This is a genomic window from Gottfriedia sp. NPDC057991, from assembly GCF_042886615.1.
In the GTDB taxonomy this organism is placed as follows: Bacteria; Bacillota; Bacilli; order Bacillales; family Bacillaceae_G; genus Gottfriedia.
Genome location: NZ_JBHVQN010000001.1, coordinates 1,358,528 through 1,473,870, shown reverse-complemented (window position 1 = coordinate 1,473,870; position 115,343 = coordinate 1,358,528). Strand labels below are relative to the sequence as shown.

The window sequence follows — 115,343 nt, the reverse complement described above, 5'->3', positions numbered from 1 at the left end:
TTTGTTTCGTGCAACACTTGTTGTACGGTATTGGCGAAGTCTTTTTCTTTGAACTGCACACCTGACACGTTGACCGCGATACTCGTTAAACCGATCCCTGCGTCTAACCAATCTTTGAATTGTCGACAGGCTGTTTTAAGCACCCACTCCCCAATGAGTGTGATCAGCCCCGTTTCTTCCGCGATTGGGATAAACTCCATTGGAGAAACAAACCCAATCGTTGGATGGGTCCAACGGATTAAGGCTTCAACGCCTACCATTTTCTGAGTCGTTAAATCAATTTGTGGCTGGTAGTGTAAGGAAAATTCGTTGTTTGTCAGTCCATTCCGAATCCCCATTTCAAGTTCCATTTTTCGGTCATTTGCTGTTTTGATTTCGTTTGAATAGAAGCTATAATGATTCTTTCCATTCGCTTTCACGGTATATAGGGCTGTGTCAGCTTGTTGGATCAATTCTTCGATCGTTTCCCCATCAGTTGGGAAGACACTGATGCCGATACTAATCGTTAAATAGAGGGTGCGCTCGTTTAGTGTGAAAGGTTGTTCGAACGCTTTAGACAGTTTCTTGGCAAACGCTTCTGCTTTTTGTTCATCTGTTTGGGGATGGACCACAACATAGCCGTCACCACCCAGTCGATACAACTGACAACAATCACATACGTGTTCTTTGAGGCGTTCGCTCACTTGTTGGAGAACGACATCACCAAATGTATGCCCAAATGTATCGTTAATTGTCTTGAAGCGATCCAAATCGATAAAGTAAACGGCTAATAATTGGTTTTGTTCCGCATGCTTGATTAATGATGGGTCTAAGTCTTTATATAGCGCGTTTCGATTACCGAATCCTGTTAATGGATCGACATACGCAATTGTTTCGAGTTGTTTGGCTACTTTTTTTCGTTCGGTAACATCACGTAAAATCACTTGGATGACTGATTCGTTGTTGTAAGTCGTTTGAAAGGATAAAATTTCAGCGATGATTTTCTTTCCGTCTAACCGGTTAATGAAGTATTCGCTGAGAACGGTTTCCCCTCCCTGAGTGATTTCGCTTAATCGTTTTTTTGCCTGATCGACTGATTCAGGTGCGATAAACGTCATCACATTCAGACCGATGACTTCATCGATGGATGTTGCGCCTACTTGTTCGACACCTGCTTGGTTCATATAAACGACTTCTCCTTTTTGGTTATAAATCAGCGTCGTTTCCGGAGAGTGTTCGACCAGTTTTTGGTAGCGGTCTTCTGTTTCTTGTTGCTTTTGAACAGCTACCGTTTTTTCGGTAATGTCTTGTGAAATATAAGCGAATTGTTGCAGTTTTCCGTCATCGTTTAGAATCGGTATGCATTTGCTGTTCAGTAGCACGTGGTTTCCATTTTTATGCAAAAACACAACTTCAAAGGACTCTTCTGATGCTTTTTTGTCTCGAAGGGCAAATCGGTTTTTCATCTGATCGTGTTCACTTACTTGTAAAAATTGAAAGATACTTTCACCTTTGTATTCGTCCGGTTTATATCCTAATAATGGTTCGACCGATGGAGAGGCATAGTCGATGATTCCGTTTAGGTAAATCACGACGACGATGTCGGACGAATGTTGAATAAACAGTCGGAAGCGGTCTTCGATTTTTTGTGATGCACGGTTTTTTCGGATCAGATAAACTAGAAAAAAGATGGCACTTAAGGTGTTAAAAATGATTCGTTTCATTACGAAGTATTCTTGGGTGCCACCCAAATAATTTCGGATAATAGGGTCTGTTGAATAAATCCAAATAACGCTAAAACAAAGGTATCCAATCATGAGTGTCCAAATTCGTTTTGTTTGTGTGCTCATTGATTTCGGCATTTTATTCCCTCTTTTCGTTCGTTTCATCATCTATTGCATGAATTGGTATACTAGGATAGCAAATTCATTCTACTCTTTTTGAATGCAAATTGTATCCATCAAATGTTGGAAACGGATGCAAGAACAACCATCCAACTGGAACAAAAAAACATGTCACTCATTGTGACATGCTTCACCATTCAATCCTATGCTCGTTTTCGTTTCGTTGTTTGGAGAACGATTTCTTCGATTTGTTCGGTCAAGCGTGTCGCTCTGATTATGCCCTCACTCAATCTTGAACTGTTCGTGTAATCGAATTGAACGTTTGTATTTACTTCTTTTAACAGGTTGAGAATCTGTTCTAAACTCTAAGCACTCTCTTCAAATAGGTACCAAATAATTCTTTAGTAAAAATCCCTGTCCTTAAAGTAAAAGAAACTACATCATAATCTAACCAGTGATCATAAATTTTTACAACAAATGCAAAGTCATCGTTTTCTTTTGCAAATGTATCACCTTGTTTTTTAAATCCATTTAAAATGAATACCGGTGCGATTATTTCATTAATAATCTTCTTAAAAGTCTTCTCCATTTATTACACCTCCACAATATCTTCAGTTAAATCATTAAACCTAATTAATAAGATTCCTTTAGAAATCTGATAAAAAGAATTCCAAGAAAAAAAACTGAAAAAACTGATATATTCCTCTCTACAAGTACACTATAGTACCCATTCATCCTATTTTACCCTTCTTCCCAATGGGTTTTAATTTTTTTCTATCTTTGCTCGAAATAGACCTGTCTTCTAATTTGCAAAGACAGGTCTTCATAAACAGTTATGAAATTCGTTTTAGATTACTTTTATTACGTACTGGTTGTTTTTCTTCTCGACTTAAATAATAATATGTCATTCCAACGCCAACCGAACCACCTACAATATTACCAAGCGTCACAGGAATCAAGTTGTGCAAAACATCACCAAGTGTAAACGCCATTTCGTGAGGTATGATTGAAAAGATCGCAAATACCGCAATATTTGCAATGCTGTGCTCATAACCTGAAAAGAAGAAAGCAAATACTAGTAAATAAATAAGAAGCAATTTCGCTAAGTCATCTTTAAATCGCATTGGAATGAAGCACGCAAGGCAGACAAGCCAGTTACAAAGCACTCCTTTAAAAAATAAATGGAAGTATGAAACATGCGTTTTGTGGTCAATCACTGCATTTAAAAAATTATCTTTCGGAAAAGCATTTGCTAAACCAGTTGAATAAAATAAAAGTGCGAAAAGTAATGCACCAAGTACATTCCCTGAATAACATGCAATCCAGTTTTTTAATAGGTCAAACTTAGTTGTTTTCTTGTCCAATGTAGAAAACGTTAAATACATTGTATTACTAGTAAACAGCTCTGCGCCCCCATAGATAATCATGATGAGTGCTGTAGCGAAAACGAATGGATAGGCGATTGATACAAACGGAGAATCTTGTAACCTAAACACTTCTGCTAACTTTATACATACTATAAATACAAAGCCCATATAAACAGAAGCTAACGCTGCTCTAATTAAGTATTTTATAGGACTAGTATCAAGCGTTTTTTTCTTCTTAAGAGCTAGTTCTATACAATAGGAAACACTATCTTTTTCCATTTTCCACACTCCCCTTATAGCTATTTTGCTCTATCTAAGAGCACATTATAATCATACGAATGATAAAAAGGTTGTAAAAGTGTGAACAAAGAATGAATTAATAATCCAATTCACACAGGACATAATAGAAATATCTTTCTAAGGAGGATTTTTTATTTTATGACCTGGACCTAGTTGTCATGTAATTACATACGCATTCATCATTAGCTGCTAAGCTAAGTAACAGCAAAAAGAAATTTAACAAACAATAGAAAAATGTGAATCCAAACATAAGAGTCATGAACTGCAGGGGTAATTCCTCTCCTGCTTTTCTTTTTGAACGACAAAAATAATAATAAGAGTATGGAGTGTGAATCATGATTAAGTGCGAATGGGTTGAATTTATCTATCGGAATGATCCTTTAACCGAAGAGGAATTTGAAGAAATGATGGGCGAAACATTTCAAGCTATGATGATAGATGAAAATGATTTCCCTCAATTTATATGGACAGCAAATCATGTCGTCATTGTTACTAAAAGAGTTAAACATATAGAAGAAGTAGAGTTCAAAAAAATCCCTAGAAATCCAGGTTGTGAATAAAAAAAGCAGATGGCTTAATAACCATCTGCTTATTCATTTTACTTAAAATCCTCGATATGCATTTAAATAGACTTCTTCAAGCTCTTTGACAAGCGGTAAACGTGGATTTGCTGTTGTACATTGGTCCTCAAAAGCTTTGTCCGCTAAATAGGAAACCTTCTCTAAGAACTCATTTTCATCAATGCCTTGACCTCGAATACTCATTTCAATCCCTAATTCTTTTCCTAATTTTACGATTGCCTTAATTAAGTTATCAACGCCTTCTTCCGTAGTTGATGCTGGTAGCCCTAGCATACGAGCAATCTCAGCATAACGTTGGTCAGCGATGAAAAACTTATATTTAGGGAACGACACAAACTTAGTCGGTTTTTGTGAATTATAACGGATGACATGTGGCATTAAAATGGTATTCGCGCGTCCATGTGGAATATGGAATTCCGCTCCAATTTTGTGAGCCAAACTATGATTGATTCCGAGGAATGCATTGGCAAATGCCATCCCTGCAATCGCTGAAGCGTTATGCATTTTTTCACGTGCTTCTAGGTCACTGCCATCATGGTATGCTCTTGGTAAATAAGTAAATACCATTTTGATTGCTTGCATGGCAAGACCATCCGTATAATCATTCGCTAATACACTGACATACGCTTCAATTGCATGGGTTAATACGTCCATACCAGTATCTGCCGTAATCGATTTTGGTATCGTTGCAACGAATTGTGGATCAATTATCGCAACATCTGGTGTTAACTCATAATCAGCTAGTGGGTATTTAACATTTTTCGCTTTATCGGTGATAACCGTAAATGGCGTTACTTCTGAACCAGTTCCTGAAGTAGTCGGGATTGCAACAAATTTCGCTTTTCGCCCCAAATGCGGATACTTGTAAGCACGCTTGCGAATATCTAAGAACTTCAATTTTGGTCCTTCTAAATCAGTCTCTGGGTACTCATAGAACAGCCACATACCTTTTGCTGCATCCATTGCAGAACCGCCACCAAAGGCAATAATTGTATCTGGTTCAAATGAACGCATACGTTCTGCGCCTCGATAGACGGTTAAGTCTGATGGATCCGGCTCAACATCAGAGAAGATTTCAATTTGAATTTTCTCTTCTTGTTTTTCTAAATGGTATTTGATGACATCAACATAGCCAAGCTTCACCATTGCTGCGTCTGTCACGATGAAGGCTTTCTTAATGCCTTGCATCACTTCTAAGTATTGAGTTGAATACTTTTCAAAGTAAATTTTAGGCGGTAGTTTGAACCATTGCATATTCGTATTTCTTCTCCCTAGTTTTTTGAAATTTAGCAAGTGAGTAGATGTTACGTTTGCAGAAACTGAGTTCTTGCCATACGAACCACAACCTAGTGTTAGTGATGGAATAAACGCATTGTAAATATCTCCAATTCCACCATGAGTAGAAGGCGAATTGAAAATAATACGATATGCTCTCATTTTTAATCCAAATTCCTTTTGGATTTCCTCACAACCTGTATGGATGACTGCAGAATGACCTAAACCGCCGAAATGTAAGATTTCGTCACACGTTTTAATACCTTCGTCTTTGCCTTTTACTTTAATGGCTGCAAGCACTGGACTTAATTTTTCACGCGTTAACGGTTCACCAACTCGTTCACATTCAACAATCAATATTTTTGTATCTTGTGGAACATCGACACCAGCTTTTGTTGCTATTTCATAAGGTGACTTACCAACAATGTCTGCATTAACCGCACATGTATTTTCGTTGATTACAAGACCTTCTAATTTCTTTTTCTCTTCTGGGCTTGCAAAATAACATTTATTATCAAGAAGCTCCTGTTTTACTTGGTCATAGATCGCTTCATCAACAACAATGGTTTGCTCAGATGCACAAATCATTCCATTATCAAATGTTTTCGAAAGCATTAAATCATTACACGCTTGTTTAATATTTGCTGACTTTTCAATATAACAAGGAACGTTACCAGGACCAACACCTAACGCTGGTTTTCCTGTACTGTATGCTGACTTCACCATGCCTGAACCACCAGTTGCTAAGACAAGTGAGACACCTTCATGGTTCATCAACTGCTTCGTCGCTTCAATTGAAGGGACTTTGATCCATTGAATACAGTCTTCTGGTGCACCTGCAGCAACTGCAGCTTCTAAAAGGATGCGAGCAGCTTCTAAACTACAGTTTTGAGCAGATGGATGAAACGCAAAAATAATTGGATTTCTAGTTTTAATCGAGATAATGGATTTAAACATCGTTGTTGATGTTGGATTCGTTGTTGGCGTTACACCTGCGATTACCCCAACTGGTTCTGCAATCTCAATGATCCCTGCTTGTTTATCTTCTCGAACGACACCAACGGTTTTGTTATCCTTGATGCTATTCCAAATATATTCAGTTGCAAAAATATTTTTAATAATTTTATCTTCATACACACCTCGGCCAGTTTCTTCAACCGCCATTTTTGCTAATCGCATATGATTATCTAATCCTGCTAATACCATCGCATGACAAATTTTATCAACTTGCTCTTGTGTGTAACTTTCGAATTTAGCTAAAGCTTGTCGGCCCTTTCCAACCATTTCATTGATTGTTTGAGTAACTTCTGATGTATCTGCCGTTACTTGTTTCTTATCAACTGCCATGATGTACCTCCTCAAAAATCACTTAATTTAACCCCTTTTTCGCACGGGCACTTTTATTATGTGAAGATAAAAAGGTTTCATTATTGAGAAATATTGTTATTACATCTTTACAGAAAAATGAGCAAACTATCAAAGGTAGTTTGAATTTAATACATAAGAGGTGGGTTTATGGAACAATGGCAAGGCTTCAAAGAAGGTTCATGGACAAGAAAAGTCAATGTACGCGAATTTATTCATTTAAATTACGTTGAATACAAAGGAAATGACGAATTTTTATCAGCACCTACAGAAGCGACGAAGTCATTATGGACACAAGTAATGGAACTAACAAAGCAGGAAAGAGAACGAGGCGGAATGTACGATATGGATACAAAAACGGTATCCACGATCACATCACATGGAGCTGGTTATTTAAACAAGGAACTTGAAAAAGTGGTTGGTGTTCAAACTGACGAACCATTTAAACGTTCGATGCAACCATTTGGTGGAATACGTATGGCAAAAGCCGCTTGTGAAGCTTATGGTTATGAACTCGATGCCGAAACAGAACATTTCTTTACAGATTATCGTAAAACACATAACCAAGGGGTGTTCGATGCTTATACAAAAGAAATGATTCTTGCTCGAAAAACGGGTATTATTACAGGACTTCCTGATGCCTATGGTCGTGGACGAATTATTGGAGACTATCGACGTGTCGCTTTATATGGGATTGATTTTTTAATGGCAGAAAAGCTAAAAGAATTTCACAATACAAGTAATGTCATGTCAGAAGATTTGATTCGATTACGCGAAGAAATGTCTGAACAATACCGTGCATTAAAAGAACTAAAAGAACTTGGTACGATTTATGGTTTTGATTTATCACGACCTGCAGCGAATACACTTGAAGCATTTCAATGGGTGTATTTAGCATATCTTGCAGCGATTAAAGAGCAAAACGGAGCGGCTATGAGCATAGGACGTATCTCTACATTCTTAGATATTTATGTTGAGCGTGATTTACAGAATGGGACTATTACAGAGGAAGAGGTTCAAGAGATCGTTGACCATTTTGTCATGAAACTTCGTATTGTAAAGTTTGCCCGAACACCTGACTACAACGAATTGTTTAGTGGTGATCCAACCTGGGTAACTGAATCAATTGGCGGTATGTCAAGTGATGGACGTTCACTTGTCACAAAATCATCTTTCCGTTTCTTGCATACCCTAGAAAATTTAGGTCCAGCTCCAGAACCAAACTTAACGGTTCTATGGTCACCGCAACTACCGGAAAACTTTAAACGATTCTGTTCAAAAACATCGATTAATACGAGTTCAATTCAATATGAAAACGATGATATTATGCGTCCTGAATATGGCGATGATTACGGTATCGCTTGTTGCGTTTCAGCAATGGAAATTGGAAAACAAATGCAATTCTTTGGTGCTCGTGCAAATCTTGCAAAAGCACTTCTGTACGCAATCAATGGGTGTGTCGATGAAAAGCTAAAGATACAGGCTGGACCACAATTCCAATCGATCACCTCAGAACTTTTAAATTATGATGAGGTCATGGAAAAATTCAACAACGTAATGGACTGGCTTGCAGGCCTTTACATTAATACACTAAATATCATTCATTTTATGCACGACAAGTACAGTTATGAACGCATTGAGATGGCATTACACGATACCAAAATTCTACGTACAATGGCCACTGGTATCGCAGGTTTAAGCGTAGTAGCTGACTCATTAAGTGCAATTAAGTATGGACAAGTAAAAGTTATCCGTGATGAGAATGGTCTAGCAGTTGATTTCGAAACAATTGGTGACTATCCGAAATATGGTAACAATGATGATCGAGTAGATAGTATCGCCGTCGAACTTGTGGAAACATTTATGCAGAAATTACGTAAACATCCAACCTATCGTAATTCACTTCATACGTTATCTGTTCTCACGATTACGTCAAATGTTGTTTATGGAAAGAAAACAGGTAATACACCAGATACTCGTCGAGCTGGTGAACCATTTGCTCCTGGTGCGAATCCAATGCATGGTCGAGATGTAAAAGGGACACTCGCTTCACTTGCATCTGTAGCGAAACTTCCATATGCCGACGCAATGGATGGGATTTCAAATACATTCTCAATTGTTCCAAAAGCGCTAGGAAAAGAACAGGAAGACCAAATTGGCAACCTTGTATCCATTTTAGATGGCTATGCAATCAAGTCTGGTCACCATTTAAATGTTAACGTATTAAATCGAGAAACATTAATGAAGGCAATGGAACATCCTGAAGAATATCCACAGTTAACGATTCGTGTATCAGGCTACGCAGTTAACTTTATTAAATTAACAAAAGAACAGCAGCTAGATGTCATTAATCGTACATTCCACGAATCACTATAAATTCCGGAGGTGTTAAATGGTGGATGGAAATATTCATTCGATTGAATCATTAGGTACTGTAGATGGACCGGGGATACGTTATGTAGTTTTTACGCAAGGGTGTCTTTTAAGATGTCAGTTTTGTCATAACGCAGATACGTGGGAAATCGGTACGGGTAAGAAAATGTCCGTATCTGAAATCATAAATGAGTTGGAAAGTTATCTACCATTTATCCAACCTTCAGGCGGGGGTATAACAGTAAGTGGTGGTGAGCCTTTATTACAAATGCCATTTCTGATTGAATTATTTAAGGAGTGTAAGAAAAAAGGGATTCATACGACAATTGATTCTTCCGGTGGTTCTTTTAATGCAGAATCAGAAACGTATATGAAAAATCTAGACGAACTATTAGGTTATACGGATCTTATCTTATTGGACTTAAAGCACATTAACCGCAAAAAGCATATTAAATTAACAGGAATGCCAAATGATCACATTATCGACTTTGCTCAACTTTTATCTGAGCGGGATATACCAGTTTGGATAAGACATGTTCTGATTCCTACAATAACAGATAATGACGAAGATTTAATAAAGCTTGGGGAGTTTATTGGTACGCTAAAAAATGTAGAGCGAGTTGAAATCCTTCCGTATCATAAACTTGGGGTTTATAAATGGAAAGCACTTGGGCTTGAATATCCATTAGAAGGCATTGAGACACCATCTGATGATAGAGTTGAGTCTGCATTAAAAAATATAACTGCACATTATAAAAAACGAAAAGTGACTGTCATCTAAAAAATTAAACGTGACTAAGATGTGATTTGTGAGCATTTTAGTTACGTTTATGTAGAGATTATTTTTTCTTAATTAACTCCCCTCCCCATTTACTAAGTTTGTTTCCTAAGAACAATTGAAAACGTAAAATCATTGAAACAGGAGTTGATCAGTCGATCAACTCCTGTTTACTACCCAATATGATATTGAATTTGTTTCATCTCTTATTGAATCAATTCAAATACCTTCCATGGTTCAATGTAATCTTAGAGTTTTACCTCATTTTCCGGTATCCGACCAACAATATTTTTACGCCCGTCATTTGGCATGTATTTTAAAATAAGATGTAGCTCGCATTTATAACGACCGTATACAAATATTGGTTATTTAAATAGTGACCCCGTTTAAAACCGAACAATTATACAAATATTATTTACTTACGTTTTTCTAAATTTTTATTTTATTTAAGCTATTCACCTTATTAGGACACAAATTTGATTACCTGAAAATATTAAATGTTAAAAATAAGAATACTTTAAAGGTAACTTAGACACAAATATATACGACACGAATTTAATTACTACCAAGTTTTAAAAAAATAGCAAGTAAACTACTTGCTATTTTTACATATTCCCCTTTCTACACCACAATTTAGGCTTTTGAATTCTTTTATTAAAACTGATGTACATTACTTGATTATTTTTTAAATTACTAAAGTCTACATATATTTGATTTAATAGATCATTTACAATTGATGAAATATAACTCTCAAATCATGAAAAAAGCTCCCGAAATCAACTTTGGGAGCTTTACTAAACAACAAAAATTTTTCACGTCAACTTTACAAACAACACAACCCAAAGGTTTAATTCTCTTCAGCTAAATAAAAATACTCCCGATCTAGCACCTTAAAATAAATCCAATAAGGAATCTGCCGATGCCCTGGAAGCAAAGCATCTACAGCCTGCTGCTGCGTTTTGTATCCTCTTGCTAACTCATCTATCCGCTTACCATAGTCTTTAACAATCACAGCATTAGTTGGTGTCGGTGGACTTTGATTCTCCCTAAGCGGATATTTTTCCCGAAGTTTCTTTCCAAACTTCGAAAGACCATCCCAGACTTTCGGGGGCAGTGTCACCATGTATAATCTTTTAGCAGAAAAAGACGAATCGTCCTTATGCTCACGAAACACTTCTCGAACCATTTTTGCCGCAAAAATATGATCTGGGTGCCCATAATACCCCACAACATCATCGTAAGTGAGAATCGTCGTAGGTTTATATTTTTTTATTTGTTGATAAATGTAGTTTTTCAACTCGATTGGATTGACTTCAGAAAGCTTGGAATCTGGGAAAGTTGCTTGAACAGGTGTTACGCCTAGCGTTTTTGCTGCAAGCTCTCCTTCTTTCTCGCGTGCTTTTCCAAGCTCATCTTTCGAGACTACACCGCCTGTTTTTCCCGCTTCTCCTTCCGTCAAAACAACCATCGTTACCTTGGCGTTTTCTTCGTGAATCTCACGAAAAACTTCTCCAGAAACGGTAATCTCGTCATCTGGATGCGGAAAGATAAGCATCATTCGTTTTGGTGAATCTTTCGGAATCAGAGAATTTGTCACAACTGCTTTTTTATCTAAAATTAGGTTATGTACGAACCCGAGTCCGACAGTCAGTATTATTAAAATAGTGAACAACACAATCAAAATCCGTCCAATGAATTTATTTACCATATAACTGTTACCTTTCTTTCGACTTTGAAAAATTAATTCAGCGTACTTTTCCAAAGAAATAAGCGAATCGTCTAGCTTGATTCGCCTAATTCATAAAAAATTCTAATCATAGTATTCTGAATAATTTTACGATTCGCTAACTTTTTGACGTTTCTTTGTTTTTTCAAATACCCACTCGTTTTGAATTTTGAAACTACTGAAAGAAAGCAATAAGTCCACAACAATTTTTAATATACTCGCTCCGCCGTGGAAGGCATCTTGTAGGAAAGTAACACCATACGCTGAAACGATCATTTGAATCCCTGATAAAATATAGTAGCGTACGACAGACCTTGCAGAAGAATGTTTAAAAACGGTTTTTGCATTTAATATGTAATTAACGATTGATGAAATGACCCGTGAGATAATGCCAGCCCATAACACAGCCGCGCTTGTACCAATCCTATGTTCTAATAAAAAAATAAATAGCACAAATAACCCATAGTCAACGACAAAGGAAATAAGAGATGATGATAAAAACTTAAAGAATACAAAATAAATTTTGATAGAATCCACAAGAGGATTAAAGTGTGAACTGCTGTTTTTATCTAAATAGATTGTTTCAATCTGTGTCTCCTTGATGTCAATCCCCTGCTGTTTACAGCCCAGGAGCATATTCAACTCATATTCAAACCGAGCACCAGACAAATTAAGTAAAAATTTCATATATGAAACGGGAATTCCACGTAAGCCCGTTTGTGTATCCGTAATAGACAAACCTGTTAAATATTTAAAAATTGAGCGAGTTAGTGTGTTTCCAAATCGACTACGGAACGGTATGTTTTCTTCAGAAAAATTTCGCACTCCTAAGATTAAATTATCTGGCGATGCCATCAAAGCTCTTGCCACTTGATCTATATCCTTCGGTGTATGCTGTCCGTCACAGTCTGCTGTCACAAGACCAGCCGAATTCGAGAAATTTTTTAAAAAATATGAAATCCCTGTCTTAAGCGCCATCCCTTTTCCTAGGTTGTGCGGGTGCTCAAGAACGGTACATCGTTCTACTTGACGTAAATTCTGAAAAATTCCATTGTACTGGGCATCACTACCATCGTTAACGACTATAATATGAGGATTAAATTTAGACTTCAATTCCTTAACCAAATAGATCAATCGATCATCTGGACTAAGAGCTGGTATTAAAATAACGGGAAAGTGATACTGCATTGAATCGCGTCCTCTCAATCATTTCCATTAGCAATTCTAGTATCTCACACATTTATACTGAATTGAACATTAATTTTATATTTTAAATAAGTTTATCCAATCGCAAAACATATAATTAAAAATTTAATGGGTATAAATAAATCGAGTAGATATTTGTGGCACATGAAAGTTTTGGAGTCTTGATCAGTATCTCTTTATTAAAAGCAATTTTGCTTGCTACTCAACTTGTCATTTATCCAATATTCTTTGCTGATGCGATCGAGTATGATTGCTTCAAAATGCTACACGTTTTGAAGCAGCTACAAGTTGGCACATGGTTAAGCAATCTGCTAACACACTTAATGCACTGTGGGCAACCTTTAATCTCGTTGGAACAGTTGGAAGTTTACTTGCGTTAGTAATTTTCATCAAGTTTTATGATCTTACAGAAGAAAAAGTTAAAGAAATGTCTCTTTCAAATCAGACTCTAAACTGAGAATAATTGATATTTTTTAAATTACTTTAATTCAATTGACAATATCATTAGAGAAAAAGGCATTGCTAAAGAGCAATACCTCGCAAATCAAATACAAAAATATGTTACCACCCCTTGATATATCAACGTTATTAGATAATTAAGAGTAAACAGATTTGTGTGGGTGGACATTTATGAGATAAACATCACTCAAATATCTTTCCAAAATCAAAAAACAGCCTAGCTAAAAATAGGCTGTTTTTTGATTGTTGAAATATTGATGAATCACTACATAAAAATACGGACAGTTTGTGATCTTGGCTTGATAATAGATAAATCTGGATCGAATAGTGTTATAAAAGCTTAAAAGTTAATATACTTTGCTGGATTAACTGCGTTTGATTTTGCTTCATTCCATTGTCCATCATGCAATTCAAAGTGAAGATGCTTACCAAAAGAATGTCCCGTATTTCCCATCGTTCCAATTTTTTGTCCTTTTGAAACAGTTTGACCTGCTGAGACTTGATAATTTTGCATATGAGCATAAACTGATGTAAATACTTTTCCATTAATATTATGTGTAATAAAGACAACATTACCGTAACTAGATGAATGGTAAGCTCGTATTACAACACCATTAGCTATAGAGACAATCGGTGTATTTCCTTTTTTAACAATATCTACGCCAAAATGCGTTTCATGATCAAATGATCGATATCCAAAACCTGAAGATAAATCCCCTTCCGCTGGTCGAGTAAAATTACCACCTGAAATACTTGAAGCCACTTTTATTGCTTTTTCCTGTTCTTTTAATAGTTCTTCCTGTTCTTCTAAACTCAAAATATCCTGTTCCTTTGCAGAAACATCATCCTTAAGTTTGCTTAGAATAGCATTCATTTGAGTTTCTTGATTAACAAGTGAACGTTCTAAATTTTGAAGATCTTTTTTATCATTTTCCAACTTATATTGAGTTAACATTATGTCTTTCTTTTTAAATTCAACTTTTTCAATATCGTTCTGTTGTTCCTTAACTTTGTCTTGATCAACATTCATAAATTTACCAATTGCGTTCATTCGTTGAACTAAATCACCAATACTTTTTGCATCAAAAATAACGTCTAAATATGAGTTATTTCCACCAGATTTTTGTATTGTAACTAAACGATTATTTATGATTACTTGACGTTGATCTAAACGTTTTTGAAATTCTTTTATTTCAGCTTGTAATTTTTCTATTTCTTTTTTGCCATTTATTAATTCTGCCTCTTTTTGGCTCTTCTTTATTTTTGAATTCTCAATTGATGTATTTATTGTATCTAAAGAGTTTAATAACAATTTTTTCTGATCTTTTAATTGATCCATCTCATTTTTTGCTTTTTGTGCTTCTTCTTGAACTTTTACTCGTTTATCTTGAATACTCTTAATCTTTGAATTTCCTATATTCTCTGCAAGTACACCATTTGGAAGTATAGTAAATGATAAACTAGCAGCTACTAATATTAGTTTATTAATAATTCGTTTCATCGTTTTCTCCCTAAGCTTGACATATACTTATATATGTTAACTTAGAAATGTAACAATTTTATGCAAATTAGACTACACTCTTTTTACAAGTTTTTTACAAGCTCTTTGCAACACTATAAAAAATATTCAGTAAACCAAAAGAAAAAAGGGTCTGACTTTTCACGCTTGTTAAGGTGTCATAAAATTTGGCATGATGAGAAATCTAATTTGTAAATGTAATATCATTTCTTTTAATGCAGGAACTAGATGTTTATTTCTCTTCCGACCAAGACTATTCATAATCATTTAACAAAAAAAAGGATCTTCTTTAAGGAAGATCCTCCATTATTATTCTGGCACATTCACAGTAAATGGAACGATTAATATCTTACCATTGAGTACTTCCAGATTTATTGATTAATATTACAGCGTTATATTTTCTCTTATTAAAATTTGATGTAAATGATTAAGTAAAGGGATCTTTAGATCACTATTCTTTAAAGCATACTCAATATTTGTCACTAAGAATCCTAGTTTTTCCCCTACATCAAATCTTTTCCCCTCAAAGTTTAACGCAAATACACTCTGAAACTTATTTAATTCCCTTATGCTATCTGTTAATTGTATTTCACCATTAATTTCGCATTTTTGTTTTTCTAAAATAGGAAAAATTTCAGGGGTTAAAATATATCGACCCATTATTGCTAGATTAGAAGGTGATTTTCCCTTAAACGGCTTTTCCACTAAATCTTCCACTTCGTAAATTTGTCCAATTTTATTTAAGGGGCTGATAATTCCATATCTGGATGTATCTTCAAATGGCACTTGTTGGACACCAACTATAGATGAACCTTTTTTTTCATATACATTTATTAGTTGCTTAATACAAGGTACCTCGGCATCTACTAGATCGTCACCAAGTAAAACAGCAAACGGTTCATCTCCAATGAATTTTCTGGCACACCAGATCGCATGACCCAACCCTTTTGCCTCCTTTTGTCGTATATAATGAATATTAACCATTTCTGAAACATTTTGAACAAGTTGAAGAAGTTCGAACTTCCCCTTATTATTAAGTTCTTGTTCTAATTCAACAGCGTAGTCAAAATGATCTTCAATTGCCCTCTTCCCTTTTCCTGTAACTACAATAATATCCTCTATTCCTGATTCAATAGCTTCCTCTACAATGTACTGAATAGTTGGTTTGTCTACGATTGGAAGCATTTCCTTTGGCATAGCTTTTGTAGCCGGCAAAAAACGGGTACCTAATCCTGCAGCAGGAATTATAGCCTTTTTCACTGGTTTCATGGCTATCATCACCTTTCTTCTCATACAAATTAAATTCCAAAAATTTATTATTTTCTTCAGATTGTTCACTAAATACTTTTTATTTTACTTTAGTTAAATTTTCCTCAATTAAATAGCACAATTCATCTTTAATATATAAGTCAAAAGAATTTAGTTGTTCTCCCTTTTTAAGTTTATTTAAAAGTGAACTGACAAAAATGTGATTTCCCTTATCTTTTATTTCATTTTCCAGTATGGATCGTAAAATATTTATGAGTAAAGAAGGCTTTCTTTTTAACTCGTTGTCTAATGGAATACTCTCATCTATATGAGTTTGAAGTTTTGTTTTTCCATAAGATATTGTCGACAAATTTTCAGCTCCTTCTAATTCCTTGACATTACTTACTAGGTGTATGCTCGATCTCCCTGTGTGAATTTCAAATTCTCCATTGATATGTTTATTGTTATTTAAAATGATATTTACACGTTCCTTATTATAATTTAATGTATTTATATAGTTTAATACTGTAAGATGAACAAACAGTTCAAGTTCAAGTTTTAAATTATTACCAAAATTAAAGAATGTAAATGATCCATTTTGAAATGGAATTTCTGAACCATCAATATAAACTTTATGAATATTCACATTTATCCCTCCAAAAAATATTTTTTTGCAATTTGCTGTATCATTCTGGTACTTCAAACCTTACACCTATAAACTAAAATTCCACTTAAAGTTACATTAAAAATCAATGAAAATTCGAATTATATACTACATAAGAGTTTTAAAAAGCCCCCGATTTCAACTTATCAGGGGCCAAAATAGTTATTTAATTTATGTAACTCGACAACTTTAATTGATTTCGTTTTTATGAAATCCTGTTGTCTATACACAATATTCATCTAATTCACGTAATTACCTTTACTTTTTTTTTAGTACCTGTGTATCTTCTATGAATAAAAGTTGCAATTAATCGAGCGAATAGATTAAATAATAGGACCATAACGATCAAAACTGCAGCCGACTTTGCTGCAATTTCTTGAGCATCTGGGACAATACCTTCAGAATTCAGTTTCCAAATATGAACTGCTAATGTTTCTGCAGGACGAAAAATATTTAATGGATTCATTGGGCTATTAATTGGAGCAACCGAATTTAAAACTGGTGTTGTTAACCCAGCAGTATAGATTAGAGCTGCGGCTTCTCCAAATATTCTGCCCGCTGATAGTATAATCCCTGTGATGAGTTGTGGAATAGCTGTAGGAATGCTAATTTTAACGATTGTTTGCCATTTTGTAGCCCCTAAACCAAAACTACCTTCTTTAATATTTTTCGGAACATCTAGTAATGCGGTTTCTGATACACGTGTAAGACTTGGGAGATTTAATATTGTAATCGCGAGCGAACCTCCAAATAAAGAATAGCCCCAACCAGTCATAGTAACAAATACAAGTAATCCGAATAATCCAACTACAATTGATGGTAAAGAAGCTAAAGTTTCAATACAAAGTCTTACAAAACCTAGAATTTTACCTGGCTTTGCATATTCTGCCAAATAAATTCCTGATCCTAATCCTAGAGGTATAGAAATCGCCAATGTTAATACTAAAATATAAAATGAATTAAATAATTGAGGACCAATTCCACCCCCAGCTTGAGTATTACTAGGTTTTCCAAATAAAAAGTTTGGATCCCAAAATCCCCATCCTTTTGAAATAATTTTCCATAGTAGATAAATAAGTAGTAAAACAACTAGAAATGAAACGACATAGAGAATGATTGTCCATAATTTATCAATACTTCGGGCATTCATGATACTTGTCCCCCCTATCTTTTACCTATTAATCGTATAACTAAAATAAAGAAAAATGAAATGAGTAGTAAAATCATTGCTAATGACCATAATGCATTGTTCCATGGGGTTCCATTCATCGTATTAGCCATATCCATTGTTAATATACCAGTTAATGTGACTGTGGGATCAAAAATGCTCTTAGGAAATTGAAGTGTGTTACCAATAACCATCTGAACTGCTAAAGCTTCACCAAAAGCTCTAGCTAAACCAAGTACTACACCAGTCAATATATTAATGGTCGCAGCCGGAACAATTGCTTTACTAATTGCTTGCCATTGAGTAGAACCTAATCCGTAAGAAGCCTCTAAATAATCTTTTGGAACTGCTCTGATGGCATCTGATGCTATACTTGCAATTGTTGGAAGTATCATGATACTCAATACTATTATTCCTGCAATTAAACTAAAACCAACTCCACCAATATGATTGCGAATAATCGGAACCAGAATTGTTACACCTAGAAAACCATAAACAACTGAAGGAATACCTACAAGTATTTCTAATACAGGTTTTAGTATTTTATCTCCAAAGATAGGTGAAATATAATTCATAAAAATAGCTAATGCAATTGCAATTGGAGCTGCAATAATCACTGCCCCAATTGATACAACGATTGAACCAGTAATAAATTTTAGTGCACCGTAACTCGGATTTTGTGCGTCATTGGGGCTCCAATCAGGAGAAAATATCATTTCAAATAATGAAATATTACTCTGAGTAAATGATTGAATTCCTTTACTAACAATAAAAATTATTATTAAAATCGTGGTAAGAACCATTAAAATACCGCAGAAGGTTACCAATGTTCTTCCTAAGTATTCACTTGCAAAGTAATTTTTTTTTCTTATTTTCATAAATAACTCCTAATAAAAATTTAGTGCTAATTAAGGGTGCCTAATCAAACTTAATTTGAAATAGAACACCCTTTAAAGTTACATCATTATTTTAAATTGCCCATTTTGGACATCGGTATATAACCCATTTCTTTAACTTTTGCTGCAAAATCATCGCCTTGAACAAAATCTATATAACTTTTTACAGGGTCCTTTAAATCACCTTTTGTAATCATGTACTCATATGAGTAAAATGGATATTTTCCACTTGTTATATTTTCAATTGAAGAATCATTTCCATCTATTTGAACAATTGTTAAAGCATTCTTTTTATCTCCAACCAGATATGAATTTGCTAAATAAGAAATCGTCCCTGGAGTACTATTTATTGCTTGCTCAACAGCTCCATTTGAATCTTGAACTGTACCGACTGAATCGTTTATTTTCACACCACTCATAACTGTTTTTTCGAATGCTGCTCTTGTCCCAGAAGCAGCTGGACGATTTATTACATTTATTTTCCCGTCCTTGCCTCCAACATCTTTCCAATTCGTAATTGTCCCAGAGAAGATATCTTGAATTTGTTTTAACGTTAATGAGGTAACAGTAACTTCCTTATTAACAATAATCGAATAACCGATACCTGCAACTTTTGTTTCAACTAAATCCTTTGCAAGAGCAGGGTCGCTAAGTTTATCAGTAGCTGGCACATCAGAATTCCCAATTTGAACCGCTCCTGATGTTACTTGGTTCACTCCAGTTCCACTTCCACCACCTTGAATAGTAATCGAAACACTAGGATTATTACTCATGAATTCTGTAGCGGCTTCTTCAGCTAAAGGCTGCAATGCAGTGGAACCAGCAGCTGTAATCGTACCACTTAATTTTCCACCACTAGTTTGATTCTTTTTATTCGTATTTTTTTGAGTATTACATCCTACCAACATGATTGCTACTAACATAAATGCAAATATCAATTTAATACTACGTTTCATAAGATTCCTCCAAAGTAAAATTAGTTAATCTTCAAACTATTGCACGTTGAATTTACCTAAATAGTTTGTGTTTAAAAAAATCTACTATGCAATATAGATTCATTCTAGATTAACTTTGCCTATTCAATATTTTAGAAATTAACGAAAGTGCGAATGTAACTTTTCATAAATTTTATAGTTACATTTTTATTGGTTTAAGAAATAATGTTTACCTTTTACAAGATAATAAATATTCTCAGCAATATTTGTTGCATAGTCTGCAATTCTTTCAAGATATCTGCAAATAAATGCCATCTGCATTAAATTTGTAACGTGATCAGGTGAATCGGCGATACTATTCATTAAAAATTGAACTGTTGCTCCATATAAATCATCTACTTGATCATCGATTTCCCCAATTTCTTTAGCCGCATATAAATCCTCTGTGCGATATGCGTCTACTGCTCTAGATAACATATCAATTCCTAATTCATGCATTTTTTCAATATTTTCTAATGGTAAATTTTCTTGCCGATCACGTATCCTAATCGTCGACTTCGCGATATTTACGGCGTAATCGGCAACTCGTTCAAGGTCATGTGAAATTTTTATTGCCGTTAAATTCCTTCTTAAATCTACGGCTACAGGTTGCTGTCTTGTAATTATTACAACTATTAGTTCATTTATCTCTTCTTCTAGTTTATTAATACGATGATCTTCATCAATTACTTCTAATGCTTTTTCAATATTTTCGGTTCGAAATGCATCCATACTTTTAATAACTGCCTTTTTCGTTTTCTCAGCTAATTCGATGATTAATTCTTGTAAGGTTCTTAAATCTTCTTCAAATTTATTTCTCATCAATGATCACCTCTTAATCCTTCCATTAACCGAAACGTCCAGTGATATAATCCTCAGTACGTTTATCTTTTGGAGTAGAAAATAATTTATTCGTATCCAAGTATTCAACTACTTCTCCACTTAAGAAAAACGCAGTTCGATCAGATACGCGAGCTGCCTGTTGCATATTGTGAGTAACGATAATAATACTGAATTCTTTTTTCAATTCATGAATAAGCTCTTCTACTTTTAGCGTAGATATAGGATCTAATGCAGATGTGGGCTCATCCATTAAAATAACGTCTGGTTCAATTGCTAAACAACGTGCTATACACAATCGTTGTTGCTGACCTCCTGAAAGACCAAAAGCATTTTCATGGATACGATCCTTCACCTCTTCCCAAATCGCAGCACCCTTTAAGCTTTTTTCAACTATTTGATTTAGCTCCTTTTTATCTTTAATACCTTGAATTTTTGGTCCATAAGCTACATTTTCCCATATCGATTTAGGAAATACATTTGGTTTTTGAAATACCATACCAACTTGGGTTCTTAATTCTTCAACGGGATAATTTTTATCAAAAATATTTTGATCACGATATAAAATTCTACCCTCAGTTCTAACGATTGGTACTAATTCAACCATTCTATTTAAAGTTTTTAAATAGGTGGATTTCCCACAACCACTTGGTCCGATGATTGCTGTCACTTCATTTTCATAAATACTTAAATTGATATCTTTTAACGCTTTATCTTGACCGTACCAAAGTGATAAATTCTGTGTATCATAAACAATTGATTTTTTAAAATCAGACTGCTCATCGATCATATTTTTTTCATGTTTTTCTTTAATCATTGTTTTAGTCATTTATTTCTATACCTTTCTATTTTGAAGTTTAATCACGAACAAAACACGTTTTTTACTCCAATCCTGTATTTTCAAATCGCCTCCAGTCACTAAATCTACCCTATTTTTTACTAAATTAATTTTAATTACTTTCATCTTTACTTCTTGGTTAATTCTACAAACCTATAAATAATAGTTAGATTCCCCTATTATCGTAGTATCATACCCTGGAAAATGTGTTGTCTCAAAACCAAAAAAAGCCACCAGTATATCGGTAGCATCATTTTAATCAACTCCTGTAATTTTCTAGAACTTGATAGAATTAAAGTACAGCTAAACCTTGCGACCCAAAGTAAGGAAAGTTAGTCCAAGCAGCAACCTGAATTCTAACTAAACTACCATCATCTTGGATATTAAATACTGACACTGTACCCTGATTTCCGTTAAGGGTGTAAAAATGTCGACCATCTTTACTTATTCCAACATCCATAGGAAGACCTGGTACTGTACCTGGCGATGTACTGGTAATATGCCTTACCACCGACAGTACTCCATTAGAATCAATTTGGTAGGTGGAGATGGTGCCACTTAAGGTGTTGGTAGTGTACGCAAAACGTTCATCCTTAGTTGTTACAACCCAACATGCAGTTCTATAGCCGTTTGGAACAGATCCACTGATTACATGAAGAATTCCATCATTGCTCAATGAATAAGATGACAGTGAATTTGATTGTGCCTCCGTAACTAACAAGATTCCAGAGGATAAAAAATATGCACCTAATGGTCCTTTCCCGTAAGAATCGTTAACGATTGGACCTGTAAGCGTACCATTTTTATTTACTTGGTAAAAAGTCTTCGTCACATTCTAGGACATAGTGTTAGTACATATGTTTGGAGAAATGCTCAGGGTATTAGAAAGTATGTTAAATACCTGTGGTATCCATTAGAAGGTGTACAATACATTAATCGAGAGGAAGCAAATAGACTTGCAGCTGAAAACCCTGATTATGTTGGTAAAGATCTATTCGACGCTATTGAGGTTGGTAAAGCAGTAGAATATGGCTTTTACGTTCAACTCATGGATCCTGCAGATGGAGCCCATCTTTCTTATGATCCCTTAGACGATACAAAACTATGGGATGAGAAAGAATATCCTATTATACCAGTAGGGAAAATGGTATTAAGTACTAATCCTGATAATTATATGGAACAAGTAGAAAAAGTCGCTTTCTCCCCTTCAAATTTACTTGATGGTGCAGAATTATCTAATGATAAAATACTGCAGGGCCGAGCCAATATTTATTTCGATTCTCAAAGAAGAAGAATTGGACCAGAATTTCGTAAAGTACCAATCAATCAACAGCAAGACTGGACTCCAGCTAACCAAGTTACAAGTGGTGAAGGAAGTTATGTTGAAGGACAATTAGAAAGAACTTCAATAACAAATCATGATGATTTTGTGCAAGCTGGTGAATTCTATATGAAGTTATCTCCATTATAAAAAGAACATCTTGTAGAAAATTTAGCTAGCGACTTGATCGTCATATCCGATGATATAAGAATGAAAGTTATGGAGTATTTAAATAAGGTATCATCTGACTTGGCAAAAAGAATTGAGATACAACTAAAAAAACAATAAAGATATAAAAATCAAAAGCATAAAATTAACTTCAATTGGGTAGTAATACATTTGTGTCGGTAGACATCTATTATACATTGACAAGAAATAATTCTTCCGTTAATGTTTTCCTTCTCCAAAGTAGCAAAATCAAGGTCTCAAGTATGATCTGTAAATGTAAAAAGGGTGAAAACTTTTCTTTTCTACTTATATAGAACTAGTAGAAGAATTTCCACCCATTATCCGTTACCTATTTAATTTGAGACATTCCTCAGGAAATTATTTCAAATACTCTCCAAGGATCAATGTAATCTAAAAGTTTTAACTCATTTTCCGGTATCCGGCCAACTATATTTTTTCGACCATCATTTGGCATGTCCTTTAAAATAATATGGAGTTCTCCTTTATAACGACCATATTCATTATTGATAATAACGATGTCTCCACGTTTTAATTCATGAGTATGATGCGGCTCAATGTTTGCATCTTTATATGAAATCCGTGGCATGGTTGATCTTGCCATGTATTCACTCATGTCTCCACGCACAAAATGAGGGAAATTAAAAATAATTTCTTTTTCCACATCGCTCACTTTGTCCGTTAAATCGATCTTGAAAGATAACTTCGCTGGATTCACCTTACTAAGTGATTTTAATTCTTCTTCACTTGCATAGGCATTGGCTACGATAACATCATCTACCAAACCAGTTGCGAATAGGTGACGTGCAGCTACATCAATTGGAAGAAAACGATGCTCCTCTAACGTACAAAGTCCCTCATTCACTGGCCAAGGTCCAAAAGTTGAGTCATTTTGACTAGAAACAAATGCAGCGACCTTTAAACCAAGGTCTTTTACATCCTTACTGCATTTTTCAAAATGCTTGAAGCTTAGTCCTGAGTACATTTGTGGGTAAAAATTATGGCAAGTAATAATATTTTCTTTATTAGCTTTAAAACTTAAAATATTATCTATATATTTCGTACCAATACTGGCATTAATTTCAATTTTAAGATTATATGGGTTAAACGTCATGAATGCTTCTTTTGCACCGTCAAAACCTTCATCCAATCGAATACCTGCTGCACCTAGTTCAGCAAAGAAGCTTAAGTCCTCGTATGTGATCCCAAGTTTTGAAAAAATACTTGGTGCGACATCCAAAATAACTTCCATGCCTAATGAATACGCATGACCTATAATTTCTTTGAATTCTTCTTTGATTTCGTCTACATCTTTCCCTTCAACACTTAACAAACAAGTGAACACTCGTTTAAATCCATACTTTGCAGCCAACGATAAATACGCCAGATCTTTTTCTTTTGTAGAGTGTTCTGGATAAATTGAGACACCCAATCTTGGCATCATATCACCTCTTTTTGACAGGATTTGTTTTCGTTTAGGATTATTTCCTCAAGATAAGCAAATTGCTTTTTCATATTCTTTTTGCTTTTTCGAGCGAAAAAAATGGAGGCTATACTGTAATTCCAATTTTGCAGTGTTGATGAAGTTTGGTAACGCTCTTTATAGTGGATCTCGACGCCTTTTTCGGTATCAGTTAGGGTATATGCCATTGTATTGATTCCTTTTGAATGTTCAATCGATGCACGATATTCTTTCGATGGAATCAACTCATCAATTTGAACTTTCACAGGTGTATCATAACCCATGCGGTTTTTGATGTTCTTTTGATAGGAAAAATCTTTCGCTAATTGTTCTTTCGGAATCGTCTGACCTGTACTCTGTTTGATATCTTGTAGAATGGAACGAAGCAATTGCTCGAAAACCTCTTCTGCGCGAACTTGCAACTGTACGTTTAATTCCATTATTTCGCACATTCAAAAGCAGCTAGTTTCTTGTATAAACTAATAAACTCTTCTGCCATAATTTTGATCGTCTCTGCGCTCATCATTTGATCTTCAGCATGAACCAATAATAAGTTAATGTCCGTTTTTTCACCACTTGCTTCTTGTTGGATTAATTTTGCGTGATAGTGATGTCCATTTTTAAACATATCGAGTCCTTCTTCTATTAAGGAAGCAGCTTTTTCAAAATCTCCATTTTTTGCTTCGACCATCGCTTCTAAATACATGGATTTTGCAGAACCAACTGCTGAAATGATTTGAAAACAAATTAATTCGTTATTTTCCAATTTCCATTCCTCCCACTTGTTTTTAATAGATAGAGAAAAGAAGACTTCCTTCTTTTCTCTATTTTGTTTGTTGTTATGAAACTTTTTCTGAATCGTGACGGTTCGCTAATTTAATGAATGGGTAATAAATGACAACCGCAATCACTAGGTTGATAATCGCTACTAAAGCAGCTTTGATGTCACCAGATGTTGACAAGAATGCACTTAGTCCAACTGGTGTTACCCATGGTACAACAACGTTCGTATACCCAATGAAACCTGTTATAGTTGCTACATATGCTGTAAGAGTTAAGACAACCGGAACGATCATGAACGGAATGATTAAAATCGGGCTTAACACAACTGGTAATCCAAACATGATTGGTTCGTTAATTTGGAAGATTGAAGCCGCTCCACCAATTTTCGAAATTTCGCGATAATCTCGACGCTTTGAAGCGATAAAGATCGCGATGACTAGTGATAAAGTCGCACCGGCACCGCCTAGGTGAACAAATGAATCAAAGAAAACAGATGTGAAGACGTTGTGTCCCCCGCTTGCATTGGCTGCAACTTGTGGCAGATAAATCGCGTTTGTAATCGCGCCCATCATATTGCCGCCATGTAAACCGAAGAACCATAGTACTTGAATCATTAAGACGTAGATAATAGCTGAGAATGGATTTTGTGATAAATGCATAAATGGATCGGTAATGAATTTTGTGATTAAGTCAAAAAGATTTGTTTCAACTACGATTTTTGCTTCATTTAAGATTGAGAATAATACTGGTACAAGCGCACCAACCATAATCGCTACTAAACCAGGGATGATTGCCGCGAATGCACGTCCAACTGCTGGTGGTACATTTTCTGGTAATTTAATTGTAAGATTTCTCTTCATTAAAAAGACGAAAATTTGAGTGATTACTAATGTGACGATAATAGCCGTTAATAAGGCTCCAAAGTTAAAGTATTGCCAACCGAAGTTACCCCATGTTCCTTGTGTCGTTTTGCCATCTGCTAAGGTAACTGTTACACCTTGAGGAGTTAATGCTAGAAAACCTGCTACAGCAACTACGGCCGCTGATAACGGGTTCACATCATAAGATTTTGCTAAACTATAAGCGACTGTAAATACTAATACTAGTGCTAGAACAGCGAATGTTCCCCACCAAATATTCCCCATCAGAGGCTGAAGGTATTTTGTAGTAAATTGAAGATACCCACTTGTTTCTGGCTTTAAGTTGAACCAGTCTGCTATCAATGAAGCTGGTGTAAATAAAACGTTGTTTAATAAGACGGCTAATGAACCAGCCATGACTAGTGGCATTAAGGCGACGAATCCATCCCGAATTGCGACTAAGTGACGCTGTGCACCAATCTTAGCGGCAATTGGTACAAAGTGCTCTTCCATCCATTTAATGAAACGATTCATTTTGAAATCCTCCCTAATTTGATTTATTTACTTTTAATGAATCCATTAACTTAATTTGGCAAGTGCATCGTCCAATACTTTTTTTCCATTCATCGTGCCATAAGACATCATATCGATCACGGATACAGGGATTTTGTGTTGAACCATTTCGTTAATTTTTCTTTCAAGGTATTTCACTTGTGGTCCAAGAAGAATAATATCTGCTTTTTCCCACACGGATTTTGCTTCTGCTTCCGCATTTGCCCAAATATTCACTTCTATTCCTTCCTTAGCTGCATGATCTTTCATTTTGTTAACCAGTAAACTTGTTGACATTCCTGCTGAACAAACTAACATGATATTCACCATTGGTTTTTCCTCCTAATGATTTTATGAATTAACACTCGAATTTGGGCTCAAACAGACCGTAAAACGGTTTTAGCTTTTTCCCTCCTTTTTGTGAAGCGTTTTCTTATAGGTCAAATATACTACATTAAACATCGTGCAGGTCTTAAGATATGTGTACACTTTGTGTACAATTTCACAATAAGAAACCAACACTTGCTAAATGTCAAAAAAACACCCTGTACTCGAACAGGGTGTTTTTCATTTTACTAAACAGTCAGTCTGAATCTGTTTTTCAATATCGAACGTTTCATACACTGGATGATTTCACTCTCTAATGCATACATATCATCGCTAACCGTTCGTCACAATTTTGTTTGATTCTGTCCCAAAATTCGCTCTAATTCGGGCTCCATTGACGGTGGAGCAGTAGAAGATCAACTATTATATGCCGAGGAAAAGTGATTCGATTTCGGTTATGATGATGAATACATCTTACGTCCCGTAATTTTCATTTTTATTATATTGGTTGCTAGTAATTTGGATATATAAACAAATCATAATTGATACACCTGTCATACTCAAATTTAGAACTTGTAGTATTAATAGTGCCTTTTCGAATACCTCAATATCATATTGTTTTTACACCTTCCTCTATCCTCGACCCAACCAAAGTTAACGTTATATTTCGTTATCTAAACGTTTTTTCCATTATTTACGCTATACCGTTTCCGTCCTAAAAGGGGTAGAATAAAATCGTTAATATTCCACTAAACTAATCATGACTTTTTTAAATGAACGAATTAAACCTTACTATTGTAAACAAATGGAGGAAAAAATGCTCCTTAAAAATATTTTTATCAACCTATGCACCATAGTCGCTTTTTTTTATTTTGCATCCCCCTATTTATGGGGTGGTCAAAAATTATCTAAAAACAATCTAACCTTTCGAAACATTTTCATTGGTATACTATTAAGTGGGTTAACTTTTCTATTGTTAAAATTCCCTTTCATCACAAATGATAACATTGCTATTCAAATTAAATCGATCAGTCTTCTAATTGCAACTGTTTTTTTTAGTAGTACAACTTTGATCACAATCTGCTCGTTAAATATTTTCCTGCTTTATTTTATAAACGGTTACAACGATATTTTTATCGCTGATTTGATCTTACAAGTATCAATTTTATGTTTCGGTTTATTTATGATTCTCCAAAACTGGAGTGAAAAAAAACGCATCATCGCCCTGATCCCGTTCGCTATTGTCATCAAATTTGCTGCATTTTACGTAATTGATTTGTGGACATACTATCCAATTGGTGAAGTTGATCAAGGGAGATTACTTAGAACAGTTTGCTATTGGTTAGTCTTCTTTCTCCCTGCACTTTTCGTCAGTTTACACATCGCTTTTCTTACGCGAAATACAGAATCAGAATCAATTAAATTAGTCGGAGAACAAGACTTAAAAAGCTAGTAAATATGTAATATGAACTAAATGAAAAAGGCATTGTTATACAATTACAATGTCTTTTATTTTGTTCATAAATTTTTTTCTGTATAAAAATTTATTTGATGGGTATTTTAAACTTGTACCCGTGGTATTTCGGGCATGAATAGAAAAATATGTGAACATTTTTCATTTCAACTTTCTTAGCTGTGTATCGTCACAGTAACAGACAATAAAGGCACTCGATAACGGGGTGTCTTTTTTGATTGCAAAAGCGCAAAACTGGTATCGTACCATGAATTTGACGCTAAAATGTGATGGGCTAACATTTGAATAGATTATTGGAACTTCCAAAAACCATCAAACAGTTCAAAAAAGTTACTTTGATTCGTGTCAGTAAGATTTACTAAAAAAGGAGTATCCCCTTTTTCTTTTAATACCTTAGCAGCGGGACCATCTCCCATTGGTGTACAAAATAATAAATTAGTTCCGTTTAATTTTAATATTTCACACCGAGCATTGATTTCCATATCGATATACTGTTCTCCTTGTTGAAGGCCAAATAAGTTCTTCCAAATTTCTAATGTCTCATCCAAATTTTTTACGACAAAACCAACACTTTCCAATTTTGGTTCGCCTTTTATATGTGATCCTATAAGTCCTTGGTCATCCAGTTCCGAATACCGTTCTTCATCTGATTTTTCCCATTCAATAAAAAATGGTAACTTAATCTTTTTTTCCGGGTATTCAGGGAATAACAATGACCACCTGATTACGTGACCATCAGCACGAACTCTCTCTCCAGTAAGCGGTCCATAAACTGTAAGTCCTTCTGCTTTAAGTTTACTTGCTAGTTCTTCAATTTGATTTGTTCGGATCGCTAGTGTTGCAGGACCTTCCCGACTTTTTTTTGCTAGTTGTTCAACGATTTGCGTAATCAATCGATTTTCATCATGTTTTTTAGCTATTGATAAATTTTCTATTCCTAAAAATTCAATATAACTTAAGCCAAAATAAGTTAAGGTATTATATGTTCCCCAAGACTCATGACGGCCCCCCTTCACAACATGAATTCCTCTTTGTTTTAAGGGTAATATTGCTTTCTCTGGTTTCTTAAAGAACCAAACAAGGTGATCAAAGAAAAAATCCATTATCGTACTCCTTTCACTCGATATTATGTTTTTATGGGGAGATTAACGCCTGTAATATCCTCGTTTCCGCAAATCTCCATCATATAAAATATATTACCTATCGCTTATATACCAATGTTATTAGATAATTAAATAGGAGTAAACAGATTTGAGTAAGTGTACACCTATTAAACAGGAACTAGTCATTTCCAAGGAATATGTATTACTTTTCGAAAATCTTGTCAAAATCTATTTGCTCAAAGACAAACATAAAAACTCCCCAACAAGGCAAGGAGTTTTTTCTTCATTTATTTCGTTCCAAAAAATCTTTAACCCCTTCGAAATGATTCTTCATTTTTCCATCGATTTTTTCGAGGATAAAATGACTGTCTTTTGCAAACGAACTATTTGGTTTTGGATGTGGATCAATTGAAGCAATATAGTGTCCCGAACTGAAATTCGTTGATGATACGTAGTGAATTTGTTGCGCAATAAAATGATGCACCCAATCAATTGCATGATAGTAAACTTTCCCGATTAACATGTGTTCTGGATACAGGAAAAGTTTACTCGTTGGAATCAGTAATCCGACTACACTTATTCCTAACCCGACAAGTACCACTTTCTTTCCTATTTCTTTGGACCGTACATTTTTCGTATCCCCTTGAATGAGTTTGTGATCACCCTCGATCAATAATTTTTTTTCATACGGATAATACGTTGCAAATCGTTTCATCATCCTGCTTCCTCTCTCCCATATGACACTAATCATTCATCACGTGTCCGTCTATTAAACGATATGAGGCAACTGGTAAAGTATTCTAACAAATAGATGTACAATCATTATAAAAAAACATGATCCTCAACTATCACCAAATGATTTCGCTGATTCTACTGATTGAGATGCTTCCCATTCGTTCAAATTTAACCAAGAGATAGGCTGTCCCGCTGGAGCATCATCAAGTTGTAATGAAAGGACTCCACAATGATTAATCATTTCCATGCTTCTAACTCCTGCATAATCCCAAGTTTCTTCTAGCAAACACATTACTTTACATCATTTTAAATAAATAAATGCATAAATTATAATACTAAGCTCAAGAGGTGATAATAATGACTAAGTGGAATGAACAAGCCGCAGCGAACAATAATTTGCCATCTAGCACAATTCGTACATCTGAACTTATGTTAGGTAAAAAAGCCGACCATGAATTTTCAGAAGACCTTTCTGATGGCGGAGAAAGAAATAAAAATATTGAGACGCTAAATAAAAAGATTAAGCAGTAATTGTTAGTATGCCTTAATTAACAAAAAAAGAGCTAATCGAATAATTGTCGATTAGCTCTTTACATTTTACATTTTTAGGAAGTAATATTCAGTTGACAAATTATCGCTTTAATTAGTTTTTAACATTGTTAGGATTATAAATCGAATAATGGTCTAAAATTAAATTTTTATTCTTTAAAGGAAAAACAAATTTAAGTTTATTTGATCCAATTGAATAAGTTACTATTTTTTCGTTATTTGAGGTAGTAACTTCTGAGCTAGGTGAACCAAAATAATTTTTTATATTATTAATCGTTAAAGATTTTAACTGAGGATCAAAAGAGCGTAATTCAAATATTAAATGGCTTTTTTGATAGCCAACTACTACGTTTCTCTTAGAGTATGTGTTATATGTTCCTTTAGCAGCGGCCACATATACACTACTGTCTTCTTTTCCCCATTTTCCCTTTATTGAGTCAATTGTCGAATTCATTACATTAAATTCTGCATTGATTATTTTTCCTTCATTTGCCTTTGTTGAGATATTTTTTAAAAGTAAGTACTGTTTATTACTAGTTTCATTGTTATAAGTAACAGCTTTCTTAATTTGTTGATTTAAATTTGTAACATTTACAGGTTGAACTTTATTATTATTAAGTTTATATTTTTGTTTTAAAGAAAGTATCTTATAGACACTTTTATTTATTGTGTCTTCTGAAATTTTGTGATTTTGAACGGCTGTGTATATGCTATTGTAAATGGTTTTAACATTTTCATTTCCATGTCCTATCAAAATAATATTACTTCCAGCATTGATTGAAGTTACTGCTGCATTACTTAAGTTATAGTGTTTAGCAATAGCTCCCATTGACATATCATCAGTTATTACGACTCCATTATAACCATATTGTTTTCGCAACAGATCAGTTATCACCGATTTTGACATAGAAGCTGGATACTTAGAATCTACCTTCTTTACTAATATATGAGCTACCATCACCATATCCGCATGATTTTTGATTGCATTGTTAAATGGTACTAACTCAAATTTTTTTAAACTTGATAGGTCTTTATTCACTATAGGAAGTTCTAAATGAGAATCTACTGAAGTATCCCCATGCCCGGGGAAATGTTTAATAACAGGAATAGTTTTTCCTTTATGAATTCCATCCATCATTCCCACACCAATATTTGAAACGATACTTGCATTTGTACCAAATGAACGATCTCCAATTACAGTATTTTTAGGATTACTTTGTATATCGAATACTGGTGAAAAATCAGTATTGAATCCAAAGGATGATAGCTCTTTTGAAATCATATTCCCTATATTATATGCGTATTGCATATTGTTTTTATTTCCAATTGTTCTGGCAGAAGGTGTATTTAATACCGCTGAAGGCATTCGATTTACTCTACCGCCTTCTTGATCAACAGAAATAAACAAAGGTACCTTGTTATTTTTATTGTATGTTTTTATGTCATTTGTTAAATTTACTAATTGATTTGGACTTTTTATATTTGTTCCAAAGAGTATAACGCCACCTAATTTATAATTTTTTAAAAGAGTATCTGCATTACTTGATGTTGTTCCATCAAAACCTGCGATAATCATTTGCCCAATTTTTTCTTTAAGCGTTAGTTTATTTAGTTCAACAAGGATTGGGTCAGTTTTTGCAACACTTTCATTTTTCTGAGCCTTTGCTTCTATACAACCAGTTAATACTATGAAACTAGTAATTGCAATCATTGATAATTTTTTAATATTGCTTTTCATATTTTCACCTCTAAATTCAATATGATATATAAGTCAATATTGACCTATATCAAATCATAGCAAATAAATGTTTCTAAATTATAAATTTTTTGTAACAATTCAACGATTTAATTCAAATATAATCTTTGCTCTTGAAATGTTTAAAAAAGAAACACTACATCACACCATGATATGCTATAAATAAGTACAATTATTCCCCACTTATGAATATTTAGATAACCGGTTGAGAACGAACTATTAATGATAAAAACAACTATTCATTTAAATAAGTCATTACTCTATTCTGTATAATTTTAGCGACACTCTTTGCAGATTTCTGACCATTAAAATAAGATTTTGATTCTTCAGTTATAATTGTTTGGATTTTATCATTCCATCTACCTACAAATCATTTACTCTTGCAATGATATATTTTCTTTATTTTTGACTCAATAACAAATTGATAACAAAACTGTAACACATCAATTTAAAGTTTATTTAGTAATGAATTTGAATTACTCTTTATATTTTTAAAAGCTAATAATCTAGTTCCTGCTTTTTTCCTTAATAGAAGACACAATAAATAATGAATTATCTTTACAAATTAGTTGCATATGATATACTCGTTTTTGGTTTAACTAGATTAGTTTTCAAAGGAGTAACTTCATGAGTATTCAAAACGTGTATCTTTCTATAAAACAAGGAGAAACAGCCACAAATCAGAATAGAATTCCTATTTCCTTTAATGAAACGTTGCTAGGGCGTACGTGGGGTGATGATTTCCCAGATATTCCTTTTACAAGTCAATATATTTCAAGAAAACATGCTTTAATTAGCTTCGATAAAGAAGGAAATTACACCATTGTTGATCTCATGAGTAAACATGGAACACAAGTAAATCATATTTTAATAGAAAAAAATAAACCATTTTTCCTTCGTGATGGCGATTGTATAAGTCTTGCAAGTGGTGCCGCTGTACTTATTTTTCATAATCTATCAGAGCAGAATCTTGGAGACACACTTGATATACCATTAGTGTTAGACAAACACATAAACGATTTCAATGGTCTAACTGTGAATGTAGTTAAGAGAGAAATTTTAATTGATGGTGTAAGAATCCATCTAACTAGTAAAGATACAGAATTATTTTTGTTGTTATATCAAAGAGCCAATAGCGCAGTTAGCTATAACGAAATTAAAATAAATGTTTGGCCAGAACGAATTACGAAAGATATTGAGCAGCCTGATGTAGGACGCGAAGAAATTAATACCCTTTTATATCGATTACGTAAGAAATTAGGTAAATACGGTCATAAGATTGTTTCTGTTCCTCGATATGGTTATATGTTTGATTTAGATGATATGTAATAGATTAAAGATATAAAAACGCATGAAAAAGAGTGTAGAATTTTTTAGAAATTCTACACTCTTTTTTGTAAATAATTGTATTTCCTTTTTAGTTATAATAATTAACTAAAAACATTTATTTATTTTTCAATTAATTATATAGCTTATAATAAATTAGATCTTACTTTTTTCTCTAAAATAGTTAATTCAATATAAATTACAACAAAAGAACATAATGAAACCACAAAAAGAATTATTGCGCATACATATACAGGTAGAATAAATAGAATGCACCCTAATATAGTTCCAACAACTAATAATAAATAAAACATTGCAATTCACCCTTTTTCACATTAATCAAATTAAATCAAAGTCGTCTATAAAAAATTTATGTACTCATGTAAAGGTATAACTTAATGCTTTCTTACTCAATATCACATTGGTAACAAAACACTAACATTTAAAATCGAATCATTAATTCTTTCTATAATGGTAAATGGATCTCTAAAATCTAAAAACCACATTTAAAAGCAAATAAAATAGCAGAGCAATTCACATATGAATTAGCTCTGCTATTTTATTTGATCAGTTTTTTTAAAGACTTGAAAAATGAGAACAATCAAAAACAATATTGGTATATAAAAATAAAGAAAACTAGAAGTGACATATGTCATGAATGTCCCTAGTTTCTCCACATCTAATTTACTTTTGACACCGATCACCATGAAATGAACAATAATGATTGAGAACCATAACGACTTTTTAGATTTAAATTTAAACGATTCTTTTAAAATTCGGAACGCTCCCCACAATCCCATACAGCAAGGAGGAAGTATTACTAAGAGCCATAAAAATATATATACATATTCAAATCTTTCTATAAAAGGATATCGAATAATTTTTGACATCATAAGGGTTGGCCAAGTTATATGTCTAAGTTGTCCATGACTAAAATAAGCAAATGAAACGAATGTAATAAATAAGTATAAAATGATTGTATAGGCTTGAGAATTTTTTTAGCAGCCTGTTGAAAGATGGACGTTATTGACTTCTTTTCTTTCTCGGACTTTTGTTCATTAGATTTTAAACGCATTTAGACCACCCAATAGATTGTTTTATTTTGATTTTACTTAGAGTTTCTATATAAGTGAGGCTTTGACAAATATATTTGAAATATATTCTGCCTAGAATTTCCATCTGTTCTCTACTTTATCTTTTCGTTCTTACCAATTTATATACAACAAAAGTATTCAATTTATATTTTAATAAATTCTCTAATACATCCTTCCAATGCTTTAAACCCTAAATTCCATAGATTTTTGTATATATAAAATTATTTATTTGAATCCACTTTAGTAAATCAGGTTGAATTACAAAGAATTGTTTTTCATTTAATGATTACTTTTTTTAATCAAATGTGATTACAATTAATGTTATTCTGTTCTGTTCCCTGCTACTCATCAATCTTCAAGAAATCTATACACTGAGTTTACTAGGTTTTAATATTCAGATGATATGATGGGTTTAACTTCAAATGAGGGGGCAGAATAAATGAATATACGTGCATTATTTATTGATATGGATGGTACACTCTTAACAGTCTCTAACTACATTTCTCGCCGAAATATGGAAGCCATTAATAAGCTCATTGATCAGGGAGTCATGGTTTTTCTAGCAACTGGTCGACATTATGAAGTAACCGCTCCCTATCATAAAGAAATTGGATTACAAACTCCGATGATCTGTTTGAACGGTGCCGCCATTCATGATGGAGAAACAGGAAGAATGATACAAATGGAAACAGTCAATGTGAATGAAGAACTACTCCATCATCTGACTGCAGAAACCCCTTGTAATGTTATTATCCATACAGCTAATGGACTTTACTGTAAGGAAACGAATGAAGAAATTGATTATTGGACAAAAGTTGGGCAAATTCCACCACGATACATTGGTGACTTAAGACAAGCTAATTATAACGATGTTCTTAAATATAGTGTTCGAACTGATACACAAAATAATGAATTATCTACTTTGTTTAAAAAGGAAGCTGAAGTCATAGATTGGAATGACGGTTTTGAAATGGTTGCTCCAAATGTTTCAAAATGGTCTGCTATCAAAAAATTACTTCATGCATATCGAATTAATCCAAATGAAGTTGTAGCTATAGGAGACGGACCAAATGATATTGAAATGCTTCGTCAAGTTGGTACAGGTGTGGCTATGGGGAACGCTAGCGAAAAAGTTAAAGCAGCATCTGACTTTGTAACTGGTCATCATGAAAATGATGGATTAGCTGAATTTATAGAACTTTATCTTCTTAAATCAAAAGAAACATTTGCGATTTAATGTTTTTTATAAAGTGTAAAAATGTAATTCTAACAAGTTCAGTGAATAGGAGTAAAGCCTAAATCAGCAATCAGCAAAAAGGCTCAGAATAAAATCTGTGCCTTTTTGCTTTGGTGTAGAATTTTATTAAATTGGTATTTTCTAAACTTCAATTTGCCGTTGAGCGTTCTCCATAACGACTTTGGATTGTTTTTATGCGGATGTCTGTGTCATAGTTTTTTTCCTCTTGTTTATTTGCTAGAAAGAACGGGAAAGAATTTTATCTTACTATTATCACAATCATTGGAATTTTAAATTTTTCTGTACTTAATCTTTATTCTTTCTATCGTTTGTACCTAATTCACAAAAAAAGAGGGATTAATTTCCCTCCTTAAGTACATTTCAGTTTATTACACTTATTTATACCTTTTCAACAAAATCACTGAATTATAGCTTCAAAAACAAAAGGAATTAGATATTACAACAGTTTGTAATCCGCAATACATGAGAAATTGATAGTTACATTAGATTTTTTTGAAAAGTATACATTAATATTTAATTGAATTAAGATTTGTATTTTCAGAAAAAATTTGAATAGCTGAACTACTACCTATTCTTGTTGCCCCTGCTTCAACCATTGCTTTTATATCCTCAATACTACGAACACCGCCAGACGCTTTAACGCCAACAGATTTTCCAACCGTTTCTCTCATTAGGGCTACATCTTTAAGTGTTGCTCCATGTAAAGAGAAGCCAGTCGATGTCTTTACAAAGTCAGCCCCTGCTTTTACTGATAATTCACATGCTACTTGTATTTCTTCATCTATTAAAAGACACGCCTCTATAATAACTTTAACTAAAGCTTTTCCATTCACAGCTTCTACTACAGCGTTAATATCTTTTTCCACTAGATCATAATTTTCACTTTTCAAAGCACCTATATTTATGACCATATCTATTTCTGTAGCCCCATTTTCAATCGCATTTTTAGTTTCAAATACTTTGGTTTCTATTGTATTAGCACCTAATGGAAATCCGATTACAGTACATACGTTAACATCAGATTGACTTACGAGTTTTGAGGCTAATTTTACCCAAGTAGGATTTACAACTACTGAAGCAAATCCGAATTCCATCGCTTCATAACATAACTTTATAATGCCTACTTCATCAGTATCTGGCGATAATAATGTGTGATCAATAATATTTGTATATTCCATGGTTTACTCCCCTTATCAATTTTGTGTTTTGAACTCTGTGTTGATTCCACTGAATCTGCTATATTTCTAAAAATATATATTTACATAGTTTAATAGCAATTGGAAAAGTGAAAGATAATTGTGAATCAATTCACTCTATAAACTATCATGTAACGTTATGAATTCGTGGATTGTTTCCACAGTTTCATTATAAAAAATCTGTAAAAATTTAAACCGTCCAATGTAGCACTTTTTAGCCCATCCACTTACAAAATAATGAATAAAAAAAAGAACCATGATAATTACATGATTCCTAGTTCAAATAGATTTGAGTGCTTTAGAAAATCTTTTTATCCCTTCATCAATTGACTTTTCATCCTCTCTTGCAAATGTAAAACGGACAAACCCTTTTTCGGATCCCATTGTTGAACCCGGTGCAAAGATTACCCCTTTTTTGATTGATTCTTCTAGTAATTGTACTTCATTAACTTCCTTTTTTAATTTACACCAAATATGGATACCACCCTGAGGCTCAGTAAATTCTACCTGATCCTTTAAATAAAACAGGAGGCTTTTGACAATTTGATTTCTTCTTTTTTCTAGCTGCTTCACTAAATTTTTAATATGTAAATGAAAATTTTCAGCTTCTAAAAAGTCATTTGCAATCCATTGTGTAAATCCAGAATGACCAAAATCTATTTGTTGTTTAGCATCCGATAATCTTTCAATTACAGCTTTTGGACCAATTATCCACCCAATCCTTAATCCAGAAGCTACAATCTTTGACAAGGAGCTTATATATAATACATTTCCATTTTCATCCATTGATTTTAATGTAGAGACAGTTTCTCCATTAAAAGACGTTAAACTATATGGATCGTCTTCAATCACAGGAATACCAAGTTCTGAAGATATATCTAATATGGACTTACGCCGGTCATGGCTTAGATTAGTTCCGGTCGGATTTTGATAGGTTGGATTTAAGAACAGCATTCTGATTCTGTGTTTTTTATGTAATTCGATTATATCTTTTGGGTTTACCCCATTATGATCTACCGGTAGTAAATAAGTTTTAACCCCAGCTGATTTAAAAATCGGTAGATTGAATGCATATGAAGGATTTTCAATAGCTACTGAATCTCCAGGGTTTAGCAAACATTGAACAACTAAATATAATGCTTGTTGAGCACCTGATGTAATTAAAATTGATGAAGAATTCGTTTCAATTTTTCGATACTGTTTAACATGCTTTACTATTGTCTCTCTTAATAATTTGTAACCCTGTGGATGATCATATCCAAGACTCCCAATGAATGATCGAGTGGAGGTAATTTCTCTTAATGATTTCATGGGAAATAAATCTTCTGACAACTCACCACTAGCTAAATTAATTAACTTATCGTCTGCTGTCTTTTGACGAATTCTTTGAGTTACAGGCAAATTTGGTAGAAAAGAGCCAGCTTCAACATATCTGTTCCAACTGGGTATTCGCTTCTTAGTAATCCCCCAAATATCTTTACTTATAGTTGTTCCGCTTCCTCTATTTCTTTCAATAAGTCCATTTGATTCCAATTCATCATAAGCTGCAACTACTGTGCTTCGATTAATGTTAAATTCTTTTGCTAAATGCCTTTCTGAAGGAAGAGGTTTATCTAGTGGAAAAGTACCGTTAACTATTCCTTCTTCGATGTACTCCGCAAGTTGTTTATAGATAGCTTTTTTCGCTTCACGATTGGGTTTCCATTCCATTGACAATATTCCTCGCAATTCATTATTCTTTCTCACATAAATGTATATTTAATTCTTATTTTCAACCTACTATGAAACCTATTTTTAACGACTTAGTATTAATAAAATAATTCATCTATTATAGTTTAATTTCCTTGATTCCTACTCATCCAATTATCCAATAGTTTTACCATCCACTTTACAAAAAAACAATATTTCCATCAAAAATTGTTAAGTAGACAATCTGAAGAAAACCAGAATTATCAACTATTGATACTTGATTTTGAAATCAAATATCACTTCAAATACTTGTAAAATCACTTTTTTTTTAATGTGAACATTTATTGACAGAAATTCCGATTACGTTGACTTTCAATATTTTTGGTTCTATATTTTAACCAATTGTGAATCAAATCAACTCGATAATTACGTTATGAAATGAAAATAATCGAAAAGGAGTTTGTTCATGAAGAATAAATGGACCTTACAAACTTTTTTTATTTCTATTCTCATTTTGTTATCTGGTTGCGAACGAGTAAAGGTGTTGGATCCTAAAGGACCTCAAGCTCAGACTCAAGCGAAAGATATTATGTTATCCATTTGGATTATGTCTTTAATTGTCTTGGTCGTCTTCCTTATTTTAGGTTATATGCTATTTAAATATCGTTCATCTAAGCAAAGTAACGATTATGAACCTCTTAAAATTAAAGGTAGTGTAATGGTTGAAATGATTTGTGTTGGGATTCCAGTATTGATCATCATTTTTCTTTCAATCGTTTCGGTACAAAGCAACAATAAGGTCGAGTCTGCCCCGACTGGATATGCAAATAAGAAACCATTAATAATTTACGCAACTTCATCTAATTGGAAATGGCATTTCAGTTATCCAGAAGAAAATATTGAGACGGTAAATTACTTATATATTCCAACAAATAGACCACTAGAATTTAAATTATATTCAGACGGTCCAATCACAAGTTTTTGGATTCCACAATTGGGGGGGCAAAAATACGCTATGTCAGACATGGTCACTACATTATACTTAGCAGCTGATGTTCCAGGTGAATATATGGGACGTAATGCAAATTTCAGTGGGAAAGGATTTGCTGAAAATACTTTTAATGTTGAAGCGGTCCCTGTAAACAAATTTAATAATTGGGTTAAAGATGTTAAGAAAACCGCTCCACTTCTAACAAAAGAAAAGTTCACACAGTTGTTAAAACCAGGGCATCTTGGAGAATTAACGTTTACTGGAACTCACTTGGAGTACTTACCTCCAAATGAAGAAGGTCATAGTCATCACTCTAGTGAAAATGAAATGGACTCTGAAATGGAACAGCATTCAAAACACTCTAGTCATTAATCTTTCGGTAATTTTCAAATATAAATGTAGTTAAAGGAGTTAATGTATTATGGAATTTTTTGAGCGATTTGCGATTCCACATCCAAACCCTGCTATTTATGCATCGATGATCGCTATTGGAATAACTGTAATTGCTATTGTAGCTGGTTTAACCTATTTCAAAAAATGGGGTTATTTATGGAGAGAATGGTTAACAACCGTTGATCATAAACGAATTGGAATTATGTATCTATTATCTGCATTGCTAATGCTTTTCCGTGGTGGTGTAGATGCCATTTTGATGCGGGCTCAGACGGCCGTTCCTGAAAATACGTTGTTAGATGCACAGCATTATAACGAAATATTTACGACTCATGGGCTTGTCATGATTATTTTTATGGCTATGCCATTTATCTATGCTCTCATGAACTTTGTTGTACCTCTTCAAATTGGTGCACGTGATGTAGCATTCCCACGTTTAAATGCACTTAGCTTTTGGTTGTTTTTTATGGGAGCGATGTTATTAAATATCTCATTTGTAATTGGAGGATCTCCAGATGCTGGATGGACCTCATATTTCCCACTTGCTGGTAACGAACTGAGTAATTCAGTTGGCTCAAACTATTATATGATTGCACTCCAAATTGCTGGACTTGGTACTTTGCTTTCTGGAATTAATTTTGTCACAACGATTTTAAAAATGAGGGCACCGGGTATTACACTTTTTAAAATGCCAATTTTCACTTGGTCTGCTCTTACGGCAAATGTAATTGTAGTATTTGCATTTCCAGTTTTAACAGTGGCACTTTTGATGGGTACGATGGACAGACTTTTCGGTACAAATTTCTTTACAACGACAAATGGTGGGATGGATATGCTTTGGGCAAATCTCTTTTGGGTATGGGGACACCCAGAAGTATATATCCTGGTTTTACCCGCTTTCGGTGTCTATAGTGAGATCATCTCCACATTTGCACGTCGAAACTTATATGGATATAAATCAATGGTTTACTCAATGTTAATTATCTCTTTTCTATCATTCTTAGTTTGGACTCATCACTTCTTTACAATGGGTCAAGGTGCATTAACGAATAGTATATTCTCAATTACAACAATGGCAATCGCCATTCCAACTGGAATTAAAATCTTTAATTGGCTGTTCACGCTTTGGAGAGGTAAAATCGTTTTTACCGTTCCGATGTTATATTCTGTAGGTTTCATTCCAATCTTTACGATTGGCGGTGTAACTGGCGTGATGCTTGGGATGTCTGCCGCTGATTATCAATACCATAATACGATGTTTTTAGTAGCCCATTTCCATTACACAATCATTCCAGGTGTCGTTTTTGCCATGATAGCTGGACTTACCTACTGGTGGCCTAAAATGTTTGGTTTTATGTTAAATGAACGAATTGGAAAATGGGCATTCTGGTTTATCGCAATTAGCTTTAACGTAACATTTTTCCCAATGTTCTTTACTGGATTAAATGGGCAAGCTCGTCGTATGTATACTTATTCAGAATCTACTGGATTTGGTCCATTGAATTTATTATCTTTTATTGGAGCAATTGGATTGGCAGTAGGGTTTATCTTACTAGTCTTTAACATTTATTATAGTATTCGTTATGCATCTAGGAATATTAGCTCAGACCCATGGGATGCTCGTACTTTAGAATGGGCTACTCATAGTCCAGTTCCTTCTTATAATTTCGCTATTACCCCTGAAATACATTCGATTGAAGCATTTTGGGATGCGAAGAAATTAGGAATACCGATCTTTAAAGGGCATTATGATAAAATTCATATGCCAAATAATAGTGGCGCACCTTTTATCATGGGTTGCATTATATTTGTTTTTGGATTCTCATTTGTCTTTTCAATGTGGATTCCTGTAATTATTTCTGCAATAGGAATCTTTGTTTTAATGGGGCTTCGTTCTTTTGAAATTGATAAAGGCCACTATATTCCTGTAGAAAAAATTAGAGAAAATGAAAATGAATTTAGAGGTGCCTAATCGATGAAATTAATAAATTCACTCCCATTAGAATATAGTACAGAACAAAATCAACTAAACATATTAGGGTTTTGGATATTTATAGGTGCAGAAATCATGCTTTTCGGAACTCTTTTTGCCTCTTATTTTACATTAGTCAATCGAACTGGACATGGTCCTACTGGGGCAGAAATTTTTGAAATTACACCGGTATTAATTGAAACGATTGTTTTATTAGCGAGTAGCTTTGTTATAGGATTAGCAATCCATGCTATGCGTATTGGTCGAAAAACTGCAGTAATTTCATTTTTTGCGATTACACTAATTCTTGGTTTAGTATTTGTAAGTTTTGAGATATCAGAATTCGTACATTATATGCATATGGGTGCAGAATTACAAACAAGCGCATTTACTGCAATTCTATTAACAACTCTAGGTACACATGGAGCTCATGTTACACTTGGATTTTTTTGGGGATTATTTATCATGTTACAAATTCGAAAAAGAGGAATCACTCCAGAAATTGCTAATAAAACATTTATTTTTTCACTCTACTGGCATTTTTTAGACGTAGTATGGATCTTCATTTTTAGCTTTGTTTATCTGAAAGGATTGATGTAAGAATGAAAGAATTATTTCCTATTAAACAAGTTAAAGGCTTTACTTTTTCAATGATTCTAACTGGGATCGCGCTTGTAGTCTACTTCTTTAACTTGTCATTTACAGTTGGGATGACAATATTGCTTTTAACAGCATTTTTACAGGCGGCTCTTCAATTAGTAGTGTTTATGCATGCAGGTGAAACAACAGATAAAGGATCTATTTATACTAATATTTTTTATGCATTATCAATCGCACTAGTTACCGTTTTCGGTACCTTACTCAGTATGATTTGGGGATATGTCTAAGATCTTAATAAATGATTATTATTCTAGAGATTTAATTTAAATTTGGAGGTGTTTTTATGTCAATGACAGCTGTATATGTCATAGGTGGCATCATAATTTTTGTTGTATTCGGTGCTTTTGTTGTTACAGTAAATAAAGGATATGGAGTAAAACATAAAGTTGATAAAATTGATGAAATTAAAAACGTTTATGATGATAAAAATGATAAATAATTGAATAAATGCTTTTAAAAAGGAAAGGTTTGATTGACTAAGATTATTTCAAACCTTTTTCTTTTGTTAATTAAAGTTTCATCAAAATCTTAAATAATTATGTAGACCACATCTTTAATCTCCTATACTTCTCCTATGTGCAATCGAGATAATTAATAATCCAAATAAGATCCAAAATTGTAGTCTAAGTGGTTGAATAGGCAAATATTGTGACATGAATGCTTTATGGTCTTATTATTACATTAGTCGGGGTAGAATGTTACACCCGTGGAACTCGATTCAGTCAGCTAAACTGTTCACCCCCCTACTTGTATAAACATGTTCCAGGCGGTGGTATTAGAAATTCAAAAATAAACCATAAGCTTTCGAAGAATATTTGTGCTAGAATGAATAGTCTTTTGGATAAAAAGAGAGAGGAATATATATGAATCAAATGCAAACAAAAACACCTAAAAATTTCTTTAAAAACCTAATCAGCCTCATTAAAGGGAAAATCTTTGTTATCAATGTGCTTCCTGTGTTGGCAGGATATTTTTTATCTTCGCATATCAATCATCTTCCACTTGCTGCACATATTGCCTCTTTCTTTGTTACATTAATAGGGAGTGCCTTTGTCATTGCTGGTGCTTTAATGTTGAATAATTGGTACGAAGCCGATTTAGATAAACAAATGGAGCGAACTAAAAATAGACCGAGTGCTACTGGAGAGTTCAGCAAGAAGTTTGTTTTAACTTTAGGAGTTACAACAAGCATAATGGGATTTTTTATATTGCTTTTTACTAATGCCGAAGTGTTACTATTTTCATTCATTGGTTGGTTTTTTTATGTGGTCTTGTACACTTTTTGGAGCAAACAAAAATACTCATGGAACACGATTATTGGTGCCGTATCAGGATGTGTAACACCGTTAATCGGTTGGTCTGTGTTATCTAGTAGTTTTCAACTTATTCCTATGATGATGGCGCTCATCGTATTCGTTTGGCAAATGCCTCATACTTATTCCATCGCTATACGAAGATTTGATGATTACAAACGGGCAGGATTCGCCATGTTACCTGTTGTATCCGGCGTCAAGAAAACAAAAATCCATCTACTATTTTATCTTATCTGTTTGATTCCAATGCCATTCTTCATGAAATCCCTTGGTTTGTTTTTCATCGGATTTATGACACTTTTAAATATTGGATGGATAATTTTATCGATCAGTGGATTTGCTACACAAAACGAAGCACTTTGGGCGAAACGGATGTTTAGATACTCTGTTATTCATATGATGTTATTTCTTATATCTATTATCGTGATGTCAATTTAAAAAGAACCCTAGCTCAAGGGCTCTTTTTATTTCTTCACTCTACATCCTATATAGATTAATAACATTCTTTAATGCTGCCGCTGCTGCTCCTCTTGGGTGAGATGCGCCTCCAATTGCACAAACGGCCCCCATTTCGATTGTTTCAAAAACGACACCCTTATTTGTTCCATTGACATGAGCTAAAGGATGCTCGCTTACCAGGTTACATGGTTTAACTTCAATGATTACATTCTCAGCTTCTTTGTAAGCACTAGCTAAAAGTTTAAGCGTACAGCCATTTTGTTTAGCTTCCTGAATGTCTTCCTTAGTGACTTGTTCAATTCCTTTAATTTTTACATCGTCTATTGATAAGTTACTTCCGAAAAATCCATTTCCGAGGAGGAGAATTTTGCAAGCCGTATCAAATCCTTGCACATCTAAAGCAGGGTTTGCTTCCGCTATTCCTTTTTCCTGTGCAATTCTTAGCGCTTCTTCAAAAGATAAATTGTTCTCGCTCATACTTGCTAAAATGAAATTGGAGGTTCCATTTAAATGCGATCCTTCATTATTATTATGGAACATTCACAGAAAATGGAACGATAAATACTTTTCCATTTTGTTGAAATTGTCCCCAAATTTTATATAGTCCTTTTTTCGGAAAAGAAGTCATGAACTTCGCATCAGGACCTGTAGTATTTTCTTCCATAGGATGAACATGTAAATAGGTTTCTGTATCACCACTAATTGCTACTACATGACCTATTGCACCTAAATAAGGTTGTAAATTCGTTATTGGTTTCTTCGTTTTTGCATCTTTTATCGTAAATGTCATCGGCAATTCCATATTTGTCATAAGATGATCAAACGTAAGCGTAACTTCTTTTCCATCTATTACTTTTGTTAACTTTTGATCAGCGACTAATTGTACCGGCTGAGATAGCTGCCCTTCAACATTCACAACTGAACATTTTACGATCTTTGATTCACCTTTTGGGACAAAATCTGCATACAATTTATATTCGCCACCTGATGGAAAATTAGGTGAAATCTCAAATTTTCCATCGCCTTTATACTCAGGATGAATATGTTCAAAAAATGATAAACCTTTACTTATTACGATCAAATGCATTAATTTCTCGTGCTCAAGTTCGAAATCCTTAACTGGTTTTCCTTCTTTATTCATAACAATAATGCTTAATATTGTAGGAACGCGTAATTTTGGAACGATCAACTAAAATTTATTTAATTCCCTTTTCTGCAGAAATCATTAAAAACATAGTTCTTCGAGTTTCATTTTTTATTCCAGGTACACTCTCTAACATTTCATCAGAAGGAACAGGTTTTTTGATTGTTCTAATTCTAAAACCAGCACTAATTAAGTCATTTACATAAGTCGAGAATTTGCGATGATATTTAATTAGATTATCAGTTAAAAATGAAGTTCACGTAATCCCTCTGATTGTTGTATTCGGTGCTTTTGTTGTTACAGTAAATAAAGGATATGGAGTAAAACATAAAGTTGATGAAATAAATATTAAAAATGTTTATGATGATAAAAATGATAAATAATTGTAACCTAGAAATCTTAATATAAAAAGGCTAGTCAATTGACTAGCCATAAATTGTCGACAAAAAGGATTAGGAACGGCATTATTCCAAACCTCTTTAGTTTCAATTAGAAAGGAAAGTGAATAAATCTCACTTTCCTTTTAACTTATTTAGAAACAGGATATACCTTTAAATATTCTTCTAGTGTAATATTACGTTTTTTAATCTCTTTTGCGATTGCTACACCAACATATCGAATGTGCCAAGGTTCGTATTTATAACCTGTTATGGATTCTTTTCCTTTTGGATACCGAATAATAAAACCGTATATTGTGCTTTTATTCTCAAGCCATTTAGCTTCTTTCGTATTACTAAAACAGCTAGTAGCAGCACATTTACCTGTACTACTACTAACGTCTATAGCTAAACCAGTTTGGTGTTCACTCGATCCCGGAATAGCACTATATTTTCGAGCATTAGTGTAACCATCCACTTTTACATATCGATTAAAAATTGCTTTTTGAGTTTTGTAAGAACGATATGCTGATACACCACTTAAATAGATTTTATCCTTTTTAGCCCCGGCAAATAGTCTCTCTAATGCCCTTGCCGCTTCTTTTCTCATTTTTCGTTTTTCGATTTTTTCTTTAAAAATAAAAGAAACATTTGGATACACTAAATCTTTTGGTACGTAATTCTTAGGTAAAAAATATTCTTTGTCAACGAGAACTGAAATCGCTGTTGGTTGTGAAACAGTTTTAATTGCTTTAGCTTTGTTAATATTAGAATCAATTTGTCGTATTTTAAAGTTTTGCGAGTTATATGATGAATCATTTGAATGTTGAAGCGGTTTGATCGAATTTTTTTGACTTTGTTCTTTATAATTATGATTTGATGGTTGCATATGATTTTTGCTGCATCCAGTCAGATCAATTAATGTAAATACGAAAAGTAAAGTTATTAAATATTTCATAATTGAAATTTCCTCCAAAGAAAATTAGCTTTAACAAATAACAGCACCTTTCCAAATATTGATTGATTTTTCTTTAATTCATCCTTTTTCTTTGATGATAATATTCCTAAGAATCCACACATTTAATCTACCTCGATTTTTTATTTATCACTTACTTAATTACGTATTAATAATAGTTTTTAGATGTTTCAAAACGATAAACAAATGAGGTAAAGTTGTAAACTTTTCTGAAATAATTTGTATTAATAATTTTTACGTTCTATTTGAGAACAATCATTCTCAAATAGTCAAAATGAATTAATGAATTGATTGTATTTCCCTCTAAATTCTTTATTGTTGCTACTTGTTTCGAGACTGATGACCATATGTCTCACGTTTAAATCTGATTGAATACAGCAAAATATAGATGACAATACTTGTTGCAAACAAGTTAAGAAATACAAGTGCAAAATTTAAATTGAAAAATTTCGTAAGTACTCCAACTCCTATAACCGGAACGATAAATCCGATATATGCAACAAAATAAAAAGCTGAAATTACACGAGATCTGTATTCAGGTTCTGGAAGTTTTCCTGCAAAAAATAACGCGTTTTGAAAAGTCCATCCTCCTCCTAGAGCTTGTATAAATACACCTATCCATAACAATGATAAACTTGAAGTTAAACCTGAAATGACAATGAGCCATGTAGCAATAACTAGAAACAAAATTCCTAATCGAATACGAGTAACTGGATGAGTCGGCCTAGGTATGAACTGAGCTGCTGCTGATCCACATAAAAGCACGAAAATGATCAAGCCTGAAATAAAATGATTAGACGTCTGGATTACATTTTTGACAAATGTAGGAATTAGGGCCAATGCAATTCCTTGTAACGTGAACACAGTGAAAATAGGAAGTGCTGATATAGCCCAAAATTGTGTGCGTATTTTTTTCGGAACACCTAGTGATATTTTGTTATTTGCACGCTTTTGCTTAGGCGTTACAATATCTTTGGATATCGTCTCAAGTAAGACAATCGAAATAATTAAGATAAAGAGCAGCATCCAAAATGGTAATCTAAGAGGTTGAACAGGTATATATTGCAACATGAAAGCAGCAATTAATGGTCCAACCCCAAAGCCAACAAGTACAGTAACTCCAGATAATTTAATTGCGGTACTCGTTTCATTTGGAGAAGTTTGTTTCATTAATAATGCAACTGCAGTACCTGTAAAAGCACCATACGCAATTCCTTCTAAAATTCTTCCAGCAAATAGCATCCACACTTCAGTGTTGCCAAGGAAGAATAAGGTAGAAGCAATGGAAAACAAGATACTAACACGGACTACTCTTCTTAACCCCCATCCGTTCCCTTTAGCTCCTACTATAAGTAAAGTTGGCAATAGAAAAACTGCATAAATCGCAAATAAAATGGTAATCTGGAGACTACTTAATTCATAGTATTCGCTATACAAAGAAAACATTGGAGTAACAAAAGTTGCCCCACATGACATCAATAATATAATGAATAACATTCTTTTCATATTTATATTCCTCTCTTTTTTTACTGTTCGTTCTCAAAAATCAAAAAAAAATATACATTATACTTTAAATACTTAAATGTTTATTCAAGTCTATTCTTAAGTATATTATATTTCTTCCTCACCACCTCATGTATCTATTTATAACATGTTGAGAACGAACGGTAAATAATTATTTTTTACCATTCGTTCTCAAATGATTATTCAAGATTTAATACAAAAAAGAATTAACTGGTAATAGCTAACTCTTTTGATCTACAATAAAATTATTTTTCTAATATCGATATTGTCATATCAACAATATTTTTTAGTTTATTTTTATCGTTAGTTGTTTTTGTTAATACGCGTAATCCTACAAAAGAATTATGAATAAACTGTGACAATTTTTCAATATCATGGTCGTTCGAAATTTCATCTGTGTTTTGACCACGCACTAGTAATTCATGAATAATTTCTTCTGTCTTAGAAAAATTTTGTTCAACTTTTTCTGCCACTTCTTGATCATGTAAAGCCAACTCAATGGCAGTATTCACTGTTAAACATCCAATCGATTTTTCATTATCTTGGCTAATTACCGATTCTAAAATACTTCTAATAGCATCTTTCACAGATAATGAATTCTTAACTTGTAAATTCATTTTTTTCTTCATATTGTTATCATAAAGTTCTAATGTCTTAATAAACAAAGTATGTTTGTCACCAAAAGTATCATATAAACTTCTTCTATGGATCCCCATATGAGAAACAAGATCTTGCAATGAGGTTTTTTCGTAACCTTGATACCTAAATAACTCCATTGCTTTTTGCAATACTTCTTTTTCATCATATTCTTTATGTCTGGCCACGTTCGTACCTCCTTTTGAAAGATTATAGCATATTTATAAATAAACATTGAGTATACATTAAGACACTATTTTTAAATACTACCTCTAATTTTACGCATAAACCATGATTTTAAATAATTACAAGGACAAATTCCAATACAAAACCTAGCGAGGTGATATTAATGGGTAAATGGAATGAACAAGCCGCAGCGAATAATAATTTGCCATCTAGCATAATTCTCATTCGTTCTTAATCAATAGAGAATAAATAACAAGCATTTTTTAATCTATCTATAATTCGGGCTAATAATAGTACCGTAACTATTTTTTATTTATTATCTACAAATAGTTTTTTAGTTTATTTAAATAGAGGGATATTTAATTCTTATTGCTTTTAATCAATATAAAAATCCCCCGTAATGTTAGATTGAAACTAACTTACGGGGGAGACCTTAAAAACATAACTATTTTGTATCTGACACGATTAACTAATTATACAAAGTAATCTTTATGGTTTTACAATAACAGGTATAATTATTTTAAATCCATCATATTCCGCAATGAGAACAGCGGTTCCTTCTGACTTCGTTAGGATTTTATGATCAGTGGTCATTTCTGCTACTTCCGAATTGGAACTAGTCCATTTAACATCAGTTGTAACGTCTTTTATCGTTCCATCGCTTGACATAGCATTAATGACTATATCATTTGAGGAACCTGCTGAATTTATGATATAACCAGGGGAGGAACTTATACCCCTAGTAAACGTAGGATACTTTGCTACAACTTCAACATCAATTGTCTTTGACATTCCAAAAACAGAAGCAGTTATTGTTGTTTTTCCAACAGAGTGAGCGATGATATGTCCATCAGCAGAAATCGTTGCAACGGATTCGTCCGCCACCGTCAATTTTGCTTTGCTATTAAGATTATAACAATCACAATTTCCATCTCTGCCATGATGTCCAAAGAATCCATTAATTGAGATGTCAGTGGACTTATTAGGTTCTAACATTACATTGCTACCTGTCGGTACATCGTTTTCAGCCCAATATAAATCTACAGGCTTAGTGTTTCTTACCCAAACAGCATCTCTCAATCCATAATAATTGAAATAAATGTATGCTTCACCAGAGCCGACCCAAGTAATGACTCCGTTCTGGTCAACAGTTGCTACACTTTCGTCGGAAGATTCCCATTTCCCTTCTGTATCAACCTGAACGATATTATGATCTGTATATTCAGCAAACGCGTTCGCATCGATAGTTCCTTCTTCCGGGTGTAATATCATCCCATTGCTAGTATTAGTTATCGCTGCTACTATATTTCCTGCTTCTGGCTGTAATACCATCCCCGCACCAACAATTCCTACTAAATTTACTGGTCCAGGTTGATCTTGTACTTTTACTGGAATTTTTATAGAAGAGAAACCTGAAATTGTTGCACTAACCGTCGTTTTTCCAGTATCCATTCCAATAAATTTCCCGTCTTTAACACTTACAATTGTAGGATCCTCAGTTGTCCATTGAATTGACTTCGTTATTTCTCTTTGAGTTCCATCATTGTATTGAGCAAAAACATGTACTGGATAAAGCTTATCTTTTTGAACAACAACATCCAATGAGGAAGCAAGCAAGGACTCAATTTTTAAACCTTTTATTGACGCATCATTCCCAGAAAGAATTGAAACATTCAAGATTTTTGTGCTTGTTCCGTAATCGATAAGTACCTGTGTTGTTCCTGCTGCTACTGCTGTAAGGACCCCATTCTTAACTGTAACTTTGTCCGGGTCTAATGTTGTGAATCTTGAGTCTGATGTGACATCAGCAGTTGAACCATCCTTATATTTTGCTTTTACAGAGAACGAATGCGTGTGCTCAGATAAACTAAAGGTGATATCATTTTCGCTAGGAATCAGATCAACAATTTTATTTGAAAAATCTTTAGAAGGTTCATTTGAAACGACAATTGAAACCTGCTTTGAGTATCCAGAGCTATCTACGGTAATAATTGTTGTACCAGTGCCTACAGCTGTAAGCAGGCCATCCTTATTTACTTTAACAATATCAGGATTAGATGATTTATATACCGCATATGAAGTCGAATTTGATCTGTCTGAATAGGTCGTTTTTACCTCTAATTGCTGCTGTTGATTTACTACCATATTTTTCATATCTGGTGTAACAGAAATTGATTCAGGAATTGGAGCTATCTTCTGTTCGTCACCACCTTTGACTGCTACGGGGATAGCTAAGTTGGAACGACCATTATTATAGATAGCATGCAAAACAGTTGTGCCACTCAATTGACCAATAACCTTCGATTCACCACCATATACTCGGGAAACTGAAGCTACGTTGGGATTGTCGAAGTACAATTCAACATTATCTGTTACATCCTCAGTACTCCCATCACTATAAATCGCATTTATTTTAATAGTCGTTTCTTCACCTATTCCTAAAGAGAGGTTTGGTTGAGAAGCTGACAAACCAATAACTCTAGGAGTTGTAAGCTTATTGGTAACAGTAACCTCAATCTTTACCGGAGGAAGAACATCTGAACGATAGGAAGCTGTCACAATCGTTTTACCTGTCTTACCTCCAATGATATATCCTGAATCAGTAATCGTTGCAATGCTGTTATCTTCGACTGTCCATTTGACATCATTCGGATTTACATTTTCAACTAAAGTCATACCACCTTCTGATATTCCATTAGTAAATACTTCGGTTAAATTAACAGGCCAATTTCCACCTGGCAATAATTCTACTGTAGGTTTATCTGTTACAAGCTTTGTAGGCTTAACAACATTAACAAGTACAGCACCAACCAACTTATCATATTTAAAATAAATATATGCTTGGCCGATTCCAACTGGGGTTATTTGACCATCTTTACTTACCGTAGCTACATTTCGATCTGTCGTTGTCCAACTTCCTGAAGAAGTAACTTCTTTACTCCCCACCCAGGGGTTCTTTGTATAGGCACTTACTTGAACCGACTTATCAGAGGTTTCTAACCTCAACATGTCAGCCGTTAGGTACAGCCCCGTTACATTTTCAGGAAGATCTCTTATCGAAGCAAAGAAATTTATTTGTGGAAAATTTGCGTAAGTTACTTTCATTGAAACATTACCTGGTGCTATCCCTTTTATTACACCTTTTTCAAAAAATGCAATTGAAGGATCTTTTGATTCCCATTTAGCTAATTTCGTTACGTCTTCCATCGAGCCATCGCTATAAAGCGCTTTCAAAGCAATAGGGCGCTCTTTCCCTTCATCTATGTATGTAACTTGATTCGCCTCTAAAACAAGCGATACAATTTTTTTACTTTCTGAAGGATTTGACAATTGACTTAAAACTTGTGCGTTTTTCGTAACATTTACTTCTACGTTTAAAACTGCATTACCAAGACTGAATTGTACATTTGTAGACCCAACATTTACTGCTGTTAGTCTCCCAGTTTCAAGAGTTACAACTTTTTCATCTAGTGATGTCCATTTTCCTTCAGCTGTAACATCTGTTTTACTACCATCTTTATACTCTGCTTCTACCTTTAAATCGTGTTGACCTTGAGAAAGAGAAAGCGAGACCGTTGATTCACTTGGAATAAGTTTAACAATCTCCTTCGTTGGTGGGCGATTAGTTGCTCCAGTTACCTTTTCAGTTGAGGCAAAAACCAAACTATTGAATAGAGTCATAAATAGGGTTAGTACCAGTGTTAAAGATGTAATACGTTTTGTCATTTTTGTTCTCATTTGTTAACCTCCATAAATCATTAACTTAGTATTGATACCGTTTGTTTTTCCAGAAAATTCAATGTTTTCTTATACACCACCTCTAACATAAATTGCATTTTAGGATAGTGGAATTTAACCATTAATAAAAAAACCGGTAAAATTTAGACTATTCAAAATGTTAAGGTTATTATATGGTTATATTTTTTTTTTGGAAATGACATTCTCGTTATCATAATGATTCATTTCAGTTATCAATAACGATGAGCGAGGCAAGATTATAGAAGGAAAATCAAGATAAGTCTGTGTTTTTATAGTTTCTTTGATGACAAAAAATTTAATTTGTACAATGGTATTGTATAACTTATATAGTTAGCTATTTAATATAAAATAGTTATATTGTCACGATTTGAAAACCTATTCTTTTAGTATCGCTTTCAATCTTGATGGGGGGAATTTATAATAATTGCTATATCTTTCAGGAAATAAAAAGAGCTATTCGAACAATTGTCGAATAGCTCTTTTATAATTATTGATTTGCTTTTTTAATCCATTCAGAATTATTAATTCGAGATATTTTAGAATAAAAATGTATCTAAAGCATATTTACCAGGACCGGTTAAAACTATACTAATAGCCACTACTAGCAAAGTTAAGTTATATTCATATCCATTTGACGTCGCCCATATTCCGTTTGGCGCATGAACTTTAATAATTGCCATTGCCATAGTTCCAGCAATCAAAATTCCTGCTACAGGCGTTAAAAATCCAAAAGCAAACAGTATTCCACCAATAAATTCTGCTAGCCCCGCGATTAGGGCAATTGTTACTCCTGGTTTCATGCCAATTGATTCAAACCATCCACCAGTACCTTTCAATCCGTATCCACCGAACCAACCAAATAATTTTTGAGCACCGTGCCCGATGAACAATATACCAACTACCAATCGAATCATTAATAAACCAATATTTATCATATAAACTCCTCCTAAAATATATATATATCTTTAAATAGAGATAAAATTATAAAAAAAATTTTAAGAATAAACTTTATTTCTTACTTTTTTCAAAAGCTTAGCAAAAGTATCAGACTCATCAAAATCTAATGAATCAAACATATTACTAATGAAATCATTGTATTTCGGCATAATTTCGTTCATCAATTCATTTCCTTCATCAGTTAATATCACATGTATTACTCTGCGATCATCTGGACATGGAATTCTGCATAATAAATCTCTTTGTTCAAGCTTATCAATAACATAAGTCATCGAACCACTTGAGACCAATATTGAATTTCCAATTTGTTGTATTGTTTGTTTCTCTTTTTGATATAGTACTTCTAAAACAGAAAACTCAGTTATGCTTAACTTGTATTTTGCCATTTCGTCCTTTATTCGATCATGAATCGCTTTAGATGTTTGCATTAATAGCAGAAAAGATAGATTTTTGCATCTCTTCTCCATTAATTTCACCCCCTTAAAATTTATCTCTAATTTGAATATCTTGAATACGAGATAATATTAATACGTATTATTTTCTTTGTCAATAATCTTTTATATTTTTTGGTCAAATAAAAATTATTAAGCCAATAAAAGAAATATGCGATATTCACAATTAAAATTCTATAGTATCTCAATGTATCGCAATATAAGAGAGTTGAGAAAAATTACCATGTTCCTTAATAGAAACCCTGAGTTGTTATTTCTGTATTCAATAGTTCATTATGGGAATGAGCGGTTTTTTATTTTATTCGGTTTTTCTCTTAATTAATAGTAATAAGCTAATTTAGGATGTTTTGATAACATCATTTAAGTAAAAATAAATTAGTATATTAAATAATATCATCTAGAATAGAGAGAAGTGAAATTATGGAACTAAGAGAATTAGAATTCTTTATAGCCATTTGCGAGGAATTACATTTTACGAGGGCAGCAGAAAAATTAGGAATTTCACAACCTGCTTTAAGCCGTCAAATAATAGCTCTTGAAGATAAATTAGGAGTACGTTTATTTGATCGCTTAGGTAAAAAAATCGCCATTACAGAAGCTGGCAAAATTCTACAAGAAGAATCCGAAAAAATATTCACTAATATAAAATATATCTATGAACAAATTGGAGAACTTCAAAAAGTAAAAAGGGGTAAACTGATCATTGGTGCAATGTCTGAAGAGTTAAGTCAGCTTGCGTCTGTAATTTTCCTAGAGATTCATCGAATGCATCCCTATTTACAAATGAAGATCATTATGTCAGATAATATTGAGGATAGAGTTATTCAAAATGAAATCGACATAGCATTGACACACTTGCCTTTAGAGAATGAACAGTTAACAAATATCCCTTTATATAATGAAGAATTTTATTTAGTTGTTCCTTTTGACCATCATTTAGCTGAAAGAGAAAAAGTGGATTTTGAAGAGATTAAGGACATCAAACTTGTTCTAAGTCCCAAGAACCACAATTGCCGGAAATTAATTGATGATGCCGCTATATCTATGGGATTTGTCTTCAAGCCAGTCATAGAATTAACTGATGTTAATTCCATTTTGAGTATAGTAAAAGCAGGTATTGGAGCTACCATACTTCCTAATACTCTTCTCACTTCGGAGAATTCTAAAACCCTTAAAGTAATTAAAATAGTGAATCCTGGAATTACGAAGGAAATTGCTATTGTACATCATAAAGAAAAGTATATTGGGTCTGCTGCTAGAAATTTTATAGACTTGTTAGTTGCATATGTGAATTTGACAAGTCTTGATGTAGGAGGAACTGAAAATATTTTGATTAATTCATAAAGTTTCATAAAAAAACTCCCCTTTCATTAAATGAAAGGAGAGTTTTTTCAATTTTATTTACTTTAACGTTTATTAGACAATTTTATTCTGTGAACACTGCCACCCTGTGTGCCGACAAACAAATATTCTTCGTCTGGAGCAAGTTCAATTGCTGTAGTATTTCTATTCTCAAGTCCCTCAGATAAATTGGTCCATGTTTTTCCTCCATCCACACTCATTATTACACCGCGACCTCCCTTAAGAAGTCCAGCTTCATAATAAGAACCAGTAGCTGCATAAATGATTTTAGGGTTTATAGAGGACACGATAATATCATTAACAAATACATTGAGCTCATCAGTACCCTTTGCCTTTTCTAATGTTTTCCCACTATCTGTGCTGACATACAAATGGTTGCCTCCGAACACTAAATGGTTTGGATTATGTGAGTCGATCGCAATACTGCTTACAGGAATGTTTTGAATTTTTTGGAAAGATTGGCCCATGTCTTTAGACAGAAATAGTCCGTCATTTCCGCCTGCCCATATCCAGTTTGGATTGTTAGGATTAGCGGCTGCAAGAGCTCTAAATCGGTGGTCTTGCTTTATTTTTCCCCAATTCTCGCCAGCATCTTTACTGATATAAATACCTGTTTCTAAAGTAGCTGGTATCACATATGAGATCATGATTTGTTTGGAATCTGCTGGGTTAATCAGCATGGCAAGTGGGACCCCACTATCTTCAAATTTCAAATCCCATTTTTCTCCACCATCATTACTTCGGTATACATTCATATTCCCGAAGGCACTATAGCGTATCTTATAAACGACATTAGCTTCAGTTGGGGAAGTAGCAACCTGATACACTTGTTCACCAGCTCTTCCTTCTCCTTCTGCCGCTCCCCATTCTAATGTTGAGGAATCAATCTTGTTTTGAATTGGTAGCGCTGTCATGTACATGTTGGAGTCAGTACCAGCAAGTAACTGATATCCTTTAGAGTTCCGCGAAATAGCCAATCCGTAAACTGTTGCTCCTGGAATACCGATTCGTTTATATGATTCTCCCTTATCTTGAGTTCCATAAATCCCTGCCTGTTCAGAAGATACATAAATTTGTCGCATCCCCTTAGGAGAAGATTTTGGTTCAATGGCGAAATCGACTTCATAGGAGTTAGACCCAGGAAGCGGTTTTTTCCACGTTTCCCATGTTTTTCCTTTATCATGACTCACCATTATTCCATCATACCCAGTACCTACATAAATATCCCCTTCTAGAATCTCTAAGTGAGATACATTATTAAATGGTATTTGAGAGTGAGTTAGTTCTTTCCAGTCTGTACCTTTGTTATATGAAGCGTACAACCCGCCACCAAAAGTGCCAACAACTAGCATACTTTCATTTCCTACAATCTCTTTTGTACTTCTATAAGGAAAAGGTGGCTGATACAATAGTTTAGAATTAGTTGATTCAGAGAATACATCTTTAAATAAGTAAACACCTTCATAACCAGCTGAAATATATAGGTCGTTATTCAAAAGAAATGCATTATTGAGAAATCCCCACCATCCAGGTAGCTTCTCCCAATTCATTCCTCTGTCCAAGCTGACATAAACTTCGTTACTCGAAATAGCAACCAGTTTTTGCCCACTTTTATCAATTTCTAAATCAGATATCTCTATGTTAGGAAAAGATAAAGTGTTCCATGTTTTTCCCCCGTCTTTGCTAGTTAATATCTTACCAATATAAGTTGGATCATTATATTTAGAATTAATAGCCATATAAAGGTTTTTTTCATCGGTAGGATCAGTCACTAAATCAGCAGCTACTCCTCCTGCTACAGGGAAATTTCGATACTCGTGCCAAGTTTCTGCCTTATCTTCAGTACGGAACAATGATAGAGTCGATGACGGTAAAACTGTTATGTCCTTAGAATTTTTTAAGTCAAAATTCATCAGTCCTGCATTAGAGTTTGGCCCAATAGATTTCCAAGTTGAAGCGTGTTTATTATCTGTAGGTAATTTTTCCAGAAAACTAGAACCTATTATTGTAGATTCTTCATTAGATGAATTTTTGACAGTGGAACTAGCATCAATCCTATATATTCCTACTTCATTTGTCTTAACTGGCACTTTCCACCAACGATCATGATCTAAGACAGCAGTCACTTCATTTGTTTTACCACTTGGAGTTCTTACTGTTACTTTAGGTGCTTGTGTCAAATCAACCGGGCTGTAAATATAGGCAGTTGTTTCACTTACGGTTGATCCTACTGGATCAGGTGATGCTGTAATTCGAAAATGCCTCGCAATTAACTTGTATGGAACGCGTAAATGCTGAGACTCTTTTTCAGATTGTATATTTCCTTCTACCCAGCCCGTGATATCCATATCTTGTTCCGGTCTATTCATGTTAATATTCACTTCAACATTAACATGTTTACCTGGCTCAATATGAATATGCGAAGGATTCACATTAACGATTGCTCCGGATTTTGTATCGTCTTTAATAGTAAAATCCATATCAACTGGTACATCGCCTTGATTATTTAAAGATAAGGAAGCATTTCTATGAATCTCAGAATCTTTTAAATCAGCTATTCCTAAATTTAATACATTGGGAGAGGCTATAACATTGGTATTTGCTGCAGCCTTTACATCCAGCCTTCCTGTTCCTTGTGTAAGTACATCATATGATGCCAGCGGTTTTGCTGTTTCCTTTAAAGCACTAGAAATTTCGCTAGCATTCCAAGACGGCTTAAGTTGTTTCAGAAGTGCAGCTGCACCCGCTACATGAGGAGCAGCCATGCTTGTCCCACTTAATCTTGTATAACCTGAATCATTACTTTCTGTGTTAATAAATGTTGAGTTGATTTCAACACCTGGAGCGACTAAATCTGGCTTTGCTCGAGATTCGGAATGACCACGCGAACTAAAGTTTGCAATTTGATCCGTTATGTCTTTTCCTGCAATCGAAATTTTAACAGGTCCTTTAGCTAAATAAGACTTTAAATCCCCAGCTTTTGTTCCATTAATTTGCATAGCGACTAACGAATCTAACTGGCTGTCTAAAGTTGAACCTGTCAGGAATTGATGTTGTGACTGTAACTCATCAAAAGAGCTAGTTGTATATTGAGATGGAATAGTATCTCCTAACTTAAAAACAGGTCCAGTTTGCTCAGGCGTGAAAAAAATCGCAGCATCTGCCCCATTTTCTTGTGCTGTAATCGCCTCAGTACGTCCATCTGAACCTAATGGTAATTGAATTAGGACAATCTTCCCTTTTACATCTAACCCATTATAGCTTTCCATTCCACCATCTCCAACATCTACCAGATCGCGAGTAATTGCTGTATTAGGGGGATTAGCAGAAAACCCAAGGCGAGTAACAGATAAATTCTCTTCAAGTGGTGCAACCATCTTCGCATCAGGTACTTTAATACCACTTACACTTGCACCAACAGCAAGTACCCCCTCAGCAATAGCTGGAGCACCAATTGTACCATAATTAGGTCCTGCATTCCCTGCTGCCGCGACAACAACTACACCAGCATCAACGGCATTTTGGGCAGCTTGGGAGATAGGATCACTGCCATCCCCTGGACCACCTATGCTCATATTAATAATATCAGCCGGGTATGGATTGTCTGGAGAAATAGATGCTTCAATTCCTGCAATGATATCGGATGTATTTCCTATACCGTTTTCGTTTAAGACTTTATAAGCTGTAATGGAGGCGTCAGGAGCCACACCCGTCAATTTTCCATGTGCAGCAATAATTCCCGCAACATGGGTACCATGTCCATTGTCGTCCATAGGATTATCATCATTATTGACAAAATCATATCCTCCAACTACTTTATGCCCTGAACCAAACGCCCCGCCAAGGTCAGGGTGATCATAGTCCACACCAGTGTCAATCACTGCGACTGTGACTCCTTTTCCAGTAACTACCTGATTTTCATGGTCATGCATAGACCAGACATCAGGAGCACCTATCAAAGGAACGCTCTTGTCTAATTCAGCGTGATATTCTTGATCGGGATAGATAGCCTTAACACCTGGAAGGGATCGTAGTTCATCCAATTTGTTTTTTGGTACTTGTAATGCAACTCCGTTAAATGTGAAAGTATATTCGTTTGATTTGTTGAATGGAATCTTCTTTTCTTTTATTTCTTCAATTACTTTCCCGTGAGTTTTTTTCAAATTATCAGTTTGATCTTTTATCTTTCTTTCTATCGTTTTTGAAAAGGATCCAATTTGTTCTAAATGAGGCATGGCTTGAATGGCAGGAGCTCCTTCCATTTCGACCACAACACGTGTCATCGCATCATCGGAACTAAGTCCTTGTGCCTTACTTAATGGAGCATTAAAAATAAATTTAGCATTAGAGAATACTAGGGCTGAAGCAACAATACTAGTCGCAGTCCTACCTTTATACCACTTAGTTCGTTTTTTCATCTTTGCATCACCTTTATCACAAATTACATTTCAGGACAGCTGAATTATCCCGTTTAAAAACAGAAAAATTGTACTATTCTAAATGTTAAGGCTATTATATGGTGATCTATTTTTCTGGTAAATGACCTTCTTGTTATCATAATGATTCATTTTAGTTATTAATAGAAAGTAATCAAGCACAGAACTATATCAGGAAAATAAATATAGCTCTATTTGAATTGAATAATTCTTTATTAAGGAAGAATAGGATGACTTTAATAAAACTTTATCAAACAATTTTATTTAAATACTAAAACCACAGTAATTAAGATTAGATTTAGAACCTTTTGATAATAACTCCAATAAAATTAAAAAACCTGTTCCGATTTGAGAACAAGTTTGAAGATTGTTATTTTCATAAGTCAATTTACCGTTTTATTTACTTAATTTGTTATTAGCAATTTTAGGATAATAAATTCAATAATGATCCAATTTTAATATATTTTGCTTATTGTATTAGTATTTGGTTGATTACTAAATAATTTTCCTTATTCTAATTCCCCCCTATCTTTAAGTGTAACCTTGACTTTTATAGTACCAAGTGAATGGGATGTTAGTGGAAAATTATTTTTTTTAGTCATTGCCTTCCAAGATTTATAATTATTTCTATACAATTCTTCTTCTAAATGGAATACATCTAACTTTTTACTAATTCCGATCGAATATGTCTCAAGAATTTCCTTTTTTATCTTTTTTTCAACTTCATTTTTTAATTCTTTATTGCTGAATTGGGAATTTAACTGTTCTGCTGATGCCTTTACTTTTATATTCATATTAAATTTTGGAACACCAGCTTTGCTAATCTTAGTTTGAATTTTAATATTTGGGTTTTTAATAGGAAGCAATGCTTTTAACTTTCCGTTTTTTTCGTTAAGCGAAAGTGGTGTAATCTTGGTATTCTGATCAACCCACCGCAATCCTATTAAATCGTCTTTTGATAACCACTGAGGTTCTTTCCCTTTATAAAATAAATAAGCTCCATTTATATTCATCATTGGCATATTTTTATCATCTTTTTTCCAAAGTTCATCCTGTAAACCGATTGTTGGAACGATAATTGATGCACTCGATTCATTTATAAGGGCAGCGAATTCAACGACTTTCATTGGTGAAATTAGTGAATGTTGTTCATAGTTTCCATTCGGTAAATGTAATAAAGTCATAATCGGAGAATTAGGAAGCACAGGTTCTACAGCAAAAATTTTATCAATTGGTTCTTTTGTAGTATAAATCCAAGGAGTTATTCTGGCTTCTATAAACCGCTCCATTGTATCCAAGGATTCCGCTACTTGTTTTTTACCCAAAGCTCCTTCACTAAACACAACCGAACTAATTTGACCAAATAATGTCTTTTGTTGGGTGCTATTGTATATTGCGTCCCAGGCCATTGCAAATGTTGAACCCTTTCCTTTTCCAATCCAAATGTTAGGACCTTCTGCTCCACTACTTCCTTGTTCAGATTTACCAATAGTTGTAAAATCCAATACTTGAAAATATAAAACAAATTCATTATTTACATAATCCACTCCTAGAGCTGAAACATATGTTAGTTGACTTAACTGTTTTTGATCCCAACATCCTGTTAAAAGTAAAATTGGAACAAAAAGTACTAGTAACCTCCATTTCAATTTGTCTCATCTCCCTGTTGTCGCCTAAGTTTCGTATTTAAAAATGTTGGAGTCTTTCTCATAAATGGCTTTGGAAGCTGAATAAAACCTTTTATGTAGTCACTATTAAATGGATTAATAAATGAAGCCATGAATGGCACTCCAAAAGATTTTAAAGTTGAGATATAGATTAATATTAGAAATAGAGCTAGAATTAAACCAGGCAAACCTAAGATACAAGCCATTATAATACAGATTGCTCTCATTAAAATAACAGCACTTCCAAAAGACTGGTTTACAATTAAGAACTGAGACATTAATGTAATTGCAACAATAACAACTCCATTTGGAGAAGAAAGTCCCGATCGAATCATCGTTTCTCCTACTATTAATCCTCCTACCACAGTCACAGTTTGACCCGTCGATTTCGGCAATCTCATACCTGCCTCGCGCAGTATTTCAAATAGAATAATTAATAATATTAACTCCATCCCTGCAGAAAATGGTATACCTTTACAATTAAGTGAAATTGTAGCAAGTGCTGGAAAAGGAATTTGGTCTTGATGATAAGTTGCCATTGCTATGTAAAAACCGGGAAGTAAGGTCGAAATTAATAAACCTATATATCTTAAAACTCTTTCAAGTGTCACAAAATAATAAGGCATGTACATATCTTCAGCAGATTTTAGTAATAAATGTATATTAGTGGGTGCAATTAATGCCGCCGGAGCACCATCAATTAATATACAAAAGCGTCCTCTTTGCAGTGACTCGACTACCATATCTGGCCTAGTATTATAATTTAATGATGGGATAATCGAATATGGAGATTCTGATAGAAATTCCTCAAGAGGAGAAACTCCATTTAGAATATCTACTTCTATTGAATTTAGTCTTTTTCTTGCTTCCTCAATAATATCTTCATTTATTACATCCGTTAGATAAAGTAACGAAACGCTAGTATTACTTCTTTTACCTATCGTGAATAATTCATTACATAAAGTAGTACTAGGTATTCGTTTTCGAATTAATGCTACATTTGTTTCTAGAGATTCTGTAAATCCATCACGAGCACCTTTAATTGAAACCTCATAACTAGATTCCTCAGTTTGACGCTGAGGAATTTTTGATATATTTAATGAACAAAGTTCTCCAGTTTCTTCAAAAAATAATATTAATTCACCAGAGAAAACCTTCATTATGATTTGTTGTTCAGAATTTTTTTCACTACGAATGATTGGGATAAATTCTAAAGTATTTTTTTTGAGATTAGGTAAAACAAACTGGTTCATATGAATGGTATCAATCATTCCATTAGAATATGCAAAAAGGACTCGTTCAATTTTAGAACCATTATTTAAGAGATGAACTTTTATTTGAACATCAGCACAATTGTAAAATAGTTTTCTTATTTTTTGTTCACTTATTTTAAATATGGGATTCATCCCCCTTTAGTTTCGCCTTAAATTTTATAACAAAAAGAACTAGTAAAATTGAAATACAAAAAATAACTGGTACAAAAATAGGGATATAATTTTTTTTCAAAATAGTATGAAAACCTATATCCGTAACTGGTATACATACGACTACTAATAATACAAAACTTAAAGACCATAACAATTTATTTTGCGTATTTTTTGTTCTAATGTTTAAAATATCTACACATAAATACATACATAAGGAAATTCTAATAAAAGCTGATGACATAAATTGATAAACAGAGATAAAGTCTACATGTTGAATAAATTGACCAATGCCGAGAAGTCTCCATTGCTCAAAAACAGGATAACGCATTTTTTCTGATAATTGAGGACCAAATAAGGTGATTGAATAAAATAATGGAAAAAGTGATGATGATAAGATTAATATCCCTAAACTAAATAAATGCTTAAATTTAACTCGCTTTTTAATATGTTGTTGAATTAGTAGTAAAAACAAGATTTCGATATATCCTCCTGCAATAAAAAAGCTCCCTTTAAAAATTGGATTCCATCCATTTTGTAACATCGGTTTTACCCAATTAATGTGCATAAATTGGATATTTGCAACATCTAGAAAAAGCTCGAATAAAATTATAATAGGTAAAAGAAATACTGAAATGAAAGCAATGGATGTTATACCCGCTTGAGCACAATAAGTGCAGATCAATAATAAACTTACTTCAATAACAATTATTGGCGTTTTTGGTAAATACATTAATGTGATCCAATCAGAGGTACTTTTTAAAGTAATATATGAATTAATCAATAAAAAAGCTAATATGGGAATTACTATTATAAAATATGCTAAATTTCCATATCGCTGTTTTATAAGATAGGTGATGGATTTTTGTTCTGTTTTTTTCATGATGTAGTATAAAATACATAGCCAGACCAATAGAGCTGGAAAAGCGATAACTACCGATATCCATGCATCTCGACCTGCTATGTCAAGTAATGGTGACATCAACATAAAATGGTTCATAAATATACTGGAAAGCAAGACGAGGATTAATGCTGCACTAATAAAAATTGTATCTTTATTCATTTCCCAAGCAATCTCTCCTTTTTCTACTTGTAATATATTTCATGAACATGTATATATTTTCCATTTAAACATTAACCTATTCATAAAAAACAGCAGCTTTAACCAGCTTGATAGATTGGTTAAAGCTGCTGTTTTCTATTAAATTATAAAAGTGATTAATTGCTATTTTTAGTATGGTCTCCCCAATAGTTTTACCTTGTCATCAACTTCTTTTTAAATGGCTGTTTTCGCATAGATTGTTGCTATTTTGACCATACTCCTAAAGGGTGCTAAAATACTTGTTTGGGAGGTGTTTTTTCAATGATGGAACATGTTTATGCTGATTTTACTGATTTATCAAAACAAGACCAAATCAAGCTATTTAATCGTTTGAAATCAGAGTTCTTCTCTAATGATGAAGATGAAATAGTAGATACGTACACTGCAATTAGAGAAACTCGCTTTAGCGAAGGTCTTGGTTGTGTTCATTGTGGAAGTGTAAAGGTTAAGCGAAACGGAAAATATCGCGGGAGACAGCGTTACTTCTGCCATGATTGCTGCAAGTCATTTAATGACTTAACAAATACCCCGATTTCAGGTTCACGATATCTTGGGAAATGGGCTAAATATTTTCGTATGATGATTGAAGGATTCACCTTACCAAAAATTGCTGAAGAACTTAAAATCCACATATCAACTTGTTTTTATTGGAGGCACAAGATTTTATTTGCTTTGCGTTCGTTAGGATTTCAAGGTTTGAAGGGAATCGTTGAAAGCGACGATACCTTTTACAAAGAGTCATTTAAAGGACGTAAAGTAGAAGGCAGAGACCCAAAAAAACGTGGTGGAAGAGACCGAAAAAGAGGTATAAGTAGTCTAAAAATTGCAGTTGTAGTTGCACAAGACCGTAATGGTCAAGTAGTTGTTAGAACAGCTGGTCGTGGTCGTGTCCGAGCAGAAGAAATAGATGCGGTAATTGGGGAGTATATAGACCCCTCTGCTTTGTTATGCACTGATACTGCTACAAACTATAAAAAGTTTGCATTAGATAAAGGTCTAAAACACGAAACAATTAATGTCAGTAAAGAAGGGTATGTGAAAAAAGGCATATACCATGTTCAGCATGTCAATAGCTTCCATAAACGTCTTAGGGATTGGATGGATAGATTTCAAGGAGTAGCCACTAAATATCTCGACAACTACCTATACTGGTTCAAATTCTTACAACAAAATAAGAAGTTAGCTACTAAGGACAGAGTAAAGAGTATGATGTTAGGTTCGTGTCAAAATCCTAATTACATTACAGTTAATTATTTGCGAGAAGTTTAAATATAGTTGAATTAGAACAAAAACGACATATCAATTGATATGTCTTTTAAAGGAATCTTAAGCAACTAACGCATCATTTAGTTGAATAAGAATTAAAGTATTTTGTATTTAGAACCCACTTTCACCTTCTACTAACAAACGCTTAAAATAATTAATTACAAATTTTTTATAAACTTTTTCTAGTTTTTTTGAAAAAATTGAACCATATTTTAAAGTTTCCCACCAATCACCAGGTTTTTCTTCTAATGCCAACAACATAGAAGATAATACATCATTTTCAAATGACATTTTTTTAATTTCAGGAATTGTAGTTAATTCTTTAATAAAGTTATATACCTTGTCATCTCTTTGCATTTCATCAAGCAAATTTTGGACTTCACAACATAAGGCTACTAAAGAACCTTGTCTTAACATTTCAACTTCTTCATTAAAACCACTCATTCGTTCGTCGATTATCTCAACTAATATGAATTTTTCATAATTAACTGTTTCAAAGTCAATATTATGCCCAAATCCTCCATAGCTTCTAATCATATCTTGATACATCCAGAAAATATTTTTTATAGTTTCCCTGCATTCATTAAAGTTTTCAGTATGTAATTGAAAAAAGTTGTACATTATGTCCCTCCTTAACTATCAATGAATATAGCATATAAGACTAACTCTTCTATAAATATGATTGATTTCCTTGTTCAACTAATCTGCCATTTAGTTGAACAAGGACCAATTATAATTATTCTACAACTAACAATATTTTTCCTTTACTTATACATTATTTTATAAAAGCCACAATCTTTACGAAAACAGCCTTTTAAATTTAGTAAAACTAATTAATACAATAAAAAATACTACTATTCATTTAAATATGCGTCAGTACCAATCGGTTGAATGTACTGATTAATGAACATACCATATTTAAAAGTCTTGATTACTATCGATTTCAAAAAAACGATTCGGTTTAAATTCCCCTGAAATTTATCTTTACTTGTACTGGAAAAATAACATTAACTAACACTTTTCATTTTTTACTAAAATCATACATTATGAAAGGTCTGACTTCTTTGTTTGACTTTTTGAATTGAAGGTTTTGATTTCAATAAATTAAATAAATTGCCGACGATCAAGCCTGTAAATAAATAAGTTAATCCTCCAAATAAACTATAAATCGTTACTCCTATTAGTGCACAAATAAAACCGAAAATAACTTGTTGTTTGTCTTTGGCTGGTGATGTGGGAGGATCAGTGAGCATAAAAAATGCAAAGAAAAGAGAAGCATTTATAAATGGACTACGAAAAGCATCTGATGCATCTCCAATATGAAAAAGTTCAGTCAGTATTAAGAGAATGAAATAGGTTCCTAAAAATGAAGATACCATTGGAAATTTATTTACACGACTTACAACTATATACCCAGCGATTAATAAAAATATATTTGTCCAACCTTGAAGATCTCCAAATGCTCCCCACCAACTTTGTTCAGTATGAAAAATGATGATAGACATTAAAAGACCAAAAACTGATGGATTAAATATTTGTTTCTTTTTAAAAACAATTAAATATTTTGATAAAATTGAAATGATTGTAGTGAAAACAATCACATACCATGCAGTCGTTGTACTTAAAATCATCGCGACAATCATTCCAGTAATAACTGCTCCGTATGGCTTAATATTTTTCCTTTTTAAAATTAACAAACATAATATATCTGTGATTGTTGCCACAAAAACGGCAATCATACAGTTAATTATTCCTCTGCTATTTTGATAATCAATTGTAGCAATTAGGAGTAAAATCATTAAGGACAGAATTACATATCCTTTTGGTGATTTCATCCATTGTTTAATAGTCAATATTATCCACTCCTTTATGATAAATTTGTAAATCAGATGAAATTAAAATACTTTCTAATCCAACTTCTTCTAATAGAGCTAGTCCCTTTTTTCTACCCATTAAAAAACATGTAGTTGAAAATGCGTCCGCCATCATTGCATACGGTGCGATGATGCTACAACTAATCAATTCAGTTGGTGATTTTTTATTTTTCGGATTAATAATATGATGAATTCCTGGGTTTAAATCACTTTTACGTTCATAACTTCCAGAAGTACATACCGCCATGCTAGATATTTCTAATGTGTGTATGATTTTTTCCTTATTTTGTGGGTGCTGAATTCCTATTTTCCATTTATCTCCTAATTCATCTAATCCTCCTGCATAAAGATCCCCACCAGCATTAACAATGAATCCATCAAATTGTCTCAATTCATTTACAGCAAGATCAATGGCAAAGCCTTTAGCAACAGCACCTAAATCAATCACTAATGGCTTTTTTAATAGTACTGTTTTATCTTCTTCATTTAAGGAAATATCAGAGTAAGTAACTATTTCAGATGTATTATTTTGTATGACCTCTTCTGTTAAATAGTGTTGATTGAAACCAGCATTTTCTATTATTTGACCAACCGTTGGATCAAATATTCCATTTGTCCATTTAGCCACCTCTAACACGAATTTTAATGGTTCAAATAATAATGGACTAACAGGTACTGGCGTATTAATTTGTTTACACACCTTCATTAATTCACTTTCCAAACTAAATCGGCTACAAGTCTTTTCAACTTCTCGAAAAAAATCAAATGCACGATTAATTGAAGCTTCCGTTTCATCAAACGATTTTGTCGTGACTACTTTAATATCAACTACTGTATCCATAAATAATTTCGTTTTTCTTATGATTTTCTTCATTATATATTTCTTGCCTTTAATAGAGCATCTTGAACGGCATCTTTAAAGGCCTGTGTACTATATGTCGCTCCTGACACATTCCGAACTTGTGAACTTTGGACATTTACTACTTCATTTGGTAAATTTAAAATGTCATTCTCGGAATAATGCATACCATAATTACTTATCTCTACATCTATAATTTTATCTTCATTTATCTTTAAGGCGATTTGAATCGATCCACGACGATTAGAACCCATCCCATAAAAAGTTCCATTTTTATAAAAACTTTTTTTTACAATATTATTTTTTTAAAAAGTAACATTGACCTGTTCAGTTTTTGGCGATGCTGCATTCGAATCTTGAATATCAGTTGTAAAATAGCCAGTAGCATAAATCGCTCCAATTGCAGTTGAACAGATAGTGACCCATTTTTTATTCATTTTGCCCATTTAAATACCTCCAGTTCTTAATAGCATCTTTGTTTTATAATGAGTAAATCTTAAAATTCTTTTAATTGCTTAGTATATTTAATCTAAAATTTTTAGAATTTTTTGAACACACTTCTTTTTAGATAGTTCCATTTTAATAAGCTGAATTAACATTTTAAGATAAATTTAGATTACTCTTTTCTTTTTTATTCAAAGTTAATTTATTTATATAAAGGCACCCATTTAAATTTTGTTTCTTTTAAAAATTAAACCTTAAAAGTGAAAACTTAATGAAAATTATGTGCTTTTAAAAAAAATTGCAAAACATATGAAAAAACAAGTTTGTAAGATTTTAATAAATGCTATTTATTTTAATAAGTAGCACATTGTCTTTATTAAGTTTAACTTCTAAATTACATAAACTAATTTTCTATGCAATTCAATTTGTTTATCAATTCAAACCTCTTTAATCAGGAGATTACATAAATTCTTTATTGATAATAATAAAAAAAATATATTAAGGTTAATGGTAAAGGAGAAAGTGCCCATGCCTGAACATTTTGAAATTATTACAAGAACAATGCTAGCATTTTTGATATTGTTCATTGGTGCTAAACTATTAGGAAAACAAATCATTGCTGAGATGAATACCTTTGATTTTATTGGAGCTATTTCAATTGGAAGTATTATTGCTAATTTAGCTTTTAATTTAAATATAAAAATCCACCATGCAGTCTTAGCTTTTTTAATTTTGGTTTTAGTCATTTTACTCGTTAGTTATATCTCCTTGAAAAGTAGAATAGGTAGAAATTTACTTGCAGGGAATCCAACTGTCATCATTGAAGATGGTAAAATTTTAGAGGCCAATATGAGAAAAATGCGATATTCACTAGACTATTTAAATCAACAATTAAGAGAAAAAGGAATTTTTAACATAGAAGAAGTTCTTTATGTAGTAGTTGAAACAAATGGTAAAGTATCTTTTTTACAAAAACCTCAATACCGAAACGTTACGAAACAAGATTTAAATATACCGACACAACAGGAAAGTAAATTACCTATTGAGTTGATTATGGATGGGGAAATTATCTCAAAAAATTTAAGAGAAAATAATCTGTCAGAATTAATGGTACAAGAAGAGCTAAAAAAACGTAATCTTCAAATGAAAGAAGTAGTATATGCTGTGATGGCAGCAAATGGAAATATTTATATCGATACTTATAAAGATCAGATTGCTTCTCCCATTGATCAAGAATGAGCTATTAATTTTTTGATACGATTATTGAATAGAGTTCAAATAAAAATGAGCCAATTAAGGCTCATAGAATATAAATTCAATAATCAGTAACTGTTGCAGTAGTCTTCAAACAATATTAATTGGTTAACAATTTGTATGTTTTTCTGCTTCTTAATCAATTTCATACTACGATATAGATCAAGAGATAAAATTATTTAGGTGGATTTACTAATTTATTATGAAATTTAACATTGATACCATCAGTATAAACCATTTTCCCACCATAATATCCTACCGATAATACTAGTATAAGTGAAGCCAGTGAAAAGATTAAATATAAAAACTTAAGCTTACTAAATAGTTCTTTTTTTTTGAAATAAGTAGAATAAATTCGAAATGCTACAACAATTGTCACAAGCCAACTTGTAAGTATTGCTAATTGATCGTGTATATGCAACATTTATGGAATAAAATGATAAAGATCTTCTAAAATTTAGAAGATCTTTCTTTTGTATTTTCATTTAAATCCACGTTTCTATAATAGTAATCCAAATCTTTAAAGCTGTTATCCCAATTAATATAGCAAGGATTAATTGCAACATTTTTACGTTCATTTTTTTTCCAATTTTTGCTCCAAGAGGAGAAGCAACAATACTTGCAATCACAACTATAATCGTTGGGATTATATCTACCTGACCTGTTGTGACCTTACCAATCGTTACTCCTATAGACGAAATTAACGTAATCGCAAGTGATGATGCGATCGTTACACGTGTTGGAATTTTTAATATGGTCAACATAATTGGAACTAATAAGAATGCTCCGCCAGCGCCAACAACACCAGCACTTCCTCCAACAATGAATGCTAGTGAAGCTGCAATCCATTTATTAAAAGTAAGATCTTTTTCAATATTTATGTCAATTTCCTTTTTTGGTACAAACATCAATACAACAGCAATCAATGCTAGAAAACCATAAACTAAATTAATCCCTTCTTCAGAAAGTAGGTTTGATCCAAATCCTCCTATAAAACTTCCGACTAATACACTAATTCCCATATATAAAATAATTGTTTTATTTAGATATCCACTTTTACGATAACTTAAAACGCCACCAATCGTAGCAAAAAAAACTTGAATAGCAACAATTCCTGATACTTGATGCGCTGTAAAGGGTGAAAAACCTAATAATGGCGGAACATATAATAGCATAGGGAAGTTTATTATGGCTCCTCCAATTCCAACCATCCCCGAAATGAATGAACCGATTAAACCAATGAGTAATAATAAAAGAACAAAAGTCCACTCCATTTTTTAACCTCCCTTAATAAAGAAAGAAAGGCGCCTTTATCTCTGCGCCTTTTTCATTATTTTAATTAAAACTTTTTAATCCAAAACTTAAAAATATCATTATCTTCTTCATATTTAAGCAATTCATGACCTCCAGATTTTGCCCATGCTGAAAGATCATTTTTCGCTCCTTTATCCGTAGCATGAATTTCTATTACCTCACCAGATTCAATTACATTCATCGCCTTTTTTGTTTTTACGATTGGCATAGGACATGCTAAGCCTTTTGCATCTAATACTTTTGTAATTTTCATTTTCTATATCCTCCTAAAAATTATTATTATCGAACTGCACAACGATTTGGTCCAATTTCCATTTCACGTTGTTTCTCAACATCTGGAGTAATTTTCCCCATATTCGTTTCACGAATTTCTTGATATGCATTTGGTTGTGGTGGTAAGTTTTCAGTTACAATTTTTCTAAATTCATTTTCATCTTCAATGTTTAAACCGTGATTTTTTGCAAACAAAGTACCTAATTTTTCTGAAACACTTCCATCGTCATTTAGCTCATCAATAATCATAAAGTGAGCAGGAAGTACAATTAATTCCTCTGATAATTCTCTATAACGTGTATATAAGCTTTCTCTTAAATCACCAACCCAATCTTCAGCCATACCAGCTAAATCAGGGCGTCCAATTGAATCAATGAATAAAATATCTCCAGATAATAAGAACTTTTCATCTACTACAAATGAAGTTGACCCAATAGTATGACCTGGTGAGTAGATTGCATGGATGTTAATTGATGTATTACCTATCATCACATTGTTACCACCTTCTAATGGTGAGTATTCGAATGTAACTTCTGTTGCATCTTTTGGCGGTAACCAATATGTTGCATTTGTTTTTTCTGAAATAACACGGCCACCTGAGATGTGATCCGCATGTAGATGAGTATCAAAAACATGTGTAATTTTTACACCTTTGTTTTCAGCAAAATTTAGATAAACATCAGCCATTCTTGTTGAGTCAATAATAGCTGCCTCTCCATTTGAGATAACCATATAAGAAAGACATCCTTTTCCGATTCGAACAAACTGATATATTTCACCACCATCATTTAAGTTCCCTATTTTTACAGGCTCTAAATACTCACTCCACTCTTTCATACCACCCTTTAAATATGAAACAGTTAAACCTGTATCTGATAGCATATCTGCAACCATAATTGATGAACCTTCTTTTGCGCATACAACTAAAACATCTTTATTAGAAGGAATTTTATTCAAAATTTCTTCAACACCATCTAGTAAATCAAAGTATGGTACATTTAAATAGTCAAAATTCTCTCCTTCAATTTTCCAGTCATGAAAATCTGTTTCATTTCGCACATCAAGTATAAATAGTTCTTCCTTATTAAAAACTTTTTTCGTTACTTCTTTTGCTGTCATTGGATTTACAGTCATTTCATTACCCCCCATGGTATATTTTATTTTAAAAAAATAAAAGTAAGCTTCTTATGCTAAATAGTAATTAATTTGTGATTGAATTTGTCTCATCAGTCCAAAGACTCATACCTGGTACTACATTCCATACATTTGTAAAACCACTTTCTGTTAGCTTTTGTGCTGCTAAATCACTACGGCTTCCAGTTCGACAAATAACATAAATTTCAGTTTCTTTCTTTAATTCATGTAATCTTTCCTCTAATTCACCTAATGGAATTGAAATAGCATTAAGAATATGATTAAAAGCATATTCCGCTGCTTCTCTTACATCTAAAATGATCATGTTTTTATTACTTTTTAATCTCTTATCTAATTCATCATTCGTAACAACATTTTGATGCTGTTTTTCAATCGTTTCAGTACTCGTTGACTTTCTTAAATAATGCTTTAGAACTCCCTCTTCTTCAATTGTACCTAGATATTGATGTCCTACACTTTCAGCCCATGCTTTTAAATCAGCTTTTGATCCTTTATCTGTTGCTTGAATTTCTAATACTAAACCATCCTCAATCTCGTTCATCGCTTTCTTTGTCATAACAATCGGCATAGGACATGCTAATCCCTTTGCATCTAATAACATATTCACTTTAATATTCATCATGTAATCTCCTTGATTTAATAAAATTATAATGAAATCTTTTATTTCCAAAGACTCATGCCGCCTTTTACATTTGTAACTTGATTAAATCCTTGTTTTTTAAGCTTTTTACTTGCCTTACTACTTCTCATACCACTTTGACAGATCAATACAACTTCTTTTTCTTTTGAAAGTTCATTTAGTTTTTCATCTAATACATGCAGGGGTATGTTTTTAAATCCACGAATACTTTTCGCACGATACTCAGCAGGTGTTCGTACATCAATAAATTGTTTGTTTTTATCATTTAATTCTTTTCTTAACTCAGCTGTAGAAATTTGTCTAACCCCTTTTACCGATAGAAAACTTCTAACGATAAATACAATTAGAAGACTTGGGATGATATATTTTAAATATTCCATCTAAATCCCACCTTTTTAAATAAATAAATTAACATTTCCTTCTTCTGCATCAGCCAAATAAGCTGCTACACCTGCATACTCAATATGATCTAATAGTTCTTTTTGTTGTAGCCCTAACAAATCCATTGTCATCGTACAAGCTACAAGCTTTACATCTTGTTCTTGTGCCATTTCAATTAACTGAGGAAGAGATAGGGCATTATGTTTTTTCATTACATTTTTTATTAGCTTTGGACCGATTCCAGAAAAATGCATTTTAGAAAGTCCCATTTTATCTGCACCTTTTGGCATCATTTTACTGAAAAATTTTTCCATGAATCCTTTTTCTACTGCAATATTTTCATCCTTTCGCAAAGCATTTAATCCCCAAAAGGTATGGAAAATCGTTACCTCATGGTCATAAGCAGCTGCTCCATTTGCAATAATATAAGCTGCCATTGCTTTATCGTAATCTCCACTAAATAATACAATTGTTGTTTTTTTCTTTGCTGACATTTGATTACCTCCAAAAATATTTACATACCCATAGGGGTATTAATTTTTTAAAAAAATATATACCGTATACCCCTATAGGTATAATATAAGCTAAAAAAATTTAAAGTCAATAACTATTTTTTATCTACTTTTTACTAGCATGTTGACTGCTTCTGTAATAACTTCTTTCGTCTTATCACCATTTTTTCCTGCGACTAACACACAGTCAACCAAGTTAGAACTTACTATTACTCCAACCGTACAATCGACTTGATAATTGAGTTACGACTTCATTACAGTCTTTATTTTCTTCTAACATCCTCAATATTCCTCGTAAATTCGCTTAATTCTATTTTTCATCTTATCGTCATATCTCATATATTTCCTCCTTCCTAATTGAATTACTTACAATCACATGTAGTCAATGAATACCCTATAATTTTAAAGCCTTTTTTTCTAAGAAATCGAATACTTATATTTTTTTCAAGTTTATTTGAAGCGACAATATGAATTTCATTATTTGAAATATCTACATATGATCTTTTTAAATAGCCGATAGGAATATTCAATGCATTAATAATAGGCATTTTATTAGATTCATTATAATCTCTTACATCTATAATTTGAGTTGACTTTTTACTTAAAATAGATGATAAATTTGTACATTTAATATGCCAAATTGGAAAATACCTAATATATAGTTTTCTTAAGATTAGACCAATTATTAATGTAAAAATAACAATCAATTTGATACCTCATTTTCAAAAAAATATATTACAAAAATGATTATATACCCCGTAGGGTATTTAATCAATTATTTATTATTAAACATAATAAAATCTTTTTAAAAGTAAGCATCGCACAAAAAATGATACTTCATGACTTCCCTTTTTAATTCTAATGGTCAATTTTTTTACTTATCCTTTTTTATCATTAAGTGCAGAAGAGAAACAATTCAATATTCTCAAACGTTTTTACGAATCACTAAAACATATTCTGTAAAAATTAGGTAATTATAAATAACAAAACTTTTAAAATGAAGCAAAAGCTTATTAGGAGAATGTTAATGAAAGCATATGAAATCATGATTGAAGATGTTTTTAAAGTAAATGGAAATGACACAGTTAGATCAATCATTGAAATACTTATTAACAACCGTATTAGCGGCCTTCCTGTAGTCAATGATCGGAACGAAATTATAGGGTATGTAAGTGATGGTGATATACTTAGATATATTGGAAAGCATGAAGATCGTATTATTAATGTTTTCGCCTACATGGCATATGTTCAAGGAGATAATGAGGAATTTGAGGATAGAGTACAAACATTGTTAAATATGAATGTTCTTGAAATCGCTAAAAAAAAGGTTATCAAAGTTTCATGGGACGAAGAAATTGAGAATATTGCGGCTATTTTAGGGGAAAAACGAATAAAAAAATTGCCAGTAGAACGTAATGGACTTTTAGTTGGGATTATTAGCCGTGGAGATGTTATTAGGCATTCATTCAAATCACTTATGTAACATTCATTCAAGCAAAAGAAACAACGAAAAATCTATTTACATAGTTTTTGCACTAAAAGGAAGTTAGTATTACAAATGTAGGAGTTGATGCTGACCGACATGCATCAGCGGCCTCCCAGTAGGCTCAATCCCTACTTTCTTCAAAGAAATTTGTATGCTTATCTACCAAATGAAAAAAAATTCCAAATAAATAAAAGGGGAAATTCTCCCCTTTCTTGCCTCACCTATTCTTTCAATTATAATGCCTGATCCTTTACTCTACTAATATCTTGATTGATTTTTCTATTCTTATTACCTACCCACCTATAAGCAACAAAACTACTTATTAGTAGTACGAATGCTCCAAACAGATATGGAAGATTGATATGTATATCGAATAAAAAACCCGCAAGAATTGGCCCGAAAATTTGACCGAGACTCATATAGGCATTGTTCAATCCTGCTACAAATCCTTGTTCATTTCCAGCTTCCCTCGAAAGTAATGTGTTAATCGTTGGACGTAAAATGTTATTAAATGTGAAATACAACATTGTAATGACCATTACATAAAAGAAATTTCCCGAAAATAGCAAGCACACAAGTGAAATGCCCGATAACAAGAGCATGCTGCTAATTATCGTCTTTTCTCCAAACCTTCGTGAAAGACGGTTCGTCAATACCAATTGGTTGAATGTACCGATCAATGAACAAACCATAAACAAGATGGATATTTCTCTAGTCGTAAATCCATAGCTTTGAGTTACGAACAATGGATAGATTGCTTCAAAGTGAGTTAGTCCGAAACTAAGAGCGAATATCAATAATAATAAGATAAAATAACGAGATTTAACCGATTGTGCAAGTTGACGAAAAATATTTTCTTTCTTCGTTTTTGATTTTAAATGCATGAGACGTTCCTCTGCAGTTTTGGATTCCGATAATAATCGTAAGCAACTGATAACCGCTAAAGAACCAATTGTTGCAGACGCGAAGAAAGGAGTCCTCGTGCCAAACTCAGCAAGTAATCCCCCTAAACCCGGACCAACAATAAAACCAGACGACATGGAAGCACCTAAAAATGACATGGCTCTTGGCCTCTGTTCTTCTGTCGTGATATCAACGACATAAGCCATGATGGATGGAATCAATGCAGCTGCGCCCATCCCACCAATTAATCTTGAAACAAGAAAAATTGAAAAATGATCTGCAGTAGCAGCCAATATGTTTGAAATAACGAATAGGCACAGTCCAACGACAATCATCGGCTTCCGTCCGTATTTGTCCGAGAAATCGCCAGCAATTGGCGAGAACAAAAACTGTGTTAAGCCAAAAGCAGATACTAAGTATCCTGCTGCTTTTCCGCCTGCTCCAAAATCTATTAGAAGCTCAGGAAGGATTGGGATTACAAGACCAATCCCAAGCATTGCAAGAAACATATATGTTAGTAAAAACGGTAACGCAGATTTTGTTGACATGGATTTTTCCCTCTTTTACTTGTGTTACTAAAAAATCAAATGTAATTGTCTTGGTGAAGAATTCCGAATTCAGCTATATTGGTTTGACCTATTTAATTTGAAACAGAAATACCGGCTTTTGCATAATGTAAAACTGCTTCTTCTAAAACATCAATTCCAATTAAAATATCATCAATATCAGTAAATTCATCAGGATGATGGCTTAGACCATCCTCAGATGGAACAAAAATGAGACATACTGGGGCAAGTCTTGTCATATTCATTGCATCATGTCCTGCACCACTTTGCATCACTTGAAAAGGAAGATCCTTCTTAACACAAATGGATTGTAGACCATTAATCAGTTCAGGCGAAAGCAATACAGGCTCTTCGGAACTGATAATGTTCCTTTCTATTTCTAACATTCTATTTTTTTCAACATTTTCAATTGTTTTTAATAAATGATCCAAAACGAACTTTCTTGATTGTACCGAGGAAGATCGAATGTCGATTTTCATTAGTACTTCTCCTGGAACTACGTTCATTGCACCAGAGTGGATATCCAAAACACCAACTGTAGCAACAGTACCATGTTCTTGTTCATGAATTGCAACTTTCTCTAGCTCTAATGCGATCTCAGAAGCTCCAAGAAGAGCATCTTTTCTCATATTCATTGGTGTCGTACCAGAATGAGACGCTTTTCCATTTATTTTTACAAGAAGTCTAATAGGTGCTGCAATACCAGTAACAACCCCAATTTTTTTTTGATTATTGATCAATATTGGACCTTGCTCAACATGAAGTTCAAAAAACGCTTTAAATTCTTCATCTACTCTGCTTGCTTCATCAATACTATTAAAGTCAAGAGCACAATGAGCAAATGCTTTTTCCATCGTAATGCCATTACGATCTTCTAAATGACGGTATTTTTCTTTTTCAATTAAACCTGCCATCGCTTTGCTCCCTACAGTTGAAACCCCAAAACGAGATGATTCTTCACAGGCAAATGAGATAATTTCAATTGGATGATCAGTTTCAATATTTTTTTCATTTAATCGACTAATAACTTCAAGTGCCGCAATGACGCCTACCACTCCGTCATATTTCCCACCTTCGTACACCGAATCTAAATGAGATCCCATAGCAACCGGAGCCAGACCCTCTACTTTTCCTTCTCTTCTTGCTATAACATTTCCACATTGATCCATTCGGATATCTAATTTTTCTGCTTTACACATACGAATAAATGCGTGTGTACAAGTTTGTTCCATATTCGAATAAGCTAGTCTTGTAATTCCTTTTTCCCCAGTGTTATATTGACTAATTTTATTAAAAAGTGTTAAATATCTTTCTTTACGATCCATGAGATATCTCCTGTCCTGTTATTTATCTTTTTTCCTACACTTAACGGGAAGTTACCCTCCACTAATAGAAATTTCATTTTATTAAAGGGAAGAGAAAACACTTCTTTGACCATATTGGTTGCAAGATGTCCCTCATGAAAAGTTTAATTTTGAAATGTTAAAATCCGACTCCAATATCGAAAGAGCCGGACCGTGTTTTTTTGCAAATGAACTAGTAGTAAAGCTTTCGATTATGCCAGCTTTACTTAAACAAGTAGTGTATAAAAAGATTATTTATTTATTTTGTGAAAATGTTCAAATAAATTATCACATTCTTCTCTTTTCTCAACTTTAATCATGTCAAGAACACTTTTATCTTCTCCAGTTAAATATTTGCGAAGATGTAAATCAGAGAAGCCGTGAACATCAGCGTCTTCTGAAGTGTTGCAATAGTAAACTTTCTTAATGCCAGACCAAATAATTGCAGCTACACACATTGGGCATGGCTCACATGTTGCATAAATTTCACAATCAGATAAGTCCATAGTATCTAACTTCTTGCAAGCTTCTCTGATTGCAACCATTTCTGCGTGTGCAGATGGGTCAGTATCTCTCATCATCGTGTTACTAACAACTGCGATAATTTCATCGCCTCTAACAATTGTTGCACCAAACGGTCCGCCAACTTTATTATTCATTCCTTTGATTGTTGCTTCTGCTGCCATTTTCATGTAATCCATTATTAAATCCCTCCTAATATAAAATGGATATTGTTGTGTAGTTATGTTACCCGTTAACCTATTAATCTATAAAGCTTTTTTAATTTGATTTGCTTAGTTTTCCAAAAAATGAATATAAAATGAATGAAACGATCAATCCACTAAAGAAAGCAAATTCATTCATCTTCACTAAAAACGGTACACTCTTAAGGAAAGCACCTGACATCGGAAGAATAAAGCTGATGCCCAAAACAATCATAGCAATTGGATTATAACCGTTCTTATACTCTCCATTACTGCCCTCTGGAACATAAATATGATCTAGATTGATCTTTCTTTTGCGGTGAATATAAAAACTAGAAAGCATAATACCTGCAATTGGTCCGAAAATTGAACCAATAAAACTATAGAAATAAAATAATGTCGTTGCGCTTTCTACAAGCTTCCATGGTAAAATTAACGTTCCAATAATTGCCGTTAAAATTCCTGCAGATTTTACTGTAAACAGCTTTGGGAAAAGAGCAGTCATCTGTAATCCTGCTGGCAATAGGTTAGCAAATACACAAAACGCTGTAGCACCAACGTTTAATGCAAGTATCAAGACAATAACTGAGATAGTATTTTCAATTTTATCTATCGCATGAACTATATTAAAGATTGGTTCACCAAAAGCAATTTCAGTTCCTGCAATTAATGAGACACAAGTGATCGCAAAAAGAATATAGGATAATATAAACCCTATAGGTAATCCAATTATGAAATCCTTTGGACTTTTCGCTCGATGGGTAAAATCCGAAATATTTACGACTGGGCCTGCCCAGTTAGATACTAACGCACTCACACAAGCAATAAATACTAGTGGGCTACTAGTTGGAGTCTTTGGAACATAATCAAAAATTGGACCAAAACCTCCAGCCATATTAATCGCCCAAACAGCTGCACCAACGATAAAGACGTAAACAACTGGTGAAGACCAACTACCGAATTTGTTAAGTACATTCATTCCACCTAAAAAAAGTAAAACTGTAACTGTCCAGAGTATTACGTATGAAATCATAGTTGGGACTGTTAATCCAAGTAGATTAAAATCACCACCTAGGGACAAATAATTCGGGATAAATCTCGCAAAAATGATATTCAATGATTCGGCTCCGACAACGGTTGTGGTACCAAAGAATACTAAACCAGCAATTAGACCACGACATAATGCTGGGATAATGGCTCCTTTTACTCCAAACGTATCACGGAGTAACATTGCAAATGGCAAGCCATATTTGGAAGCAGCATAACCATTAAGGCAATAAAACGCTGCGACAATACTTGCTGAAACCATCACAGCTAAAATAACTTGCTTCGTGTTGAGGCCCAGGATAAAAAATCCTGCTACTGTCATATAAGACATGATATTATGAACTGCACCCATCCAAACGGTAATATAGTTGGACATTCCCCAATCTCTTTGATTTGGCATTTTGGGTAAAAGTTCTTCCGAATAGCCATAAGATTTATATAGATCTTGTTCACTGGTTGCTAATCTAGCTTCTTCCATCATTAACACCCCTTACTCTTTTAAATAGTAAGGAAATTTTCCTTGCTATTTTGTAATCAACATTGGTTAATGCATTAATTCACAATATGTGTACCTGCTTGCTCATTCATTGCTTCTTTCAAGCTTTCAGGATTCGTAATAATTACTCTTTTTCCCTTATTTTGTAAGAAACTTAAACTAGCCTCAATTTTTGGTAACATACTTCCTGGAGGAAAATGATTTTCAAGGACATATTGTTTCGTCTCTTCTACTGTAATTTTTTCAAGTGCTTTTTGATTCGGTTTACCAAAATTGATACATACTCTAGGAACACCCGTTGTGACAATTAACGTCTCCGCATGAATTTGTTCTGCTAAAAGACTTGTAGCAAAATCTTTATCAATCACTGCGTCAATACCTTCGTATGTTTTATCATCCTTTTTTACGACCGGAATTCCACCGCCACCTACTGCAATTACCACGTAACCATCTTCAATTAATGAATAAATTACCTCTTTTTCAACAATATCAGTTGGTCTCGGTGATGGAACTACTCTTCGATATCCACGTCCAGAATCTTCAATGAAAACCCAGTTTGGGTGATCTTTTTTCATTTCTTCAGATTGTTCTAATGTAAAGAATGAGCCAACAGGTTTCGTAGGATTTTTGAAATTAGGATCATCTGCACTAACTTCAACTTGAGTTATAACAGTAGCTACTTTCTTGTTGATTCCTCTTTTTGCGAATTCATTCGTTAACGCCTGTTGTATTTGGTATCCAATACCACCTTGTGTATCTGCCACGTTGTTAACGAGAGGAACCGTCGGCATACCTGCTACTTCACTAGCAATCTCAGATCTTTGTAAAGCAAATCCAACTTGTGGACCATTACCATGAGTTACGACAATTTCATAGCCTTCTTGTACCATGTCTGCGATGTTGACAACCGTTTCTTGAACGGCTTCATATTGGTCTTGGGTAGTGTTGCGGCCATTTTCTCTAACTAGAGCATTGCCTCCGATTGCAACGATCACTAATTTCCCCATTATTTACCCCCTAAATGTTTAAATTCTTTAATACTTAGCAAATTGAGAGATTGCTCTTTATGAAGTTGATATAATGAATTAGTTGGATCATTTTCAATAGCATTTTCAATTGCTTCTACAGCTTCTTCATGTTTCTCTAGCGATCTAAGACTATTCGCTTTATGAAACGAAAAATCATATCGATTTGGCTGAAGTGCTAGAAGTTTATTCATTGCTTGCACAGCTTCTTTATGTCTTCCAAGTTCTCTTAAATAATTTGATTTATGGTAAAGATAAAAAGTTTCATTAGGATCAAGTAGGACAGCTTTATCATATTCGCCTAGAGCTTCATTTGGTTTATTCATTAATCTTAAGCAATTTGCAGTGTAAAAATAAAAATCAAGATTTTTTGGATCAAGAGCTAGGACATGGTTGTATTGTTCAAGTGCTTCTTCGTATCGTTTTAATTCTTGTAAGAAATACCCTTTGTAGTAGAGTAAATCAAAGTTTTTACTGTCTAATTCAAGCGCACTATTTATTTCTAAAATGGCTTCCTCATAACGATTTGCCTTTGCCAGTATTTTTGCCTTCTTAACCGACTCATTCATTTCGAGGTACTCTTTATTAAGAATTTTTACAACCTTTTGCTGATTCAGGTCAATAGCATGTTGTAAAGATGATTTTCCATCTCGATCTTCTAAACTACTATCTGCTCCAGCATCAACAAGTAGTTCGATTACATCAGAATATAAACGACCTCCATTACCTAAAATAACTGCCTCAAGTAATGCCGACCAGCCTAATTTATTGGCATGATTAACAGGAACTCCTGCCTCTAAGCAAATTTGTACAGTCTTTAAGTAGCCTTTTTCACTGGATGGTAGTAAAGAAGTTCCACCAAATCGATTCACGCTATTTAAATCTGCACCATACTTTAACATCATGCTTACTATTTCATGAAATCCATTTGCTCCAGAACAAATAAAAGGTGTTAATTGGGTGATATCTCTCGTATTAACGTCACTACCAGCTTCCAATAACCGTTTTACAATAACAATTTGATTTTTTTGGGTAGCCGCCATTAATGCTGTACGACCATCAGAATCCTTATACTCAACACTTGCTCCTTTGGATAAAAGCAGTTCAACTTCCTCTAAATCTCCTCGTTGACTTGCGAGAATTAATTCTGAATTTAAGGATTGATTTTCCATAACATTTCTCCTCTGTTGTTTTCTTATATGAAATGGCTGGTCTCATTTAAAAAATCCAAGGATTGAATTTTAGGGCCTGACACTTTTTTTGGTCAGACCCTAAGAATTAACTAAGACAATCTGCATGGACTACTCCCCTACAAAGACAACAGTTGGAGAGTGGTTTATAATTCGAATGATTCAAAGTACGTTTTCGTAAAATCACTCGAGTAACGGGTTATTATTGGATGTTTTCACTTAAAGTTAATAAAGCCTTTTCAAACGCTTCAACTGGTGGATAAGTGATCCCTGCACCGATCATGCCAATACCTGCTTCTTTATGCGCAATAGCCGTGTTGATGACTGGCATGATACCTGTTTGAATTACTTTTCTTACATCAATTCCTGTTGAGATACCCATGAAATCTAATAAAGGAATCGTGACATTTGGATTTTCATCCGTTGTGATCTCTTTCATTTTTGTAGAAAAGCCAATTGCTTCATCAACTGTTCCACCTACTAGAGCGACAATTGCTGGAGCTGTCGCCATCGCAAATCCACCGATTCCGTATGTTTCTGTAATCGCACTATCTCCAATATCTAAACCTGAATCTTCTGGTTTGTATCCTGCAAACATTGGTCCTACAACCTTTTGTGCTGGTCCGGTAAACCAAGTGTTTCCAGGCATACCACTTACACGAATACCGAATTCTACCCCATTACGTGCCATCGTTGTGACAATCGTACTATTTTCAATACCGTGAGCAGCATCAAGAGCACATTTACAAAGTGCCATCCAAGTTGGACCTGAGAAATAATCGCTGCTAGCTACGAAATCAAATACTTCACGCTTTTGTTCTGTTGTAAAATCTGTTTCCAAAATGTATGGCGTCAAAGCTTGAATTAACAAAGCCGTACCTGCATTATTTCGATTATGACACTCATCTCCCATATGAAGAGCTTGTGCAAGCATTAATCGTAAATCAATTCCGTTTTTATTTAATTTCATCGCATCTCTTAAAATAGGACCAAATACATCGCACATCCAGATTAAACGATCAACAACACTTTGATCATTTGCACCCATTCTTAAGATTTTTGCCATCTGTTCACTTAAGTTTGTATAAGCGATATTTCCGTATGTTTTATTCTCAACAATGTGCATGAACATGGAAGCAGATGTTACACCGGCCATAGAGCCTACACAATTGTGTTCATGACATGGTGAGAGAGTAATTGCGCCAGAAGCTGCAACTTCGTAAGCTTCCTCTAAATCTTTTGCTAATCCTTCAAACACAATAGCTCCTGTAACCGCACCTTTCATAGGGCCGCTCATCTTATCCCAAGTAATCGGTGGACCAGCATGAAGAATCGTATGCTTCGTCATACCTGGCACACAATTAATTGCCTGGTCGAAGCCAATTAATACTGGTTGCGAATTAATAATACGTTCTACAGCTAATTTATTTGCCGCTTCAATCTTTTCTATTACGCTTGAGGCTTCCAACTGATCTAGAGCTGCAATTAATTCAGGATTTCCTCCACCTGGTGGTGTCCATTCTAAATGAGTTGCACTTGCATTTTGCTTTAAAATATCATCTTTAAAAAATTCAATTCCTACGTTTATAGCAGAAATTTTACTATTAAAAAGTTCGTTAATTTTGTTCATGACTATTCTCCTTTCACTACGAATTCTCTTGCTAACAGACCAGCGTTAGTACTACTACTAGCGTGTGTAACCCCTGCAGCTAATAACTTGTTCACTTGTTCATCGAAGTTTTGAGGGTCTAAGTCTGTTCCAAGAACGTATCCAATAATCTCTAAGTGTCTTCCTTTTTTTTCAGCTAAGTCCTTCGCTTCGATTATTGCAGGAAGCATTACGCCAACTGGATCCTCGTGAGAACCATAGCCTAAAACAAAGTCCATAACGATAACACCAACTGATGGATCCTTCGCTTCTTGTAAAAATCTAGCGATTCGAGTGGACGGATCAATCATTGGATGAGGTTTTCCTTGTGTAAAATCATCATCACCTAAGTCAATGAAAGTATGTTCCTGACTAACATTAATGTCTTTTAAAAGGTAATCAGGATTTTTCTGGATATTGCTATATACATTGTCAAATTTATCAATCGCTGCATACATCGCTTCGTCACATAATGTACCGCCACAAAATAATCCACGAATATATTTTTGATCTGGCGTTAATTTTGCACGAACTTCTTCAATTAGAGGAATATTCAAAGCACGTTTGTTTATACTGCCTTCATCAGCTCCCGCTAAAAGTACTGCCTTAAGCGCAGCTTCTTTTGACATTTTCGCAAAATGTCCTCCAGCTTGATCTACTTTTTCTTCATCTCCACCAATGAACCAAACAACAACTGGTTTTTTGCATTGCTTAATTTGGGCTAGTACTTTCTCTTCTACACTTGGTGCTGGTGGCTTAGAAACTAGTACGATTACCTTAGTAGCCTCATCTTCGTCTAACGCTTTAATCGCATCTAACATCATGATACCGCCAACTTCTTCACTTAAATCACGACCGCCGGTTCCGATTAATTGGGTAATTCCACCACCAAAGTCATGGATTCGAACACTAACCTCTTGACTACCAGTTCCAGATGCACCGACGATTCCAATATTTCCTTTTCTTACAGCATTTGAGAATGCTAATCCTACGTTACTAATAATCGCTGTTCCACAATCTGGTCCCATCATTAATAAACCTTTTTCATGGGCTAGCTTTTTCAATTCGATTTCTTCTACAACGCTTACATTATCGCTAAATAGCATGACATGTAGATCATTTTCAAGTGCTTTTCTTGCTTCTCTAGCAGCAAATGCACCATTAACTGAAATAACAGCTAGATTTGCTTCTGGAATACTCGTTGCAGCGGAAGTAATCGTTGAATAAACGATCTCGCTTTTCGCTTTAGATGTATTTTTACTCGTTAATAATTCATCAATTTCTACGAAAGCGTTTTCACACAATTCATTAGTTTCAGCTTTAACAACAATGATCAAATCACTGTTTTTTGCTTCTTCAACCTCAGGAGTACTCAGACCTACATTTTTAATTACTCCTTTATTCATTTCAGTTCCCATTGCAATGATCGCTTGGTCAATACCTTCTATTTGGTTCGCTTTCGTTGATAAAGACATTAAAGATACTGAATCAAAAAATGTATTTGGCTTTACCACAACTTGTACATTCATACTTTACCTCCAACATTCATTTTTGCTTCCAACCCACAGACAAGTCCTAAGGCTAGATCTGTTCCGGATGAAGACCCGATATTTAATACTTTTGTTATTGAGAAAATCAAGTCCTTTTCTGTTCCGTTTAGTAAGGAATGAATTAAAAGAATAATAGACTCTCTCACTTTACCGATTGATGCTTTTTTAATAGCCATATAGCTTATTTCATTTGTTAAGCTTTTCGCTTTTTTAACCACTTCTTCACAAAATACTTTATGTGAAAAGCATGAACTCGTATTAAAAATGGTTAATAATCCAACTAGAAAATCATCACCAGATGGAGTTAATCCAGGACCGAGGCCTATTAGTGAAACGGCATGCTGTAAGGCACTAGTCGTCTGGTTGTTTACTAAATCATTCAATAGCAAACCCGTTCTTTCATGAAGCAGTTTCGACATATGCTTTTCAAAAGAAGTCTGAAAAATAGAGGCTTCTATTATTCCGCCGCTTTTACCATGGTGGTCGATGAAATTCTTCATGAATGCGAGATTACCTTTCAAACCTTCGATATTATTTGGCAATAAAGGAAGGTTGCTCTCCCATTGTTCAACGTTCACAATGTGGATTGATAATTTATTAGCGATGTGGAGAATCTGATCTTCTACATAAACAGTGGCGTTTACTTCTAGATCCAGCTTGTCAAAACATTCGACATCAATAACAAGTGTATTGGGCCCGTTATCAATTTCGCAGCAGGCAACAGTGTACAATTCACCATCTTCTAGGCATTGAATATTAAATGTCCGTTTAAATAAGCTGTGAACAAAACCACTCATATTTGAATTTTTAATTTTTTGGATAAAATCGACATCGCCAGATTTTGCTGTAAATATCATTGAAGTCACCCCATCATTCTGGAAGAAATCTAATTTTCAATCCTGTACACCACACTTAATTTCTTGTAAAATCCATTAGCAGCTTGCATATGATAAAATTTGCTAAATTGTTACAAAATAAGCTAGAAAAAAACATCTTTTAGTCAATTTGTAGTAATTTGATTATTAACCTTCTTTGCTTTTTAGTAAAAAAAACAAAGATTTTCTACAAAATAATTGACGATTAGCTAACCTTACGTGATTATTTTAGTATGCAAACCTCATATCGTCATCGTTTAGAAAAACCAAAAAACAAGGATGTCATTTAGGCATATTGCACAAATATATGTGAGTAAATTTTGTCGAAGGAGTTGAGAAAAGATGTTGACAATAAAAAATCTATTAGAGATTAAAGCACTTGCTGGAATTAAAATTGTTGGAGGAGAAAAGGGCATTAATAACGTTATTTCTCTCGTTAATATTATGGAAAACCCTGATGCGTTTGACTGGTTGTCGTCGAATGAATTACTTCTATCAACTGGTTATATATTTAAAGATCAAGAAGAACTTCAAAATAAAATTATTAAAGAGTTATCAGAAATAAACTGTTCTGGGCTCATTATTAAAATGAAACGATACTTTGATCAAATTCCCCAAAATATGATTGATCAAGCAAATAAGTATGGTTTACCTCTTTTAGAGCTACCATTCGAATATACATTATCAAATGTAATATCGATTATTAATGAAAAAGCATCAGGTAGATATGATTTGTTGAATCGAAAAACGTTAGACATGCATAATACACTCTTTAGTATTGCATTAGAAGGTGGGGGAATTAACAGAATAGCTTCTACATTGTCGGAAACTGTAAACAATCCCATTCTGATTGTAGACGAAAATTGGGATTTGATTCACTCCTCAGAGCACAAAGATAATCCGATCTATTTAGACTATTGTCTTAATCTCGTAAAAGATCGACAAGTGTTCCATAAAGAGTTTATCGATTCAATTCCGCATAGTATTAGCCAAATGAAAAAGCTAATAAAACGCATCTATTATCTAGAGGATTTAGAAATTAAATGTAGAATCCTGCCTATTGGGGTTGCGAATGATATTTTTGGATATATCGTTGTATGGCAAACTGTACATGAATTAACGGAATTTGACTATATTGCTTTAGAGCAGGCATCTACGATTATAGCGCTTGAGATGATCAAGCAAAGGGAAATAGAGGGTGTGAAACAAAAAATTAGAAATGATTTCTTTGATGATTTATTAAATGGAAAAATAACATCAAAAGAGTCGATTAAAACTCTTAGCGACTTACATGGACTAAATCCAAACTATATGTATTACTGTGTGGTAATTAATATAGAATCTGATGAACTCATAAAAATTGAAGACATGGTTGACAGAAGATATAAACTAGAAAATAAAGCAAGAAAATGTGTGGATCTTGTTTATGAGAATTCGAGTCATACATATGGAGAAATTACATGCTTTCATCGAAATAACCGAATCATTATTTTGATTGGACAAAGTGAAAACAAACCTTCTATTTCCTTAAATGAAGCAAAATTATATTCCAATACCATTTTAGAAGTCCTTCATAAAAACATTAACAAAACGACTTTTTTAATTGGAATAGGTCGCCAGTTTAAGACGATTAGTTCACTTCACAAAAGTTTTTCTGAAGCTCATGAAGCCATTAGACTGATGCAAAAATTTGATAAAAATGAAGGAATATCTCATTTTGAGGATTATGCTGTTTATCACTTTCTAGATTCAAATATAAAAGATTTGCAGTTAGAAAACTTTTTTATGAAATCACTTGGAAAGATATTAGAACATGATAATCTTCACGAAACAGGTTATATTCAAACGCTAGAAAACTATTTCAATCACAACCAAAATTTAAGTGAAACAGCAAAGGCAATGTTTTTGCATAGAAACACTCTTATTTACAGAATTGAAAAAATTAAGGAAATATTAAATACAGATTTAAAGAATCCAGATGATTTGCTACAAATCCAGTTAGCCTTAAAGATTTATCGACTTTTACAAAAAAATCTTCCACATATCAACAATGACATATAAATATTTTAAACCTTTTAGTTGGGCGTGAACGTATGAAAAAAACAGTTATTTACAAAAAAAATGATCAATTTTCACTTAAGGCAGACTTTTATGAAACGAATCGTGAGAACGCTCCTGTCGTTATTTATATCCATGGAGGCGGCCTTATTTGGGGAACGAGAGAAGACATTACAAATGAAATGATACAGCTATACACAAGCAACGGTTATTCGGTGTTTTCGATTGATTATAGGCTTGCCCCCGAATCCAAGCTACCAGACATACTTGAAGATATTCAAGATGCACTTCTTTGGATTGCAACTGAAGGACCAAATCATTTTTCGATCGATCCAAGAAAAACCGTTATAATAGGAGGTTCTGCTGGCGGTTTTCTTGCTCTTTGCTCTGGAATATTTAAGCTAAAGCCGCGTGCAATCGTTTCCTTCTATGGGTATGGAGATATTAGTGCTAGTTGGGCGACAAATCCAAGCTCTTATTATTTGCAATATGACTTAGTTCCGAATGAAATTGCTGCAATGCTTCAAACTACTGGTGTCATTTCAGAAGGATCAATTGAAAAGCGCTTTTTAATCTATTTACATGCAAGACAGCAAGGAGTATGGGTTCAAAAATTAACAGCAGTTGATCCAAAGACAAATAAAAATCAACTTCTTAATTTTTGTCCCATTACTCACATCACAAAAGATTACCCACCTACTTTATTTTTACACGGCACGAATGACAAAGATGTTCCGTACGAACAATCTGTATTCATGAGAGCTGCCCTAATAAAAAATGGAGTGAAAACAAAGCTCATTACGATTCCAAACGGAGAACACGTATTTGAAAAGGAATTCCATCTCCCAATCGTACAAGATGCATTAAAACAGATGATTGAATTTCTCCAACAGACAATACTAGAATAAGCTCAAAAAGAGAAACCAGAATAATACTGGGTTCACTTTCGGACGTTTAAACATAAAAAAGAGGTGTCTCATTGTCAAAATTCGACTATGAGACACCCCTTTTTTTATTTACGCGATTGGAATACCATAAGAACGGGCAATTTTTCCATTTGAATTTAAAGAATTAGCAATAATGACTGTTGTTCCTACGTTAACTTGCTCAAAAAGCCATTGTATTTCACTATTATGCATTCGAACACAGCCTGAACTTACTGATTGTCCAATGGAACTTTCTTTATTGTTTCCGTGGATACCATATGCAGTACCAACACTTAATCCTAGCCAGCGGTTACCAAGTGGATTCCTAGGATCGCCTCCAGGAATATTTCCCTTGTACCATGGGCGGTTCTTCACTTTGTTTGAGATTACAAATTTTCCAGTAGGTGTAGGTGTTGACGACTTACCTGTTGCAACAGTAAAAGTTTTTAGAAGGTTACCATTACGATAAAAAGTTAGTTTATTCGTCTTTGTATTGATAATCATTAATTGACCATTTGATAACGAAGAGCTATTTTTAACTGTATTAACTACTGGTGAAATAGAATGTGATACGCGCAATGTATATGGTTTACTTTGATTATTACTCTGATCTAGAACGATTACTTTGAGGATTGAATTCGCTTTTTGTTTACCAATTTTAACAGTAAACTTTCCTGTTGAGCTAACTGTAATATCACCGATTGGATTTCCGTTCATATATACTTTTACAGTTGCGAAAGGCTCAGATATTCCAGTAACATTCTTTGATTGATCATTTATAGTAGAAAGAGAAGTAATGGATGGTGCAATCGAATCTTTTACAATTACAGTAATCGGTTTACTTTTTATTCCTTCACTAACCCCAATGATGCTTATTTTAGTAAATTCTTTCAATGATTTTATAGCATCATTAAATTCACCCTTATCGTTTGTTTTCACGGTATTTATTAATTTAGAATCTTCATACACTTCTACCTGACTATTTGAAAGAAATAACCCTTTAATAGCAGTTGATTGATTTGTCACTTGATTAATGATAGGTGTCGGTAAATCTAAAATTGTAAAATTGATTTTTTTATCAGGGATTACTAGATTTTGATAATCAAATTTAATTGAATCAAGTTTATATTCTCCTTTTGTAAATGAACTTGTAATCTTCATTTTTCCAGAAAAAGAGTTGTTAGAGGTTTTTATTAAAGAAATATCTTTTCGATTCGTACCATTTGCAAATGTTAAGGAAACATTTTCACCACTTTTTTTCGTTTTTAAACTGATCTCAATTGTCTGACCATAAGTAGACTTTTTCGTATTTAAGTTCATATGATCTATATAATTAGAGAACTCATTATTGTTAAAATTAAACTTAAATGTAGTGGCATTCGCTTTCGGTATGAGCACTAGGATTACTAACATTACCAGAAGTATCCATATAATTTTATTAGACATTGGCTCTCTCCTTATTTATATTAAATAACTTAACTAAAAGCTTTGAAGATTCCAAAATTCATTTTTGTTAAGTCTTGTAACGTTATATTTCAGCAATTGCTATTATTCATGGATCACACTCCTGAAAACTTATATATGTATCATAGTTTTTAAATGTATCAATCTTTGTCATCGGTTGTTTCAAAGTTGTAAACATTTCGCTTTTAACCTAAATGAATTAAAAATAAAAAAGCCAAGAAAAAATTCTTGGCTTTTTTATTGACCTATTCTTTTGGGTGGCATATGTAAAAAAGAAAACAGTATTAGTACTTTTCTTTTTTTACAAGTTACTTACTATAAATGGGATAGTGATTACTGTTATTAACATTAAAATCCAATTGTGTTTTTTTAGTTTATCTTCAAATTTTTGCATCTCATCTGCTGAAATTGTTTTAATGGGCTTCAATTAATCCGCCTTCTTTCTGTTTAAGTAATATTTAAGGATAAGGTGATTATAATGTATTGATGTGAACTTAATGTGAATTTTACGATATTTTTTTAATATTGTTCATCCAATAAAGCTCCAAAATCCAAGATTAAACTGATTTTTAGCCGCTCATTTTCCTAAAGTCGGAAATAAGTATTGAAAAGTTGATAGAAATTTAGATGATGGTATGTGAGTATTAAAAAAAATCCTGATGCCTATATAGTGGCCATCAGGATTTTTTTTGATTCTGTTTAGTGATATGACTAAATCATGTTTTCAGGTCTAACAATTCGATCGAATTCTTCTTCCGATAAATAACCGGTTTTTAATGCAGCTTCCTTAAGTGTCAAATTTTCGTTAAATGCTAACTTCGCTATTGTTGCTGCTTTTTCATAACCAATATGAGGATTTAATGCAGTTACGAGCATAAGTGATCGATTTAGATTTTGTTCAATCACTTCTATATTTGCTTCTATGCCTTTTGCACAATGATCGTCAAATGAATTAATTGCGTCTGAAAGTAATCTAACTGACTGAAGAAAATTATAAATAATGACTGGTTTGAACACATTCAATTCAAAGTTTCCTTGACTAGCAGCAAAGCCTATTGTCATATCATTTCCCATAATTTGAGTTACAACCATTGTCAGTGCTTCAGATTGGGTTGGATTTACTTTCCCTGGCATGATTGAACTTCCTGGTTCATTTGATGGAATAGTTATTTCACCTATACCACTTCTAGGACCACTTGCCATCCAGCGGACATCATTCGCGATTTTCATTAAATCTGCCGCTAATGCTTTTAAAGCACCATGCGTAAAAACAATCTCATCATGACTAGTTAATGCTTGGAATTTATTTTCAGCAGAAATAAATTGAAGTCCAGTTAACGAACTAATTTCTTCAGCCATCATCGTTCCAAAACTCGGATGTGCATTGATTCCTGTACCGACAGCAGTCCCACCAATAGCTAACTCGGCAATAAATTTCAAACTATCTACTATCATTTTTTCACTTTTTTCAAGCATACGATGCCAACCACTTATTTCTTGACCTAGCGTTATAGGTGTTGCATCTTGCAAATGTGTTCGTCCAATTTTAATAATCTGTTTAAATGCATTCATCTTTTCACTTAATGTAATTTTTAAGTTTTTTAATGCAGGGAGCAGTTGCTTATTTACTGCAAGAGCACTTGAAATATGCATTGCTGTTGGGAATGTATCATTCGAGCTTTGAGACATATTAACATCATCATTTGGATGAATTTTTTTATTGTTTCCTTTTTCTGCTAAGAACTCATTCCCACGGTGAGCGATTACTTCATTAACATTCATATTTGTTTGTGTACCACTTCCCGTTTGCCAAACAACAAGCGGAAAGTGATTGTCAAGCTTACCTTCTAATATGTCATCTGCGGCACCAATGATTGCATCTGCTTTTTCAGTATCTAATTTTCCTAGTTTTTTATTTGTAATTGCTGCACTCTTTTTAATTAGAGCTAAAGCATAAATTAATTGAATAGGCATTTTTTCAGTACCAATTTTAAAATTCTCAAAACTTCGTTGTGTTTGAGCTCCCCATAGTTTATTTACGGGTACTTTTATCTCACCAATTGAATCTTTTTCAATTCGATAATCCAATTTTTTACCTCCTAGTTTATAATCAGTAAATCATATGTAAAAAGATGGATTCCAATTATTAATTTTGACAATGGTTACAGTAATGTTATGTAAGAATCGAATGATTTCTACTATCATTCGAAAGTATTAAGATGCAAATTTGATGTAAATTTTGAAACTTTAGTTAACGAATAAATTGTAAAATCTTTTAAAGTTTAGTGCCATTTAAAATTTAATTAACTAATTTATGTATTTTAAAATATAAGTAAGCTAATCGAAAAAATCTCGATTAGCTTACTCATATTTATTGATTTGCTTTTTTTACCATTTCAGCGATCGTAACTGTACGCTTTGCCTGATGTTTTACAGCGGCTTCTACATTTTCAATCATTTTTCCATCCTGACCAACAGTAACACTAGTTCCATATGGATTTCCACCTGCTCCAAATGTTACAGGATCTGTATATCCAGGAGTAGCAACAATTGCACCCCAATGATACATTGTTGTATAAATCGATAAAATTGTTGCTTCTTGGCCTCCATGAGGATTTTGAGCAGAAGTCATTGCACTAACAACTTTATTTACAAGTTTCCCATTGAACCATAACCCACCAGTTGTGTCTAAAAACTGTTTCATTTGTGCTGGCATACCACCAAATCGTGTAGGTACACTAAAAATAATTGCATCTGCCCATTCTAAATCTGCTAAAGTTACTTCCGGAACTTCCTTTGTAGCTTCTAAATGCCCTTTCCAAACCGGATTCCCTTCGATCACGGATTGTGGTGCATGTTCTGGTACTTTAAGCACTTTTACTTCTGCTCCAAGTTCTTTCGCTCCATCTTCAGCCCATTTTGAAAGCTGATAATTTGTTCCACCCATACTATAATAAATCACTGCTAATTTTACATTTGTCATCTTTTCCGTCTCCTTACCAAATAATTTGGATAAAAATCCCATTTAGTACACCACCTATTATTTCTCTTTTTTATAATCTAGATTCATTTTTAAACAACACATATAAATTAATTTGAATTTTTTTGTAAAATCAATTCTACGGAGATAAATTAGAATAAAAATGCATCTAATGCATATTTACCAGGACCTATTAAAGCTATCCCAATCGCAACTGATAGCAATGTTAAGTTGTATTCATATCCGTTAGCTGTTACCCATAAACCATTTGGCCCATGAACTTTAATAATTGCCATCACCATTGTTCCAGCAATCATGATTCCTGCAAGTGGTGTTAATAGACCTAAAGCAAACAAAATTCCCCCAATTAGTTCTGCTAAACCGGCGAAAAGTGCAATCATTACACCCGGTTTCATGCCAATTGATTCAAACCATCCACCTGTACCTTTTAAACCATGACCACCGAACCAGCCAAATAATTTTTGAGCACCATGACCCACAAAAAGTAAACCGACTACTAAACGAATAATTAATAAACCAATATTTATCATCTTAAAATCCTCCTAATTTTTTTATCTTTAATCCGAGATATTATATTAAAAAAAATGATAACTTAAACACATTATTACTTACTTTTTTAAGTTGTACTATTAATCTCTAACTCATCAGAATATGGTGAATCAAACAATTTTTGAACAGTATATTTTCATTACAATCCCTTCAGATGTTAATGTCACATGTATTACACAAAGGTCTTTAAAAACAGTAATTTCTTATAATAAACCTCTTTGTCATTATTTATTTATTCACCTCCTGAAAATTATTTCGAATTAAAATATCTTTAACTTGAGATAATAATAATACGTATAAACTTGATTGTCAATCTGATTAATCTAATTGAACTATAGAAATTAATTTAATTAATGAAATGAATTCAAGTTTACCTATTTTTAGTTATGTAATTCTTAATTCATTTCCTAATACAATGATCTCATACATATTGGAAATCCCATTTTTTAATAATTTCCTTAAATTTAAAAATCGTGGAATATATACATTCCTTATTTCTGTACAAGATTACTGTGAACATTTCAGGTTCTTTCTAAAATTTTTTTGAATAAATCAATAATAGGTGTTGATTACTTGAAGTCTTTAGTCTGATCGCTTAATGATACGTTTTTTGCCGAACGAATTACATTAAAAAGTAATGGGGGTAAATCGCGTTGAAAACAAGTGTATTTTACTACATGAAGGAAAGTATAGTTCAATGACCTTTCAAATGTGGAGTCCATTCCATTTTTTATTTATGTCGAGTCCCTTTCTATTTGTAATTTTGTTTTATTTTCAATTTAGACGCTTTAACCATCAGACGTTACGTTTGATTGGAATGGGGTTCTCACTTATTGGGATCGCTCTTTTAGTTGGACGTAATATAGAAATTTATCACAAAGTGAATCAAATCTCACCTGAAGAAATCCCATTACAAATTTGTCATTTTGCTAATTTTATTTTATTTTTTGCTTTTTTATATGAAAGTGAATTGCTATTTTCAATTGCGTTTTGTTTCAACCTTCCCGCTGCTTTAGTAAGCATTATATTTGCTAACGGTCTTTCAAACTATCATACTCTCCTAACATGGCAAGGAATGGCGTATCTTTGGGGGCATATGCTAATCGTAGGAATTGTTTTGTGGGCGTTCTACAATAATATGGTTGTAATTAATTTAAAGATATTACGAAAAACAATGACGCTCATTATTGCATTGTACATTTTATCAATCTTTGTAAATAATTTGTTTATGAAATGGATGGTGCCCTTTACATCTAATTACTTTTACACAATGGCTCCTGAAAAAGGAACTCCATTAGAATATTTTTACAATTTGGGTAAAGAAACAACAACTTTTGGACTTCACTATAACCTAGTGTATTTATTGCTCCTACTTCTAGTTGGGCTTTTTGTTGTATTCTTCTTTTATTTAATCTATCTATTTTTGAATTTATTTAAAAACAGTCAAATAAAGAAACTAAATGAGCAGCATTATATGAAGTAGGCATCGAATTATGGTCCATTATAAAAGCAACAATTTAGTGTTGGTTTTTTTTCAATATAAAGCCTCTTATTTAAAAGAGGCTTTTAGATTGTTGAGATATAGCAACTACAATATCACTTAAACGTACTTTTTCAATACAATGGCAGAATTATGTCCACCGAAGCCGAAAGAGTTTGAAATACCAATGTTTAATTCTTTTTTCCTTGCCCCTTCTGATACATAGTCTAAATCACAATCAGGATCTGGTTGGTTTAAGTTGATTGTTGGAGGTATAATTCCTTCTTGAAGACTTTTCACTAAAGCGATTGCCTCTATTCCTCCTGCTGCGCCAAGCATATGTCCAAGCATTGATTTATTTGCTGTAACTGGAATATTATAAGCATGTTCGCCAAACAGTTTTTTTATAGCCATCGTTTCAGATTGATCGCCGAGTGGGGTACTTGTTGCATGTGCACTAATGACATCCACATCTTGTAATGCTATTTCTGCTCTATTTAAAGCATTTCTCATCGCTAAAAACGCTCCTCGTCCTTCTGGATGAGTTGCAACCATATGATATGCATCTGAACTTGCTCCATAACCAATTACCTCACATAAGATGGGGGCATTTCTATTTATTGCGTGTTCCAATGATTCTAACACTAAAACCCCCGCACCTTCACTCATTACAAATCCATCTCTATTGGCATCAAAAGGTCGACTTGATGAAGTAGGTTCAGGATTGATTGATAATGCCTTAGCGTTTCCAAAACTTGCTAAAGATAATTGAGCTATAGCAGCTTCTGTTCCACCCGCAAAAATAACATCTGCTTCTCCATTCCGAATTGTATTGAATGCTTCTCCAATAGATGAATTTCCTATAGAGCATGCAGTTACTGGTGATAAAGATGGACCAAGAGCACCTAATCTAATACTTATTTGAGCTGCTGCCGCGTTTGATATCATCATCGGTACTAAACTTGGACTAACTCTCGCAGGTCCTCTTTCGTTTAATAAATTTACATTTTCGATAAAGGTATTAATCCCACCGATTCCTGATCCTACATATACTCCTAAACGTTCAAGGTCCATTTTTTCTAATTGTAGTTGTGAACTTTCTAAAGCTTGTTCAGCAGCTGCTAAGGCAAATTGACAAAAACGATCTAATTTTCTTGCTTCCTTTCTTCCCCATCTTTCTTCGGCATCAAAGTCACGGACAATACCTGCTACTTTCGTTTTTATATTTGATACATCAATCGTATCAATAGTAGTGATACCTGATTTTCCGTTAATTAAGTTATTCCAAACTGTATCTACATCATTTCCTAGAGGAGAGATAACTCCCATTCCTGTAATAACAATTCTTCTCATCATAAGTTCTCCAATCGTTTTTTCTTTATTTTAACGTTTATTTATCCTATTACAAGTTGTAGTTTATCCTAGTATAATTTATACTACGTTCAGAAAGGAGTTATGAAATGAATCGAGAAACACGACTTGAAGCACTGTCAGAATTTCTAAAAACTCAGCGGTCAAAAATAAATCCGCAAATGGTAGGATTACCAGTTGGCACTCGTAGAAGAACCCCTGGTCTTCGTAGAGAAGAGGTTGCCGGGTTAGCAGGAGTAAGTACCACATGGTATACCTGGCTAGAACAAGGAAGAGATATAACAGTATCGAATTCCGTATTAGACGCCATTTCAGATGCATTACAACTAAATAAAGATGAACGAAATTATTTATATGCACTTGCATTACCGGAGGCTGAAAAACGCTCTTTTTCAAATGAAGAAGAAACAGTCATTAGTCCAGCCCTGACTAAAATATTAAATGAACTTCGAAACTGTCCGATCATTATTTCAGATCGAAGGTGCCATATTGTTGGATGGAATCCGGCAGCAGCTCACGTATTTTTAGATTTCGAACAAATTCCAAAAGAGGAACGAAATCTTATTCAATTGCTCTTCTCCAGAAAAGAATTTAAAAGTTTAGCTGTGAATTGGGAGCATTTTGTGAAAGGCTTTTTAGCAATTTTCCGCACATATTACGGACAATATGTAGGGGATCAATGGTACACTTCCTTTATTAATGAAATGGAAAAAAATTTCCCAGAATTTCATGAACTCTGGAATGAGAGCGAAGTAAGTTCGGCACCAGATGTATTAATTGAGTTTCGACACGCAAAAGTAGGTAAAATGCTTTTTAACTTAACATCTTTACAAGTTCAAGGAAACATTGATTTAAGATGTAGTGTTTATACTCCTGTTGAAGATACAAATACAGAATTTAAGTTAAGAAAACTGATGGGTAATGAGTAGATTTTATAAGTGCAAAAGCTTGGCACCCTGCTTTTCAGATTGTTGAAAACATGAGTTTGTCAATTAGTGTCCACATGATCATTGTTATGTAAAGTAGGTTTTGGGTGAGTTCCAACATGGTCTGAAATGATTATTTTATTTATATATTTTTGCTTTTTTCTTTCTCATGAAGGCCATATGAGGTACTACATTTCAAATTTTTGCTTTTTTACTAACTCATGAAGCTCTTATGAGGTACTACTTTTCAAATTTTTGCTTTTTTACTAACTCATGAAGCTCTTATGGGTACTACTTTTCATCTTTTTGCTTTTTTACTTACTCATGAAAATAGTAATTAAGTTAATTTAAAAACAAAAAAAGGGTAACTAATTAAGTCACCCTTTTGCTTTAATATGCATTCATTTGATCTGGAGTTCCGTATTCTGCTTTGCGACGAAGAACAACAATTGCTCTTTCAGTTTTACCATTAAAATCAGCAAGTCCCTTTTGGCCAATACCTTTTTCAACTTTTGGATAGAAATCTTTCTTAGATTCCTTTTTAGCATCATTTAAGTTTATATACCTAGTCATACAGAAACACCTCCAAACAGTTCGTTTATTGTTTTCATTAATCTTTTATTTCTTCCTAGTAGGAAGTCTTTTTCATCTTCAGTTAGATCGATTGCTTCATACTCTTCACTTGAAAAAGTGACAGTTAGTACCATACTATTTTCAATAGGATAGCATATTAAGTATGTATTGTAAAATTCACTTTTTTTAATAAAAATAATTTCGCTATTTAGATAACTATCGATCACAAAGATTCGATCATCAACAATATCTTCATTGAAATCAAAATGATAAAAATCGATTCTGGATTTTTTACCAGCAACATGTTTTAAACCGTCAGACCCTTCTACTTTCCATACACCTACATCAGCAATTTCATAACCTTCGGGTACACTATGAGCCCTTTTTAGATTATCTGATAAGAAGATCGCAACTTTATTTCGGTCTGATTTTAAAAGTTCTAATGTTAGAAGTGTACTAAATTTAGCAACAACTTCACTTTCTTTTTTTTGTACGATTAAATCATCAATTTTATTTTGAAGATCAGGAAATAAGCCTTTTTCTTTAATCTTTCTCTTTATTTTTATACAAGCTCCAGCCACTTCTTGAACGATATCCTTATCATCACGTACATCATATTTTAATGAATTAAGACCGGTTAAATCCGAAAGCAAATGATAGTTCAGCGGTTCTATAGAGTTTTTATGTACTATGCCCTTAGTATCATTTGGCATAATGTAAAAAACTCGTCCTCTTTTTAAACGCCCCCAAAATAGTCCCATTTCAAACATTGTATTATCTCTTGTTGCTAAATATTTCTCATTTCGAATTTCCATAATATCGTCTGGAGTAAATATGAATACTGCAAAATCATTTGTATCTAGTTGCCTTTCTAAATCATCCATTGTGTACTCTAGTTCTTCAAAAGCATTCATCCACATTGTGACTTCCGTATCTCTTTTTAGTCCTTCAAATACGGCTTCAACATAATGAATAGCTTCCGCTGAAGAACCAATAAACACTCTTGGTTTCCTCACCATAAATACTAGATCCTCCACTTTTCAATCACTAATTATTACAAAATAAATAGGTTGGCCAACGAAATGACCAACGTATTTTTGTTTAATTTTACCAAATTCAAAGATAAAACGTCTATATTATTCAAAATATTTCACAAAATTTGTTGCCTTTTAATTTCCCTCAGTAAAGGTAATTAAACAAGTCAAAATTCAAAAAAAAATCCCGATATACTCAAAAGAGCAATCAGGATTTTTATTTTGCTAATGCTTATTATTTAACTAATGAAAACTGAGTTAATTTAAATGAATCAACATTTATTAACTTGTTTGTTGCAGCATTAGATTTTGTACCAGTAGCAACAATTTTAATCGTGTGAGCTTTATTTTCTAGATTTTGTAAATCAAAAACATTTACTTTATATTTACGGCTTGAAGAATAAAGGTCAATTTGCTTTATTTTTTTACCATCAATATAAATATCAGCTTTACCCATATTCTTATCTTTTAAAGCATATACAGTAATACCTGTACCACTAAAATTGTATTGAAGTGATCCAGTAGATCCTTTTGTTTGAGTAATCGTTCCACCAGAAGCGCTCGTATAATTTAACTTACTCCAAGTTCCAGAATATTTTACATTGGAATCATTGTTTTCTACTGATTTCGTTGTTTGCACTGAAATATTTATACTATATTGGCCAGAGCCTTTTACAGCAGAAGGAACGATATAGTACATTCCAGTTTTTGTTGGTTTAAAGACTATTTTTTCAGTAGACGTGCTACTAGCAGACTTTTTCAATTCTTTCGTACCATAAATAGTTGATGTACCGATGTTGTATAATGAAAGATCAAAGTTTGCATTAGTAGGGCCAGTTAACGTAATTTCATATGTTTTGCCCGCGTCTAAATTTTTAGCCCAAACATCTTTAAAGTCTTGTGCGTCAGTATTAAGACTTCCTTTTGCAGTACCTGTTATATAGATTCTTCCTTTAATATCATCATCGTTTACGTAACTAATTGAAGCTGAATAAGGTGTTTCTGTTTTATCCAGTGTATTAATTACCACAACATAGTTGTACGTTTTTCCTGGCGACATTGCAGTTGTATCCATATAAGACGTTGTAGTAATAGGTGTTTTATTTAATTGTACATAATCAGTTTGTGACGACTCTTTGCGATAAATAGTATATGATGCAGCCCATTTTGGAGCAGTCCATGAAATAACTGGATATTTCTTTGCTGTATCAAATGATGTTTTTAATGAAATTGGATTATCTTTTACGATAAATTTATCCAAATTGATCCCTGTAGCAGATTTTCTTGCCGCTGAATCACTTTTTCCAGTCCATACAATTCTGATAGAGTGATTGCCATAAGTTGTAAAATCATATTTTAATAGACTTTGCTTCGATTTCAACGTACTATCATAAAGCGATGGAGATGCAATCTTATTGCCGTCGATATAAACATCAGCAATTCCTTGAGTTGAATCTTTAAACCCTTGCCATTCTATGCTAGACCCAACAAATGAGAAATTAACTTCACCTCTAGAATTAAGGACTCCTGCCATTTCTTCGGAGAATTGTGGATTAAATGCTGGATTCCAATCTCCATCTAAAGTCACTGAGTCAGAATCATCTTCATACGATCCACCGAAATTGCCAGAATATAGCTTGTAGTTTCCTGAACCTTTGTAATCGTAGACATTTACAAAATAGATTCCAGTTCTAGGAGCAATAAAGTTTATTTTTTCTTTAGATGAATTTATGTTTTCTGAGTATGCAACCATACCATTCTTATTATTTACACTAGCTGTTGATTCATTGTAAACATACAAGTCAAAATCGGTTCCTGCTTGCCCATTTAATGAGAAAGTGATGCCTTGGCCCTCTTTTAACGAAATTGCATAAACATCGTTTTTATCTTTTGTAGAATCTAGACTTCCATTTAATATACTTTTATCTAATGGAATACCTGGTGTATCATTGTCGTCAAAGTTATCTAGAGTTGATGATTTAACAATTTTCCCAGTGCCCACAAGATCTTTTAGTGAATCTAATTTTGTTCCATTTGCACTTGTATATAACTTAAGCATCTCTGGTGACATGTTCGGATGTAAACCTAATAAAATTGCAGCAGCACCCGTAGTATGTGGAGTCGCCATAGATGTTCCACTATAATAATCATATGCTTGTGCATAATCAGAAACATATTTAGAATTAATTTTTGTTTTTTGATCATCATTCGAAGTTATATAATCAGCAATGTAATAAGGTAAATCATATCGGTTTACGTCAAATTTAGTATTTTCATAGATTCCACCAGATAAACCTTCAACATTCAAACTTGGACCCATATCTGAATAAACATTTAAATGTAAAGAATCTTTTACAAATGATGACTTTTCTTGGCCTATTAAAGCGTTAACACCTGATAATAATAATTTACCGCCACTTGTAAGATAATTTTTTAATAATTCTGTATCTGATTTTGTTAAAGTAGTACCTTCATCAGAGTTTAATCCAATAGCGTTTCCTGTAAACCAAACTACAGCATCGTATTGTGATAAATCAGTACTATTCATTGATAAAGACGATTCTGAACTGATCGTAACCGTTTTTACCGAAGAATACTTAGACAACAGTTTTTGATAAGTTGGTAAATAGTTTTTAAAGATTTTTGAAAGTTCAGGAATACCTTTTAACATTTCTGCAAGATCATTTTCATCATCTTGAACTAGTAAAATTTTCTTATTCGTATCCGTTAAATCTAAATAATTTAATGCTTTATCAAAAGCATCTTGTCTTTGTTTTTCAGATATCTTTTCATATCCAATTCCATCAAAGATTGCTTTATAATTATCTCCATTAATTTCAGCTGATGCGCCAGCCTGATCAATTTTCAATAATTTTGTAATTTCATCGATTGGGTATTTAGGGACTGAGCTTAGAATGTCAACTCCAGGAGCCGCAACATCTACAGATTCAGCGCCATAATTAGAGAAATCTGCTAATTTACCTTTGTTATCAACCGCCGCAACTGATAAGATATTAGCACTTTCAAAGCTAGCAGGATAAGCGCCTTCTTCATCATTATCCATTCCATCATTACCTGCAGCAGCTACAAATAAGCTATTAGAATTTTCAATTGCTTCTTCAAGTAATGGATCGTATTCTCCACCACCCCAGCTATTATTGGTGATTTTAACGCCCATACTTTTAGCGTATTCGATTGCTTCAATCGCATCTGCAGATGTTCCACCCTCAGGACCGATAAACTTTAACGGCATAATTTTTACGTTAGGAGCAACACCAACTACACCTTTATTATCTTTTAGATTTGGACCTTCTAAAGCTCCAGCAATTGTGCCAGATACATGAGTACCATGGTCATCTCCATCAAGTGCATCGTAAACAGTGTTATCATCATTATAAAAATCCCAGCCATTTACATCATCAACATAACCGTTATGGTCATCATCAATACCATTACCAGGAATTTCCTTTGTGTTTGTCCAAATTTTTCCTTTTAAATCTGGATGGTTAATATCAACGCCCGTGTCAATTACACCAACTACTACTTGCGCTTCAGGTTTCGCTAACTTTGAACTAAAATTCGTCCAGCTTTCAGGTGCGTCTACATCAATATTCTCTTTTCCTACACTCTCATTGATGGTTTGTCCGATATTATTAAGTCCCCATAATTGATCATAATAGTCAGGAGCATTATTAAAGTCAGAAGCATAATATTTGTAGTTCGGTTGTACAGATTCAACGTTTGGATCCTTTTTTAGTTTCGTTATGTACTCATTAGTGCTTTCACCAGTTGGAATATGTACCACTTCAGCGTTTAAATTCTTTAATTTCTTTGAAGACTTTAAAGAATACTTTTTCTGAAGTGTAGTGATTTCACTTGAAGTCACTTTCTTTTTATATTTAACGATTAATTCACCTGGTTGTTCATTATGATTCGTTACTGAATGTTTATTTTTTAATTTATCTCTTAATTTTGTTTCAATTTTAGATTCTGCCTTCTTAGGGAGTACTTTACCACTTGCTTTTGGTACTTCCTTCATTTGGCTTTTTCTAAGGTTTTTACCAGAGTTTACCTGATTAGCAACTGTACTATTAGCTCCTGTTACTGAAGCAGCTTGAACTGTCCCAGAATAAATACTTGAAAATAAAAGAATTGTTGATACAGGTAAAGCTAAATAATTTTTTTTCTTCATAGTTGAGCCCCTTTATTTAATAGATTCAAAGAAAATAAACTATACACACATCTGTAACAATTAAATATTAATCCATTCGTTTAAATGATGGATTTAATTTTATATGTAGTTACATCAGTTCCAAATCAAAACGATCAACCCCCTCCTTTCCCTTGGAATTATTTTCTAGTAATCACTTAATAATACCTTTTTGTTTATTCAAAAACAGAACTTTTGAATTTGATAATAGATGTTTTTGGGAATTTTCAAGGTCTAATTACCTGTAACATGATTAAGAAAATAATCGCTTATACTCACTAATAATAGAATTAGAGATATAATTGTAACAAACTCTTATTAATTGTAAGTTATTTAAAATAAAATTAACATATAATTAATTATTTTTATAGATAAATAGAAAAATTTTCCTTAACATTTTTTTTACTTTAATTGTGGAAATAAAAAAATGCGGAGTAAAAATAAGAACTCACTTAATTTTATCCCACAGTTAAGTACCTTCTACTTATTTATTAAACTCAATATAGGTTGCTGAATTTACATCAATTTTAACTTTACTGTATCCTTCTAAATAATAAGTCCCTACTGGAACGGTTTGTGTAAGTGTGTCGCCGTAATAGAATGATAGATTTGTTGGTGTAATTTCGTTTACAAGATTTTTTAGGAAATTAACTTAAATACAAATTAAAAAGAGTCTCCTAAATTTTGGAGACTCTCGCTTTTTAATATTGATCACTAAAAATTTTTTGATCCAAGATGGAATGAAAAAACGATTCAATTTCTTTAATGTCTTCAGCTGCAATTCCAAGTTTTTGGTCCCAGTGTTCTGGATGGTCGATATCTTCTCTGCAAAGTAATACCATTCTTCCACTTTGAATAGAGACAACCATTGCTTTCCCTAGAAATTTTCCCGAAAAGATAACAGCAAAGTCGTAGCGATGGCTACCTGCAGCGATACAGTAATAATGAATGTTTTGGTTTTCTTTCTCTTCCGATATAATGTAGAAATTCATCCCTACCACTCCTTTTTTTTCACCATAGTTTTTACTTTGAGCATCTTACAATTAAATCGATATACTGCATCGATCATTTAAAAGATAAGAGAATATAAAACTCCCTTTCTTATTAATTAGATAAAATTTGCCAATTTTCCTTCATTTTATTGTTAAAATTTTATGACAAAGTAAAAATCATGTCGTAAATGCTTCTAAATTATTTTCAAACCAGTGTAAAATTGAACTATTTTATAGATATTCAAATTATTTTTCAATAAAAAAAGATAAACAGTAAACTGTCTATCTTAAATTAAACAAAATATTAATTTAACAAATTAACTTTGTGCAACCTTCTCTGCAAATTCTTCCTCTAAAATTGCCAAACAAACATGATCATACCACTGATCTCTAATTTTTAAGTTTTTTCGATAGTATCCTTCCTTCACAAATCCAACTTTTTCAAGGACGCGTAAAGACCCTAAATTTTCAGGATTAACTTCTGAAGTCACTCGGTGGAATTTCAAATCTTCAAATGCAATTTTTAGAGCAATTTTCAAAGCTTTCGTCATATATCCATGACCATTAAATTTTTCTCCAATATGGTAACCAACCATACAACTTTGTTTAGGACCTCGTGTAACAAAAATGAACTGTACTTCTCCTATTAAAGTTAAATTAAGGTCTTCTTTAACAAAGATCGCAAAATCATATCTACTATCTTCTGCACTTTTTTCCATAAACTCTTTTATACTATTCATTTGTCCTTCAACAGTGTAAAAGTCCTCTTTCCTTAACGTCGGAGACCATTTTTCAAAATGTTCTTTATTTTCTACATGTAATTGTAACTTAGCCTCTGCATCCTCAAGTGTATATGGGCGTACTATAATTTCTTTCAAAAAAACCCCTCCAATAAACTTTTCTATATCTACTATTAGTTTTCCATCCACTCTTTTTATCAAGGGAAGATTTAATTATGAAAATTTTTAATAATTAAATTTTATCATAAAAATTTACAAAAATGTTATTTCTTAAACATTAATGGGCAAATTAAAAAGGGGTGATGCCATGGAAACTAAACCGCTTTTAGAAGTTGAAAAATTGGCTTTAAAGAAATTAAAAATATTTGAACAAAGCCATCTCCGCTACGTATTAAGAAGTATGCTTGCAAGTATGTTTATTGGATTCGGTGTTATGGTAGCTTTCAAGACAGGAAACGGCTTTTTCTTAGTTAATTCTCCTGTTGCTTACCCTATTGCCGCATTAACATTTGGTGCAGCTATTGTGTTGATTTGGTATGGCGGTGGTGATCTCTTTACTGGAAATACTTTTTATTATACATATGCTGCATTAAGAGGGCGAATGGAGTGGCCAAAGGTTTTTGAGCTACTAATCTACAGTTATATAGGAAATGTTTTGGGGGCTTGTCTTTTTGCTTTTATCATTTATACTACTGGACTTTTTGACGCTCCTGACTCAAGTGCATTTCTATTATCAGTTGTCGAACATAAAATAGATAATTCTATTTTTCATTTATTCGCAAGGGGCATCTTGTGTAATTGGCTCGTTTGTCTTGCCTTTTTCATACCAATGTCTTTTGGTGAAACTGAAAATCTAACAAAAATTACTGCGATGATGTTATTTGTGTTTTGTTTCTTTATGTCCGGTTATGAGCATAGTATTGCCAATATGTGCTCCTTTGCAATAGCACTTGTAATTGATCATCCTTCCACTATTTCTATTTCAGGTATTATTCGAAATCTTATTCCCGTTACAATTGGGAATCTTATTGGCGGAGAATTTATGATGGCAGTTATGTATTATTTTGCTAACAAACCATTTTTTGATGAAGTAAATTCAAAATAAGGTCTTGTAATGATCTAAATTTTGTACTTTGTCTACACGACTAAAAACTAACTAAATTTTTATATCTTCATTAAATCAAAAAGTACGCTGGTCAATAAGCGTACTTTTAATATTTTTTCTTAATATGCTCTCTCATATGGTTTTGGAGTCAAAGGCTTCCCATCAAGAAGGATTGAAGCTTCATTCGCCCAATAAGGATTACTTAACATCCCACGACCAACAGCGATTAAATCTGCTTCTTCATTGCCAAGTACAGATTCTGCAAGATTTGCATCATCTAATTTCCCAACCGCAATTACCGGGATTTCTACTTCTTTTTTAATCTGTTCAGCCAATTTGACTTGATATCCAGGATGAGATCCAGGTCTACCTCCTGAACCGATTGGACCTTCACCACCAGATGAGATGTGGAATAGATCGACACCTGCATCACGGAATGCTTTAGCCATTTCTACAGAATAATCTAGACCGTAGCCTCCATCCACGTATTCTAACGCAGAAATTCGCATAATAAGTGGCATGTCAGCTGGCATTACACTTTTAGCTGCTTTAATGACTTCTTTTCCAAATAAAAATTTATCTTGACCATATTCATCTGTCCTTTGATTCGTATAAGCAGATGCAAATTGATGAATGAGATATCCATGTGCTCCGTGAAGCTCAATCGTATCAACTCCTGCAAGAACCGCTCGCTCTACACCTTTTTTGAACTTTTCAACCATTTCTTTCACTTCTAGAGTTGTTAACTCATGTGGAGTTTTTGATTTCTCGTTAAAAGGTTTTGGTGAAGAGGATACTGGATTTGGAGCATCTTCGGCTTTACGTCCTGCATGAGCAATTTGAATCGCAACTTTTGCACCATATTTATGACATTCATCGATAATGTGCTTAAATGCCGGTATATGATCATCACTCCAAATTCCTAGACAATAATCTGAAATGCGGCCTCGATCTTCAACATTTGTCATTTCGATAATGATTAAACCCGTACCTCCGATAGCACGGCTAGTATAGTGAACGAAATGCCAATCTGTTGGAATCCCATCTTTTAAATGGACTGAATATTGACACATAGGTGGCATTACAACACGATTTTTTAATTCTAATCCTTTATATTTGAATGGTTTGAATAAATTAGACATAGTCAACGTCCTCTCACAAACTTTTTATTTAAACTACAATCCCATATTATCCCAATCAATTAAAAAGTTCTATTTAATTGCTCAAGTCATTCCTTTATCTTACCCAAGAAATAAAATATAAAAAGTAGAAAGCATTGCGCCCTCTACTTTTTTAGTATTAAATAATATTCTCTAATTCTTCGTTTCAAAAATTCCAAATCGTTTTATAAGCATGTTTCCATGAAAAGAACGTCACAATAATTAACAATACTAAGTAAATCATTACACCAAATGGAATAAAAGTGATCCCCCAGTGAATTAAGGCCAATATCCCCCCTAATACTAAGGCAATTATTATTTTGATTCCAGAATTTTGTTGAGCATCCTCAAACGACTCTGAAAATGGCAGTGTTCCTTTAAGATAATTTGAGCAAATAACCGTATATAAAATTGAGCTTACAAAAACAACTAATATATCTGGAATTATTTTAATACCAAAGATTCCGATAAAAATTATACTTAAAATAAAATAGACAGGAAAATATAGATTTGCGATAAATACTTTTAAAGTTGCACTATATAATGGTGCGAGATTTGATACTGGCGCTGTTTTATAGATCCAAGCACCCTTATATTTCCCGGAATATTTTAGCATGGCGATTGCATTCGGAATGATTAAGCAAGACATATAAATCGTTAAATAACTCTTGCTTATTACTAAATGATGATAAGAATAAATTTGTAGTTGATTAAATAAGAAAACGAATGGGAGAACGATTGATAATCCTAATGATGGATAAACCTTTAGTCGAAATTCTCTCTCATTTCGCATCATATTATCTGCGAATTTAAAAAATACCTTTTCTTCATTATTACTGCAAAATACTCTAGACAGCCAATTCTTCCACTTACTGTCTTTTTTTCTATTAATGCCACTATTATTTGATAATTTTTGAAGATTTTTCTCAAAGGATGGGATCAATAAACTATAGAACATGATCGCAATAATAGGGATTATTACTGCTAAAATAGAAAATCCAATAAGATATGTACTTGTGTTACGATTTAAAATTAATTCAAATGGCGCCCCAAACCAAATAGGGGGAATAAGAAAATGATACCAAGTTGGCGAAAATGACATATCTAGATTTACAAAGCTAAAAGCTCTACCGACAAGTTGATACCCTACAGCAATTGAAATTGAAAGTCCGATTTGGACGTAATTAATAATATCTTTTAACTTTTCACCATCAAAAAATCTTAAAATGAAATAATAGATAATCGACGTTAAGACAACTATAAATAAATTGACGAGAAGAAGCTCTACAATCGCCAAAATTAAGAATAATAAACCGTGTCTAAATGTCCCAACTATTACTGGCAAAGCTGTAATTGAAGTAGTTATTAATAAAAGATAGATTGATATGTGTACCATTTTTGCAGCAGTAATCGTCTTTTTTCCAATTGGTTTTGTATGAAGAATCCCTTTGTCCTTCACATCAAGTAAGACATTTGAAAAATCCGAGATCATTGATGTCATGATGAGGAACATAATAATGCCAAAAAAAGCGCTCATTTCATATACATAACTTTTTCCAAAAAGCACTAAAGGAATGAGCATCAAACTAAGTAAAGCATACACTCCTAATGATTTTATGATTCCATTTTCTTCGTCTTTCTTTGTTTTCTTGTTGTTTTGATTAAAAATGGTCGGTGTCCTACGACTATCCATTGTTAATTTTACTGCTAAAATTTTACGCATGATTGGATATTCAACACCAAACAACTCAAATAGTGGTCGAAAAAAGTCTAAGATTTTTAACATAGGGAAATCCTTCATAATTATTCCCCCTTAACAATGGATACGAATTCTTCAGCTAAAGCTTGATGTTCATTAAACCCTGTAAGCTGATTAAAAATCTGTTCCAATGATCCTTCTTCATTTTGCTCCTTTAATTCTTTAAAACTTCCATCCGCTACGATTTTACCATCATTGATCAAAATAATTCGATTACTTATTTTCTCTACTACATCCATAATATGTGATGAATAAAATATCGTTTTTCCATTAGCAGCTAGAATGTCTAGGATTTCTTTAAATACCATTACACTATTTGCATCAAGCCCACTAAGTGGTTCATCTAAAAACAATAGGTCAGGATTATGTATTAAACTTGAAATGATTAGGACTTTTTGCCTCATTCCCTTTGAAAAAGAAGCAATTCGCGATAAATAAACTTCCTCCAAACCAAATACCTTCATTAACTTCGAGGCCTTCTCATCGGCTTCGTCAAAATCCATCCCGTATAACTCGCCAACGAATGTTAAATACTCTCTAGCTGTAAGATTATCGTATAGTTCAGCAATTTCAGGAACATAACCAATTTTCTTCTTGTATTCAACATTTTGTTCTGAAATTTCTTCTCCAAAAATTTCAACATTCCCAGAGTAATTCCCTTCTAGTCCTAATAAAATTTTAATAGTCGTACTTTTTCCTGCTCCATTTGGTCCAATATAACCAATTATTTGTCCACGATGAACAGTTAAATCAATTCCTTTTAATACCGATTTTACTCCATAATCTTTTTTTAGATCCTTTAAGCATAATACGACTTCTTGTTTTGTATCGATGATGGTCACCTACTTTTTATTTAATACTTCAATATTAATAGGCTACTAATCTTGTTGAAAAGAGTAAGATTTACCATATTTTAGGTGATTTTTTACAATAATAGAAGAATTATATGTCTGTTTTAAGGAAATTGAAAATGATTCAAAAGTTTTAGAAAGTTCATTTGAATCAATATAAAAAAGCATCGATTTGTAAAATCAATGCCCTTTTAATATTTATTAAATAATTGAAAATGCTTTTTATTTTTAGCACTTAGCTAAAATAATGAATATTGTAATTAAACAGTCTGAATTGGTGATTTTTCAATTAGTGGAGATTTGTTTCCAGAATATAATACAGTCAAATTATGAAGTGCTCGAGTACATCCAACATAAAGTAACTTAGCGTCTTGTTTCTTTTCTTCATAATGCACATCATCTACATCGACAAGTAGTACAGCATCAAATTCAAGTCCTTTAGAAAGATAAACCGGTACAACCGAAATTCCACCTTCGTATTTTCTCTGTTTTGAATGAATAAAGGATACTTCTTCTCCAGCTGCGGATAATTCACTATGTAAAATTGCACACTCATCCTCAGTACGGCCAATAATTGCAATTGTATCCATTTTATCCTTTTTTAATTGTTGGATAGAATTAATTATGACTTGAATCCGATTTGTATGATCTACTTCTTGTATTTTAACTTTTTCTCCACTTCGAAATACTGGATTTGCTAAACTAACAGGTATATTTGCTTTTTTTATAATCTCATTTGCAAAATGAATGATTTCCATTGTGGAACGATAGCTTCTATTTAACTCGTAATAGGTTACTTCTTTTTCATTAAATACCTCTAAAAATTCATCCCAATTATTAATCCCTTGATACTCGTGAATGGCTTGGGATAAATCTCCGAGAATGGTGAACGAATTTCCAATTGTCATTTGCTTTAATAATGCAATTTGAAAAGGTGAAAAATCCTGCGCTTCGTCTACGATTACATGATGAAACTTTTGATTTGACTCAATTCCAAAAAGTCGATTGTGTATATAGACTAGCGGAGCTAAATCCTCCTGATCCATTTCTTTCTTTTTACAATTTAAAGCTGTAGATTTAATAATATCTGCTGGTATTTCGTGCTCAATAGATGCATCCTTCGTTGTAGTGAATAGAGATTTATAGAAAGTAAGTGCAGTGTGCTTAGGCCATTGTTTCATATATGAATTTAAATATTGAGTTGCTTTTTTCTTTTTTTCTTTTCTTATGCTAGTCTCTTCAATAACCTTTAGCTCATTATCAATCCATTTCTTAAGCCTTGCAACAATGCGCTCTCTCCGTTTAGCAAGTGGATAATGTTTATACTCAAAACTAAACCAATGTTTAAGTGTTTCTTTATCAATCATTCTATTTTTCCAAGGTTTGAAATCATTTTCAGGAACAGCTGAGGATTCATATATATCCATACATCGATCAATATATGACATAAAATAAGTTGAGCCTTTCCATTTACCTGGACTATTTTGATTAATTTCAAGGCGGTTCGCACCAGTTGCGAACCATTTGTTTAGGTTTTCTGATGAATCCTTTTGTTTTACTTCATAGTCGAGAGTATTTAATGCCCAATCAGTAAATGTTGTTTGTTGAATGCCACCTACTCCTAACTCAGGAAGAACGTTTGAAATATAATCTAGAAACATATTATTAGGTGCAAAAATAATCATTTTATCTGCCCTTAATGTTTCACGGTATTGGTAGATCAGAAATGCAAGTCGATGAAGAGCAACAGTGGTTTTTCCGCTTCCTGCTACTCCTTGAATGACTAAAGGTGTATTTTTGGATGAACGAATAATATCATTTTGTTCAGATTGAATAGTAGATACAATATCCTTTAAGCGATTATCTTTATTTTCACTTAATCGATATAGAAGAAAATCATCAGTAGTTGATACATCTTGATCGCCTTTTACATATGTATCTACAACGCGTTGGAGATTTTTTTTGCGGATTACTATATTTCGTTTTAAATAGATTATACCTTCGATAATTCCTTCAGGAGATTCGTAATAAGCAAGGTCGTCTCCTCCAGTAAACGAATAAAACATGCTTGCAATTGGAGCACGCCAATCAATTATCAATGGATTTTCTGTAGCTTGTTCTGATATTCCTACTTTTCCTATGTAAACTGGTACCGAGTCTTTATACTCCTCTTGAAAATCCATTCGACCAAAATAAGGTTCGTTTTTAGCTAAGCGAAGATTTCTTCGATTCGTTTCTCGTATTCCTTCAAGTACTTGTTCTGTTACATCACTTCCAGTGTAAACTGGAATCCCTTCAAGTTTCGTTAGCTGCCGTTCCATTTCGGATAAGATAGTGTTTAAATACTGAAGTTCTTCTTTAAATTGTTGTGTAGACATTTTTCTACCCCCTTTTTGTATGTAAATAGCCGAATTTTCAGACGGAAAGATATTGTATCAAGAAGTTTATTAAAAAGTAAAGAGATTTTAAAAAATAAAATATGTAAAGTTTAGCATTTGATTTTACTTCCAAAAATTAATTATTAGCTGGACAAAATTCTTAGAGGTCCTGTATGGAAGCAAAGTAAAATAAAAAAGATGAACCTGTAGAATACAGAAATCATCTTCTATCTGAGACTAAACGTAATCTTAAGTTCTTCTCTAAATGGCCCATTCTACAATTGAGACTTTTATTTGTAAATTGCCTAAAATCCTGTTTTACTTAAATTCTTCACCTAGAATGTCTTCATCAATCTTTTATTTATTTATTTATTATACAAATGTAATGGCTTACATTGTTATTCCTTTATCAATCAAAATAATTTTAACCTTAACATTAATTTTTGATTGTTGAAATGCACCAACCCAATTATCTTCTACTTTTTTCCACTCTGAGTATTTAAATGATCTTGCAAAAAGACCGAAGCCAATCGGATCCAACTTGTCATTTTGAAGGGATTTAACAAAAATATTTAGTTCTTTTTGTAATTCTTTTTCTATTTCTTTTTTTAACTTCCCTTGCGAATTGTCATTTAATTTTATTGGAGATTCAGTTATTGCTACCGGTAATTTAAGATTTATATTAAATTCATATTTACCATCTTTATATTTCTTTTTTACATTCCTTTTTATATCCATAATATAAAAACTGATTTTTTCTTTAGATATGGTATTTTCATTTTTTGTGTGTTGTTTAGCTTTTAACCACATAGATAATTGACCTTCTGTATTAGCTCGTAAAATTTTTAATAATAATGTTTCCTTTAATGATAGAGTCCTTTTATATTGGTTTTGATTGTTTAATAATGTAGTTCCACTGATTTCCAAAACATTATCTTTTAAAGTTAATTCAGGTGCAAAAGGTGTCATACCTTTTTCCGTTTTCATACTGTAATAATTTCGCAATGATGTTCGCACCGAGACATTTCTAAAATTAGCTGTTTTTATTAATTGAGGAATGAATATTGATAATCTTGGCTTATTTTTCGGACTAAATTCAA

99 protein-coding genes and 3 pseudogenes (2 of these 102 running past the window's edge) are annotated in these 115,343 nt (G+C 33.2%); 25 read left to right on the top strand and 77 right to left on the bottom strand.

Going from position 1 to position 115,343, the window contains the following annotated elements:
- The 3 genes from ACFVR2_RS07375 to ACFVR2_RS07365 all read right to left on the bottom strand — a co-directional run.
- Positions 1–1,841 carry the 5' portion of a sensor domain-containing protein gene (locus tag ACFVR2_RS07375; protein WP_387360271.1) on the bottom strand. It extends 415 nt beyond the left edge of the window, so 1,841 of the gene's 2,256 nt are visible here — the first part of the coding sequence; the start codon lies at positions 1,839–1,841; its stop codon lies beyond the left edge, outside the window.
- A gap of 340 nt (positions 1,842–2,181) precedes the next feature.
- A complete protein-coding gene (locus ACFVR2_RS07370; RefSeq protein ID WP_387360269.1) occupies positions 2,182–2,412 on the bottom strand; it encodes a DUF4304 domain-containing protein in 231 nt (76 codons plus the stop codon).
- A gap of 244 nt (positions 2,413–2,656) precedes the next feature.
- Positions 2,657–3,469, bottom strand: a complete 813-nt coding sequence (locus ACFVR2_RS07365; RefSeq protein ID WP_387360267.1) for a formate/nitrite transporter family protein — start codon at positions 3,467–3,469, stop codon at positions 2,657–2,659.
- Between the two features lie 356 nt (positions 3,470–3,825).
- Between ACFVR2_RS07365 and ACFVR2_RS07360 the strand changes: the two genes are divergently transcribed.
- Entirely contained in the window at positions 3,826–4,050 is a 225-nt protein-coding gene (locus tag ACFVR2_RS07360) for a hypothetical protein (protein WP_387360265.1), read from the top strand.
- Between the two features lie 42 nt (positions 4,051–4,092).
- Here ACFVR2_RS07360 and adhE read toward each other — a convergent pair whose 3' ends face one another.
- Positions 4,093–6,693 carry a bifunctional acetaldehyde-CoA/alcohol dehydrogenase gene (gene adhE / locus ACFVR2_RS07355; protein WP_387360263.1) on the bottom strand — a complete coding sequence of 867 codons (2,601 nt, stop codon included), beginning with the start codon at positions 6,691–6,693 and terminating at the stop codon, positions 4,093–4,095.
- 168 nt (positions 6,694–6,861) lie between these two features.
- Here adhE and pflB point away from each other — a divergent pair, with 168 nt between their 5' ends.
- Together pflB and pflA are read left to right on the top strand one after the other, a co-directional pair.
- Positions 6,862–9,087 (top strand): formate C-acetyltransferase, encoded by a 2,226-nt coding sequence (gene pflB, locus ACFVR2_RS07350; RefSeq protein WP_387360261.1) that lies wholly within the window; start codon positions 6,862–6,864, stop codon positions 9,085–9,087.
- Positions 9,088–9,106: 19 nt separating this feature from the next.
- Positions 9,107–9,865: a pyruvate formate-lyase-activating protein gene (pflA, locus tag ACFVR2_RS07345; RefSeq protein WP_387360482.1), complete on the top strand. Its 759-nt coding sequence runs from the start codon at positions 9,107–9,109 to the stop codon at positions 9,863–9,865.
- A 245-nt stretch (positions 9,866–10,110) separates the two neighbouring features.
- Here pflA and ACFVR2_RS07340 read toward each other — a convergent pair whose 3' ends face one another.
- The 3 genes from ACFVR2_RS07340 to ACFVR2_RS07330 form a co-directional block, all read right to left on the bottom strand.
- Entirely contained in the window at positions 10,111–10,224 is a 114-nt protein-coding gene (locus tag ACFVR2_RS07340) for a phospho-sugar glycosidase domain-containing protein (protein WP_387360480.1), read from the bottom strand.
- A 485-nt stretch (positions 10,225–10,709) separates the two neighbouring features.
- Positions 10,710–11,570: a PIG-L deacetylase family protein gene (locus ACFVR2_RS07335; RefSeq protein WP_387360259.1), complete on the bottom strand. Its 861-nt coding sequence runs from the start codon at positions 11,568–11,570 to the stop codon at positions 10,710–10,712.
- A 126-nt stretch (positions 11,571–11,696) separates the two neighbouring features.
- Positions 11,697–12,776, bottom strand: a complete 1,080-nt coding sequence (locus ACFVR2_RS07330; protein ID WP_387360257.1) for a glycosyltransferase — start codon at positions 12,774–12,776, stop codon at positions 11,697–11,699.
- Between the two features lie 268 nt (positions 12,777–13,044).
- Here ACFVR2_RS07330 and ACFVR2_RS07325 point away from each other — a divergent pair, with 268 nt between their 5' ends.
- The gene (locus ACFVR2_RS07325; RefSeq protein ID WP_387360255.1) at positions 13,045–13,251 is read left to right on the top strand and encodes a hypothetical protein; all 207 of its coding nucleotides are present in this window, start codon (positions 13,045–13,047) and stop codon (positions 13,249–13,251) included.
- Positions 13,252–13,593: 342 nt separating this feature from the next.
- Here ACFVR2_RS07325 and ACFVR2_RS07320 read toward each other — a convergent pair whose 3' ends face one another.
- The 9 genes and pseudogenes from ACFVR2_RS07320 to ACFVR2_RS07280 form a co-directional block, all read right to left on the bottom strand.
- Positions 13,594–14,754, bottom strand: a complete 1,161-nt coding sequence (locus tag ACFVR2_RS07320) for a murein hydrolase activator EnvC family protein (RefSeq protein ID WP_387360253.1) — start codon at positions 14,752–14,754, stop codon at positions 13,594–13,596.
- Positions 14,755–15,156: 402 nt separating this feature from the next.
- Positions 15,157–16,041, bottom strand: coding sequence for a UTP--glucose-1-phosphate uridylyltransferase GalU (gene galU / locus ACFVR2_RS07315; protein WP_387360251.1), 885 nt, complete (start codon positions 16,039–16,041; stop codon positions 15,157–15,159).
- A gap of 79 nt (positions 16,042–16,120) precedes the next feature.
- Positions 16,121–16,666 (bottom strand): hypothetical protein, encoded by a 546-nt coding sequence (locus ACFVR2_RS07310; protein WP_387360249.1) that lies wholly within the window; start codon positions 16,664–16,666, stop codon positions 16,121–16,123.
- 262 nt (positions 16,667–16,928) lie between these two features.
- Positions 16,929–17,834, bottom strand: a complete 906-nt coding sequence (gene pstA, locus ACFVR2_RS07305) for a phosphate ABC transporter permease PstA (protein ID WP_387360247.1) — start codon at positions 17,832–17,834, stop codon at positions 16,929–16,931.
- Positions 17,835–17,848: 14 nt separating this feature from the next.
- A complete protein-coding gene (gene pstC, locus ACFVR2_RS07300) occupies positions 17,849–18,730 on the bottom strand; it encodes a phosphate ABC transporter permease subunit PstC (protein ID WP_387360245.1) in 882 nt (293 codons plus the stop codon).
- Between the two features lie 86 nt (positions 18,731–18,816).
- The gene (locus tag ACFVR2_RS07295; RefSeq protein ID WP_387360243.1) at positions 18,817–19,704 is read right to left on the bottom strand and encodes a phosphate ABC transporter substrate-binding protein PstS family protein; all 888 of its coding nucleotides are present in this window, start codon (positions 19,702–19,704) and stop codon (positions 18,817–18,819) included.
- A 186-nt stretch (positions 19,705–19,890) separates the two neighbouring features.
- Entirely contained in the window at positions 19,891–20,547 is a 657-nt protein-coding gene (gene phoU, locus ACFVR2_RS07290; RefSeq protein WP_387360241.1) for a phosphate signaling complex protein PhoU, read from the bottom strand.
- 22 nt (positions 20,548–20,569) lie between these two features.
- Positions 20,570–21,379 carry a phosphate ABC transporter ATP-binding protein PstB gene (gene pstB, locus ACFVR2_RS07285; protein ID WP_387360478.1) on the bottom strand — a complete coding sequence of 270 codons (810 nt, stop codon included), beginning with the start codon at positions 21,377–21,379 and terminating at the stop codon, positions 20,570–20,572.
- A gap of 313 nt (positions 21,380–21,692) precedes the next feature.
- Positions 21,693–22,217 (bottom strand): annotated as a pseudogene (locus ACFVR2_RS07280) (beta-propeller fold lactonase family protein); the annotation flags it as partial.
- On the opposite strand from ACFVR2_RS07280, the pseudogene ACFVR2_RS07275 reads away from it, so the two are divergent.
- Positions 22,218–23,009 (top strand): annotated as a pseudogene (locus ACFVR2_RS07275) (catalase); the annotation flags it as partial.
- A 250-nt stretch (positions 23,010–23,259) separates the two neighbouring features.
- On the opposite strand, the gene ACFVR2_RS07270 reads toward ACFVR2_RS07275, so the two are convergent.
- The 5 genes from ACFVR2_RS07270 to ACFVR2_RS07250 form a co-directional block, all read right to left on the bottom strand.
- Entirely contained in the window at positions 23,260–24,348 is a 1,089-nt protein-coding gene (locus ACFVR2_RS07270; protein ID WP_387360239.1) for a DUF871 domain-containing protein, read from the bottom strand.
- On the bottom strand, positions 24,348–24,809 hold the full coding sequence (locus ACFVR2_RS07265; protein WP_387360237.1) for a DUF3284 domain-containing protein: 462 nt from the start codon (positions 24,807–24,809) through the stop codon (positions 24,348–24,350). The genes ACFVR2_RS07270 and ACFVR2_RS07265 overlap by 1 nt, the downstream gene beginning before the upstream one ends.
- Entirely contained in the window at positions 24,809–25,135 is a 327-nt protein-coding gene (locus ACFVR2_RS07260; RefSeq protein ID WP_387360235.1) for a PTS sugar transporter subunit IIA, read from the bottom strand. Before ACFVR2_RS07260 ends, ACFVR2_RS07265 begins: the two co-directional genes overlap by 1 nt.
- A 73-nt stretch (positions 25,136–25,208) precedes the next feature.
- Complete coding sequence (locus ACFVR2_RS07255) at positions 25,209–26,546, bottom strand: PTS sugar transporter subunit IIC (protein WP_387360233.1); 1,338 nt, start codon at positions 26,544–26,546, stop codon at positions 25,209–25,211.
- A 45-nt stretch (positions 26,547–26,591) separates the two neighbouring features.
- Positions 26,592–26,894: a PTS sugar transporter subunit IIB gene (locus ACFVR2_RS07250; RefSeq protein ID WP_387360231.1), complete on the bottom strand. Its 303-nt coding sequence runs from the start codon at positions 26,892–26,894 to the stop codon at positions 26,592–26,594.
- A gap of 970 nt (positions 26,895–27,864) precedes the next feature.
- On the opposite strand from ACFVR2_RS07250, the gene ACFVR2_RS07245 reads away from it, so the two are divergent.
- A complete protein-coding gene (locus ACFVR2_RS07245) occupies positions 27,865–28,344 on the top strand; it encodes a hypothetical protein (RefSeq protein ID WP_387360229.1) in 480 nt (159 codons plus the stop codon).
- 311 nt (positions 28,345–28,655) lie between these two features.
- Here the strand turns inward: ACFVR2_RS07245 and ACFVR2_RS07240 are convergent, their stop codons facing one another.
- From ACFVR2_RS07240 to ACFVR2_RS07230, 3 genes are all read right to left on the bottom strand, one after another.
- On the bottom strand, positions 28,656–29,468 hold the full coding sequence (locus ACFVR2_RS07240) for a VOC family protein (RefSeq protein WP_387360227.1): 813 nt from the start codon (positions 29,466–29,468) through the stop codon (positions 28,656–28,658).
- A 283-nt stretch (positions 29,469–29,751) separates the two neighbouring features.
- Positions 29,752–30,186: a hypothetical protein gene (locus tag ACFVR2_RS07235; RefSeq protein WP_387360225.1), complete on the bottom strand. Its 435-nt coding sequence runs from the start codon at positions 30,184–30,186 to the stop codon at positions 29,752–29,754.
- A gap of 123 nt (positions 30,187–30,309) precedes the next feature.
- Positions 30,310–30,450, bottom strand: coding sequence for a hypothetical protein (locus ACFVR2_RS07230; RefSeq protein WP_387360223.1), 141 nt, complete (start codon positions 30,448–30,450; stop codon positions 30,310–30,312).
- Between the two features lie 110 nt (positions 30,451–30,560).
- Here ACFVR2_RS07230 and ACFVR2_RS07225 point away from each other — a divergent pair, with 110 nt between their 5' ends.
- Entirely contained in the window at positions 30,561–30,734 is a 174-nt protein-coding gene (locus ACFVR2_RS07225) for a hypothetical protein (RefSeq protein ID WP_387360221.1), read from the top strand.
- A gap of 112 nt (positions 30,735–30,846) precedes the next feature.
- Here ACFVR2_RS07225 and nagZ read toward each other — a convergent pair whose 3' ends face one another.
- Positions 30,847–32,490 (bottom strand): beta-N-acetylhexosaminidase, encoded by a 1,644-nt coding sequence (nagZ, locus tag ACFVR2_RS07220; protein ID WP_387360219.1) that lies wholly within the window; start codon positions 32,488–32,490, stop codon positions 30,847–30,849.
- Positions 32,491–33,135: 645 nt separating this feature from the next.
- Between nagZ and ACFVR2_RS07215 the strand changes: the two genes are divergently transcribed.
- Entirely contained in the window at positions 33,136–33,837 is a 702-nt protein-coding gene (locus tag ACFVR2_RS07215; protein ID WP_387360217.1) for an FHA domain-containing protein, read from the top strand.
- A 551-nt stretch (positions 33,838–34,388) separates the two neighbouring features.
- Here the strand turns inward: ACFVR2_RS07215 and ACFVR2_RS07210 are convergent.
- Entirely contained in the window at positions 34,389–34,808 is a 420-nt protein-coding gene (locus ACFVR2_RS07210) for a GerAB/ArcD/ProY family transporter (protein ID WP_387360476.1), read from the bottom strand.
- A gap of 559 nt (positions 34,809–35,367) precedes the next feature.
- Between ACFVR2_RS07210 and ACFVR2_RS07205 the strand changes: the two genes are divergently transcribed.
- Positions 35,368–36,165: an HAD family hydrolase gene (locus ACFVR2_RS07205; RefSeq protein WP_387360215.1), complete on the top strand. Its 798-nt coding sequence runs from the start codon at positions 35,368–35,370 to the stop codon at positions 36,163–36,165.
- Between the two features lie 527 nt (positions 36,166–36,692).
- Here the strand turns inward: ACFVR2_RS07205 and deoC are convergent.
- Both deoC and pdxR read right to left on the bottom strand, forming a co-directional pair.
- A complete protein-coding gene (gene deoC, locus ACFVR2_RS07200) occupies positions 36,693–37,364 on the bottom strand; it encodes a deoxyribose-phosphate aldolase (protein ID WP_387360213.1) in 672 nt (223 codons plus the stop codon).
- 297 nt (positions 37,365–37,661) lie between these two features.
- Entirely contained in the window at positions 37,662–39,092 is a 1,431-nt protein-coding gene (gene pdxR, locus ACFVR2_RS07195; RefSeq protein WP_387360211.1) for a MocR-like pyridoxine biosynthesis transcription factor PdxR, read from the bottom strand.
- Positions 39,093–39,537: 445 nt separating this feature from the next.
- Here pdxR and qoxA point away from each other — a divergent pair, with 445 nt between their 5' ends.
- From qoxA to cyoE, 6 genes are all read left to right on the top strand, one after another.
- A complete protein-coding gene (qoxA, locus tag ACFVR2_RS07190; protein ID WP_387360209.1) occupies positions 39,538–40,434 on the top strand; it encodes a cytochrome aa3 quinol oxidase subunit II in 897 nt (298 codons plus the stop codon).
- A 49-nt stretch (positions 40,435–40,483) separates the two neighbouring features.
- On the top strand, positions 40,484–42,427 hold the full coding sequence (gene qoxB, locus ACFVR2_RS07185; protein ID WP_387360207.1) for a cytochrome aa3 quinol oxidase subunit I: 1,944 nt from the start codon (positions 40,484–40,486) through the stop codon (positions 42,425–42,427).
- A 3-nt stretch (positions 42,428–42,430) separates the two neighbouring features.
- A complete protein-coding gene (qoxC, locus tag ACFVR2_RS07180) occupies positions 42,431–43,027 on the top strand; it encodes a cytochrome aa3 quinol oxidase subunit III (protein WP_387360206.1) in 597 nt (198 codons plus the stop codon).
- A gap of 2 nt (positions 43,028–43,029) precedes the next feature.
- Entirely contained in the window at positions 43,030–43,314 is a 285-nt protein-coding gene (gene qoxD / locus ACFVR2_RS07175) for a cytochrome aa3 quinol oxidase subunit IV (protein ID WP_387360205.1), read from the top strand.
- Positions 43,315–43,370: 56 nt separating this feature from the next.
- Positions 43,371–43,526: a YtzI protein gene (ytzI, locus tag ACFVR2_RS07170; protein WP_387360203.1), complete on the top strand. Its 156-nt coding sequence runs from the start codon at positions 43,371–43,373 to the stop codon at positions 43,524–43,526.
- Between the two features lie 424 nt (positions 43,527–43,950).
- Positions 43,951–44,838, top strand: coding sequence for a heme o synthase (gene cyoE, locus ACFVR2_RS07165; protein WP_387360201.1), 888 nt, complete (start codon positions 43,951–43,953; stop codon positions 44,836–44,838).
- A gap of 39 nt (positions 44,839–44,877) precedes the next feature.
- Here cyoE and ACFVR2_RS07160 read toward each other — a convergent pair whose 3' ends face one another.
- Positions 44,878–45,399: a hypothetical protein gene (locus tag ACFVR2_RS07160; protein WP_387360199.1), complete on the bottom strand. Its 522-nt coding sequence runs from the start codon at positions 45,397–45,399 to the stop codon at positions 44,878–44,880.
- Positions 45,389–46,000, bottom strand: coding sequence for a hypothetical protein (locus ACFVR2_RS07155; protein WP_387360197.1), 612 nt, complete (start codon positions 45,998–46,000; stop codon positions 45,389–45,391). Before ACFVR2_RS07155 ends, ACFVR2_RS07160 begins: the two co-directional genes overlap by 11 nt.
- A gap of 233 nt (positions 46,001–46,233) precedes the next feature.
- Between ACFVR2_RS07155 and ytzI (ACFVR2_RS07150) the strand changes: the two genes are divergently transcribed.
- Positions 46,234–46,386 (top strand): YtzI protein, encoded by a 153-nt coding sequence (gene ytzI, locus ACFVR2_RS07150; protein WP_387360474.1) that lies wholly within the window; start codon positions 46,234–46,236, stop codon positions 46,384–46,386.
- A gap of 145 nt (positions 46,387–46,531) precedes the next feature.
- On the opposite strand, the gene ACFVR2_RS07145 is transcribed toward ytzI (ACFVR2_RS07150), so the two are convergent.
- From ACFVR2_RS07145 to ACFVR2_RS07120, 6 genes are all read right to left on the bottom strand, one after another.
- The gene (locus ACFVR2_RS07145; RefSeq protein ID WP_387360195.1) at positions 46,532–47,338 is read right to left on the bottom strand and encodes a M15 family metallopeptidase; all 807 of its coding nucleotides are present in this window, start codon (positions 47,336–47,338) and stop codon (positions 46,532–46,534) included.
- Positions 47,339–47,677: 339 nt separating this feature from the next.
- Positions 47,678–48,862 carry an MFS transporter gene (locus ACFVR2_RS07140; protein ID WP_387360193.1) on the bottom strand — a complete coding sequence of 395 codons (1,185 nt, stop codon included), beginning with the start codon at positions 48,860–48,862 and terminating at the stop codon, positions 47,678–47,680.
- Positions 48,863–49,125: 263 nt separating this feature from the next.
- Positions 49,126–49,704 carry a TetR/AcrR family transcriptional regulator gene (locus ACFVR2_RS07135; protein WP_387360191.1) on the bottom strand — a complete coding sequence of 193 codons (579 nt, stop codon included), beginning with the start codon at positions 49,702–49,704 and terminating at the stop codon, positions 49,126–49,128.
- A gap of 487 nt (positions 49,705–50,191) precedes the next feature.
- Positions 50,192–53,440 (bottom strand): Ig-like domain-containing protein, encoded by a 3,249-nt coding sequence (locus ACFVR2_RS07130; RefSeq protein ID WP_387360189.1) that lies wholly within the window; start codon positions 53,438–53,440, stop codon positions 50,192–50,194.
- Positions 53,441–53,997: 557 nt separating this feature from the next.
- Positions 53,998–54,396, bottom strand: coding sequence for a DoxX family protein (locus ACFVR2_RS07125; RefSeq protein ID WP_387360187.1), 399 nt, complete (start codon positions 54,394–54,396; stop codon positions 53,998–54,000).
- A gap of 60 nt (positions 54,397–54,456) precedes the next feature.
- A complete protein-coding gene (locus ACFVR2_RS07120; protein ID WP_387360184.1) occupies positions 54,457–54,885 on the bottom strand; it encodes a MarR family winged helix-turn-helix transcriptional regulator in 429 nt (142 codons plus the stop codon).
- Positions 54,886–55,290: 405 nt separating this feature from the next.
- On the opposite strand from ACFVR2_RS07120, the gene ACFVR2_RS07115 reads away from it, so the two are divergent.
- Positions 55,291–56,214, top strand: a complete 924-nt coding sequence (locus ACFVR2_RS07115; RefSeq protein ID WP_387360182.1) for a LysR family transcriptional regulator — start codon at positions 55,291–55,293, stop codon at positions 56,212–56,214.
- Between the two features lie 62 nt (positions 56,215–56,276).
- On the opposite strand, the gene ACFVR2_RS07110 is transcribed toward ACFVR2_RS07115, so the two are convergent.
- The 4 genes from ACFVR2_RS07110 to ACFVR2_RS07095 form a co-directional block, all read right to left on the bottom strand.
- Positions 56,277–60,650: a S8 family serine peptidase gene (locus ACFVR2_RS07110; RefSeq protein ID WP_387360180.1), complete on the bottom strand. Its 4,374-nt coding sequence runs from the start codon at positions 60,648–60,650 to the stop codon at positions 56,277–56,279.
- Between the two features lie 527 nt (positions 60,651–61,177).
- Positions 61,178–62,317, bottom strand: coding sequence for a Ger(x)C family spore germination protein (locus tag ACFVR2_RS07105; protein WP_387360178.1), 1,140 nt, complete (start codon positions 62,315–62,317; stop codon positions 61,178–61,180).
- Complete coding sequence (locus ACFVR2_RS07100) at positions 62,314–63,741, bottom strand: spore germination protein (RefSeq protein ID WP_387360176.1); 1,428 nt, start codon at positions 63,739–63,741, stop codon at positions 62,314–62,316. Before ACFVR2_RS07100 ends, ACFVR2_RS07105 begins: the two co-directional genes overlap by 4 nt.
- Positions 63,725–64,822 carry a GerAB/ArcD/ProY family transporter gene (locus ACFVR2_RS07095; RefSeq protein WP_387360174.1) on the bottom strand — a complete coding sequence of 366 codons (1,098 nt, stop codon included), beginning with the start codon at positions 64,820–64,822 and terminating at the stop codon, positions 63,725–63,727. Before ACFVR2_RS07095 ends, ACFVR2_RS07100 begins: the two co-directional genes overlap by 17 nt.
- Positions 64,823–65,122: 300 nt before the next feature.
- Here ACFVR2_RS07095 and ACFVR2_RS07090 point away from each other — a divergent pair, with 300 nt between their 5' ends.
- The gene (locus ACFVR2_RS07090) at positions 65,123–66,130 is read left to right on the top strand and encodes an IS1595 family transposase (protein WP_387360172.1); all 1,008 of its coding nucleotides are present in this window, start codon (positions 65,123–65,125) and stop codon (positions 66,128–66,130) included.
- Positions 66,131–66,238: 108 nt separating this feature from the next.
- On the opposite strand, the gene ACFVR2_RS07085 is transcribed toward ACFVR2_RS07090, so the two are convergent.
- From ACFVR2_RS07085 to ACFVR2_RS07065, 5 genes are all read right to left on the bottom strand, one after another.
- Positions 66,239–66,748: a hypothetical protein gene (locus tag ACFVR2_RS07085; RefSeq protein ID WP_387360170.1), complete on the bottom strand. Its 510-nt coding sequence runs from the start codon at positions 66,746–66,748 to the stop codon at positions 66,239–66,241.
- A gap of 416 nt (positions 66,749–67,164) precedes the next feature.
- Entirely contained in the window at positions 67,165–67,980 is an 816-nt protein-coding gene (locus tag ACFVR2_RS07080) for an RnfABCDGE type electron transport complex subunit D (protein ID WP_387360168.1), read from the bottom strand.
- Positions 67,970–68,875 carry an FAD:protein FMN transferase gene (locus ACFVR2_RS07075; protein ID WP_387360166.1) on the bottom strand — a complete coding sequence of 302 codons (906 nt, stop codon included), beginning with the start codon at positions 68,873–68,875 and terminating at the stop codon, positions 67,970–67,972. The genes ACFVR2_RS07080 and ACFVR2_RS07075 overlap by 11 nt, the downstream gene beginning before the upstream one ends.
- Complete coding sequence (locus ACFVR2_RS07070) at positions 68,875–69,114, bottom strand: FMN-binding protein (RefSeq protein ID WP_387360164.1); 240 nt, start codon at positions 69,112–69,114, stop codon at positions 68,875–68,877. The genes ACFVR2_RS07075 and ACFVR2_RS07070 overlap by 1 nt, the downstream gene beginning before the upstream one ends.
- 51 nt (positions 69,115–69,165) lie before the next feature.
- Positions 69,166–69,306 (bottom strand): hypothetical protein, encoded by a 141-nt coding sequence (locus ACFVR2_RS07065; RefSeq protein ID WP_387360162.1) that lies wholly within the window; start codon positions 69,304–69,306, stop codon positions 69,166–69,168.
- A gap of 526 nt (positions 69,307–69,832) precedes the next feature.
- On the opposite strand from ACFVR2_RS07065, the gene ACFVR2_RS07060 reads away from it, so the two are divergent.
- Positions 69,833–70,543: a DUF421 domain-containing protein gene (locus ACFVR2_RS07060; protein ID WP_387360160.1), complete on the top strand. Its 711-nt coding sequence runs from the start codon at positions 69,833–69,835 to the stop codon at positions 70,541–70,543.
- Positions 70,544–71,043: 500 nt separating this feature from the next.
- Here ACFVR2_RS07060 and ACFVR2_RS07055 read toward each other — a convergent pair whose 3' ends face one another.
- The 8 genes and pseudogenes from ACFVR2_RS07055 to ACFVR2_RS07020 form a co-directional block, all read right to left on the bottom strand.
- Positions 71,044–71,832: a sulfite exporter TauE/SafE family protein gene (locus ACFVR2_RS07055; RefSeq protein WP_387360158.1), complete on the bottom strand. Its 789-nt coding sequence runs from the start codon at positions 71,830–71,832 to the stop codon at positions 71,044–71,046.
- Between the two features lie 65 nt (positions 71,833–71,897).
- A complete protein-coding gene (locus tag ACFVR2_RS07050) occupies positions 71,898–72,125 on the bottom strand; it encodes a sulfurtransferase TusA family protein (RefSeq protein WP_387360155.1) in 228 nt (75 codons plus the stop codon).
- Between the two features lie 26 nt (positions 72,126–72,151).
- The gene (locus tag ACFVR2_RS07045; protein WP_387360153.1) at positions 72,152–73,279 is read right to left on the bottom strand and encodes an MBL fold metallo-hydrolase; all 1,128 of its coding nucleotides are present in this window, start codon (positions 73,277–73,279) and stop codon (positions 72,152–72,154) included.
- Between the two features lie 67 nt (positions 73,280–73,346).
- Positions 73,347–73,922, bottom strand: coding sequence for a sulfurtransferase TusA family protein (locus ACFVR2_RS07040; RefSeq protein ID WP_387360151.1), 576 nt, complete (start codon positions 73,920–73,922; stop codon positions 73,347–73,349).
- A gap of 38 nt (positions 73,923–73,960) precedes the next feature.
- Complete coding sequence (locus ACFVR2_RS07035; RefSeq protein WP_387360149.1) at positions 73,961–74,320, bottom strand: rhodanese-like domain-containing protein; 360 nt, start codon at positions 74,318–74,320, stop codon at positions 73,961–73,963.
- Between the two features lie 15 nt (positions 74,321–74,335).
- Positions 74,336–74,815, bottom strand: coding sequence for a DsrE/DsrF/DrsH-like family protein (locus ACFVR2_RS07030; protein ID WP_387360147.1), 480 nt, complete (start codon positions 74,813–74,815; stop codon positions 74,336–74,338).
- A gap of 120 nt (positions 74,816–74,935) precedes the next feature.
- Positions 74,936–75,172, bottom strand: a pseudogene (locus tag ACFVR2_RS07025) (metal-sensing transcriptional repressor).
- Positions 75,173–75,195: 23 nt separating this feature from the next.
- Positions 75,196–75,540 (bottom strand): hypothetical protein, encoded by a 345-nt coding sequence (locus tag ACFVR2_RS07020; RefSeq protein ID WP_387360145.1) that lies wholly within the window; start codon positions 75,538–75,540, stop codon positions 75,196–75,198.
- 320 nt (positions 75,541–75,860) lie between these two features.
- Between ACFVR2_RS07020 and ACFVR2_RS07015 the strand changes: the two genes are divergently transcribed.
- Complete coding sequence (locus ACFVR2_RS07015; RefSeq protein WP_387360143.1) at positions 75,861–76,316, top strand: CBS domain-containing protein; 456 nt, start codon at positions 75,861–75,863, stop codon at positions 76,314–76,316.
- Positions 76,317–76,552: 236 nt separating this feature from the next.
- On the opposite strand, the gene ACFVR2_RS07010 is transcribed toward ACFVR2_RS07015, so the two are convergent.
- The 9 genes from ACFVR2_RS07010 to ACFVR2_RS06970 form a co-directional block, all read right to left on the bottom strand.
- A complete protein-coding gene (locus tag ACFVR2_RS07010) occupies positions 76,553–77,770 on the bottom strand; it encodes an MFS transporter (RefSeq protein ID WP_387360141.1) in 1,218 nt (405 codons plus the stop codon).
- 92 nt (positions 77,771–77,862) lie between these two features.
- Positions 77,863–79,113, bottom strand: a complete 1,251-nt coding sequence (locus ACFVR2_RS07005; protein WP_387360139.1) for a Zn-dependent hydrolase — start codon at positions 79,111–79,113, stop codon at positions 77,863–77,865.
- A 269-nt stretch (positions 79,114–79,382) separates the two neighbouring features.
- The gene (locus ACFVR2_RS07000) at positions 79,383–79,832 is read right to left on the bottom strand and encodes a nucleoside deaminase (RefSeq protein ID WP_387360137.1); all 450 of its coding nucleotides are present in this window, start codon (positions 79,830–79,832) and stop codon (positions 79,383–79,385) included.
- Positions 79,833–79,911: 79 nt separating this feature from the next.
- Positions 79,912–81,360 (bottom strand): cytosine permease, encoded by a 1,449-nt coding sequence (locus ACFVR2_RS06995; RefSeq protein WP_387360135.1) that lies wholly within the window; start codon positions 81,358–81,360, stop codon positions 79,912–79,914.
- Positions 81,361–81,434: 74 nt separating this feature from the next.
- Positions 81,435–82,385 carry a carbamate kinase gene (gene arcC, locus ACFVR2_RS06990; RefSeq protein WP_387360132.1) on the bottom strand — a complete coding sequence of 317 codons (951 nt, stop codon included), beginning with the start codon at positions 82,383–82,385 and terminating at the stop codon, positions 81,435–81,437.
- Positions 82,385–83,575, bottom strand: coding sequence for an ankyrin repeat domain-containing protein (locus ACFVR2_RS06985; RefSeq protein ID WP_387360129.1), 1,191 nt, complete (start codon positions 83,573–83,575; stop codon positions 82,385–82,387). Before ACFVR2_RS06985 ends, arcC begins: the two co-directional genes overlap by 1 nt.
- A gap of 220 nt (positions 83,576–83,795) precedes the next feature.
- A complete protein-coding gene (locus tag ACFVR2_RS06980; protein ID WP_387360127.1) occupies positions 83,796–85,223 on the bottom strand; it encodes a YlbE family protein in 1,428 nt (475 codons plus the stop codon).
- A gap of 2 nt (positions 85,224–85,225) precedes the next feature.
- Positions 85,226–86,770: an acyl-CoA synthetase FdrA gene (fdrA, locus tag ACFVR2_RS06975; RefSeq protein ID WP_387360125.1), complete on the bottom strand. Its 1,545-nt coding sequence runs from the start codon at positions 86,768–86,770 to the stop codon at positions 85,226–85,228.
- Complete coding sequence (locus tag ACFVR2_RS06970; protein WP_387360123.1) at positions 86,767–87,648, bottom strand: oxamate carbamoyltransferase subunit AllH family protein; 882 nt, start codon at positions 87,646–87,648, stop codon at positions 86,767–86,769. The genes fdrA and ACFVR2_RS06970 overlap by 4 nt, the downstream gene beginning before the upstream one ends.
- Positions 87,649–88,008: 360 nt before the next feature.
- Between ACFVR2_RS06970 and ACFVR2_RS06965 the strand changes: the two genes are divergently transcribed.
- Complete coding sequence (locus ACFVR2_RS06965) at positions 88,009–89,727, top strand: PucR family transcriptional regulator (protein ID WP_387360121.1); 1,719 nt, start codon at positions 88,009–88,011, stop codon at positions 89,725–89,727.
- Between the two features lie 32 nt (positions 89,728–89,759).
- Positions 89,760–90,632 carry an alpha/beta hydrolase gene (locus tag ACFVR2_RS06960; RefSeq protein WP_387360119.1) on the top strand — a complete coding sequence of 291 codons (873 nt, stop codon included), beginning with the start codon at positions 89,760–89,762 and terminating at the stop codon, positions 90,630–90,632.
- A 108-nt stretch (positions 90,633–90,740) separates the two neighbouring features.
- Here the strand turns inward: ACFVR2_RS06960 and ACFVR2_RS06955 are convergent, their stop codons facing one another.
- The 4 genes from ACFVR2_RS06955 to ACFVR2_RS06940 all read right to left on the bottom strand — a co-directional run bounded on the left by ACFVR2_RS06955 (position 90,741) and on the right by ACFVR2_RS06940 (position 95,645).
- A complete protein-coding gene (locus ACFVR2_RS06955; RefSeq protein WP_387360117.1) occupies positions 90,741–92,096 on the bottom strand; it encodes a L,D-transpeptidase family protein in 1,356 nt (451 codons plus the stop codon).
- Positions 92,097–92,825: 729 nt separating this feature from the next.
- The gene (gene fumC / locus ACFVR2_RS06950; protein ID WP_387360115.1) at positions 92,826–94,202 is read right to left on the bottom strand and encodes a class II fumarate hydratase; all 1,377 of its coding nucleotides are present in this window, start codon (positions 94,200–94,202) and stop codon (positions 92,826–92,828) included.
- 283 nt (positions 94,203–94,485) lie between these two features.
- Positions 94,486–95,097 carry an NAD(P)H:quinone oxidoreductase gene (wrbA, locus tag ACFVR2_RS06945; RefSeq protein ID WP_387360113.1) on the bottom strand — a complete coding sequence of 204 codons (612 nt, stop codon included), beginning with the start codon at positions 95,095–95,097 and terminating at the stop codon, positions 94,486–94,488.
- A 149-nt stretch (positions 95,098–95,246) separates the two neighbouring features.
- Positions 95,247–95,645 (bottom strand): DoxX family protein, encoded by a 399-nt coding sequence (locus tag ACFVR2_RS06940; protein WP_387360111.1) that lies wholly within the window; start codon positions 95,643–95,645, stop codon positions 95,247–95,249.
- Between the two features lie 716 nt (positions 95,646–96,361).
- Here ACFVR2_RS06940 and ACFVR2_RS06935 point away from each other — a divergent pair.
- Positions 96,362–97,147 (top strand): TMEM164 family acyltransferase, encoded by a 786-nt coding sequence (locus ACFVR2_RS06935; RefSeq protein ID WP_387360109.1) that lies wholly within the window; start codon positions 96,362–96,364, stop codon positions 97,145–97,147.
- 117 nt (positions 97,148–97,264) lie between these two features.
- On the opposite strand, the gene fabF is transcribed toward ACFVR2_RS06935, so the two are convergent.
- On the bottom strand, positions 97,265–98,497 hold the full coding sequence (gene fabF, locus ACFVR2_RS06930; RefSeq protein ID WP_387360107.1) for a beta-ketoacyl-ACP synthase II: 1,233 nt from the start codon (positions 98,495–98,497) through the stop codon (positions 97,265–97,267).
- A 107-nt stretch (positions 98,498–98,604) separates the two neighbouring features.
- On the opposite strand from fabF, the gene ACFVR2_RS06925 reads away from it, so the two are divergent.
- Positions 98,605–99,444 (top strand): helix-turn-helix transcriptional regulator, encoded by an 840-nt coding sequence (locus ACFVR2_RS06925; protein ID WP_387360105.1) that lies wholly within the window; start codon positions 98,605–98,607, stop codon positions 99,442–99,444.
- Between the two features lie 387 nt (positions 99,445–99,831).
- Here the strand turns inward: ACFVR2_RS06925 and ACFVR2_RS06920 are convergent, their stop codons facing one another.
- The 5 genes from ACFVR2_RS06920 to ACFVR2_RS06900 all read right to left on the bottom strand — a co-directional run bounded on the left by ACFVR2_RS06920 (position 99,832) and on the right by ACFVR2_RS06900 (position 107,128).
- Positions 99,832–100,014, bottom strand: coding sequence for a hypothetical protein (locus ACFVR2_RS06920; protein WP_056465726.1), 183 nt, complete (start codon positions 100,012–100,014; stop codon positions 99,832–99,834).
- Positions 100,011–101,033: a TIR domain-containing protein gene (locus ACFVR2_RS06915; protein ID WP_387360103.1), complete on the bottom strand. Its 1,023-nt coding sequence runs from the start codon at positions 101,031–101,033 to the stop codon at positions 100,011–100,013. The genes ACFVR2_RS06920 and ACFVR2_RS06915 overlap by 4 nt, the downstream gene beginning before the upstream one ends.
- Before the next feature lie 250 nt (positions 101,034–101,283).
- The gene (locus ACFVR2_RS06910; protein ID WP_387360101.1) at positions 101,284–105,240 is read right to left on the bottom strand and encodes a S8 family serine peptidase; all 3,957 of its coding nucleotides are present in this window, start codon (positions 105,238–105,240) and stop codon (positions 101,284–101,286) included.
- Positions 105,241–105,959: 719 nt separating this feature from the next.
- On the bottom strand, positions 105,960–106,250 hold the full coding sequence (locus tag ACFVR2_RS06905) for an SAV0927 family protein (protein ID WP_335415844.1): 291 nt from the start codon (positions 106,248–106,250) through the stop codon (positions 105,960–105,962).
- Positions 106,251–106,567: 317 nt separating this feature from the next.
- Positions 106,568–107,128, bottom strand: coding sequence for a GNAT family N-acetyltransferase (locus tag ACFVR2_RS06900; protein ID WP_387360099.1), 561 nt, complete (start codon positions 107,126–107,128; stop codon positions 106,568–106,570).
- A 169-nt stretch (positions 107,129–107,297) separates the two neighbouring features.
- Here ACFVR2_RS06900 and ACFVR2_RS06895 point away from each other — a divergent pair, with 169 nt between their 5' ends.
- Entirely contained in the window at positions 107,298–108,095 is a 798-nt protein-coding gene (locus ACFVR2_RS06895; protein WP_387360097.1) for a formate/nitrite transporter family protein, read from the top strand.
- A gap of 119 nt (positions 108,096–108,214) precedes the next feature.
- On the opposite strand, the gene ACFVR2_RS06890 is transcribed toward ACFVR2_RS06895, so the two are convergent.
- The 5 genes from ACFVR2_RS06890 to ACFVR2_RS06870 form a co-directional block, all read right to left on the bottom strand.
- A complete protein-coding gene (locus ACFVR2_RS06890; RefSeq protein WP_387360095.1) occupies positions 108,215–109,237 on the bottom strand; it encodes an NADH:flavin oxidoreductase/NADH oxidase in 1,023 nt (340 codons plus the stop codon).
- 184 nt (positions 109,238–109,421) lie between these two features.
- Positions 109,422–111,056, bottom strand: coding sequence for a hypothetical protein (locus ACFVR2_RS06885; RefSeq protein ID WP_387360093.1), 1,635 nt, complete (start codon positions 111,054–111,056; stop codon positions 109,422–109,424).
- Between the two features lie 2 nt (positions 111,057–111,058).
- On the bottom strand, positions 111,059–111,856 hold the full coding sequence (locus tag ACFVR2_RS06880) for an ABC transporter ATP-binding protein (protein WP_387360091.1): 798 nt from the start codon (positions 111,854–111,856) through the stop codon (positions 111,059–111,061).
- Between the two features lie 269 nt (positions 111,857–112,125).
- Complete coding sequence (locus tag ACFVR2_RS06875; RefSeq protein ID WP_387360089.1) at positions 112,126–114,243, bottom strand: HelD family protein; 2,118 nt, start codon at positions 114,241–114,243, stop codon at positions 112,126–112,128.
- A gap of 390 nt (positions 114,244–114,633) precedes the next feature.
- Positions 114,634–115,343, bottom strand: partial view of a Ger(x)C family spore germination protein gene (locus tag ACFVR2_RS06870; protein ID WP_387360087.1) — the 3' portion only. The gene runs 409 nt beyond the window's last position; the window shows 710 of its 1,119 coding nt (coding positions 410–1,119); its start codon lies off the right edge, out of view; the stop codon is at positions 114,634–114,636.

Bases quoted from the DNA above. Each gene is read 5' to 3' on its own strand.
- ACFVR2_RS07370 (WP_387360269.1), bottom strand. From the start codon at position 2,412: ATGGAGAAGACTTTTAAGAAGATTATTAATGAAATAATCGCACCGGTA.
- ACFVR2_RS07365 (WP_387360267.1), bottom strand. From the start codon at position 3,469: ATGGAAAAAGATAGTGTTTCCTATTGTATAGAACTAGCTCTTAAGAAG.
- ACFVR2_RS07360 (WP_387360265.1), top strand. From the start codon at position 3,826: ATGATTAAGTGCGAATGGGTTGAATTTATCTATCGGAATGATCCTTTA.
- adhE (WP_387360263.1), bottom strand. From the start codon at position 6,693: ATGGCAGTTGATAAGAAACAAGTAACGGCAGATACATCAGAAGTTACT.
- pflB (WP_387360261.1), top strand. From the start codon at position 6,862: ATGGAACAATGGCAAGGCTTCAAAGAAGGTTCATGGACAAGAAAAGTC.
- ACFVR2_RS07335 (WP_387360259.1), bottom strand. From the start codon at position 11,570: ATGGTAAATAAATTCATTGGACGGATTTTGATTGTGTTGTTCACTATT.
- ACFVR2_RS07330 (WP_387360257.1), bottom strand. From the start codon at position 12,776: ATGCAGTATCACTTTCCCGTTATTTTAATACCAGCTCTTAGTCCAGAT.
- ACFVR2_RS07320 (WP_387360253.1), bottom strand. From the start codon at position 14,754: ATGAAACGAATTATTAATAAACTAATATTAGTAGCTGCTAGTTTATCA.
- galU (WP_387360251.1), bottom strand. From the start codon at position 16,041: ATGAAACCAGTGAAAAAGGCTATAATTCCTGCTGCAGGATTAGGTACC.
- pstA (WP_387360247.1), bottom strand. From the start codon at position 17,834: ATGAATGCCCGAAGTATTGATAAATTATGGACAATCATTCTCTATGTC.
- pstC (WP_387360245.1), bottom strand. From the start codon at position 18,730: ATGAAAATAAGAAAAAAAAATTACTTTGCAAGTGAATACTTAGGAAGA.
- ACFVR2_RS07295 (WP_387360243.1), bottom strand. From the start codon at position 19,704: ATGAAACGTAGTATTAAATTGATATTTGCATTTATGTTAGTAGCAATC.
- pstB (WP_387360478.1), bottom strand. From the start codon at position 21,379: ATGATTAAAGAAAAACATGAAAAAAATATGATCGATGAGCAGTCTGAT.
- ACFVR2_RS07270 (WP_387360239.1), bottom strand. From the start codon at position 24,348: ATGCCAAGATTGGGTGTCTCAATTTATCCAGAACACTCTACAAAAGAA.
- ACFVR2_RS07265 (WP_387360237.1), bottom strand. From the start codon at position 24,809: ATGGAATTAAACGTACAGTTGCAAGTTCGCGCAGAAGAGGTTTTCGAG.
- ACFVR2_RS07255 (WP_387360233.1), bottom strand. From the start codon at position 26,546: ATGAATCGTTTCATTAAATGGATGGAAGAGCACTTTGTACCAATTGCC.
- ACFVR2_RS07250 (WP_387360231.1), bottom strand. From the start codon at position 26,894: ATGGTGAATATCATGTTAGTTTGTTCAGCAGGAATGTCAACAAGTTTA.
- ACFVR2_RS07240 (WP_387360227.1), bottom strand. From the start codon at position 29,468: ATGGATTTTTTCTTTGATCACCTTGTTTGGTTCTTTAAGAAACCAGAG.
- ACFVR2_RS07235 (WP_387360225.1), bottom strand. From the start codon at position 30,186: ATGATGAAACGATTTGCAACGTATTATCCGTATGAAAAAAAATTATTG.
- ACFVR2_RS07230 (WP_387360223.1), bottom strand. From the start codon at position 30,450: ATGGAAATGATTAATCATTGTGGAGTCCTTTCATTACAACTTGATGAT.
- ACFVR2_RS07225 (WP_387360221.1), top strand. From the start codon at position 30,561: ATGACTAAGTGGAATGAACAAGCCGCAGCGAACAATAATTTGCCATCT.
- nagZ (WP_387360219.1), bottom strand. From the start codon at position 32,490: ATGAAAAGCAATATTAAAAAATTATCAATGATTGCAATTACTAGTTTC.
- ACFVR2_RS07215 (WP_387360217.1), top strand. From the start codon at position 33,136: ATGAGTATTCAAAACGTGTATCTTTCTATAAAACAAGGAGAAACAGCC.
- ACFVR2_RS07205 (WP_387360215.1), top strand. From the start codon at position 35,368: ATGAATATACGTGCATTATTTATTGATATGGATGGTACACTCTTAACA.
- deoC (WP_387360213.1), bottom strand. From the start codon at position 37,364: ATGGAATATACAAATATTATTGATCACACATTATTATCGCCAGATACT.
- pdxR (WP_387360211.1), bottom strand. From the start codon at position 39,092: ATGGAATGGAAACCCAATCGTGAAGCGAAAAAAGCTATCTATAAACAA.
- qoxA (WP_387360209.1), top strand. From the start codon at position 39,538: ATGAAGAATAAATGGACCTTACAAACTTTTTTTATTTCTATTCTCATT.
- qoxB (WP_387360207.1), top strand. From the start codon at position 40,484: ATGGAATTTTTTGAGCGATTTGCGATTCCACATCCAAACCCTGCTATT.
- qoxC (WP_387360206.1), top strand. From the start codon at position 42,431: ATGAAATTAATAAATTCACTCCCATTAGAATATAGTACAGAACAAAAT.
- qoxD (WP_387360205.1), top strand. From the start codon at position 43,030: ATGAAAGAATTATTTCCTATTAAACAAGTTAAAGGCTTTACTTTTTCA.
- ytzI (WP_387360203.1), top strand. From the start codon at position 43,371: ATGTCAATGACAGCTGTATATGTCATAGGTGGCATCATAATTTTTGTT.
- cyoE (WP_387360201.1), top strand. From the start codon at position 43,951: ATGAATCAAATGCAAACAAAAACACCTAAAAATTTCTTTAAAAACCTA.
- ACFVR2_RS07160 (WP_387360199.1), bottom strand. From the start codon at position 45,399: ATGTTCCATAATAATAATGAAGGATCGCATTTAAATGGAACCTCCAAT.
- ACFVR2_RS07155 (WP_387360197.1), bottom strand. From the start codon at position 46,000: ATGAATAAAGAAGGAAAACCAGTTAAGGATTTCGAACTTGAGCACGAG.
- ACFVR2_RS07145 (WP_387360195.1), bottom strand. From the start codon at position 47,338: ATGAAATATTTAATAACTTTACTTTTCGTATTTACATTAATTGATCTG.
- ACFVR2_RS07140 (WP_387360193.1), bottom strand. From the start codon at position 48,862: ATGAAAAGAATGTTATTCATTATATTATTGATGTCATGTGGGGCAACT.
- ACFVR2_RS07130 (WP_387360189.1), bottom strand. From the start codon at position 53,440: ATGAGAACAAAAATGACAAAACGTATTACATCTTTAACACTGGTACTA.
- ACFVR2_RS07125 (WP_387360187.1), bottom strand. From the start codon at position 54,396: ATGATAAATATTGGTTTATTAATGATTCGATTGGTAGTTGGTATATTG.
- ACFVR2_RS07120 (WP_387360184.1), bottom strand. From the start codon at position 54,885: ATGGAGAAGAGATGCAAAAATCTATCTTTTCTGCTATTAATGCAAACA.
- ACFVR2_RS07115 (WP_387360182.1), top strand. From the start codon at position 55,291: ATGGAACTAAGAGAATTAGAATTCTTTATAGCCATTTGCGAGGAATTA.
- ACFVR2_RS07110 (WP_387360180.1), bottom strand. From the start codon at position 60,650: ATGAAAAAACGAACTAAGTGGTATAAAGGTAGGACTGCGACTAGTATT.
- ACFVR2_RS07100 (WP_387360176.1), bottom strand. From the start codon at position 63,741: ATGAATCCCATATTTAAAATAAGTGAACAAAAAATAAGAAAACTATTT.
- ACFVR2_RS07095 (WP_387360174.1), bottom strand. From the start codon at position 64,822: ATGAATAAAGATACAATTTTTATTAGTGCAGCATTAATCCTCGTCTTG.
- ACFVR2_RS07090 (WP_387360172.1), top strand. From the start codon at position 65,123: ATGATGGAACATGTTTATGCTGATTTTACTGATTTATCAAAACAAGAC.
- ACFVR2_RS07085 (WP_387360170.1), bottom strand. From the start codon at position 66,748: ATGTACAACTTTTTTCAATTACATACTGAAAACTTTAATGAATGCAGG.
- ACFVR2_RS07075 (WP_387360166.1), bottom strand. From the start codon at position 68,875: ATGAAGAAAATCATAAGAAAAACGAAATTATTTATGGATACAGTAGTT.
- ACFVR2_RS07070 (WP_387360164.1), bottom strand. From the start codon at position 69,114: ATGGGTTCTAATCGTCGTGGATCGATTCAAATCGCCTTAAAGATAAAT.
- ACFVR2_RS07065 (WP_387360162.1), bottom strand. From the start codon at position 69,306: ATGGGCAAAATGAATAAAAAATGGGTCACTATCTGTTCAACTGCAATT.
- ACFVR2_RS07060 (WP_387360160.1), top strand. From the start codon at position 69,833: ATGCCTGAACATTTTGAAATTATTACAAGAACAATGCTAGCATTTTTG.
- ACFVR2_RS07055 (WP_387360158.1), bottom strand. From the start codon at position 71,832: ATGGAGTGGACTTTTGTTCTTTTATTATTACTCATTGGTTTAATCGGT.
- ACFVR2_RS07050 (WP_387360155.1), bottom strand. From the start codon at position 72,125: ATGAAAATTACAAAAGTATTAGATGCAAAAGGCTTAGCATGTCCTATG.
- ACFVR2_RS07045 (WP_387360153.1), bottom strand. From the start codon at position 73,279: ATGACTGTAAATCCAATGACAGCAAAAGAAGTAACGAAAAAAGTTTTT.
- ACFVR2_RS07040 (WP_387360151.1), bottom strand. From the start codon at position 73,922: ATGATGAATATTAAAGTGAATATGTTATTAGATGCAAAGGGATTAGCA.
- ACFVR2_RS07035 (WP_387360149.1), bottom strand. From the start codon at position 74,320: ATGGAATATTTAAAATATATCATCCCAAGTCTTCTAATTGTATTTATC.
- ACFVR2_RS07030 (WP_387360147.1), bottom strand. From the start codon at position 74,815: ATGTCAGCAAAGAAAAAAACAACAATTGTATTATTTAGTGGAGATTAC.
- ACFVR2_RS07015 (WP_387360143.1), top strand. From the start codon at position 75,861: ATGAAAGCATATGAAATCATGATTGAAGATGTTTTTAAAGTAAATGGA.
- ACFVR2_RS07010 (WP_387360141.1), bottom strand. From the start codon at position 77,770: ATGTCAACAAAATCTGCGTTACCGTTTTTACTAACATATATGTTTCTT.
- ACFVR2_RS07005 (WP_387360139.1), bottom strand. From the start codon at position 79,113: ATGGATCGTAAAGAAAGATATTTAACACTTTTTAATAAAATTAGTCAA.
- ACFVR2_RS07000 (WP_387360137.1), bottom strand. From the start codon at position 79,832: ATGGATTACATGAAAATGGCAGCAGAAGCAACAATCAAAGGAATGAAT.
- ACFVR2_RS06995 (WP_387360135.1), bottom strand. From the start codon at position 81,360: ATGGAAGAAGCTAGATTAGCAACCAGTGAACAAGATCTATATAAATCT.
- arcC (WP_387360132.1), bottom strand. From the start codon at position 82,385: ATGGGGAAATTAGTGATCGTTGCAATCGGAGGCAATGCTCTAGTTAGA.
- ACFVR2_RS06985 (WP_387360129.1), bottom strand. From the start codon at position 83,575: ATGGAAAATCAATCCTTAAATTCAGAATTAATTCTCGCAAGTCAACGA.
- ACFVR2_RS06980 (WP_387360127.1), bottom strand. From the start codon at position 85,223: ATGAACAAAATTAACGAACTTTTTAATAGTAAAATTTCTGCTATAAAC.
- fdrA (WP_387360125.1), bottom strand. From the start codon at position 86,770: ATGAATGTACAAGTTGTGGTAAAGCCAAATACATTTTTTGATTCAGTA.
- ACFVR2_RS06970 (WP_387360123.1), bottom strand. From the start codon at position 87,648: ATGATATTTACAGCAAAATCTGGCGATGTCGATTTTATCCAAAAAATT.
- ACFVR2_RS06965 (WP_387360121.1), top strand. From the start codon at position 88,009: ATGTTGACAATAAAAAATCTATTAGAGATTAAAGCACTTGCTGGAATT.
- ACFVR2_RS06960 (WP_387360119.1), top strand. From the start codon at position 89,760: ATGAAAAAAACAGTTATTTACAAAAAAAATGATCAATTTTCACTTAAG.
- ACFVR2_RS06955 (WP_387360117.1), bottom strand. From the start codon at position 92,096: ATGTCTAATAAAATTATATGGATACTTCTGGTAATGTTAGTAATCCTA.
- wrbA (WP_387360113.1), bottom strand. From the start codon at position 95,097: ATGACAAATGTAAAATTAGCAGTGATTTATTATAGTATGGGTGGAACA.
- ACFVR2_RS06940 (WP_387360111.1), bottom strand. From the start codon at position 95,645: ATGATAAATATTGGTTTATTAATTATTCGTTTAGTAGTCGGTTTACTT.
- ACFVR2_RS06935 (WP_387360109.1), top strand. From the start codon at position 96,362: ATGACCTTTCAAATGTGGAGTCCATTCCATTTTTTATTTATGTCGAGT.
- fabF (WP_387360107.1), bottom strand. From the start codon at position 98,497: ATGAGAAGAATTGTTATTACAGGAATGGGAGTTATCTCTCCTCTAGGA.
- ACFVR2_RS06925 (WP_387360105.1), top strand. From the start codon at position 98,605: ATGAATCGAGAAACACGACTTGAAGCACTGTCAGAATTTCTAAAAACT.
- ACFVR2_RS06920 (WP_056465726.1), bottom strand. From the start codon at position 100,014: ATGACTAGGTATATAAACTTAAATGATGCTAAAAAGGAATCTAAGAAA.
- ACFVR2_RS06915 (WP_387360103.1), bottom strand. From the start codon at position 101,033: ATGGTGAGGAAACCAAGAGTGTTTATTGGTTCTTCAGCGGAAGCTATT.
- ACFVR2_RS06910 (WP_387360101.1), bottom strand. From the start codon at position 105,240: ATGAAGAAAAAAAATTATTTAGCTTTACCTGTATCAACAATTCTTTTA.
- ACFVR2_RS06905 (WP_335415844.1), bottom strand. From the start codon at position 106,250: ATGAATTTCTACATTATATCGGAAGAGAAAGAAAACCAAAACATTCAT.
- ACFVR2_RS06895 (WP_387360097.1), top strand. From the start codon at position 107,298: ATGGAAACTAAACCGCTTTTAGAAGTTGAAAAATTGGCTTTAAAGAAA.
- ACFVR2_RS06890 (WP_387360095.1), bottom strand. From the start codon at position 109,237: ATGTCTAATTTATTCAAACCATTCAAATATAAAGGATTAGAATTAAAA.
- ACFVR2_RS06885 (WP_387360093.1), bottom strand. From the start codon at position 111,056: ATGAAGGATTTCCCTATGTTAAAAATCTTAGACTTTTTTCGACCACTA.
- ACFVR2_RS06875 (WP_387360089.1), bottom strand. From the start codon at position 114,243: ATGTCTACACAACAATTTAAAGAAGAACTTCAGTATTTAAACACTATC.